The sequence below is a fragment of the Pedobacter nototheniae genome (assembly GCF_004335085.1).
Classification (GTDB): domain Bacteria; phylum Bacteroidota; class Bacteroidia; order Sphingobacteriales; family Sphingobacteriaceae; genus Pedobacter; species Pedobacter nototheniae.
Genome location: NZ_RQRS01000001.1, coordinates 1 through 115,343, shown reverse-complemented (window position 1 = coordinate 115,343; position 115,343 = coordinate 1). Strand labels below are relative to the sequence as shown.

Sequence of the window (115,343 nt, the reverse complement as noted above, 5' to 3'; positions counted from 1 at the left end):
CGAAGGTAAAGAGCTCCTGATGAATATTGTTAAGGTTCGGGGTGAGTTTCAACAGTTGGAAATCGCTTTTACTACCATGCTGAAAAGCAAGGATGAAGCCGATAAGTTGATGGCCCAGGTTGTGAAGCTTGCAGCCACTACACCTTTCGGCCTTCAGGAAGTTGCCAATGGAGCGAAACAACTTTTAGCATATGGTACGGCTGCCAAGGACATCACTCCTACAATTTCAATGCTAGGAAATATCGCCAGTGGAGTAAGCGCCCCATTAAATGATATTGTTTACCTCTATGGTACTTTGCAAACGCAAGGTCGTGCATATTCTAAAGATATTCAACAGTTCACCGGCCGAGGTATTCCGATTATTAAAGAATTGGCCGCACAGTTTAAAGTTGCTGAAAGTGAAGTGATGGGCCTTGTTGAAGCTGGTAAAGTTGGATTCCCAGAAGTACAAAAAGCTTTCCAAAACATGACTTCAGCGTCAGGCATGTTCTATAACTTGATGCAAGAGCAATCTAAATCTCTGACTGGCCAGTTATCAAATCTGGAAGACAGTTTTGACAGCATGCTGAATGCGATCGGAAAAAGCAATGAAGGAATATTAAACTCAGGAATCGCAGGATTAAACTTGCTAGTTGAAAATTACGAAAATGTTATTACAATCATTGGAGTATTGGTTACCGCATATGGAGCATACCGAGCAGCATTAGTTCTTGAAGCCGCATTAATTCAATTAGTGACTGCTAGAACAGCTGGGCTAACAACCCAAACACTGTTATTAATGGGAGCAGAAAACTTATTAGCAACTGCTACCTCAATACTAAATGCAGTTATTAGAAATTCGCCAATTATTGCATATACAGCAGTTATCACAGCTCTCACGGTTGCGATCTATGCGCTTTCTCAAACAACTAGCGCTGCTGCTGTTTCACAACAAGCATTAGCAGATTTGTCTGCATCTTACCAAGGAAAGTTAGCGGAAGAAAAACTGCAATTAGAAGAGTTGGTCAAGGTTGCTAAAAGCCGCACTTCAACAGACGAGGAAAGGGTTGCTGCAATCAAGAAACTGAACGAATTAAACCCTGAATTTCTAAAGGGCTTAAACTCTCAAAATATATTCACTAAAGCTGGCACGACTGCAATCAAGGAATACCTAAAATGGCTTGAAATTAAACTTCAAGGTGAGGCAGCATATGCTGTAAAGGCAGAAGCAGTAAAAAGAATTGCTGAAAGGAATGCAAAAGCTTCTGCAGATCCTACCGATAAAGGACTGAACTTTACTACACGGCTCGGCTATTCACTTAAAAACTTCTTTAAAGGAAGAGCAATGCTTTCTGCTCAAGATGAGGCTAGCGATATTGTTAGACAACTTAACCAACAGGATCAGAAAATTATTGATTCGGTTAATAAGCAATATTCAGAACAATTGAAAAAACGAGTGGTTGGAAATATTACTCCTGAGACTTCAAAACCTAACAAAGCAAAGAACAAGGCATATTATGATGCAATAGTTAAAGAAAATACGGAAGCTCTGCAAGCTTTAGATGAAGGGGCAAAAGATTTCGAATCCAAAGCTGCACCTCTAAGAAAAAAAATCGACGAGGCACAGAAGAAACTACGCCTTTTTGAGGTTCATGACAAATCCGCTGACAAAGCGAATGACGAACTTAAAAAATGGGGCGAGAAAAAGCTAGACATTTTAAATAAAATTCATGAACAAGAAGCCAATATATATGCAAAAGGCAAAGTTCAAAGTGAAAAAGAGATTGAAGACGCACATAATAAATATGAAATACTGCGCAAGGAATTACTTGAATACAATAAAAAAGCTCCAAAAAGTCAGAAATTGACAGCTGGATCATTTACGCGTATAGATAACTTAGAGAAATCGGAGACTGGTGACATTAAGTATAGAAGTGAAACAGAAGTTTATAAATCCAATTTAGATAAACAAAAAGAACTATATCTTCAATTTGAAGAGTATAAAAAGAAAGTTGGTCTTGAAAACGCAAAAGAAAGGTATAAGGGCGAAATAAATACAAGTCAAACCTATTTACAAAAACTGGAAACAGACTTAGCCATAACATTAGCTCAAGCGTATTCGGCTGGTTTTACTGGGCCTATCCAGGAAAGGTTAACCGCTACTTCAAAACTTGTCACAGAAGAGAAAAAAAGGCAAACAGAAGAAACTAAAAATCAGTATGCTGAAGCTTATAACGCAACACTATCATACGAGCAAAAAGTTGAAGCAATCAAAAAGCAGTTTGCCGACCAAGCAAAGATCTTAGGGCCTCAAATAACAGATTCAAAAAAAGCAGAATTATTAAGGCAACGTGACAATGCAATTAATGCTGCGACCGATGAAGCTTATCAAAAAACAGAGATATATAGAAAACTTAATCAAGAAATAACCTTTCTAACCCGCCAACAGGCGAAAAACGAAATTACTAGTCTTAATGATATTCTTAAGAACAGTAATAACCTACCAACTGAATATATTAAATCTTTAAAGGAAAAATTGAAAGAAGCAGAATCTGTGCTTGATAAAGGTACCGACGCTGGTTACTACGATAGACTTAAGGAAAGGATAACATATTTAAATAAAGCTTTAAAAGAGGAAACGTTAGTTGCTGACCAAGCAGAGAGATATAGGCTTGAGTTAAAGCAGATCAACCTTGAATTATCCACCCAAAACAAACTAATCAAAGGTGCTCAGAAAGCCTCATCTGATATGGCGCAACTTTCAAGTGCATTTAGTCAAATGTCATCTTCCCTTGAAGGAACCAATGATCAGTTAGCTTACTCTTTGGGAACGCTTAGCCAAATAATGCAAGTTGGTAGCGATGCTGCCGGAGCATTTGCATCGTTTGCAAGTGGAGACATTATTGGTGGAATTACAAAAACCATAGGTGCTGTAGCTGGACTATTCTCAATTGGAAAGAAAGTAAAAGAAATGAATGCTAAAGCGAGAGCGGAAGTTCAGAAGTTTTACGATGATGCCCTGAATGGAGAAATAGAATACCAATCACTCTTACGTGAGCGAGAAAGAAATACTGCATCTGCCCAGGCTAAACGACTTTCAGGATTACAACAAGAATATGAGTTATTAAAAAAGCAATCCGAAGAAGTAGACAAACAATTCAAGCAAGTTCTTGGCCAGTTACAAGCCATGAATGAGGGAGAAATAACGGGTTCAGAATACAAACATGGAACATGGGTTAGAAAGGCAAAAACTACTTATTCTTATGCAAGCCTTGCAGGTAAGGACTATGACCAACTTGAGCAACTATACACTCAAAACAGATTAACTGATGGTGCAAAAGCATTATTTGAGCAATTAAGAAAATTAAAGAATGAAGGTGCTGACGTTACTGCAACTCTTGCTGCCATAGCTGAACAGACAAGAGAGATCTTCACTGGAACCACGGCGGATTCATTGACAGATTCACTTTTAGAAATGTTTCGATCAGGAAAAACCGGAGCACAGGAGTTGGCGGACTTCTTTAAGCAGACAATGGATGAGGCTGCATTAAGCATATTTAAAAATAAAATCTTAGCTGCTGCAATGGACCAATTTTATGATGAGTTCGCCAAAGATGCACAGAGTGATGAGAAACTGACGGACACTGAAATTGCCGATCTCCAAAAACTTTTCACCTCATTAACTGAGGAAGCAAGGATAAAATTCGAAGAGTTTAAAAAAATTACCGGGCAAGATCTTGGCGGTCAAAATTCCTCAAACAACACGGTATCGGGAATACAGGGAATGAGTCAGCAGACAGCTGAATTGATAGCTGGTCAGTTTGGAGGGCTTCGAATTGCTCAACTTGAATCAAATACATATTTGAAGGCCATAGGAGCATCGAATACGCAATTGATGAATATGGCCTCCGATCGCTTGGCAGTATTGAACAAGATCGAAGCAAATACATTTAGAACAGCTACTAACACAGATCGGCTTGCCAATATTGAAAACTCTTTAGTAAGCATGGATAAGAAAATGGGAAATAACGCTAACGCAGAAAGAGCTGCAGGAGGTATATAATGGCAGCGAACAATCTATATAAATTAAATGGCCTCGATGTTTACACAACCTATGGATTTGCAGTTTCTTCTGGAAGAGATGGATTTGTTAAAAGGCGGAAAGCTAAACCACGATTTAAGAACAGTTGGCCTGAGCTTAATGGTGATGAATATGATCTAACTGAACCAATCCGGTTTGAGGATAGAACATTCAATTTAAAGGGTTACATCATGGCAAGCTCACTGAACGAATTCAAAGCAAAAGAACAGGCTTTGTTTGATGCATTAAATGTTCCTGGTGTCGTTCCATTAACAAACGTGAAACTCAACATTACAGTAAATGTAATCTATCAGGACATGGCCAGTGCTGAAATTTTAACCAAGATCCCTAATGGTAATGGGAAAATGGGGATAGCTATTGAATTAGTATTACAGGAGGTTCAACAATCATGATGTATAATATAATGAGAACCAACGGCAATGTGTCGTGGTTAGTTAAAGCTGTTCATCCAACAGGTAAAGAAACTGTCAAAGCAATGGGAGAACGAGTTGTAGATATGCAATTCAGTTTACCTGTTTATGTTGACTTTATGCTCAATGACTTTATTGTCCTTGATAATGAAACTTACAAAATAAACCTTACTCCTACCGTTGAAAAGAAAGCAAAACGGTTATATGATTATACTATTCAATTTGAGCATGAGTTCTATGATCTGGCTAAAATCCAGATCCAAGGTTTAAATCCACAAAATGGTTATTTAGAACCAAGTTTTAGCGTGACGGGAAATGCATTAACTATCATTACTTTAATCGTTGAAAATATTAACCGGGCTTATCCTGGTTGGACAGTCGGTGTAATTGATGAAACAGAATATAAGAATTTCACCTTTTCTGCTCAGAATTGCCTTCAAGCCTTAAACCAGCTTGCAAGTGATTATAAAACTGAATTTTGGATCGAAAATAAAACCATCCACCTACAGAAACGAGAACAATCAAGCGGCTTAACCTTTGCTTATGGACAAGGAAAAGGTTTATATAACATTCTTCGCCAAAATAAGACGAGCACCAATATTATCACCCGTTTATATGTTCGGGGAAGTAGCGAAAATCTGCCAATCGGCTATAGGGATTATGCAGGAAACTTATTGCTGCCTGGTGGCCTAACTTATATTCAAGATGACTCTAAAGTAGATTTGTATGGATTAATTGAGGGTACACAGAACTTTGAGATTAAACCGGAAAGAGAAGGCACAATTACCTCTGTTGTAAGCGGTGATGGTAACTGGAAGTATTTTACGGATACTTCGATGGATTTCAATCTTAATGATTATAAACTCTCTGACCCTGTAAAGATAACTTTCAATACCGGGCAATTAGCAGGCTATACTTTTACTTTATCAAGCTACAACAATAGCACAAAAACATTCACCATTAACAAAAATGATGAAGAAAAGAGTATTGAGGTTCCTTCAAATCTTTTACGCCCTGCAGTTGGAGATAAATATGTTATTCTAAATATCCAAATGCCACCCTTATATGTAACTGATGGCGAAAATCGATTATTAAATGCCGGGCAAACTTATTATGATCAAAATAGTGATCCAAAATTTCTATTGGCTTACTCAGCGAAATGTGACCGTCTTTTTATCAAACAAAACCAGATCGAGGTACAGTTAGGAAATACGGCAATCATTAACGATCCTGATATGGGGTTAAATACTGAAGTCAGAATAGCAAGTTATACCCGTGATCTTCAGGACAGAAATTTATATGATGAAGTTGAATGGGCGGATACTATTGGGCCAAATGAAATTGTCAGACAATATGCCCAGCAACAACGAACCTTAAAGCTTATTGAAAGCAGTGGTTTGTTAAGTTCTGATCAGTTACGCAAAAATATATTTCTGAACCGTTTAAGTGAGTTAAATGGCTATTTAATGCTTGCTGGCAACAAGGTTAAAGCAGGCGTTGCAGATTTCGCAACTGATGCCGCCCGTGCTGCGCTTGCTGATTACGCCACCGATTCGGACAAATGGGATGGGAAACAGTTTGCAGATTATTTAGATCAGCCAGTTAGAAAAACTGATGCCGTTAAGTTTGCATCTGTTGAAGCTGACACGCTTAATAGTAAGGTTTATGTTAGTGGTTTTACGGGCGTTGGTTACAAAATCAACCCTGATGGTTCAGCGGAATTTGACAGCATAACCATTAGAAAAGATTTAAATGTAAATGTTTTAAATATCCGTGAGATCACTGGAACGGGTGGAAGTTTGGCTATCACCAATGTTGCTAAAATTAAAGAAGTTAACGATGGTGGCAGTTTTTGGTCGTGCATTATCAATACAGATGATGGCAGTATAGCGGTGCCTTTTAAAGCCAATGATATAATAAGGTGTCAGGTATGGGATGGTAAAAAACTCAAATACTATTCTGCCCGTGTACGTGGGGTAAGTGCTTCAATATTTGATTTAGAAAAATCTTCATTTGTTGGGTCCGGCATCCCACAACCCGGTGATACTGTTTTTCAATTTGGTAACGTAACTGATGCCAGCCGCCAGGGTTTAATTTACCTGACTAACAGCGATAGCGGTGCGCCTTATCTCGATGTGTTAGACGGTATTAATTCTGCTGACTTGACAGGTAAAACGAAAGTTAGGTTAGGAAAGCTTAATGGAATTAATGATCCTGATTTTGGAGCATTGCAGGGTTACGGCCTCTATGGAGAAAACGTTTACTTAAAGAATGGAAAGTTTAAGGGTGAAGTGACTATAACCGGAGGCAATGCTGCTACCCAGGCATATGCCAATACTGTTGCCAACAATGCTTTAGATGTTGTTATTAGTAATGGTAAGGTTAGAACTCCATTATTGGATAGTGATGACATTAGGGCGATAACAGCTAAAATTGATTATTTAAATGGTCTTGAATTTAATTTTACGCAGGGAACGATTGACCGTTTAAAAGCCAGGGTAATTAATGCTGCTCAAATCATTTCAGATGGTGGTGGTGCTACTTTAAGCTATGTAAATAATCAAATTACCACTGCAACCACGCAGGCTTCAGCAGATGCTACGGTCAAAGCAAGTGCTGCCCAGGTTGCAGCTATTCAGGTTGCCGCTAATGATGCAAGCGCCAAAGTTTCAGCTATTCAGCTTGGCGGCAGAAACTTATTACCTGATAGCAGTTTTGAAAACGGTGTATTACTACCCGTTAACCTTTCAGGTTTGGAAGCCAGTATTTTGAGTGATGGTGTTTTAGATGGTGGTTTAACACACCCATATTTGGGAACAAAATCCCTTTATTTGGCAGGTAACAATGTTACAAGTGCTGGCGATATTTATGTTTACTTAAATAAAGCTGTAAAATTTATACCGGGCGAAACCTATACAATTAGCTTTTATTACGTGGGTGCAGGTTCAATTACCGGGTGTTCAACTTACATCAATTTTAATGCAACGGGGCATAAAAGTGTTGGGTTTACTTTATTTGGTGATAAGGTTTGGCGTAGGCTTACATATAGTTTTGTTTGCGACCCAGCAGATACAAGTGGCGAAATAAGATTTGGTTTTCACGCAACGGGGTTTGGCTGGATGGCCTTTGATGCTATTAAGGTTGAAAAAGGAAACAAAGTATCAGATTGGACACCAGCCCCCGAAGATGGCGATTTTGTTGCAAGTCAAAAAGCCGATGCCGCACAATTGGCGGCAACCAATGCGGCTTACGCACAAGCTGCCTACGAACGTGAGATTGCCAAAGCTTATGCTGATGGAAAAGTAACAGCTGAAGAACAGTCAAGAATTGCCCAGGCTCAAGCCAATTTGCAGACTGCCAAAGATGATGCCCAACAAAAGGTAACAGCCGCATTGGGGGCTGCAAATGGTTATACAGATACTAAAAACCAGCAAACGCTTGCAGCTGCTCAAAGCTATGCAGATGCTTCAGCGCAGAGTAAAGCGAATGTTGCGCAAGCAAATGCAATTAGCCAGGCTTCAACTGATGCCCAGGCTAAGGCTAATGCGGCACAGGCTGCCGCCGCTGCCTTATCGCAACAATTGGTTGACGGGCTTAAATTTGGTGGTCGCAATTATTTAAGCGGTACTTCTACTGGAATTAGTTTAAATGGTTATACTGGGAAAGGCAAAAGCTTATCTATTCCTCTTGTAAATGGCGAACTATATACTTTATCATGGAGGATTAAAAACATTTCAAATTCTCCAAATGTGCTTGCCTACACCTCTATAGGAATAGGTGGAGACACAAGGCAAAACTTGATGTGGATTAATAACAGTAAGCCAAGTGACAGTTTTACATTTATTGCAAATTCAAATGGTTCGCAAGCGACAGTTATTACATTTTGGAATGAAGTATATGGATACCCAAATAATCCGAGCATAGATATCTATGATGTTAAATTAGAAAAAGGCAACAAAGCTACCGATTGGACACCAGCCCCCGAAGATGTGCAAGCAGCTATTGATAACGCAAAGGCTTTGGCAGATCAGGCAAATGCAAGCTATACAACCTTAACCGCCAACTTAAAATCATTGGCTTATGCCGATGTTGTGGAAGCTGCAAAATTAGGTACAACAGTTATTGAAGGTGGTAAAATTAAAGCGAACCTGCTTGATGTGGATTACATTAAGGTCAATGTAATTAACGCCGACTACATTAAATCATTAAACATTGTAGCTACAAATATAGAAGCTACCACGGGTACCATAGGCGGCTGGTCTTTAGCTTCAGACAGAATTTTTTCAGGTTCTGAGTCTTCTAATTACATCGCTTTAAAGTCCGGAAGTTCACCTGAATTATATATGAAAAATAGTTCGCAAGCAGCGGGTGAGTATAGTAGCATCAATACCAAAGGTTTATTTATTTTAAGTACAGGAAATGCTTTGCCAACTCCTTATGGAAGCTTTAATGCCGTGGGCGCCTTTAAATTAAAGCCTACTGGTGGAAGTTCAAATAGTGTTGCATTGTATGTTTCTGCCTTAACTGGTCAGAACCTGGCTTTTTATTGTGATGGTGATTTCTTTTTTAGCGGGGTTGGAACATTTAAAGACGTAGCAATATTTGATAATAGATTAGTTGTAAACACAGGAAATGTTACCGTTTCCAACATACCAAATGCTTTTGATTTGGGTGGTACTTCAGCCCCTCTTAAGATTATTACCTCAGGTGGAAACCGGGGAAGATTGTGTGTATAAAATAAATTATGATGAAAGCAACATTCAAAGATAGATTAATAATACAGGGTACATTAATGCCTTTAATGCCCACTAAAGGCAGCTACATCGAAATGATACAGATGGATGATTTAAGACAACAAACAGTAATTACCCAAAAAGAAGTTATTGAATATAATTTTCGTGACGGTGATCAACCAGGACAAATTATGTTTGATGTAAAACCAGGAGGTGACATTGAATTAAATCTAACGCCTTTGCAAATAGATTTTCTTCAACTCGCTGCAATGGCTTTAGATGAAATTAAAATGGTCGATTTTGATAATTTACCTACCTGCAAGAAAATAATGGAATTAACAGATAAATAAATATAAAATGAGAAAGAACACTAAAACAGTTACCAAACATTACGATAATGATGTGGTAAACGGATGGAATTTAAATTATGAGTACGAAAGTGAAAATGACGCTTTGCCTTTAGAAATTAAGGTTAATGGAACAAAGGGAACAGCAAACCTTTCCGTTTCAAAACATGGAACTATACTTTCGGTAACGTTTAACGGTGCTGAAATGGATAACCAGGTAATGGTCTCAATTAATACGGAAATAGCGGCTATCCTAGCTGACTTTACTCCAGCTGCTTAAAACAAAAAGCCCCGTTAAATAAATGTTTAACGGGGCTTAAATGTTATTTAATGCTTGTTTAATACATGCGTGAAAAGTAAATTATCCTTTCATTTTCCTTCAAGGTTAAAGATGCTGGTTGAATACTAACCACTTTGTAAACCGTTTTAAGGTCGTTTAGCTTCCATGTTAATTGATCACCTTCTAATTTAAAACTATCAATATCCCCCTTACCATTTACATCTTTTATAGTAAACTGTGTCGTTTGATCAATCGATACCCATGTTCCAATTAAAGATGGTTTATCCGTTTTTTTACAGGAGATAAAAACCGTAAGGCACAAAAATATTAATGAAATCTTTCTCATTGTTAGCTATTTATTAACTACTAACGCTAAAATTATGTATTTGAAAATAATTCCTATTTGCATTTGATAACGTCATTAGCAAAACATATCTTTTGGTTATGTTTTTGCCTAACTTTGACTTATGGGAAAGTTATTTACAGGTATTGATGCTTGGTTAAACACTGAGCCAAATCTTCCGAAAGAATTACAGGAAGCGATCAGGCATAATGGTTTGATGGAAATCAAGGGTAAAGAAAACAACGTGGATATCATGAGCTGGGCAAAACAACTTGGCGTATCTGGCTGGTACCCAAATGATGAGGTGCCTTGGTGTGGCCTAGCAAAAGGTATTTGTGCGTTCAGAACTGGTTGGTTGAAATTGCCCGCCCCAAATTTACTTTCGGCTTTGTGGTGGAGGACTTGGGGTAAAAAAGTTGAAATAAAGGATGCATGCGTTGGAGACACTGCCATTAAAGAAAGAAATGGAGGCGGACATGTCACCTATATTGTTGGAGAAAATTCAACCCATTTTCGCTGTTATGGAGGAAATCAATCAAATAGTTGGTGCTGTACATGGATTTCTAAATCTGAAATTACAGATGTAAGACGTGCACCTTTCACCGTCCAACCATTAGGAGTTAAAAAACACTATTATAAAAATTTAGATGGTACGCCAGCTAAAACGTCAGAAGCTTAAACAATGATTAATAAGAATGGCAACTACAACTCAAAAAACACTTACGTGGCTATTTGCCGCAGTTTCAAGCCTAGCATCATATATCGCCATTCAAAGCAGAGCAAGTTTAACCGAAAGCAGGGAACTAAGAGATCAGGATAAATCCTATTATCAAAAACAGATTGAGGTTAGAGATCTGATAATAATTAAAGAAAGACGTGAAAAGGACAGTTTACAGGGAGTTATTGTAAGCAGATCTGATAATTCATATCAGGAACTCAAGAGCTTGTTTAAGATAGATTCTACCAAGAAGAGTACAATTATCATTAAATCCATAAAGAAATGAAAAAGGTATTTATTGTTTTAGCAATCATCGTGCTCATTGCGCCAAGCAATGGATGCCGGATACTAAAGCACAAAACGAAAGAAAGCAAACTTGAAACTACTTCATTCAAAAATGACATCAAAGTCAGCTCATTAAAGGTTGATAGTTCTTCAGTCTTGAATTCATTCAAATATGATAGATCAAATGCTTTCAGTACTGAAGAAATTAACATAAAGCAGCACGCTCTTTCTTCAATTCCTTTGGAATTGACTGCAAAGTTTAGATTGGATGAAAATAGCTCGAAGGGTGATACCGCTTTTAAGCTTGTTGATATCTCAAATAAGCAAGTTAGTATCACTGTTTTTAAAAATGACAAAACTGGTGAGGCAACTATTAGAGTGAGCGGAACAAAAGGATCTTCAGATATGCCATTTACAGAAATGCAGATCAAGCGAACCAATAGTAATCAGCTTGAAAAGGTTGATACCACAAAACATAAAGTAAATCTCAAGAATGAGATCAAGGATAGCGTTGAAGCATCATTGAAGGAAGTTAAAATACAGGAAAGCAAGTTTGAGAAATTTAAGGAAACTCGTCCAGACTTTTTTATATGGATAGGAATTGGGGCGGTAATTGGTTTTTTCCTTTGGTTAGGATTTAGAAAATAGGATGTTTGTTTGTTTTATTGTTGGACCGGTTATCGAAAGATAATCGGTTTTTTATTGTTAAAATTTCCTATTTTTGGCCTGTTGTTGTGATATTTGGTTTTGCTGACCAAAGTTAATCACAATTAAGCCCGACTTGCTGGTCGGGCTTTACTTTTCATTTATAAAATCTAAAACCTTTCTGTTTGCCTCGTCAATTATGGACCAGTCTGTTTCGATATAGACATCTGTTATTGTTCCTATAGCATCCACATGGTTGAGTGCCTTACCAATAATATCTTTATCGATATTGCATTTATTCCTTGCAATCGTAGCCCAGGTATGTCTTAGAAAAACTGAAGTAACTTCTTTATCGATCTCAGCTCTCTTTGCGACTTGTTTCAAACCATCGTTAACACCTTTGTTGAAATTCCGCTCATCAGAATATCTTAAATGAAATGAAAAAACCCTTCTATTATCTTCATCTCTATATTTATTGAGGATAGCTTCTGCTTCTGGTTCAACCTTTATCGAAATATAGGCATCATCTGCCCTCTCCCCTCTAGTTTTTCTTCTGTTATAGGATAATCTACCATTCTCATACTTATCGATGTGAAATAGGTCTGTTGTATTCATACCGATTAGATAAAAACATAATAGACCAACATCCTTTCCTAATTCCAGCAAACTACCTTTTTTCTCGGATGAAGTATCAACATCGATTATGGCATTTATCTCTTCTTTTGTGAGATTACGCTTTTTTGTTTTAGGAGCATTGCCTATTTTATATTTTCTGAAAGGGTAATGTTTAATCAAAATTTCACCAGTATCTTCATCATTGAAGTTCTTTATTGCTTCATTAAAGATGGTACGTAATTCCTTCATGTAATGGAAGACGCCTGAATCAGTTGCGGCCGCTCTGGTGATTTCTCTTAATATGCCATGTTGGTTTTTCCGAATCATTTTCCTCTCCGTTTTAAGAAATGCCTCCCAACCTAACAAAAACTTGTAATTAATCTCGGCAATATCAACATCGCTCCTTTTGAAATAATCTTCAATGGAATTAATGATGGCATTATAAGTCATCGCCTTTGAATCCCTACCCTCTTTTTTAATCTTATCAATGTATTCCCGGGCAAATTTGATAAAGTTGACCTTTTGTCCATCCACCTCTTGCTTAGACTCGAATTTTTTCTCAAGAAATACTTTTAGCTCATCGGCAGTCATGGAAAATGCTGACATACCAAGTTTAGAGACTTCGTCCCTATAATTTTTTAGAGTTTCATTTAATAAATCAATGATGTAGTCATCCTTGATTTCAAATTTTCTATTCAACTGTGCCTTAACCAAAAAAATTGGTGAGTCGATATACCGCACCAATCTTTTGTGGGTTAGCCTGATCTTAACGTTCCAGGTGTTATCCTTTTTTTTATGATGTTCTAATACGATTGCTTTGAAGGTGGGCATTTTGAAAAACTTTTGTAAAACATTTGTGTTGAAATATACAAAAATGCTTGTAGAATTGAAATAAAAAAGGCCGATCTAAATGAATAAATCGGCCTTTAAGGGTGGAGAATATCGGATTCGAACCGATCACCTCTTCACTGCCAGCGAAGCGCTCTAGCCAAATGAGCTAATCCCCCTTGTGGTTGGCAAAAATAGCAATTAGTTTGTTGTTTGCAAATTAAAGTGAAACTTGTTTTTTTACTCTTTAACCTTCAAAGTAGACATTAGCATCAGGCTGCCTACAAACAGTGCAGACTCAAATGGATAAGCTATAAAAAGGTACAAAATAAAAGTTGCAACCGTTATTAGCAGTAGAAAAAGCGATGCTTTACATAGAGATTCCATGGAAAACATTGCAATAAAACCAAGAATATAAATAGGAATGATAAATACTGCTATAAGCATGTACCTAAATTAAGGCCTATTTATTAACAGAATATTAGCCCGGTATTAATTGCTTTATGCTTTCATTTAGTAACTGCTGATAACAATCTACAAACTGACTTACATGAATCCCATCCATTAGGGCATGATTTACGTGAATAGAAACTGTCATTATTTTTTTATCTCCCTCATTTCTAACCTTTCCAAATGAAATTTTAGGGCAACTATCTGGAATGGAAAACTTTCGGGCGTGAGACATTGACTTAAAATCTAACCATGGCAAAGCCGAATAATGGATTACATTTTGTCCGGATGAACCCAAAACTAATCCTGTACTATTTTCTACTTTTTTAATTTCAGCTAATGCGCCGATTTTAAATTCAGAAAAATCAGAGTGAAAATCAATATAACTGAAGCCAAAAGTTCCATTGGGCCTGCTAATAGTTGCCGAGGCGTGTATTGCATCATAACTCCAAACTTCGTTATCTATAATTCTATATCTAAAGGGCTCTATTTTATTAGCGGCTTCTAAAGATTTATACAAGTAAAGTAAGAAAAATGAAACACCCAGTTTTTTAGCTTCATGGTACGTAAAAGTACAATCTATATCTACTGTAATCCCAAAGAAAGGTTCTTCGAAAGTGTTAAAAAAATTAAAGTGATCTTTTCTAATCCAGGTTTCTATATCTATTTTATTTCTCATACAATTAATTTTGGTAAAACATCTGCCAAGCTATCCATCTGGTAAAAATTATCATGCTCAATCGAGTGATCGATATGCTCGTGTACCCATGTAGTGTGGTATGGAATATGTGCGGCATGACCACCAATAGCCAAAACAGGTAAAACATCAGATTTTAAGGAGTTTCCGAGCATTAAAAACTCTTCTGGAGGGCAATCCAAGTGTTTAAGTAATTTTAGATAGTCTTTCTCTTGTTTGTCGCTCATTATTTCTATGTGGTGGAAATAGTGATCCAAACCCGATTTTTTAAGCTTTCTTTCCTGATCTAGTAAATCTCCTTTTGTGGCTACCACTAATTTATATCGACCAAATAACGCTTTTAAAACATCTTCTACCCCATCCAGCAATTCTACAGGTTTGTTTAGCATCTCTTGCCCCAACTCTATCGCCTTGCTAATAATTAATGGGTTTACCGTTCCTTCTGTTATCCTTAAAACAGTTTCAATCATGCTCAACATAAAACCTTTAATCCCGTAACCGTATAATGGCAAATTGGCAATCTCAGTCTTATATAATTCTGCTGTTACCGTATGATGAGGCAAATAATCTTCCAAAAGACCAGCAAATTTCGCTTCGGTTTCACGAAAATAAGGTTCGTTTACCCAAAGTGTATCGTCTGCATCAAAAGCAATTACGGTAATCTTGTTTTTCATAGGTATTTATTTCTTAATGAGTATTCATATTATGATGATCTCATGCTTATGTTTACTTTTACTGCGACAAAAGTAAATCAATTAAAATCCGTGATAAAGGACAATTGTCCTGTACCGAAATATGTTACGCACCAACCTTACTTTCTTATCGTTTATTGAACGTTTTTATACCGAAACGGATCAGAAAAAAAATATCAGACTTAAATCTTTTACCAAAGGAACTAGGTTTATTGAGCAGGGCGATACCATTAAAAATATTTATATTGTTAAGGATGGGATAACAAAATGTTTTATTTCTGAAGAGAATGGTAAAGATTTTATTATCGAATTTTTGGGCAAGGGCGAAGTTGTTGGAGAGTTGGAAGCCCTAAAGAAAATAAATTGCCTTTGCAATGTAGAAGCCATTAGTGATGTTACCGTTTATGCCATTCCGGATTACTTTTTCCTTAAGCTGGTTAAAGAAAATACAGAGTTTAATAACATTTTGCTTCAAGAGTTATCTACCAGAATTATACAAACCAGCACACGGGCTTCGTTTCAGCAATTATATACTTTGGAATATGGATTAGATAAATTGCTAAAATTGCAAACAGACGAACATATTACCATTTCTAAAGAGGATATGGCAGCATATCTTGGTATATCCACCAGAAGTTTTAACAGGCTTTTAAAACAATTGAAGCAAAAAACTACTTAAAGTAAAACAACTTTCAGACGGCATAATTGTTATACTTAAAAAGTAAAATGGCCGAGATTTTAATTATTAATGGAAGTGCCCGATTAAATGGCGATACGCAAAGGTTTGTAAGTAGATTGATGGAAGGTATCGAACATGCTCAAATTAACCTTATTGAACATTACTTTCTTCCCTATAATTACGATAATCAATATCCTACGGAAGATTGTTTTGACACTTTTGCCAAAGAAATTTTATACCACAAACACATTGTATTTGCCACGCCCGTTTACTGGTATGCCATGAGTGGAAGGATGAAAACTTTTTTCGATAGATTAACAGATTGGGTTACGTTAAACAAAGAAGTTGGTAGAAACTTAAAGGGTAAAACAGTACAAGTAATTGCAGTGGGCACTGATGGGACACTGCCTGATGGCTTTACCACTCCATTTTATATGACGACAAACTATATGGAAATGGTTTTTATGGGACATGTTTATTTTAATTCAGAAATCTCTATTCCTGAAGAAGAATTTGCGGATATCAGGAAATCTTTTTTTAGTTTTATAAAAGAATAGAGCATCTAATTCTTTCGTTAATTTTCTTATAATTTAATGGTTTAAACAAATGAATGTAGCAGAGGTATTTAAAAATAATGAAAAGTGGATCGCAGAAAAGCTAGCTATAGATCCTGATTATTTTAATAATTTGGCAAAGGGCCAAAGTCCTGAGTTTTTATATATTGGCTGCTCTGATAGCCGGGTTACGGCAGAAGATTTAATGGGCATACAACCCGGGCAAGCTTTTGTACATCGTAATATTGCCAATTTAGTTAACAATGTTGATTTAAGCGTAATGACGGTATTAAATTATGCCGTGCGCCATTTAAAGGTAAACCATATTGTGGTTTGCGGGCATTACAACTGCGGTGGGGTTAAAGCAGCTATGCAACCTGCGGATATGGGCATTTTAAACCCATGGTTAAGAAATATTCGTGACGTATATCGCCTGCATAAGGATGAATTAAATGCGATTGAAAACGAAGATTTGCGTTATAATAGATTAGTTGAACTGAATGTGCAGGAGCAATGTGTAAACTTGCTAAAAACTGCAGCAGTACAGGAAGCAGTTATAAAGCGTGGATTAACCGTGCATGGGTGGGTTTTCGACATCCATACTGGCAGATTAATTGACCTGAAGATTGATTTTGAAAGGATTTTAAAAGATATTACAGAGATTTATAAGCTTTACTAAAGTTTATAACCAGTAGTTTTCAGTTTGTATAATAAACTGAAAAATACTGGTTACTTACTAAATATTATCTGCCCATCCAGCCGCCATCAACTGTTAAAATGGTACCGTGTACATAATCTCCTGCTTTTGATGCCAGGAAAACTGTTGGGCCTTTAAAATCTTCGGGTGTTCCCCATCTCGCTGCAGGAATGCGAGATAAAATAGAAGCACTTCTATCTTCATCCTCACGCAGGGCTGAAGTATTATCAGTAGCGATATAACCTGGGGCAATTGCATTTACGTTTACCCCTTTTGATGCCCATTCGTTGGCAAATGCTTTGGTTAAAGAAGCTATAGCACCTTTACTCGCTGCATATCCTGGAACGGTAATTCCGCCTTGAAAAGATAGTAATGACGCTGTAAAAATCACTTTTCCACTACCACGGGCAACCATTTCCTTACCAATTTCTCTTGTTAAAATAAATGGTGCAGTTTGGTTTACAGCAATTACTTCATCCCAATATTCATCAGGGTGCTCAGCAATGGGTTTACGTAAAATCGTACCTGCGTTATTTACTAAAATATCAATTACGGGATGATCTGTTTTTACTTGATTAATAAAATCGTTTATGGCATCGCGTTTACTAAAATCACATTTATAGGCATAAAATTTTCTACCTAACGCGATTACTTCTTTTTCAATTGCGCTACCTTCTAATTCAAGGCTTGCAGAAACACCAATTACATCAGCACCTGCTTCGGCTAAAGCAATGGCCATAGCCATGCCAATACCACGCTTGCAACCTGTTACAAGGGCAATTTTACCCTTTAATTCAAATATATTTAATGACATTTTTGTTGGGTTAAATTAGGTTACTTTAATTCGGTAATTTTGCAATGATCCATATCGCCGTAATCTAAATTTTCTCCAGCCATACCCCAAATAAAAGTGTAATTGCTAGTTCCAGCTCCTGAATGAATAGACCAGTTTGGAGAAATTACAGCTTCATCGTTCTGCATCCAAATATGACGGGTTTCTTGCGGTTGCCCCATAAAATGACAAACACTTTGTCCTTCAGGCACTTCGAAATAGAAATAAGCCTCCATTCTTCTATCGTGCGTATGGGCAGGCATTGTATTCCAAACGCTGCCAGATTTTAGCTCAGTCATACCCATTTGCAATTGGCAAGTTGGCAGTACACTGTTTACTAAAAGTTTGTTAATTATTCTATGATTTGCTGTTTCTGGCGATCCTAATTCTACAATTTCAGCCTCGGCTTTACTTACCTTTTTTGTTGGATAAGTATGATGTGCTGGTGCAGAGTTTAAATATAATTTTGCGGGCTGGCTTTGATCTGCTGATTCAAAAGAAACCTCTTTAGTTCCTTTTCCAATATACAGGGCTTCTTTATATTCCAATTCGAAACGTTCGCCATCAGCTGTTACAATTGCTTTTCCTCCAACGTTAATCATTCCTAACTCACGACGTTCTAAAAAGAAGTTTGCCTTTAAATCATCGGGGTTTGGAAGATCTATTTTTTGACCTACTGGCATTGCTCCACCAACAATATACCGATCAAAATGTGATAAAGTTAAATTTACCTGATTGGCTTCAAATACATTGTCGATTAAAAAATTATCCCGCAAAGCGGCGGTATCCATTTGTTTAACTTCTTTAGGACTTTGAGCGTAACGGCTTTCGAATTTATTCATTGATTAAAATTTGAGATGTGACTAAGATCGTGGTTAGGTAAACGATCTTAGTCACAAATATATTTATACAATCTTATAATTAGAACTAAGAAACTATTTAAATTTCACTAAATATTTTACTCTGTCACCCTGAGTTTAGTTCAGGGTCTTTTAAGATAGATTCTGAAACAAGTTCAGAAGGACGATCATTTTTTTATACAATCTTATAATTAGAACTAAGAAACTATTTAAATTTCACTAAATATTTTACTCCGTCACCCTGAATTTAGTTCAGGGTCTTTTAAGATAGATTCTGAAACAAGTTCAGAAGGACGATCATTTTTTTAGACAATCTTATAATCAGAACTAAGAAACTATTTAAATTTCACTAAATATTTTACTCCGTTACCCTTAATTTAGTTCAGGGTCTTTTAAGATAGATTCTGAAACAAGTTCAGAATGACGATTATTTTTTTTAGACTATCTTATAATCAGAACTAATACTCAACTTTATAATCTTTTTTTACTGGTTCACCAGTCCAGGCTTTAAGGCTTGTCCACGGTGCCGCAGCATCTGTCCAAAATTTATTATCGGCTGGAAGCCCTAGTGTAAGAAAACCTAAGGTAGCCATATACAAACTTCCTGTTGAGGTATATTGATCGGCAATCATTGGTTGATGACCATTAAAACCGAGTACAAGCCAGCCTTTATCATCAAAATTCTGATTACCATCATACATATTGTGCATCACTTTTGTTAAACCTGCCCTAACTTGTGCTGGCAAAACATAATCTGGCAGTTTTTCCATTAATGCCGTTTGGGCTAAAGCCTGAAAAGCGGCAGTTCTATAAGTTATTGATCTACCATAGGCAGGATAAGTGCCCTCCGGAGAGATTAAGCGCTCTAAATATTCAGAGTAGCGTACCATTCGTTTTAAAGCTAAATCATAATCGGCTTGTGGGGCTTTCTTTTTATCGACCAAAACTTTCAGCAAATCAACTAACATTGGGTGGATTACGTAAGAATTGTAATAATCCATACTAAACAAAGCACCATCACTATACCAGCTATCGCCAACGTACCATTCTTTCATTTTATTAATTGAAAACTGAACACGGGCAGGATCGTATTGTTCGCCAATGCTTAGTAAAAAACCTTCTGTTAAGCCAGAGAATAATAACCAGTTGTTGTATGCGCCTGTGCGGGTACGTAAAGCTTTAAATTCTTCAATAAAGCGTTTTTTAGTAGTTTCGTCTAACGGTTCCCAAAGTGCTTTTGGGGCACGTAAAAATGCATGTGCCACATAAGCGGCATCAACAATTGGTTGTTGCTCGGTTCTGTAATTCATATAATCGGGATTGGATGGATCAACCGAGTTTGCCAATCCTTTTAACAATTCTGTACGCAACTGTTTACGCATTTTCCCTTCTTCTGTATTGTCATCAGGTAACGCAAGCCATGGTGCAACACCAGCAATAGTGCGTCCTAAAGCTTCTAGATAAGTTACCTTTTCGAGATTCAAATAATATTGCGGCCCTATTTCTTTTGGCATATTTTGCTTAAGTGTTCCATTAGCCAAATTATGGATAACAGGATAGGAAATTCGGTACAAAGTTTTGGCCCAAAAAGAACGATCTTGCTGTCCGGTTGCAGCTTTTTTAGTTTGGGCGTTGGTTTGTAATATTGCGAAGCACAGTATTAAAACTGATAAGATTTTATAGATTACTTTCATGTTGCAGCTATTAAGGCGAGGTTTAAATTACAAATACCATTTTTTATATCGAGCCAATGCTTCCAGATAATAATAATCAGCATAAATTAAAGGCACATCAATTTCACTATTTAAAGGCAATGCACCTGTGCTGTGCATTAATAAAAAACCACCGTTTTCGCCCAATTTGGCTCTGTATGCATCACTAGATAATGAATAAATCATTGTTTCAGCGGCTGATTTAAATTCGGCTTTTTCATCTGCACTACTATATTGACCCAATTCTAGCAAAGCTGATGCAATTAATGCTCCTGCGGATGCATCACGTTTGGCGTAAGGAATACCTTGGGCGTCGAAATCCCAAAAGGGAATTTTATCTTCTGGTAAGTTTGGATGGTTTAAAATGAAATGTGCAATACCTTTTGCCTGTTTTAAATAAGCTTCATCTTTTGTAAAGCGATACATCATGGTAAAACCGTATAATGCCCAACCTTGTCCACGGGCCCATGCAGAGCAATCTGCAGCACCTTGCCAAGTGGCTTTTCTTTTTACACTTCCTGTTGTTAAATCATAATCAATAACATGAAAGGAGCTAAAATCAGGGCGGAAATGATTTTTTAAGGTAGTATTAGAGTGCGCTATAGCGATTTCTTTATATTTAGAATCTCCTCCGTTATCACTTACCCAGTTCATCATTTCCAAATTCATCATATTATCAATAATTACAGGACAATCCCAATATTTACTTTTATTCCACGATTGAATAGATTTAATTGATGGGCGATATCTGGTTGCTAAAGATTCTGCCGAACGCTGTATAACAGCTTTATATTCAGGCTTTCCTGTTAAGCGATAAGCGTTACCAAAGCTGCAGTACATCATAAAACCTAAATCATGGTTGCCTGTATACGTTTGATTTGGCTCAATTACTTTCAGTGCTTTTTCTGCTTCACTTTTAATTGCTTTATCTTGTGTTTGCTCATAAATGTACCACAAACTGCCAGAATAAAAACCACTGCACCACCATTTAATATCATAATTTATGGGCTTACCTTTTTCAAAACTTTGAGGTGTTTTCCCTTCCGGAATATTTTTGCTCAATACTTTATATTGGTCTGAGGCAAACTTAAATTCTTCACTAATTAGCTGGGCCATTTTTTTGTGAGGTGCAGCTTTTTGTGCAAATGATGTGATACTGCTTAATGCAATGAGTACGGCAATTAAATTTACTTTTTTCATGTATGTGTATTCGTGTTTTTTAAGGCGTTGACTGTTTATAAATTCCAAACTCAGCCAATGTTGGGTTTAGCCGTGATGACTGAATGTTAAACCTTATTTTATTTGTTGTAATTTGTTTAAAACTGATTAATCGTTTATAGCCTACTGTGGTTCCAACAGCAAAAGTTTTCCAAATTTCCCCGTCCAAATATTCGGCAGAAAATTTTTCAATTCTTTGGCCTACAGCTATATTTTCCTGTAAAGTTATAATATCGAAGGTTTGAGTTTTGGTTAATTCGAATTGGATTACTGCTGTGGTATCTTTTCCGGTAGTAGTTGCAAATGTTTCCATTTTACCATCAAAAAGGTTATTTGCGCCTTTAACATTAGATGATGTTATTTTAGCATTTTTTGCCAGGTTATTACCGAAAGTTTTTTTCATAAGCTCGGCAAACCCTAACAGATTTTTCACATCAGCATCTGCAATTAAGCCATTGGTATTGGGCGGAATATTTAGCAATAAAACACCGTTTCTCCCCACCGAAGTAAAATAAATATCCATCAGTTGCTTTGGCGTTTTAACTTTACCATCTTCTGCACTGTGATAAAACCAACCCGGTCTTATACTTACATCCGTTTCGGCAGGGTACCAAACTAAACCCGCTGCATTTGCTAATTGGGGTCTGCTACCCCTATCCTGATCTTTATAGCTTCCTAAAACACCAGGAATAACGTTTACATCCTTTTGGGAGGTAGAGGCAATTTTTTCCTGACTTAATTCGCCAACTGGCAAAACACTCCATTCGGTTTCTCTACCAACACCTGTTTCAGTGCCCACCCAACGCACATCTGGTCCTTGTACAGCAATTACCGCTTGTGGCTGTAGCTTACGGATTAAACTGTACCAGCGATCGAAGTCATAAACTTGTTTTTTACCATTTGGCCCCTCGCCATTAGCGCCATCAAACCAAACTTCATCTACTTTTCCGTATTCACTAAGCAATTCTGTTAACTGATTTACGAAATAGTCATTATAAGCTTCAGTTCCGTAAGATGCGTTGTTTCTATCCCAAGGAGAAAGGTATACTCCAAAGCCAATATTATATTTTCGACAAGCCGCGGCAACTTCTTTTACAATATCGCCCTTACCATTTTTGTAGGGCGTATTTTTAATGCTGTGTTCTGTATATTTTGATGGCCATAAGCAAAAACCATCATGGTGTTTGGCTGTAATAATTACCTGTTTAAAGCCGGCATTTTTAACTGTTTTGATCCATTGATCGGCATTAAGTTGCTCAGGATTAAATTTTGAAATATCTTCTGTTCCATCACCCCATTCTTTATTGGTAAATGTGTTAATGCCAAAATGGAAAAATGCGGTAAGTTCCAGTTGCTGCCAGCGCAGTTGCCTTGCTGATGGCGTTATATTGGCTGCTTTATTAATTACATCTTGGGGTTTATCTGTTGCATTTATTTTTACAAAACTTTTTTGCTGCGCATTTATCTGTGTCGAGGCTAAAATCAGGATACTCGCTATTAAACTCTTTTTCATTTGGTTAGCTTTTTAAATTCAAAGGCAAAATAGTTTAAACTGTGTTTATTAAGTTCAGGTTTTTCGGCAATCCAATTAGCTATATCAGTATAAAAAAAATGAGTATTAGGTATCATGTATTTTTTTTGGCTGTAAATTTTCTAGTTTTAGTTCTCCTGAATCTGGATTTTGTAAGTACCTATAGTATTTTTGTTTTTTGAGATTAAACGGATTCTATATAGTTTTTCGCCCCAAATTTTAATAATTCTGGCATCGTCCATTGGCTTTTCATCAATGTTTACTTCAAAATTAGAAGCATCAAAACTGATAGATATTCCTGCTTCTTTAAGTATTAACTTGCCCTTTGATAGTTCAGCTTTATAAGGTGTAAGAAAATTTAATTCAGTTGGCGCTTTATAGGCATTAAGGGTAAAATCATCAACTAAATTAATTTCATTTTTAGCTCTGTTTAATACGATACTTCTATTCCATTTTTTAACTTCGGCTGCCGCAGGATAAGCCTTGGCAATATCCATTGAAACAGAAGCCATAGAATTTGAATTGCTGTATTTAAAATCACTTGCGGCAAACGCTTTCCCATCTTGTTGGTTTACACCATTTATTGTAGGGCAATTATGCCATTGCGATTGTACATTCCATAATTCGTAGCGTTTGCTACTAAAGGTTTTTGCAGTGTAAGTGCCTACTCCTGCATCAATTAAAGCGGGTTTACCACTTGCATAAACTATAAAATTACCAATATCATTATGGTTATGGCTTTCGGCATTGTTGCCACCTTTTGCGGCAAAAAACAATCCTTTGGTATCTCCAGCTTTTAATCTTGCATTAAACACTTGCAAATCTGGCAGTACAGAATATTGCGGATAAGGTGCATTTGAAGGCAAACTTTTTAGATCATTATAAATATCAGCACTCGCCAAAAAATCGCTTACATCATCTGTTGGAATTTGGTTTTTACGTTCCTTAAATAAAAAGGAAGCATAATCTTTTAGGGTTTTATCCTTAAACATTAAACCGTATTCATAAACACTTTCAGGGTTTTGAGTGTAAATGGCGTTTGCATCGGCAAAGTTTACGTTATAGTTTCCTGCAATTTGCATTTTATAGGTGTAGGCACCAATGCGATGCAAAAGTTCTTTATCACTCCAGTCTAGTTTACCGCCTGATGATTGATTTAAAATGAGCATTAATCTAATTAATCTGCCCCCGGCCATGTCCCAGTAAGAAGGACCTTCATCACAACCGCCATCTTCAGGATATTGATTGATGAAATTATCGGTACTTCTTAGCAGTTTAGACGTTAAACTATCTAATTTACTGCCAGGTTTAAGCACTAATAAAGCCGCTTGCAAACTATTAGCATTTACATAAGTGTTCCAGTTATTAACCGAATTACCTTTAAAACCCATCCACCAGAAATAATCATACTTTAAATACGGATCGAATATGCGGCGGTTTAATTCATACAAAATACGACTGTTTACAACTTTAGAATAAGTTGCAAATTTTGGAGCAAGTACGCTATAAATACTGGCAACCGTTAGGGCAGTTCGGGAAGCATTTAAATCAATATACGGGTTTTCAATATTGGCTAAATCAGCGCCTTCCTTTTGTACAACAATATGCGCAGGTGCCACCCAGGTACTTTCTTCGAGCACCAGCCACAAACCATTTACAATTTGTGGAATGTATTTTCCTTTATTATCAACCAGTTCACCAATAACCAATTGCGAAAGCATTTTTCTGCGTTCGCCTTGCAAATTTTCATAATTTACCCTTGTACCTGTTAATTTATAATCTAAATATAAAGATGCGGGCAACGATGGCCACTTGTAATTATTGGCATTTTCTGCATTGCGAATGAGTTTTTGTTTTAAACTATCTGGCAAAGTGGCAATGGCTTTTATGCTTTCTGCTTGTTGCTGTTCTTGCCAGCTTGTAAGCGCAGGCAGCGCATTTCCTTTCGGGTATGCCTGTTGATGAGCATTAAATAGCCAGTTTCTTTTTACAGTAGTTTGAGCCTTAGTAATTATAGAAAAGGCCAGCAACAGGCAATACAGGGGAATAATTTTATTTTTAAGCATAATTTTGGTTAAAAAGATTTTCTTAATAAATCTTTAAATTTAATAAAAGGTAGCCACCAATGGTGGCTTACCTTTACCAACTAAACTAAATTTTAATTTACCCAGCCTGGTGTTTGCACCAAGTTTGGATTTCTTTCTATTTCTACCGCTGGTACTGGCCAGTTGTATAAATAATCGCCTTTAAATGAATAAGCGTACACCACTTTACCCCAAATTTGTTTTACCCCGTTACCAGCATAAAAAACTTTGTCTTTCCAGCTTTTCCATCTCATTTCGTCGAAGAAGTTGATGCCTTCATTTGGAAATTCCACTCTTCTTTCATTACGGATGCGTTCTCTTAAATCTACCTGACCAGATACAAATGTTGGCAATGAACTATTTGCATCTTGCAATAATGCTGCACCAGCTCTTGCTCTAACTTCGTTAACCTTTGCCATTGCATCAGATGTTAACCCTTGTTCGTTTAAAGCTTCTGCCCACATTAGTAACACATCTGCATATCTAATTAATACAAAATCGGTTGGGCCGTAATCTCTGGCAGGGGTTTCTGTTGTACCTTCATAAACATATTTACGGTATAAATAATAAAATAAGCTTTGCGTATCGGTACGTAAATCGCCGTTTGTTGCTGCTTCAGAACGGTATGGCCATCTTGAAGTTACTATTGCATTGGCACCGTTAAATACACCAACATAAGTAGAATAAGGTGTAATTACATTTGCAGCTAAACGCGGATCGCGATTAGCATAAGCTTGTGCAATTCGAGCTTCGTTTCCTGTTGGCAAATACAGGCTCATTTTTGCACCTCTAGTGGTTGCCGCTGTAATTTCTGCTGCTGTTAGGTTATTTCTTAAAAAGTAAACCTCTCGCTCTGCTACAGAAAGTGCCGAATATCCTGGTAAAACGGCATCCCAGTTAAATTTAGATCCATCAGCATTTTCATAAAGATCAACCAGGTTTGGCGATACGTGATAAGTGTTCCAGCAAGAGCCAAATGAAGAGCGTGTACCACAATAAAACTGTGTTGTTGAGCCAAATCCGGTAACGCCAATATTTTGAATAGAGAAAATCATTTCATTAGATTGCTCATTAGCAGTTTTAAAAAGTGCGCTGTAATTTGCAAATAGGCCGTAACCAGCATCTTTAACTTTTTGAAAATCGGCAGCGGCTAAATCCCATTTCTGCGTATACATATAAGCTTTACCGCGTAATGCATAAGCAGCACCTTTAGTTGCGTGACCATAATTTCCGTTTCCACTGGTGTAGCGATCAGGAAGATTTGGCTCGGCAATAGCAGCGGTTAGATCACTGATAACCTGGCTCCAAACTTCAGCTTCGCTTGAACGACCTTTTGTAGCTTGATCTGCAGTAAAAGGTTCCAAATAAATTGGTACACCTTTATACAACTGGTTCAATCGTAAATAGAAATAAGCTCTTAAAAATTTAGCCTCAGCAATGTATCTGGCTTTTTTCTCTGGTACCGAAGGTGATTTTGCAGGAATATTTTTCAATGCATCATTTGCACGTTGAATCCCTTCGTAAAGGTTTTGCCAATGCGAACTGAAGTAGGAATTACTAGTGGTTATTGTTCCGGCAAGTAAGGATTCTGCACCCGAAGTTTGCCCTGTAAAACCTAAACAATCCATTTGATAAAGTTCTAAACCAGAAGCCCCTCCTGTAGCCATACCATATCTTAGGGTAGCATAAACCCCGGTCATCCCCTGATCGGTTAAATTATCACTGGTCCACATCGTTTCAGATGCAATTTGCGATGGCGGTGTAGTATTTAATAAATCTTTTTTACAACCTGTAAGTACAGCAATTGTGAATATTATAATTAAAGTCTTTTTCATCTTAAATCTCTTAAAAAGTAACATTTAAACCTAAAGAATACTGGCGCATAGTTGGATAAGATACACCTGATCCAATTTCTGGATCTAAGCCTGGATAGTTTGTAATGGTGAACAAGTTTTCTCCTGATAGAAAAATTCTTGCTCTACTCATCGCTGCCTTTTTAGAAATTTTTTCTGGCAGCGTATAACCAATCTGTAGGTTTTTTAACTTTAAATAAGAAGCGTTATACAAATAGAAATCACTGGCTACACCAGCATTCTGTCCATCTGTTGTATTTTTTAATCTTGGGTATTTAGCCGTAATATTATTAGCCGGATCGTTTGGATTTGCATCATTGTAGTAATAATGATCGTTGGCAATTAAGGTACTTACCGCATTACCCAAGGATACAATTGAATTGTTGTAGCCTGTTGAATTCCAGTAATACCACATGCCTGCACTACCAGACCATAACATGGAAATATCGATGTTTTTGTAAGATAAATTCATGCTGAAACCGTAATTAAACCTCGGTGTGGAAGATTTATTTACAAACTGCGCATCACCATCATTACCATAAAGTCCATCGCCATTGTTATCTGCATAAATTAAATCACCATAATAAATTTTGGTTTTACCTACACCACCAGATGGTTGAAAAGTATAGCCGGCAGCAATCATAGCATTTAACCACGCCATATCATCCGGAGTACGAATCATACCATCTTTCGGCCCACCATTAATGTTTACTTTACCATCGGTAAAATAATTTCCATCGCCTTTGTAAACCTTTTGAAGGTAATACTCATTAATTTCGTGTCCCTCTAAAACGCGGTTTGTGCCACCACTTGAAACACTACCTAAATTAGATTTGTAAACCCTGTTGCCTAATGCATCAGTTGTATAACCGGCCTGGTAAGTACCTTTATATTTAGTTACGCGGTTAAAATTATAAGCAAAATTACCTGAAACGCCATATTTAAAATCTCCAAGTTTACCATTATAGCCTACAGTAACTTCTAAACCTTTGTTTGATACTTCTGCAATATTTTGGGTTGCTGCTATAGCCGTTCCTGTAGTTAGTGGAATGGTTGGAGTAAATAAAATTCCGCTGGTATATTTTCTGTATAAATCAATTTCGAAATTCATTTTGCCATGAAACAAATTACCATCTAAACCAATATTACTGGTTGTTGTGGTTTCCCAAACTAAAAATGGATTAGCAAACTTATTTGATACTAAACCATTGGATTGAATACCATTATAAGAATAGTTAGTTGATGCATAAAGTGCCTGATAATCATAGTTACCTAAAGATGGGTCAGGATTCATTACATTATTACCTGTTTTACCCCATGATGCACGAAGCTTTAGGTTGCCGATATAATCATTTAATCCACTCATAAAAGATTCTTGAGAGATACGCCATCCTGCAGAGAATGCAGGGAAAAAGCCCCAACGACGGCTTTCAGCAAATTTTGAAGATCCATCGTATCTAAATACACCTTCTAAAAGGTATTTACTTTTATAAGCATAATTTAAACGTCCGAAAACAGATCGCATTGCATAATCATACTCCCCACCTGATGCCGATGTTACAGCGGTTGCTGAATTAAGAGTTGTTATGGTTTCATCAATTAAACCTTTTTTAGTTGCTCCAAAATTGTAATAGTTGTAATAATATTGATTGTAACCCGCCAATGCGCTAATTTCATGGTCTTTAGCTATCGTTGTATTGTATTTTAAAATATTATCAATGGTCATACCATAGTTTTTGTTAAAACCATAGCTTGTACTTAGCTGATCAGGAGTGGTTTTAGCAGTTTTTAAAGTATTGGTGGCAAAGTTCCAGCGCTCATTGGTAATGCTATGTGTATTAAACTCTTCCTGGCGGGTTTGATAGTTAAATCTGGTTTCAAAATTTAAGCCTTTTAAAATATCAAATCTTGCAAAAACGGTTGTATTAATTCGTGTTTCCCTATCATCACCACCTGTGCTGTATAAATAAGAAGATATGTTATTTGCGGTCGATGATTCTTCTGCCGCAGCTGGAAAACCATATTTACCATCCCAAACTGGATATACACCTGGCGTAGTTTGACGTAAAAAATTAAAAGCATTATCGGTATTTGCTAAACCAACTGTTTGCAATGAAGCAAAAGTTTGTGTTCCTACCGTTAAAAATTTAGCCACTTTAGATTCAAGGTTAATACGCAAACTGTATTTATCAGAACCTGTATTAGCCATAGTACCCGGATTGTTTAAATACATAGCTGATAACAAATACTTTGTATTTTCTGAACCTCCGTTTAAAGAGATATTATGTTGCTGTACTACATTGTTTTCAAAAATTACATCACCCCAATTGGTATTAGGATAAGCAATATAATTTGGTACACCTTGTGGTGTAAGTCCATCAGGATTAGCGTTTGCCGCCGCCCATTGTGCAATGGTAGCATCTGTATAGATAGGATTTTGCCCTAAATTGCGGTAACCCTCATTAACCAAATTCATGTGTGTAATATAATCTGAAACAAAAGTTGGCAAATTTGCTGGTCGTGCAATTGATGCCAAACCACTATAAGTTATTGCTACCTTTCCTGAATTTCCTTTTTTAGTGGTAATTAATATTACACCATTTGCCGCTAAGGAACCATAAATAGAACCAGCAGCAGCATCTTTTAATACAGATACACTTTCTACATCATTTGGATTTACGGCATCCATTGATCCAATAATCCCATCAACAACTACCAGCGCATTGTTACTATTTAATGTTCCTGTACCTCTAATCCTTATTGTGGCCCCATCAGAACCAGGCTTGCCTGAAGTTTGACGAACAAATACACCAGAGCTTAAACCGCTTAAAGAAGATGATAAATTGGTTACAGGTCTATTTTCAATTGCTTTTGCATCAATTGTAGATACAGACCCGATAACATTAACCTTTTTTTGTACACCATAACCAACTACAACAACATCGTTTAAGCTGTTATTTTGCTCTTGCAAAACAATGTTTAATGTTGTGGAGTTACCAGCAGCTATTTCTTTAATATCGTAACCGATGTAGCTAAATACTAATCTATTTTGGGCGGATGGTACAGCAATAGTGTATTTACCATCGCCCCCGGTTACCACTGCTGTAGAAGTGCCTTTAACAGTAACACTTACACCTGGTAGTGGCCCGCCTGATGCATCTTTTACGGTACCTGAAATTTTAATAGATTGACCAAAGGCAGTAATTGCCATAAGGTTAATGAACATAAATAGGGCAAATAGTTTAAGCAGACTGCTGCCACAAATGCGCCAATTATGTTTTAATTGGAAATCATTGTAAAGTTTATCCATCTTGTTTGGTTTTATATTGTTTTATTAAATTGGTTAGTAAGGAAAAACATTATAAAAGTGTTTAAGCTAAAAATTGACTTAAACTGGAGTTAGTGATTCTTTAAGCTTCTCATCAAGCATTTTTTAGAATATTAACTATTCCAAATTTGTTGGTTTATTTTAAGGCAGAGGGGGTAAAATCCATAACAAATAGGGGTAAAATCTTATCTTTTACTCTTCATTAATACTTAAAGGGCTATATTTCGATCGAAATAAATTATCGCACATTTTTTATAAAACAATTTCTTTGCTTGATATTAGCGAAGCTCTTTCTAACCGAAATTGAAACTTTATCGTATTTTTATTGCCCTAAACATTAATCATCCCATGCAATGTTTTAACACGAAACACCTATTTACAATTTTACTGTTGTTTCATTCTTTTGCTATTTTTGCACAAAACAATAGTGCCTTTAAACACTTAAATGTTGAGCATGGGCTTTCGCAGAGTTCTGTACTTTCTATTACTCAAGATGCGAGAGGTTTTTTGTGGTTCGGTACACGTTTCGGCTTAAATAAGTACGATTCCAGAAGTTTCAAAATTTATAAACATGATGATAATGATCCTTCAAGCTTAATTAATTCTGAATCTTTATCTTCTATTCTGTCTGCTAAGGATGGCTCCTTATGGATTGGTTCTCCGTGGGGAATAAATAAGTACAATGAGGAACAGGATAATTTCGACCACATTATTCGTGATAAAAAAAAGCCTCAAAGCTTATCGAGCTCAAAAATAAACTGCCTTTTTGAAGATCGTGAAAATAGAATCTGGATTGGTACCGGTAATGGTCTAAATCTATTAATTAATAAGGCTAAGTATCATTTTCAGCATTTTTTAACTTCAGAAAAATCTAACAATGAAGTTTTTGCCATTGCTCAAGATCATGATGGCAATATTTGGATTGGAACGGGTATGGGCTTGGTGAAAATCAAAATAAAAAACGGCAAAACGAGCTATCAATATTTTAAAACATTTAGCGATCAAATTAACCTGGTAAACGATAACCATGTAACCAGTATTGTTGAGGATAAGGAAAATAACCTTTGGATAGGCACTAAACAAACTGGCTTAAATAAGTTGGATTTGCAAACCGGAGTTTTTACTACGTTTAAATATTCAAGTTTAAATGTGAACGGAATAAGCAGTAACAACATCAGAAAAATACTTTTGGATGAAGAAGGGAAACTCTGGATTGGTACTTTACATGGGATTAGCATTTATAACCCGCAAACAAAAACTTTCAGTATTTTACAAAACGAACCCGATAATAAGGGCAGCCTAAGTCAGAATTCTGTTTATGATATTTTTCAGGATAGACAGGGCATTATTTGGGTTGGCACCTATTATGGCGGTATTAATATGATTTACCCAAATTATACACCGTTTAAAATATATAAAAGTGCTAAAAATGGCCTTAGCAGTAATGTTATAAGTTCCATTACTGAAGATACAAACCATAACCTATGGATTGGAACTGAAGGTGAGGGTTTGAATTATTTTGACCGTAACAAAAACACATATACCCACTATAAATATAATCCTAACAACCCTAAAAGCTTAAGTTCTAACCTTGTTAAATCAGTTTTTAAAGATAAAAAGAATAGAATTTGGGTAGGCACACACCTGGGCGGACTTAACCTGTATGTTCCGGAAAGCAATAACTTTATTCGGTTTACAAACAAACCAAATGATGCCTTTAGTATTAGCTCTGACGCAGAAATATCGAGTATTTTTGAAGATAGTTATGATCGTTTTTGGATTGGGACAAGCAATGGTTTAAATTTATTTGATACCAAAACAGGCAAATTTTTCAGAAAAAAAATTAATGGGTTATCTGATGCCGTCTTTTATATTTTTGAAGATTCAAGGCGAAGGCTTTTCGTTGCTACCAATTCAGGTTTATACATTTTGCAAGGAAACTCTGCCCATTTTAGCTCGCTACCCTATAGCAATATTAGCTGTATTACTGAAGATAAGCAAGGGTTTATTTGGCTCGGCACACTACGCAGTGGGATTTATAAATTAGATGCCAAAAATCGTAAAGTTGGAGTAATTACAGAAAAAGATGGTTTACCAAGCAATAATATTGTAGGAATACTGGAAGATGACGCCCACAATTTTTGGATTAGCACGGATAATGGGCTATGCAAATACAATCCGGCATTAAAATCTTTTAAAACCTTTAATATTAAGGATGGCTTACCAGGAAATGAGTTTAATTACAAATCGATATTAAAAGATAGTAATGGAGAATTCTTTTTTGGTGGTTTAAGTGGTTTTGTGAGCTTTTTCCCTAAGGAGATAAAAGAAAATAAAGTTGCCAGAAGTGCAATATTCACAGAGCTTAAATTGTTTAATAAACCTGTAAAACTAAATGCAGAAGATGGTTTGTTAAAAACCAATATTAGTAACCTGAATAACATAACTTTCAAATCTGATCAAAATGTATTTTCGGTTGATTTTACGGTTCTAAATTTTATTAAATCCGACAAAAACACTTATGCCTATAAATTAATTGGCTTTGAAAAAAATTGGAATTACGTAAATACACCAACAGCCAGTTATACCAATTTATCGCCTGGCGATTACAAATTATTAGTTAAAGGAAGCAATAACGATGGTTTTTGGGCTGAAAAGCCAACAGAAATCAGTATAAAGATTCTCCCTCCATTTTATAAAACTTGGTGGGCCTATTTAATTTATTTTGGTATTGTTGCAGGCATTCTAATTTTAGGTGTACGCTATTTATTGATTCGGGCGGTACTAAAAAAGGAAAAAGAAATTAACGAGCATAAACTAGAATTTTTCACTAATATTTCTCACGAAATTAGAACGCCATTAACTTTAATTGTTGGGCCACTAGATAACATTATTGAGCAGAACCAGTATAATCCGCAGCTAGCTAAACAATTACAGCCAATTAAAAACAATGCTGATAGATTAATGAATCTTGTTACTGAATTATTGGATTTTAGAAAGGCCGAAAGCGGAAAAATGACTTTACAGGTAAGTCCAGGTAATTTAGTTAAGTTTTGTAAGGAGATTTTTCTCGCTTTCCAAAATATGGCTCTCAGCAATAATATTAGCTATACTTTTGAAACTGAAAGTGAGGAGATAAAAATTTATTTCGACAAAATTCAACTGGAAAAAGTATTTTTCAATATCCTTTCAAATGCTTTTAAATTTACGCTAAAGGGTGGCAAAATCAGCCTCAAAATCAGTTTGGATAAAAACGATGTAAACATTCAAATTTGTGATAATGGAAAAGGAATTCCGCTAGAAAATCAGGCTAATTTATTTAATAATTTCTATCAAGCTAATCCTAATGAAAACATTGGAACAGGCTTAGGCTTATCTTTTTCTAAAAGCATTACAGAACTTCATAAAGGCAATATTTCCTTTGAAAGTAAGCCACAACAAAATAATGAGCCAGGTTTTACTTGCTTCACCATTTGTTTAAAAACTGGTAAAGATCATTTTAAATCTTCAGATTTTATGGAAGATTACCTTTATTATGATGATGCTGCAAACTATAAGGTAAAAACTCCTGAAATTGAAAGCACCACTCATTTACCCGAAGAACCCTCTATTAAAACAGTTGAAAAGAAGAATTACAGCATTTTATTAGTTGAAGACAATGCGGAGGTTAGAAATTTTATTAAAAACTCCCTAAACGATAGTTATACCGTTTATGAAAGTGAAGATGGCTTAAAAGGTTGGGAAAATGCTACAGAAAACATCCCCGATTTGATTATCAGTGATGTAATGATGCCAAATATGGATGGCCTTGAACTGTGCAGAAGATTAAAAACAGATGAAAGAACGAGCCACATTCCTGTTATATTATTAACGGCAAGATCGGCTTATGTGCATCAAATTAATGGCTTTGAAAACGGTGCAGATGCTTACATTATGAAACCTTTTAATTTAAGGATTTTAGAGCTTAACATTACTAACCTTTTAAGCGCCAGAGAAACCATAAAGAAGAAATTTGCACATGTGGTTAAGCTAGAGCCTAAAAACCTGATTATTAATACTACTGAAGAGAATTTTTTAAATAAAATTATTTCAATTATAGAAGATCGCATCACCGATCCTGATTTTGATGTGCCTACCTTAGCTACAGAAATTGGTATGAGCCAACCCGTTTTATACAAAAAAATCAGGGCACTTACTGATTTTTCAGTAAATGATTTTATAAAATCCATTCGCTTAAAAAAGGCTGCTCAATTGCTTAAACTTAATCAAGGCAACATTTCTGAAATTGCATACAGCGTTGGCTTTAATGATCGAAAATATTTTAGTTTAGAATTTAAAAAGTATTTTGGCAAAACGCCAAGTGAATTTGCGCAGGAGGAAAATAGATGAAAATGTACCAACAAGCTTTAAGTCTAAATGAGAAACGCAGAGGTTTCCACTTAATTACCAAAGAAGTAGAAAATGTTTTACCGCAAATTTCTGACCTAAAAATCGGTATCTGCCAAGTTTTTATTCAGCATACTTCAGCCTCGCTTACCATTAATGAAAATGCTGACCCAACCGTAAGGATCGATTTTGAAATGTTTTTTAATAAGGCTGTTCCAGAAAACGATCCTGATTATGAACATGATTATGAAGGATCTGACGATATGCCGGCACATTTAAAAGCGGCGTTGCTGGGCAATTCTGTTACCATTCCAATAAGAAACGGTAAACTTGCTTTAGGCATATGGCAGGGCATTTACCTCTGCGAACACAGAAATTATGGTGGATCGAGAAATTTAATAATTACCGCTTGGGGAGAATAATTTATTTCTCAATGCCTGGGTGATTATCCTGAATAGAATTATTGCCAGTTTCAACTTCAACTTCTTTTGTGGTAACGGCGTAATGAGCCGGGTGGATTTCTGAACCATAAGCTACAGCATAGGCTTTGGTAAACTCTGCTCCAAAGTAAAGAATTATTGAAGAGTAATACGTCCAAAGTAAAACGATAACCAACGATCCGGCTGCACCGTAAGTGCTACCCACATTACTTTTGCCAATATAAAGGGAAATACCAAACTTACCAATCATAAATAAAACTGCGGTAACTACAGCACCTGCAAAAACATCTTTCCACTTGATAATGGCATCAGGAAGTACCTTAAAAATAACACCAAAAATTAAAGAAACAACAGCAAGCGTAACCACTTGGTTTAACACATAAAAAAGTACAACAGAAACATCTTCATAGCGGGCTTGTAAGTTTTTGCTAAAAGCATCTAAAACTGCAGTAACTGCTAATGAGACCAGTAATAAAAAGCCCAGACTGATAATTACTGAAAAAGATAAAAATCGGTTTTGGAGCATTTTCAACCAACCACGTTTAGGCTTTGGTTTCAAACCCCAAATGGTATTAATAGAATCCTGAATATCGCCAAATATAGTGGTTGCTCCTACCAGCAAGGTAACCAACCCAATGATAAAGGCAATATTTCCTTTACCACTTAAAGAAGCTTTTCTAATGATTTGTTGTAATTGTAAGGCCGTATCTTTCCCTAAAAATCCATCAAGCTGACCGTAAATTTGTCCTTCTGCAGCCTCCTGACCTAGAAAAATGGCACAAAGAGAAATTATTACAACTAATAAAGGTGCCATTGAAAAAACTGTATAATAGGCAAGTGAGCCACTAAGCTTTGTTACTTTATGATCGCTAAAACCTGTAAAAGCAGCTTTTAAAATACCCCAAATTCCTTTTAATGTTATTTTTTCTTTTGCCATATACTTTTTAACCTGCAAAACAGATTATTTGTTTGCTATAATTTATTCAATTCGCAAATGAGTATGTGCTTTGGCCTTTTATATTAAAATTAACTCGCAAAGTTATCAGCACAAAAAAAGCCGTTAAACAATGTTCAACGGCTTCTATTAAAAGGTTATATAAATATTATTTTGTTTTAATCCAAGCGGCAATATCATTAATTAAGGTTTCAGATACACTAACAGGAACTTGATATTGAGCCGTGGAACCTTTTTCAGTCTGCGGACTCAATAAATGATTAAGCTCAGGATAGAATTTAAGTTTTGCATTTTTCTTTTTTCCAAGCGCATCATTCCATAAATTATAATCTGTTTGCCCCACTTGAAAATCGTTTCCACCCTGAACAATAAATATTCTTGTTTTAGAAAGTTTTTTTGCAGAACCAACCTGATCGTAAATATTTAAATCAGACCAATATGCTGCAGGCAAACCTAAAATAAGAGAATCGGGCTTGATAGCGCCAAGCTGCGTAATTCTAGTTTTTCCGATTTGAACAATAGCATCGGCTAAACTTTTTCTGTTCGCTTCAGTTGTATCTTTAGAAAGTTCGAACATATATTTATTCTGATCCAGAACAACATCAGTCATTTTACGTGCAGGTGCGGCGGCTAAAATAATTCCAGCTAAATCTGGCGAAGTAGTTGCAATTCTTGGTGCTAACATACCGCCTAAACTGAGCCCAAATAGGTAGATATTTTTTTGATCGGCTCCAGCAACCGTTTTTGCCATTGCAATTGCTGCAGCAGCATCATCTAAAACCTCTTCTTTTACGGTAAAAACCTTTGCAAAATCATTTGGGTAAACCAAAGTTCGCTTTACATATCTAACAGATGCGATGCCTTTAGCTGCAAGTCCGGCAGCCATATCTTTAAAAGGTTTATTTGGACCTACAGTTGCATCCATATCGCCAGGGCCCGAGCCATGAACGAAAACAACTACAGGGAAATTTTTAACATTTTTAGGGGTTGTAATTATTGCCGCAAGCTGATGACCGGGCGTGCTTAAGTAAACCGATTTCTCTGCATAAAGATTGGTATCAGCGTAAGCTGGTTTTAAATAAGCATTTGCATTTTGAGGCGGGGCTAAAAATAAGCCCACAATTTTTTCAGCTTTATTAAAGCCCAGGATAAAGTTTTGGTTTCCATTTTCAAATTTACCTTCAACGGTTACAGCAAAAAATTCGCCTTGTACTTTACTTTGAATCGCATCAAAAGTATCAGCCTTACCTAATTTCGCATTTAAATCCGTCCAAAGTTTTTGCAAAACCTCTTGGGTAATTTTGGTTTTTATACTCTCATCAAAGTAATTATGTGCTTCAGGAAACTTGCCTTCCTGCATCAAGGCAAAAAAATTATTGGCACTGTTAAACAGGTTTATAACATTTTGCGAAAAGGCCGATGTTGTAAATAAAAATAAGGCCACTAAGAATAAAATACTTTTTTTCATGTATTCAGAATGTATTGTTTGGTTAAGTACAATATATCAAAGTTAATAATATTTGATTCTGAATCAGATTAAAATAAACTAATCTTTTAGTTTTTGTTTCTTAAACCACTAACAAATCTAAACCACAGGCCTACCCACTACCTTAAATAAAAAATTGCAAGCCGACAATTTGTTTCTTTTGGTGACAAAAGAAGAGAAGCACCGGAGCCAGCGGATAAAAGAATTGTCTTGCCAGACGGGCTTCGTACCTTTTTCTTAACAAAAAGGTACCCAAAAGTCAAGGCTTGCATCTTTTCTTGAATAGCAACATTACAATTCTTTAAGCAGTAATATGAGGCTTAGCCTACTTCACAATCCCTACGCCCGCTGCATATTCCTTTGGTTATTCGTAAACAAAATTAAGTATAAGAATTATAATGAGCTATCCTGCGAAATGCTGCTATGCCTGGGCGTAATCGGAAAGGATAGTAATTTTATTAAAGTTTGTTTAGCGATGGCCCAGGCGTACTTGTTCTCTCAAAATATTAATGTTTTTGAAAAAAAATATACCACCATACAATAATTTTAAAATTGAGCGTTTATATTACCGAGAGCGTTAATTTAGATGACGGGGATGCTGCTTCGGCGACGTCCCCGTTTCTTTTTACAGATTTTCTGAAACCGTTTATTCTTTTTACATTATAATTCACAAAAAAAGGGACAATTTAAAAGTTGTCCCTTTTCGGTTATATGATAGAGTTGAGGATTTTAGCTTTTAATTTCGGTCGTACCTTGATTTGTATTTTTGAAATAATCTTCAAAGTTTTTATTCCTTTTAGGTTTTAAAATCACGTATAATCCTAATCCAATTAAAATAATTGCAGTTGTAATTTTAGATAAGGCGAAATCAAAAATCGTGATGTCGTTTAAGGTAAAAACGGCTCCAATAATGGTTAATGCAAGCCAGCTACTGCCTTGATAATTTTTACGATAACCCATCCACAATCCAATACCTAACAAAATTGTATGCCAGCTAAATATCCAGTGTGGAATATCTAAGCCGATGTTTCTAAGTAAAAATACGGCTCCAATAACTAAGATTATAACACCTGAACCCAATTGTTTATCTGCGAAGTTTTTTTTGATTGAAGTTTCCATGACTTTGTTTTTTTATTCAAATGTATAGCGCAGATGAACACCAGTCTATGGGTTTTCTTTAAACGAACATAAATTATCGGTAAATAGAATTAAAATAGCGGTTAAAATATTTCGTTTTTTTTAAAATGGGGAGAAATATCGGTGAAATGTCCGTTTTTGCAAAGCAAGTAATTGTTTAATTTTTATCAAAGCTGATAATCTCTGTACCCTTTGCCATAATTACTTTTGAGGTTAGCCCGATAAATAAACCATGTGCAAGCAAACCCGTAATTTGATTTAAATCTGTTGCTAGTTTTTCAGGCGTATCAATTAATCCAAAATCTACATCGATGATATAATTGTTATTATCAGTTATAAAAGTTTTACCGTCTTTTTGTCTTAAAATACCTTTTCCTCCCAATTTTATTAACTGATTGAAAACATATTGAAATGCCAACGGAAAAACTTCAACAGGAACCGTAAAAGCGCCTAATTTTTCAACTAGCTTGGAAGTATCTGTGATGATAATTGAGTTTTTACTCAGCGAAGCGATAATTTTCTCTCTGAATAAAGCTCCTCCTCCTCCTTTGATCAAATTAAGCGAATTAGTAAACTCATCTGCACCATCAATGCTAATGTCGATAGAAGATAAAGTTCCTAGTTCGAGGATTTCTATGTCTAAAGATTTAGCAAGTTCTTCTGATCTAATGGAGCTTGAGGCGGCAGTAATTTTTAAGCCTTCAGCCACCCTTTTTCCTAGCTCTTTAATGGCAAAAGTTGTTGTAGTGCCTGTACCCAGGCCAACCACATCGCCATCTTTAACATAGTTTACGGCTTCTTTTGCTGCCAGTAATTTTTCTGCATCCTGCTGATTTTGATCTATAACTCCCATAAAGTAAAAATAGGAAAAGAATTTTCCATGTAACCTAATTGAAAAATAATTAAAAAAATTTTAACCCTTGTACAATAATTCCTAATTATGGCGTTTATGTATATGAGAGCGTTAATTTAGATGATGGGGATTCTGCAATAGTGGAATCCCCATTTCTTTTTAGTCAAAAATTTAGTCACAAAAAAAGTCCCGATTTTCATCAGGACTTTTCGCTTTTATAATCTTTATTATTTCTCTGTTGATAAAGAATAAGGGAAATCTGCAGGATTAGAACCTCTTTGTTTATTTGGTGTTGCTGTCATATTAAAATTCAATACCGCTCCTTTTTGTAAACCGCTGTGGCTAATCCAGTTTTTAGAATACGGCTTGCCATCCATTTGTAATGATTGAACATAGCGATTGGCATTGCTATTTGCAGGTGCATTAATGACTACAGTTTTACCACTTTCTAAAATAAGGGTTACCTTTTTAAACAATGGCGCTCCTAAAACATATTGATCTACTGCTGGCGTAACCGGATAAAAGCCCATTGCAGAAAACACATACCAGGCAGAAGTTTGTCCGTTATCTTCATCACCGCAATAGCCATCAGGTGTAGCCTTATACATTCTATCCATTGTTTCTCTAACCCAATATTGCGTTTTATAAGGCGCACCACCATAATTGTATAAATAAATCATGTGTTGTATTGGTTGGTTTCCATGTGCATACTGCCCCATATTGGCGATTTGCATTTCACGGATTTCGTGGATTACGCCACCGTAAGCACTTTCATCAAAAATTGGAGGTAAAGAGAAAACAGAATCTAGTTTGGTTACAAATTTATTGTGCCCGCCCATTAACTTTGCCAAGCCATCAACATCCTGAAAAACCGACCAGGTGTAATGCCAGCTATTACCTTCTGTAAATGCACCACCCCACTTAAACGGACTGAAAGGACTTTGGAAAGTACCATCTTGATTTTTTCCTCTCATTAATCCTGATGATGGATCGAAAAGGTTTTTGTAGTTCATGGCTCTTTTCTTGTAGATATCAATTTCTGAAGCTGGCTTACCTAAAGCTCTACCGAGTTGATAAATTGTGAAATCATCATAAGAATATTCTAAAGTTTTAGCGGCATTTTCGTTTTTCTTTACATCAAAAGGTACATAACCCAATTCGTTGTAATATTTAACACCATCACGGCCAACAGCTTCCATTGGTCCTTCATTATTTGCACCATGTTTTAAAGCTTCCCACAGGGTTTGAATATCGTATCCACGTAGGCCTTTAATGTAAGCATCAGAAACTACAGAGGCTGAGTTATTACCCACCATAATGTTGGCATAACCTGGGCTACTCCATTCTGGCAACCATCCACCCTCTTTGTAATCGTTAATTAAACCCTGCTGCATTTCTTTATTAATAGAAGGATAAACTAAGTTTAAAAAAGGATAAAGTGCTCTAAAAGTATCCCAGAAACCTGTACCGGCAAACATATAACCAGGTTTAATTTCGCCTGTGTATGGACTCCAGTGTACAATTTCATTTTTAGCATTCAATTCATAAAGTTTATTTGGGAAGAATAGAGTACGGTACAAGCACGAATAAAAAGTACGCATCTGATCAATTGTTCCACCTTCAACAGAAATGCGGCTTAATGCTTTGTTCCACGTTGCTTTGGCTTTAGCTTTTGTTGCATCGAAGCCATCACCTGCTAATTCTCTTTTTAAGTTTAATTCTGCTTGTTCAAAACTGATAAATGATGATGCAACTTTAGCAGAAACTTTTTCACCTTTAACGGTTTTAAAGCCAATAACGGCTCCGCTATGATCGCTTTCTAGTTCTAAATCGTTATTATTTAATTTTTTACCGCTCCAGGTTTTAGCCAGGGTAAAATCTTTATCAAAGTAAATTACAAAGTAGTTTTTAAAGTTTTTAGGTAGCGGGTCACTGGCATATTTTGTGGTATAACCTATAATTTTACGCTCTTTAGGGAAAATTTTAATGTATGAACCTTTGTTCTGAGCATCAACAACTACAAAAGAACTATCCGTTTTAGGAAAAGTAAATCTAAATTGTGCGGCTCTTTCTGTTGGTGTAATTTCTGTTGTTACATCAGCATCGGCCAGGTAAACGCTATAATAATAAGGTTTAGAAGTTTCTGCCTTATGGCTAAACCAACTTGCACGTTCATCATCTGTAAACTTAAGTTTTCCTGTTCCTGGCATAATGGCAAAAGCGCCGTAATCATTCATCCATGGTGATGGCTGATGTGTTTGCTTAAATCCACGGATTTTATCAGCGTCGTAAGTATAAGCCCACCCATCGCCCATTTTACCGGTTTGGGGTGTCCACATATTCATTCCCCAAGGCAAACCAATTGCGGGGTAAGTATTTCCATTTGAAAGATAGGGTTTGGATTGCGAGCCCATTAAAGGGTTAATCCATTCAACAGGATCGGTAATTTTGCCAACGTTTTGCGCAAAGCTGGTTGAGGCTGCAAAACTAAGTAAGGCGATAAACAATTTTTTCATTTTATTTTCGGTTTTATTTGTTGTTGCGCTATTTGCGCCTCGGCTATAAGGTAGGGTTTTTAATATAATCTGCCCAAAGTGTATCTAAATCTTTACCAGTCAATTTGGTCCATATTTCTGCTGTATAGGTATGATCTCTTAAGGATTCATCAACCGCTTTTATGGTTCTTGGCTTTACATTTTTCTCTATCCAGGCAAAAAATCTTGCCGTAATGCGGTAGCTATTTTTGTAGGTATGTTCAGGTTTCAAATCAGGCAAGGTCCATTTTGCACCTGCGTTATCTACTCCAAATTTATAGCGAGCATAATCTGCAATTCCTTCTGTTAACCAACCCGGGCCAACGCTATTGCCATAATTTTGCACAATATGCATTACCTCATGTGTTACCACATCAATATCTTCAGGGTGTTTAATCATCCACATAGAGCTGTAGGTAACTTTCCCATCACTTGTGGCAGCAACGCCTTTGTAAGCTGTATCTACAAAAAAAGTAACGGTTTTAAGCGTTTTAGGATTGTACTCTTTTGCTAATTTTGGATATACCGTAAAAAAAGTTTCAATTAATCTTTTCTTTAACTGAGGGTTAAGGGCATCAAAATTACTTTCAAAAGTTAAGGTATAGCCGTTCTTTTTAATCGTTTCCTGCGCATTTAATTTAGCAAATGGAATAATTAACAGGGCTAAAATGTTTAATAAAAATACTTTTTTCATTTAATTAATTTTAGGATGATATTAATATTAAGCGTTGCTTTTTAGTAAACTTAAATTGCCACAACTGGCGGCACCAATTAGGGCTGCATTTTCTTTTAGTTCGGAAATTTTAATCGCTGTATTTATTTGGTTTCCTTTTAAAGTAGCAATCAACTCTGGAGAAAACTCATTGAAAGCCTGCGTAATATTTCCTCCAAAAATGACAACCTCAATTTTATATTTCTGAATTATTGGAATTAAAAACTTAGCCAAGTTATTACCAAATTCCATAAAAATACGCGTTGCGGTATGATCTGTAGCGATAAGGCCAACCAATTCTTTTACGCCAGAAATGGTTTTATTAGTAAGCTGATTGTAGCGTTTAACAAACCATCCTGTTGATAAATAATCTTCGGCAATGCCATTTAAAAATTCCGAATTCCATAACGCGGCATCGGTTGCTTTATAATCGAGGCAAAACGCTGAACCCAATCCTGTTCCTAAAGTTAAGCCCATTACACTAGCGTTTCCTTTGGCTGCTCCTGCAAAAACTTCGCCCTGCAAAAAGCCTGCTGCATCATTTATAAAATGGATATTATCTGAAGGAATATTTAAACGGCTCGCTAATTCTTCCTTAACGTTTACGCCGTAAAGTGCCCTAAATTTATCCTGATCTTTAATTAATGAAATCCCCTTTTCGTAATTAAAAGGACCTGGCATTGCTATTCCAACTGTTTTCTCAGCGGTTTCGTATCCATTAAAGGAGTCCTCAATTACCTTGCACCATCCTACTAAAATACTTTCTGCGGTTCCATTTGAATCGATAAATTCTCTTTTTATTGAACCTTCAACCAAATTTTTACCATCTATATCTACAATTCCTGTTGTTATATGAGAACCGCCTATATCTACACCTAATGCTACAGGCTTTAATTTCATTGTTATACTATCTTCTTTCATTAAAAAAACAAACGCTGCTAACTTTAGCAATTAATATTCTTAGTTTTTACTTGTTTGGCTTTAAAACATCATTTTTTATTCAACAAATCCCGTTTTACAGGTCGCTGTTATACAATTGGTTATGTTTTTGCCTTAAAGTGGTAAAACGATTTATGAAATTATAAAAACTTTTGGATATTTAACCACCCCATGGCGATTATGTTCTCCTGTACATTTTTTTGCATAGCTTATGCTCATTACTTACTTAGCGAAAACGGTTTATCACTTTCTTGCAAACCTCTATTTAATGCCGGTTTATTGTCCATTTCAAGTTTTAATACCCCACCTTTTAAAATATCCTGATGGGTTAAAAAGTTTCGTGTGTAAATATTTCCGTTTAATGCTGCCGATTTAATATATACGTTTGAAGCGCTGTTTCCAGCGGCATCAATAATAAACTGTTTGCCGTTTTCGAGGTTAATAGTCGTTTTTTTAAACATCGGACTGCCAATAACGTATTCGGCTGTACCTGGTGTTACACTATAAAAACCCAGGGCACTTAGTACATACCATGATGATGTTTGCCCTTGATCTTCATCGCCAGGGTAACCATTTTCTGTAGCATCGTATAATTTACTCATTACCTCACGGGCGTGAAATTGTGCTTTCCAAGGCTGATTGGCATAATTGTATAAATAAACCATGTGCTGTATTGGTTGGTTTCCGTGTGCATATTGCCCCATATTTGCCATAACCATTTCGGTCATTTCATGGATCATGCCTCCATAACTACCAACATTTACCTTGTTTGGTTCACTAAAAACAGAATCTAATTTAGCCGTGAAGTGCTCATTACCACCCATTAAATTTATTAGGCCTTTAGTATCTTGAAAAACCGACCATTGCCAATGCCAAGCATTTCCTTCAGTAAATGCGCCACCCCACTCAATTGGATCAAAATTTGGAGTCCACTGCCCGTTTATATTTCTACCTCTCATAAACCTAGTAGCAGGATCATAAACATTTTTGTAATTATACATCTGGCGTTCAAAAATATCCATATAATACTTATTATCAGTCATTTTTGCCAGTTCATAAGCGCAGTAATCATCGTAAGCATACTCTAAAGTTTTAGCAGTAGCCTCTCTATATTTCGGGTATGGAACATAGCCTAATTGATAATATTCTTTCCAACCATCTCTGCCATTTGCTGGGCCCCAGGGGCCTTTGTTTGTAGCCTCGTGCAGGTAGGCTTCTAAAGCTTGCTTAGGATCAAATGTTCTGATTCCTTTAGCCCAGGCATCAGCTAGTAAAGAAATAGCATGGTTGCCAATCATACTTCCGGCTTCACTCGGAAAAGACCATGAAGGTAGCCATCCACATTGCTCGTAAGCGTTTAGCATGGCTTTTACATATCGACCGTGCATTTCGGTTTGCACCAGCGTATTAAGCGGAAATTGTGCTCTAAAAGTATCCCAAAAACCTGTATCGGTAAACATATAACCCTCGTGCACTTTACCATCGTAAGGACTAAAGTAATAAGGTTTGCCAGCGGCATTTAATTCGTAAAACTTCCTGGAGAATAAACTAGCTCTAAAAAAGCAAGAGTAAAAAGTTTCTGTATCGGCCTGCGAGCCACCTTCTACCAAAATTTTACCTAAAGATTTATTCCAAACAGCAGCTCCATTTGCTTTAGTTTGCTCCAAAGTTTTATCTTTTCCTAATTCAGTTTTTAAGTTTAATTCGGCTTGTTCCAAACTGATGTAGGATGAGGCGGTTTTAACTTGAACTTTTGCTCCAGCTTTAAACTCAACATAAGCGCCTTTGCCTAAACCATCAGCAATGGTAGAATCTGGATGAACCGTATTTTTTCTATTTTCCCAAGTACCGAAAGCTTTAATTGGCTGGTCGAACTGAACAACAAAATAGCTCTTCCACCCTTCTTTAAAACCTTCTCCATTATTTACATACCCTGTTATTCTGTTCTGTTTTGCATCAATTTTAACTCCGCTTAAATGGGTATAACCATCTAAAATCAGAAAGCTCTTTTTGCCCTTAGGATAAGAAAAACGCAAATGTGCACCCCGTTCCGAAGGAGAAATTTCCGTTGTAATTTCGTTATCAAATTTTACTTTATAATAATTGGGTTTAGCAATTTCATTGGCATGGCTAAATTTAGCTTCGCGTTTATTTTCATCTACTATAAGTTCATCAACCAATGGCATAAAAGAAAATACGGCGTAATCTCTAGTCCATGAGCTGCATTGATGTGCCTGTTGAAAGCCTCTGATTTTATCTTTAAAATATTGATATTTCCAACCATCGCCATTTCTGCCTGTTTGTGGAGACCATGTATGCATACCAAAAGGAAGCGCCGTTGTTGGGTAAGTGTTTCCTCTTGTTAATTCGTGTTTGGAATTGGTACCCTGTAAAGTATTTACATAATTTACCAAATCTTTCTGCTGCGCCAATAACCCTTTGGCAGCTATGCAGAATAAAACTGTTGTAACTAATTTAAATTTCATTTGTGTGTGTTTATTTTACAGATTGATGTTAACCTCTACACCTTCGCTGTAATTTTCAAAGCCTAGTAATAAGGTTTTAGATTTTTCATCCCAAACATTTTGAGTGAGTATTAATTCTTTACCTCCGGTTTTTGCAGTAATTTTCGATGGTTTAGCTGTTAATAAAATCCGCATCATGTTATTGGTTCTTGCAGGACTTTTTGCTATAAACGAATATTGTTTTTTAGTAATTATTTCATCAGTTACTCGTGATGCCGCAGCCAATATTTGTGGTTTATTTTTATTTACGGCACGATTAATATCATAAAGGTATGCCTGCGTGCCTGGCTGAATAACTTTTTGATTAAGTATAGGTAATGTAGGGTCGAACAAATCTATAAACTGCCCATTTAAGGTAAGCGGTTCTTCGCTTAATTCATTTAAAACCGCAGCAATGGTAAATGGTCCACGCTCTAATACAAAATTATTTTTGGTGATTAGTTCTTTTGAATTTTTCTCATAAGCTTTTTTAACCGTGGCTAAAAACTCTACATCACCATTGGCTTGCATCACCAGTTCTTTAGGATCTTTTCTAACTAAAAATACTTTCCCTTTTCCAACCTGATAATCTGTAACTCCATCGGCTACATTAATACCCAATTGCTTAAATAAATGTTCTGATGGTGCTTTGTAAGTATTTCCATTGGTGTTCCACCATTCTTTTACGTTTTGAAACGGATCATTATCTCTTCCATAATATAAAAGTGTTCCTCCATTTTTAACCCACTTAGCCAGTTCGTTGTGGTAATCGGCAGATAGCGGTTTCATATTTGCATAGCTCATAATCAACACATCAATATCTTTCAATGTATTTTTATTCGCCAGGTTTTCAATATGAACCGTTTCTACAGGAATCCCTCTTTTTAGTAAGGGAATAGCCATTCCATAAAAATTAGAAAGCTGGGGATCATCGTAACCGGCATGGGTTGGAAAACGCTGAAACATCATGGAGTTTGATAGTAAAACGCCAATACCATGACTACCATTTAGCTTATTTTTAGATAATGGCATTTGATTTAGCGAATTAACCATTACCTGCATTTGGGTTGCATAAGCAGGCGAAATGGGTTGCTTTTCTGCTACACCCTCTACCTTAAACTTGCCTTTATAAATGCGATTAGGCCAAGGCATTACTTCATAATTATCAACCATTGGATACAATAGCTGTGCGGTAAAAGTAGCCTGATAATTTACTTTATAATCATCCCAGGATCTCGTCCTATCTTCTATCGGATCGGTTAGAAAAAAAATCTTTCTTCCGGTTGGAGCAGTCATGGAAACCATTGAACCGTACTCTAAAAAGGCATTTTCAAATACCCTTTCTTTCTCTTTACCGTTAAAGTAAATAGGTTCTCTTGATGTGCCCGTCCACACTTGTGCAATGTAGCCATCCATTCCCTCTAAATTGGCTAAGCTGGCCTCAGGACTTACAATTTGCCATGAAGAATAGTTAATTAATGAATGTGTTGGCACATAACATTTAACCCTTTTTCCTTTGCTTTCGCTATAAGATTTAACATAACTAAAAACCTCTTTTAAGGCTTTAAAATAGAGTTGATATTTTAATTTAGACGATAGATAAGTGGCTTCAGGCGATTCGTGCTGCGCCATCCATGGGAAACCATAATAGGCCTGCCATTCTTTTTTAAAGGCATCGCCGTAACCTGCTCTAGCCCAAAATTCAGGCTCTTCTAAATAAATTGCGGTAACGCCTGCATCAATAGCCCTTTTAACATGGGTTTTCATGTAAGCTAAATAATTTTCGGAAGGTACAATGTATGGTACATTTTCGCCATGCCAAATGGTTTCACCATTGCGCATTACTTGTCCTTCATCAAGGTGCTTTTTACCATCCCACTGACCTAAGAAATAATCTTTATACTGCCCCCAGGCAATTCCGGTCATAAATTGTACTTCATAGCCTTTATCACGATAGCTTTTTACACGTTCTTCAAACTTTCCGCCATCATCATTTATACCGTAAACCATGGCAATATCTGCACGAATGTCGTAATCAGGACTCCACGGTGCGGAAGCTTGAAAAGATGTTTTTTCCTTTGATTTAAATTGTGCGAATAAATCGCTTTGCTGGAAAAGAAAGAGAGTGGCTAATGTTGCGTAAACTTTTAAATTTTTCATTTAAATAATTTTTAAATAAACCTTGTACAAGCAAACCAACCGAGTTGTACAAGGTTTATGTAAGCGATTTAAGAACTATTGAGCAGGTGCAAATAACTGCATAAAGGCAACTGCGCTGCTCGATTCATAAGATTGAACTGTACCAACAGGGCAGGCAATTTTATAGTTTCTATGCATAATTCCTCGGGTTTGATCGCGATTATTCCATGCGGTATTTGCATTAAAAATTGCCCATTTACCAAAATCTCCATCTGGATTTACCTTTACCAATTCGGCTAAATATTGCGCAAAAATTGCTTTTAAAACACCCTGCTCGTTCCAATCCCCTTCTGCTGGTAAAATGCCATTGGCATCACTCATGCTTACTTTTGTATAATTTGCTGCAAGTTTCGCATCGTCTAAATAGCTTTGGTTGTTGGTATTTTTATACAATAATACTGCTGCACCAATGCAGGTACCTTGATTGTAGGTATAATCTTCAAAACCAGGATTATCATTACCAACTTTATGATCTGCAACTCTACCTTTTGTAATATCGAACAGGTTATCTTTAGACCATGCGTAAATGCTTTTTGCTTTAGTTAAATAAGCTTCATCTTTAGTGATATTGTAAAGGCGCATAGCAGCAATAACCGTTGGATAATTTATACATGCATTTTTGCCACTGTGTTTAAAATCCCAAAACATACCACCTTTTGCAGGATCGTAAGATCCATCCCAAACACGGGTAAAGCCTGTTTTTGCTTTATCTAAATAGGTTTGGTTGCCAGTAATTTGGTAGGCACGTGTTAAAGCCATTACCCACCACATCATATCATCGTAAATAAACCAGGTTATGGTATTATCCCAGTTGTAATTATCGTAGCGTTTGGCGCCACCATCATAAATATCGGTAATAAGCTTATAGTAAGATTGGTCTTTAGTACGCTCGTAAGCATCCATTACAATATCCCAGTAGATGGCTTGCGTCCAAATGGCGGCAATATCTTTTTTCTCCGTTGTACTGTAATATAGTTTTTCGGTTGGGTTGTAATAAATGGTATTGAAAGCGTTAAAAGCCGTTGTAGCATCAGTTGCAGAGAAAGTTTTATTATCTACAGGTTTGGGTGGAACAGGAGTTGGCGTATCGTCAGTTTTTTTACTACACGACAATATCGAGATGGTTAATATCAATAGAAGAAATTTGCCTGCAATTGATTTATGACCTGTTAATCTTATATTTTCCATAAACTAGTTTTTTTATGGGTGAAGAAAAATCAAGGTTGTACCTGTGACTATGCGACAACAGGCACAACCTGAAATAATTATTTTTCTGAACTATTGGCGTTTACCAACCCGGGTTTTGAACCATTAAATCATCAGAGTTTACATCTTTTGATGGAATTGGGAATAAATAATGTCTTTTAGTAAATACCCTAGTTTCGAAAGGTACAACGGTAAAGAAATCAGGAAGATTTTTCGAAATACTTAAACCCAAAATTGGTCCGTTATCGGTAGTTTCTGCAATTTTCCATCTTCTGGTGTCAAAATATCTAACGTTTTCGAAAGCCAGCTCTACTCTTCTTTCTTTTCTGATGGCTTCACGCATTAAATCCTGACTAGCTGGAGCAGCAATTTGACCAGTACCTGAGCCATAAGTTGGAATACCAGCTCTTTCTCTAATCTGATTTAAATAGTTTAGAATATCTGGATCTCCAGGTGTTGATTCATTTAAAGCTTCAACATAATCCAAAAACAAATTACCAACTCTGTACAAAATACAAGGACGGTTGTTTTCTCTCCAGTTGCCTAAACCCATCGCTTTGCGCACAATATAACCTGTAGCAGAATAATCATTACCACCTGTGGCTTTACCTGAGTTACCGTTATTATTCATCTCTGTGATGATGTTACCGTAAGTTGTATTTAACCAAACGCTGTTGTGGTAAGTGATGTTAACATAAAACCTTGGCTCACGGTTAACCCATTGATTGTAAGTATCAGTAGCAATTGGGCTTCCTGGCGCTTTGTAATTGGTGGTTCCGCTTGTTATATAACCAGAACCAGGATCATTAATACTTTTTCCATTGGCCATAAAAAATGCATCAACCTGATTTTGTGTTGCCGCTAAGCCACCAGAACCTCTAACTTCGGAGTTTTTACCATTGTGATATGGCGTTAACTCATATTGCCTTCCTTCGATTGAAGCTTCAATTCTCGACATGATAATTTCGTTATTGAAACGATCTATAAACACATCTCTGCAGGATAGGTATGGACTGAAATTACCCGAAGCATCATTTTTTCTGAATAAACTGTAAGTACCAGGAACAAATTGAGTAATATATGCTTTGTAAGCGTCAGATGCTCTTTTCCATTTACTGGCGTCGTAAGTTTGACTAATTAATTGTTTGCCATCCTTATTTTTAAGGGTAGCCATATCTGTATTACCATTATAAAGTGGGCTAGCAGCTAACAAATAAGCCTGCAGGCGATAACTTAATGCCATACCCTTAGTAATACGGCCATAGTTATTATCATTAATAGGGTTTACAGGCAGGTTATCTGCTGCGGTCTGCAATTCTGAAGCGATATAATTTATACATTCATCAAAGCTGCTGCGTGGTAAACGAATACTTTCTGAAGGGGCATCTGGCGCAATTACTTCTTCTCCTAAAAGAACCACTGGCCCGTAAGTGCGTACTAAATAAAAATAATACATTGCCCTTAAAGCCCTTGCCTCATTTTTATATTGGGTAATTAACTGAGGTGTAATATCTTGAGTTACCTTATCAATATTTGCGATAAAGAAACTTGCAGAGCGAATACCTTTATAATAATTATTCCAGTAATCGTTTACGAAACCTGTATTGGCATCCCAGCTACCAATATTTACATTATTGGCTTGATTAAAGCCCCAAACAAATTCTGCTTCATCAGCGGCACCGGTCCAAATACCTGCATTTCTACCAGTATTAGGGTTTCTTTGTCCAAATTCATCCGGAATCCAAGAGTATATGTTGTTTAAAAACTTTTCTGCCGTTGCTCTATTGGTAAATGTTTCTTCAAGTGTTAACCTATCATTAGGTACTTGATCAAGGAAACCTTTTTTACATGAAGTAGCGAGCGTTAAGCAGGCTACAAATGTGATCAATATATATTTTTTCATGTTTTCTAATTATTAAAATTTAACATTAAGCCCTAGAGATAATGTAGCTGTAAGCGGATATTTAGCTCCGTTTGCTCTACCGTTAACGTTGGTATTTAACTCAGGATCCCACAGTTTCCATTTACTAAATGTTAAAAGATTAGAGCCAATTAAATAAATTGCTGCATTTTTAATGTGGATTTTTTGGGTAAATGCCGTTGGTAAGTTATAGCTAAGCTGTGCGCTTTTTAACCTTAAGAAACTTACATCCTTTACCCACCATGAGCTTTCTAAAGTGTTGTTTGTGTTATCGGCTTCGCCATAGGCTAAACGAGGATAAAAAGCATCTTGTCTTGGGTTTGCAGGTGTCCAACGGTCATTTGCAACGCTATAGGCATTGCTTAAACCACCACCACCATTAAATGGAAATATACCCGAGCCACCCAACATAATATCAGCATTGGCTACACCTTGAAATAAAGTGCTTATTGCAAAACCTTTGTATGATGCTGTAAAACCGAAACCATATACTGTGTTAGGAATATCACCTCTACCGATTTTAGTTTTATCGTAATCGTTGATTAAACCATCTCCATTTAAATCTTTGTATTTAATATCACCTGGTTTAATGCTTCCTTTTGAACCTGGAGTAGGACTTGCATTAATTTCTTCCTGAGAATCAAATAATTTTTCGGCTACATAACCGTAACGAGCAAGTACATTATCCCCTAAATGGCTCATCCAAGGGTAAGGCTGCGCCGGACGATCATCATTAACCAGTTTATCTTTATTGTAAGTGTAGGTACCTCTTAAACCAATATCAACCTGGCCTACTTTAAAGTTATATTCTAAAGTAGCGTCGATACCACGGTTATCAACCACACCTAAGTTTCCATAAGGCTGGTTGGTTAAACCTACGTAGCCTGGCAACGATTGACGTTGTAAAAATATACCAGTACGTTTTTCTTTAAATAAATCTACAATAAGGTATAGGTTATCGTTAAGGGTTCTAATTTCCATACCCAAATCTTGTTTGCGAGATTCTGCCCATCTAATATCTACACCATAATCCATTACGGTAATACCGCCAGAATTATTAAAGTTTTTACCCAATTGGTAGCCTTGTACTTTATCAGGATCGTTTGGATTATCAGATACTAAGGTTAAATAAGCAAAGCGTCGTCCGTTAATTTTACCAATACCCGTAACCCCATCAGAGTATCTAAACTTTAAGAATGAAATGGTATTTTTAATCGGTTCCCAGAATTTCTCGTTAGATGGAATCCATCCAATACCGAAGGCTGGAAATGAACCATATCTGTTGGATGGTGCAAATAGTTCTGATCCATTGTATCCAAAATTAACCTCCGCAAAATAACGGTCATCGTAAGAATAAGTTCCACGGGCAGCTAAACCAACCTGGCGCTCAGGAATTGATGAGGTAAAGTTACCGGCAAATGGATCGTTATAATCTTGAGTGTAACCCAAAATTAAACCACCAACACGGTGCTTACCAAAAGCCCTATCGTAATTTGCAGCTGCTTCTGTGTAAAATTTACGATTTCCTGCTCTCGTTGGTTCAAAACTTAAATAGTTACCACCACTGGTAAACGTTTGAACCAGATTTAAAGAACCGTCGGGTTTGTACGGAGAATTAGTTCCCGTTACATTAGAAATAAAATAGGTACTCTCTCTCTTTGATCTTTTAATAAAATTTTCGTTGTACGCATCAAATGCAACCATTGCTGTAGCCGTTAAACCTGGCGTAACCATTTTTAAATCTTGTGTTAATCTTAAATTGGTATACAATTGATTTTTAAACTCGGTGCGATAACCTCTTCTGGTTAAATCTGCATAAGGGTTGCGGAAACCACCATTTGATGCACGACCAGGAATAAAACCTCCTGGATATAATTTTGGATATTCTACTGAAGAAACATCTAAAGCAGAACGAAAAATATCTTCTGTTTTTTCACCAGGATAGTTTCCGGTAGATGCATATCCCTGAATTCCTAAATCTAACTTAGTTGTTCCGGTTAGTTTTAAGTTTAAATTACTGGTAAAATTGTATCTGTTATAATTTAAAGCCGTATTGTATTGAGTTAAATCATCAGTTTTCAAAAAGCCAGTTTCATTATAATAAGCTAATGAAACATAATATTGAGCATTTTCTACACCACCGCTTGCATTTAAATTTGCTCTTCTGTTGCGACTATATTTTTTAAATAACTCATCCATCCAATTTACATTTGGATAAAGCAATGGATCTGCACCTGAAGCCGTTTTATCAATATAATCTTGTGCATATTTAGCACTTTGTCCTCTTCCAGTTAATGCTTCATTTGCCAAATTCATATAATCGACACCATCAAGCATTTCGGGTTTTTTAGTAAAGGTGCTTACGCCTTCGTTGTAATCAAAAAAGATATTAGGCTTACCAACTTTACCTGTTTTAGTTTTTACAATAACAACGCCGTTTGCACCTCTAACACCATAAACGGCTGTACCAGATGCATCTTTTAGCACCGTGAAAGATTCAATATCTTCTGGATCAATGTTATCAATAGAACGTTCTACCCCATCTACTAAAACTAATGGCGAGCTGGTATTGCCACCAAAAGTTGCTATTCCTCTAATCCAGATATCTGCTGCACTTCTACCTGGCTCTCCACTTCTTTGTACACCAACAACACCGGCAATTCTGCCCGCTAAAGATTGCGTTATACTGGCAACAGGTTGTTTTAGCTCTTTTGCACTAACCGTAGATTGAGCGCCAATTAATGAAACTTTACGTTGCGTACCAAAGCCTACTACAGCAACTTCTTCTAGCGCATTACTACTTGGCAATAGTTGAACTGAGATGTTTTTTTGATTACCTACCGTAATTTCTTTTGCTTCATAACCTACGTATGAAATAATAAGAACGGAAGATTCTGAAGGAACAGAAATACTGAAACTACCATTAATATCTGTTGCTGCAACCGTTAAGGTGCCCTTCACTTTAATACTTGCCCCCGGGATTGGTGCGCCCGTTTCATCTTTAATAATACCCCTTACCACAATAGCTGAGGCATTTCTTTTCAGTTCTTTTTTTGAAATTGGCGAATTGCGATCTACACTTTTCACATCCGCTGATGCGTTAAATGTTAATCCAAAAGCCAGAGATAAGGTGCCAATTTTTATTGCACCCGATCTCGTCATAAGCCTAAGCTTAATGAGTCTGGTAAATTTTTTGTTCATAATGGAATGGTTTGTACTTGGTTATTTATTTTTTTGGAATGCTATTTAATGCCCCATTTATTAGCCAGTAGCTTTATAAAATAGCCACCAACAACACTTCTTGCCTGGAAACCAGTCATTTTTCCAGTAGTTGTTTCGTACCAATCGCTCATAGGAACTTTGGTTTCTGTGTGGCTTACATATTTATAAACAGGACTAACAAGTTTTTGAAAATCGGCCTGGTTATCCGCCAAAGTTGCGGTCCAGATAATCCAATCAGATTTTGTATAGGTTTTGCGGCTATCCAATGGCAATCCGAATTCATTTTGTTTTGTTAAGTAGTAGTTGATTTCTTTTTTATAAACTTCTGCCGGGAACAGGTTAAGCTTTAAAAGTTTATCCCAAACGAGATTATATTTCTGGCTCCAGGTATTTTTATCATTAAAAGTTAAAGCGTAATGGTCGCCTCCATCTGCAATTTGTTGCCAGTTTTTAGCCATTTCCAAGGCTGCAGTTCTATATTTTGTTGCTACATCTGCTTTGTTAAGCTGCTGTGCCATTTGAGCATATGCGCCCAAAGCAACAATGGCTTTTACGGATAAATTGGCGTTGCGTGCAAGGTGACCAGCAAAATCATCGGTACATAATTGGTTTGCGGGGTCAAATCCTTCTTTTAATAAATAATTTGCCCACGTAGAAATTGTTTGCCAGTGTTTTTCTGCATAATTGGCATTTCCATCAGCCTTGCTAATCGCTCCTGCCAAAATAATCATGTTTCCAGCTTCTTCAACAGGCATATCTTCGCCATAAATTTGACCATTTGCCACCGGATATGTGCCAATATCATGCGCAGGATAAGGTTTATTCCATTTGCCGCTTTCCGCGTAATAGAAAATACCATTCAACATTCCCTTTAACAATTCAGGATTGTACAATAAATATTCTGGTGCCGATGGATAGGTTACATCAACGGTATTGATAAAACCACCACTAAAATTCTCCTTAGAAAGGAAAAGGATTTCACCATTTGGTGCATATAAAATTTTGTGGGCAGCGATACTTTGTCTGTACGCCATTTTACATAAATCTGCATATTCTTTACCGCCAACTTTTGTAGCATCAGCAACCAATTGTTTATTAAACTGATTACATTTTGTTTTTATTGATACATAGTCGTTGCTTGCACTAACCAACAAATTTTCAAATTGAACGCCCGATTTTTTCCAGATTGGCAATAACGCTTTTTCGAAATATTCTACAGATTTCAAGTCATCGTACCCCATCATCACATATTTTTCTACGGGGGTTGCTGTTACGGTACCAAAAGGAATTACGCTGCTTAAATCCAACTGTGTTGAATTTAAAACATGTGTTTGCTGCGGATATTTTGCACCCACAAAGTTTTGCAAATTTTCTTCTTGCTTACCAATATATTGTTGCGCTTTAAATTTTGCAGGCACAGCAACATACATATAGCCCCAATCTATTCGGGTATCATCGCCTTTCTTTTGCAATATTGGCTGCTCTATTGTACCAGCTTTTAATATTGATAAATTATTTTTTGAAGTTTTCCACGCTGAAACTGGTTGGTTGCTTGTGTTTACAGCAATATTAGTTGATGCACTGAAATAAACTGAAACTTGATGCGACTTTGCATCATTGGATTTTGCTATGTAACTAATGTAACTAATTGGCCTTGCCGTTAAATTTATATCATTAAGAAGCAGCGGCGAAGTGAAAGTAACATCTAAATTAACCTTACCGCAGCTAAAAGTATATTTGGTTGTTGTAGCCTCAAAAGATACGTTGGTTTGTTTTGCAGTTAAAATTTTTGATCCCTGCGGAACTTCCTCAACAATGCCAGCATCAAGGTGCCTGCCGCCTGCTGTATTTTTACAATGAATGGCTAGCGTATTTTCTCCATCCGTTAAAATGCCATCCTCAATAGGAATGTAAATATACTCATGTACCCATCCTTCTTTCTGATAAATCGTTTTAGTATTTAAATACACAATAACATTATCATCGTGGCTAAGCTTTAAATATTTTTTAGCTTTTGATGGTTTTGCAATTGAAAATTTTCTACGGTAGTAAATATTATCTGTATCCCATTTGGTTTTTGCTGTTTTATCATCACCAAAAGGGGCTTCAGATTTTTTCCAGTTGCTATCGTTATAATTTGGTGTATTCCAATTTGCGCCAGGCTCATCAAATGTATAACTTACAGTGTAGGCTGTTTCATCCGCTGCCGGAAGAATAGTTTTATAATCCTTGGTTTCTTCGCCTAAAAAACGATAAAACTGATTGTCAACTTTAATAACACCTAACAAAGATTGTTTCTTCCCTGTCCAATGTTTAGTAACAGATTGGTTTAAACCATCCCCAAAAGACCAGATGCTAAAATAGGTATCGTGGGTAATTAACGGGTAAGCTGGTGCCTTATCTTGTGCCTTAGAATAAATTGAAATAAAAAGGCACAGCCCTAGCAAGTAGAGATTTCTCATAATTAGTTATTCGGTTAGTTTAATGATAAATCGTTTTAGTAAATCCTCTAAAATTAAACCCTCTCATAAAAAAGAAGGTTATTTAATTATTTAAGAAAATTTTTATCAACTATATGCTGTTTTTTATACAGCTAAGCCTAAATAAAGTAAAACGTTTTACTAAATCAATTTTAGATAAAAAATTACATGATTGAAATAAAAAAAAGTAACATATCGGTTACAATATAATTTTATCAAAACAACCCATATTTTAAATCATAAAGCAGAAAGAGGCCGCATCATAAACTTTAACTTGCCGTGCTGAACTTGCTAAGATTTACTTTTATTTTAAAGCAATTCGAAAAGCTCAATATGGAAGATTAAAAATAGTTTATGGTACGACCTCAATCTTTAATATTACTCAGGCTTTAATTATAACCTGGGTTTTGTGTTAATTTTGGGTTGTTCTTAATTTCAGATGTTGGAATTGGAAATAAAAGGTTTTTTGTTTGCAAAGATTGATTTACACTTTTATTAACATGGCCAACAAAATTATCAAAGCTATTGGTGCTTTCATTGTAAACTTTGCGCAAACGAAGCATATCAAACCAGGTTAATCCCTCGTAGCATAGCTCATGCCAGCGTTCTCTCCAAACAGCTTCCTCAAACTGTGTTTGTCCAAGGCCAGATAAATTTCCTAACAAAGCCCGTCTTCTTACAGCATTTACGGCAGCATATGCAGCGAGGTTAGGCGCTCCATCAGCTCGGTTTTGCGCTTCTGCATAAATTAACAAAACATCTGCATATCTAATTTGCGGAATATTTAAATCACTTCTACTTGTTCCCTGTACGCCTAATGTACCATTGGCAACAAGATCAAAATGTTTAAAAATATACGGTTTACCACGATTTACCAAAGGCATTTTATATCCATCTGTATAATAATCGGTAAAGAAATATCCGTCTCTATTTTTTGCCCTTAAATCTCCTGCTTCGTATGATGCATAAAAATCTGCTGTTGGTATGGAAGTTCCAATTCCATCTATTTTAGAAACTAATGGCTGGTGTAATGGTAAGTAAGAAGATTGAAGTGGATTACCTACTCCAGCGGCATCATTATATTGAATTCCGAAAATATGCTCTACTTTATTATCATTTTTAGCATCGTGTATTTCTGCATAGGTAGAGAATAAATTAAGTGACGTTGGGTTGCCGGTGGAATAATCTATCACTTCTTTGGCTTTATCAGCCGATAAGCGATAATATGCGGCACCTTTATTTAACGGCTGACCTGCCATTGTTAAATAAACCTTTGCTAATTGCGATTTAATTGCGGCGGTAGAAACCCTCCCACTTGCATCCATAAATGGTAAGCCTGCTGTTTCTGCAAACACCAAATCATCTACAATTTGTTTGTAAACCTGCTCTTGTGGAGTTCTTGATGGATAAAAATCAGGATCGTTAGGACTAGTTACTGGTTTTACAATTAAAGGTACATCGCCCCATAAACGCACCAAATAAAAATAAGCCCATGCCCTTAAAAAAGAAGCTTCGCCTAAAATTCTTTTCTTTTGCACACCATCCATAGGCGTAATTGCTGGTACTTTATCAAGCAATAAATTTGCCTGTGCAATTACTTTATAAAAGCCGTTCCAGTTTTGATTAATATGCAGGTTTGTGCCATCGTAAATTAACGAATAAAGGTTGTTTAAATCAGAGTTTTGAGCAGTTTCTGTAGATTGTATTCCCGTTGGTGCATCAAGCATTTGCCAATTGTTGGAGAAAATACCAGCACCGTTTCCAATAAACCTAATTTCAGAATATATTGCCGCAATGCCAGCTTCTGCATGCTCAGGCAAGGTATAAAAACTGCCCGGAGAAAGGTTTGTAGGATCCTTTTCTTCTAAAAACTTTTTACATCCCGAATTTCCAATTATTGCTCCGCCCAGAAGCAAAAAGGCAGCAATGTTTTTTATATTGATTTTCATTGTTATTCTTTCTTTAATATTGTTTATAGCCCAATGTTTAAGCCCACCATAAATGTGGTTGGTTTTGGATAATCAAAAAATGTTTGTCCTTGTGCAAAAGCATTTCCATAAGTTGTTACCTCAGGATCATTCCCTGTATACTTTGTTGCAATGAAGAAATTTTGAACAGAAGTATAAACACGTAATTTGCTCAAACGCAACTTTTCTACAAGTGCCCTGTTAAATGTGTAGCCCAGCAAAAGGTTTTTTCCACGGATAAATGAACCATCCTCCAGCCAGTGCGTATCTACATTGGTAACGTAGCCCGCAGATTGATCTCTGATTGCTGCAATTGGTGTATTCTGATTTTGCGGTGTCCACGCATTTAATACGCTTGCAAAGCTATTGGCCTGCACTTGTCTATCTTCCCCTGAGTGATGCGTCATATTCAAAACATCATTGCCATATGAATATTGAAGCTCAACGATTAAATCAAAGTTTTTATAGCGGAAAGAGTTAGAAAAAGACCCCCAGCCTTTTGGCATTCCATTTCCAATAATCTGACGATCAGCATCTGTAATGGCATGATCTCCGTTTACATCCAGGTATTTAATATCACCAGGAAGCAAGGTTTTGCCACCACGATAACTTACATATTTAGCGGCTTCGGCTCTTTCGGCCTCGCTCCATGTACCTAAACGAACCAATCCCCAGAAAGAACCCACCGGTTCACCTACTCTAATAATACCGGTTTGATTGGTGAAATTTGGATTACCAACACCAAAAATATCATCAGGAGTAGCTAATGAAAGTACCTTATTTCTGTTTAGTGAGATGTTAAAACTCGTTTTCCAGGTAAAATCTTTTGTCTCAATGTTTATAGTATTAATGCCAAGGTCTAAACCTTTATTTTGCATCGATCCAATATTTTTACGGATTACCGCATAACCTGTTGTTCTTGGTACAGGCGCATCCAACAACATATCGGTTGTTTTTCTGTAGTAAAGATCTGCTTCCAGGTTAATTCTATTATTAAATAAACCCAATTCAACACCAGCATCGTACTGCGCTGTTTTTTCCCAAACTAAATCGGGATTTGCCAATCTTCCAATTCCAATTCCAGTTACCTTGCTATCATTTATAATGGCAAAGTTATTGGCAAGTGTTGATAACGACTGATAAGCAGGAAGCTCAGAATTACCACTTAAACCATAACTGGTGCGCAGTTTCAAATTAGAAATGGTCGTATTTCCTTTAAGAAAATCTTCATCTGATGCTTTCCATGCCAATGCCGCAGATGGGAAAAACGCAAATTTATGGTTCTCTCCAAATTTAGAAGATCCATCTACCCTACCTGTAAAAGTAACCAGATATTTATCTTTGTAGGCATAGTTTATCCGCCCAAAATAAGAGTTAAAAGCTGATTTATTTCTGCTAGAACCTACGGTAATCGATTTACTACCTGAGCCCATATTATTGTTTCCGAAGAAATCAGTCACAAAATTTTCTGCGTGTCCAGTGTTGCTAAAAAAGTTTGTCGCTTGCCATGATATACCCAATAAAGCGTTTATGGCATGTACTTCTGAGAAACGTTTGTTATAAGTTAAATAATTCTCTAACGACCAAAATGTTTCTCTATCATTAGTTACATTGGCTGTACCATTTTGACCATCAGAAATACCGTAAAGTTGCTTTGCATTGTATTCATTAATGTTTCTGCTAACAATGTTAGCCCCCAATTGTGTACGAAATTCTAAATCTTTACTAAAAGTTATATTTGAATAAATACTTCCTAAAGAGGTTTGTGTAACCATTCCATATTTTTGATCTGTTAATATATGAACGGGATTGGAACCACCTTCTGCCCATGGAATTAATTTATTATCACCCCAGGTTCCATCAGCCAATTTTATAGGAAGAAATGGAAAAGCCTCTGTAATCATACGCACCGAGTTTAAGCCACCCGTTCCTTGATCTACAATATTTTCTACTTGATTGTTGTAACTTAAATTACCACCTACTTTTAACCATGGCTTAATTTTACTATCAAAGTTAAAGCGACCAGAATAGCGTTTTAAAAACGAATTAAGTAAAAGCCCTTGATCATCGCGATAGCCAGCAAAAACTCCGTAAGTACTATTTTCATTTCCACCAGTAAAACCTAACTGATGATTTTGCGACAGTTTATTCTGAGTTGATTCTTTTAACCAATCGGTATTGTACAAAGGGTTACCATTACTATCAAAAAACTGTGGTAAGGCAATTCTTGCAGCTTTTGGTACTGGCGTTGATGCATAGTTTCCGGCCGCCCAACCCACAGGATCATAAACCTTTATATTATCGTAAGCCAAATCCTGAACTTTTACATATTCATAGGCATCCAGCATTTTAACATGGTGTGCAGATAGTGTGTTGATACCAAAATCAGCATCGTAAGTAATTCTTTGTGTATTAGCCGTACCTTTTTTAGTGGTGATTAAAATAACTCCATTTGCGCCTCTTGCCCCATAAATTGCGGTAGATGAAGCATCTTTCAATACCTCAACAGAAGCAATATCGCTTGGGTTAATATAATCGATTGCATTACTGTTTTGAGTTTGAGAACCAACTGGCAGTGCAACCCCATCTACCACATAAAGCGGGTTATTACTGGTGTTGATAGAGCTAAAACCTCTAATTTTAATACTGGTTTGTCCGCCTGGCCTACCAGAGTTTGTGTTTACCTGAACTCCAGAAATTCTTCCGGCCAAAGCTTGGTTTAAAGATGCTGCTGGTCTTTCTTGCAATTCGCTTGCTTTTACTACACCAACAGAGCCTGTAAGATCTGTTTTTTTAACGGTTCCGTATCCAATAACAACAACCTCATCTAGCTTACTAGCTTCAGAAGGTGCAATTTTAACGCTAAGGCTGTTTTGTGCACCAACGGTTACGCTTTTTGTTTCATAACCGATGTAAGTAAATTGAAGAACATCACCTGGATTAGCTTCTATGCTAAACTTACCAGAATCATCCGTAACGGTAGATTTACCTGTAGCTTGGTTTTTAATTCCAACACCGGGCATCGGAAGATCCTTTTCGTCCATTACTGTTCCAGTAATTACCTTTCGAGACTGGATTAGCGTTAGTGGTTCATACTTTTTCAAAATTCTTTTGGAAGAATTCCCATCATAATTCATTGAAAAAGCAGGACTATTGAGCAAAAAAAGCACAGAGAGTCCTGAAATCTTGAGTAGATTGATTTTCATTTAGTTTTAGTTAATGGTTAATTAAAATTTAGTTTTCTTTACTGGTTAAAACGTTTTACTAATTATTTGTAAAATTTGCGAATACAAGTTTTTTTGTCGCTAATCAGAATTAAATGTTTAAAAGGAGATAACTGAATGTAATTTGGAACTACATTTTATCATGTAGATTTTCCATGTAACTAAATAAATTATGCATACAGAAATTGCATAATACGGAAGTATTAGTCCTGAGCTCATAAATACATTTGGTTTAGTTTGATAAAACGATTTATCAATTCAATAATAACTATTTTCCAATCATTATCAATCGAATACAAAGCAACATATATGTTACATACTACTGCATCGAAACAAAATACTTGTAATTAAGTAGTTTTAAGCAGACGTAAAACAATTTTTAAAAAAGGAATATTGATTTATGAAACATAAAAAAGGAGATACTTCATTAGGTATCTCCTTCTGTAAAATACGATAAAAATGTATTGTATTAGGCTTTAATCCTACAAAATGACAATAATTAATTCCTTGAAATTAATTTGGCAGGAATAATAACTTGCTGATTGGCCAGTTTTGTTTTTGAAGAAAGTTGATTTAAAATTAATTTTATTACTGCTTCGGCAATTTCTTCAAGCGGTTGTTGCACTGCAGAAATTAATGGTGTATGCAATTCAAACGCTTCATGGTCATCATATGCAATTACTGATAAATCTTTCCCTACTGTTTTCTTAATCTGTTTAAGCGCTTTTAAACCGCTTATTGCTAAGTAGTTAGTAGCAAACAAAACTGCATCAATATCATTATTTTTAAAAAGATCTTTTATTTTATTTATGGTTTCTTCTTCTGCCTGACCAAAGGGTACTTTTAAAACCAATTTTTCATTATATGGAATTTTATAATCGGTTAATGCTTGTTTATAACCATCAAAACGCTCCATAATTTGCTGTACGCCAACATCTGTAGTAACCAGTGCAATATTTTTTTTACCTGTTTTGGCGAAACTCTCTATTGATTGATATGTGGCTGTAAAATGGTTTGCGCCCACATAATTGGTATCAATATCTGGCAAATTCCTATCAAATAATATTACGGGCTTATTATCATTTAAAAGCAGCTTTATATCTTCTTCAATGCCCACAACCGGAGAAATGATATAAGCATCAACTTTCCTCGATTTAAACATATTAATAAGCTCCTTAGCTTTTTCTACATTATTTTCGGTACTTGAATAGATAATTTTATAACCTTTTTTATAAGCTTTATCTTCAATTAAACGGGCTATCTTAGAGAAAAATGAATTGGAAATATCCTCTACAATCAATCCAATAATATTAGAATTGCCTGTTCTTAAGCTTCGGGCTATTTGGTTGGGTTTGTAACCACTTTCATTAATAATTTTTTCAACTTTCTTAATTACCGCCTCGCTGATTGATTTTTCTTTAGCTTTTCCATTAATAATAAAGGAAACCGTAGTAATGGATACGTTTGCTTTTAAAGCTATATCTTTTATAGAGAGGCTTTTCATTATGAATAATTATTTTGAAGGTCAGTTTTACGAATATATATTATAGAATTCGATTTTGGCTAATATAGTAGATAATCAGCTATTTTTTAGAAAATCTAGTCCCATTAAAACCCTATTTAACAAATTTTAAGCATTTTTAGAACGTATTAAGTGATATAAATGAAAAAGACCGCATCATAATATTAATTTGCTCTAAACTTTTTTAGTTTAATTTTTGACAAATTAATTTTCGATACGGTCTTAACTAAAACTAATAACCAGGATTTTGGGTAAGTTTAGTATTTAAATCTCGTTGCTGCTGAGGGATTGGATATAACGTTTTGGTTGCAGCAGATGGTGTATGATCCCACCATTTTGCCGTATTAAATTTGCCAAAACGAATTAAGTCATTCCTTCTAAAACCTTCAAATATAAATTCCCTTCCTCTTTCTTCCAGCAATTCATTTAAATTTAAAGTTGCGGTGGTATAGGCTTTTGAGGGCCAAATTGCGGCGGTGTAGGCTCTGGATTTGCAAGCATTAATTAAATCAACAGCTTCTATGGTAGCAACGCCACCATTTTTACGCATTAAAGCTTCGGCTTTGGCAAAATAGATCCACGTTAGGCGATAAACATTCCAATCAGTATTATTATAGTTTGGATCAGGCTCTACTTTTACACCATTAACGATTCCGGGTAATGAGTTTCCTAGCTTATACTTATTAAAGCGGATGCCGCTATTTTCTTCCCCTTCGCTCATATTAGATAATGTAGAATTTTTTATATTCCTTTGGATATTATCAACAAATTCTAATGGTTTACCGGCATATTCTACCGTACCTTTTACTGGTGTAACGCCATCAGAAAAAGAAAGTTGAGGACCAGCTAAAAGCCAATTCGTTTTACGTAGATCATCTGTTTCGTAATTTACGTATACGCCAGGAACTAAAACTACCCCATCATTTCCGTTTCTGCCACCGCCGTAAATTTCCTTTTGAGAAAAATGATAAAATTCACCTGTCCATGATGGTTCAAATTTTGCTCTGGTAAAATCATAAGCAATAGAGAAAATTACTTCTTTGGATAAGTCGTTGGTATTTTTAAACTGATCGCTAATGTTTGGATCTAATTGCATATTTCCATTTTGACCGCCTGCCTGACCATTAATCAATTGATCTGCCGCAGCAATACAGTCATCCCAGCGTGGCGTTCCAGTCCATACTTCAGCATTTAAATACAATTCTACCAGCATAGCGTATGCACTAGCCTGGCTCATACGCCCTAATTGTGCTCTTGATAATTTTGGAACATTAGCCAAATTATCTTTAATCTCCTTTTCTACGAAAGCAAATACATCTTTTCTGGAGGATGTATTTGGCAAAACAGGGTTGGATGGATCAACAATTGATGTTGAAATTGGGATATTACCAAATAAATCCATCAGTTTTAAATAATGAAAAGCTCTTAATAATTTCAATTCGGATAGGTAAGCGTTTTTTTCTGCCTGAGTAATTCCCATTTTAGAAATATCTCTAGATTCTATATTAAAAATTGGATCGTTACAATAACCAACGCCACCATACATTAAAGACCATGCATTATTAATTCCAGCTTCATCAACTGTCCAGGAGTGATAATGTAACCTTTTCCACTTACCCCCATCTTCTCCGTGGGGGCCTTTGGTTGGCCAAGCCAGTTGATCTGCAGAAAGCTCTGCCAGGCGCCACCACCCATCTTGCCCCGAAGGTGTAACCCAAGCGTTTGCATGGGTGTAAGGCCTTAAAACTGCAGATAAAACTTCATTTTTATTGTTGTAAAACTGATCTGCCGGAATGCTATCGTAAGCCTTTTCATCTAAATTAGTACAGGCGCTTCCTAAGCCAGTAAATAAAATCAGTGCGGTATATATTATTGATTTGTTTTTCATTGTTGTATAAATTAAAAGCCTATGTTAACGCCAAAAAGAAATGATCTTGTGCTAGGATAAGCACCACGACTATCGATACCTGGGCCCAAGCCAGTATCTTGAACAAAATCAGGATCGTTACCAGAGTAACCAGTAATTGTGGCTAAGTTTTGCCCTGTTGCATATACCCTGAAATTACGAATGAGTTTGCTTTTTAACTTAAAATTATAACCTACCGTTACCTCATCAATTTTAACATTTGTACCATTTTCCAAATAATAATCAGAGTACATGTAGGTATCTTTAATGGCGCTATATTTTGTAAATGCTTCGCTTAAGTAGTTTGAACCATTAATAAATGGATTCCCATAAGAAAGTGCAGTTGTATTTAAAATATCGTAATCAAATTTACCTCTCAAGAAAATGCGAAGATCAAATTGCTTATAAGTGAAATTAGCTGTGTAAGAGGCATAATATTTAGGAATTGCATTGCCAATTGGTGCTAAATCCGACAGATTTTTATCTTTTGAATAATTAATCTGATCGTTTCTTACCGCTACGCCGTTTCTATTGTAGAATAACCATTTTCCATCTGCATCAAAACCGGCGAATCGTTTACCATAAAAAACGCCCAAATCTTCACCTTCATAAGTAATAATGGCATCACCTAAATCTCCTGCTCCACCAATTGGACCAAAGGTTTTATATTTCACTTTGTAAACATCGTTTGAATAAGAGTTTAATTTATTTTTAATGGTACTACCTGTAAAATCCATGCTAAATGTAAAATCTGTAGTTTTAATAGCTTGATAACTTAAGGCAAGTTCAATCCCTTTAGATGAAATTGTGCCTACATTGGCATAAATTCTTGTTTGTACAAAAGGTGGTTGTGGTGTAATATATTCATCTAAAAGATCTTTTGTTGTTCTGTTAAACAAATCCAATGATCCGGTTAACTTGCTATTAAACAAGGTAAAATCTGCGCCAATATTGGTTTCACGCTTAGTTTCCCACTTTAAAAACGGATTTGGGTTTCTGGATGGGCCGTAAGTTTCACGGTAAGTTCCGTCAGGATAAATGTATTTTCCGCCGCCGCTTAATGTTACTCTTGAGGCATTGTTGCTAAAACCCGAATTACCTGTTACGCCATAACCGGCTCTTAATTTTAAATAGTTTACCCATTTAACATTTTTCATAAAGCCTTCTTCCGTAACATTCCAACCTAATGAAACCGCAGGGAAATTTCCCCATTTATTATTTGCACCAAAACGTGAGGAGCCTTCTCTTCTTAAAATAAACTGAGCTAAATATTTGCCATCGAAAGTATAGTTTACCCTTCCAAAGAATGCAATTAAGGTATTATCATTTTTAAAACTTCCCATAGCTGCTTTTCCATCTGCTAAAGCCTGACCAGCACCCAAATTATCTTCATGAAACTGATCATTTAAAAACCCCCGATTACTGGCTTTTTGTCCTTCTTCCATGTTATAACGATAGCTATAACCAGCCAAAGCGGTAATAGAATGTTTGGTTGCTAAAGTTGTACTGTACTGCAAAGTTGGCTCAAAGGCGTAGCTTTGCGAGAGGAAATTGTTTTTAAAGCCATAACCGCCATTGGGATAATCGCTATTCTCAACAGAATTTTCACTTGCGATAAGGGCGTAACCTCCATCAATATAAAAATCACGCTGTAATGACCCAAAAACTGATCCTTTTAAACCTTTAACAATATCAATATCGGCTTTAATATCTGCTGAGCTGGTTTGTTGTTTACGATAATTGGTTTGCTGAAATAACTTTGCGTATTGGTTGGTACTCTGATTATCAAAATAAAAAGAGCCGTCTTGATTATAAATTTGTTTAGTTGGGTTTTTAGCTAATTCCTCTTCCCAACCGCTTCCATTCAGTTCATTATCGTAAAAAGGAATAGTTCCTCCGTTAGAGAGTAAATTGGCTCTATTAAAATTAGTGGCTAAGTTTAACTGCAAATTCAATTTATCGTTAAAAGCTTTTTGGTTTACATTTATTCTAGCGGTATACTCTTTCCTACCATTTTCTAAAGCAATTCCTTGTAAATCACGATAGTTTAAACTTGCTCTGTAACTGGTTTTATCTGTACCGCCAGAAAGCGAAACGTTGTGGTTTTGAGACAAATTTCCATGATTAACCAGCTTATCGTATAAATCGTAATTCCCACCGTAATCCACAGCATTTATTTGTCCGGAAGCAATTTTGGATCTGAATTCATCTGCTGTTAAAAAATCCAGTCGATTCTGGATAAATTCTTTTCTAATGTAACCCGAATAATTAATTGTAGGCAAGCCTGGTTTACCTTTTTTTGTGGTAATTAAAATTACACCCGCATTTGCACTGGTTCCATAAATTGCCGCTCCCGAACCATCTTTTAGTACATCAATAGATAAAACATCATCTTGTTGGAGTAAATCGGGATTGCCTCCAGGAATACCATCAATAACATAAAGTGGAGAGGCACTTCCGGTTACTGATACTACGCCACGCAATTGTACACTTGGGCTAGAGTTTGGATTTGAACCTGTTCGGGTAATGTTTAAACCGGCTACTTTGCCCTGCACCAAATCCAATGCGCTCCTTGCCCCACCTTGCCTAAACTGGGCAGTATCAACGTGGGCAACTGCCGAAGTAACTTCTTTTGATTTTAAAGTGCCGTAACCTACTACCACTACATCATCAAGCTTTTGAGATTCGGATGGAACCATATTTACCACTAATGGTGTGTTTCCTGATCCTGCTGGAATAGATTTTGGCTGATAACCAATGTAGCTAAATTGTAAAACATCACTAGCAGAACTTACCTTGATTGTAAACTTGCCGTTTTCTTGCGTTACAGCTCCACCCGTTTTACCCTGAATTTTAATTCCAACGCCAGGTAAACCAATCTTTTTTTCATCTAAAACTACTCCGGTAATGGTTTTTTGACTAGTTGAATCTGCAGGCTTCTCGGTTGTTGATGCTGCCACCGAACCTGGGTTTGAGGTGCCCAAAGGATTTACCGGTTTTTTGATCGTGTCAACGGTATTTACAACGGGTGTTTTCTTAGTTGTATCTTGCCGTTTAGTGGTGTCTTGTTGAAAATATAAAAAGTTTGTTTTGTAGTTTTCGCCCATAGAACTGGCGAATAATTTCATGGATGAAATCAGGAAAAAGCATAGCAATCCCAATCTCATTGGTAAATAGTTTTTCATTGGCACTCATTAGGTTTAGAAATAATTAGTTCGCAATGCGGCCAAAAAATTATACTTAATTAATGAGGCGTTTTAAAAATTAATTAGGATGATAAGTTTTCCGCAAAACGATTTAGTAACGCTTTAAATGCGGTTTTGTTTTAAACAAAATGAAAAAACTTTGAAATGTTGACTTATAAAAACTGTTATTTTTGGCGTAGATAACTGATTATCAGTTTCGCTGTTTTTGCTGATGCACCTGGTTTTCCCATTAAATTTAATAGCTCATCATAGTCATTCAACATCGTTTCTCTCCCTGCTCCATCCACTATATAACGAAGCTCTTCATCTACCTTTTTAGTGTTACAATCTTCCTGAATAAGTTCGGTTACAACCTTCTTATTTACAATAAGATTAACGAGAGAAATGAACTTAATTTTCACTAGCATCCGGGCAATTGCAATGGAAATTTTTCCGCCTTTATATACCACAACTTGTGGCACTTTAAATAAAGCTGTTTCTAAAGTTGCGGTACCTGATGCCACAATTGCGGCATGGGCAATTTGCAAAAGATCATAAGTGGCATTAAACAATAAAGTAACCTTTTTAGTACCTGTAAACTGCTTATAATATGCCTCATTAAAAGTGGGCGCTGCAGCTACGGCAAAAACATAATCTGGGTATTGATCGGTAATGCTCAGCATAACGGGCAACAACCTTTCTATTTCTTGTTTACGGCTTCCGGGTAAAAGCGCAATTACCTTTTTATCAGTTAAATTATTTTGCGCTCTAAAACTTTCATTAGCCGTAAAGTGATCCACTGCATCAAGTAAAGGATTGCCTACGTAATCAACCTTCATTCCCCATTCTTTGTAAAAATTTACTTCGAAAGGTAAAATGCAAAACATATGGTCTACAACACGTTTTATTTTTAAAACCCGTTTTTGGTTCCATGCCCAAACCTTTGGTGAAATATAATAGCAAACCTTAATATTATTGGCTTTTGCAAATTCTGCGATTTTTAAATTAAAGCCTGGAAAATCAATTAGAATCAAAACATCAGGTTGCCATTCTAAAATATCTGCTTTACACGATTTCATGTTTTTAAAAATCGTTCTTAAATTCAATACCACCTCTGTAAAGCCCATAAAAGCCATATCAGCATAGTGTTTTACCAGCTCCCCACCTTCTGCCTGCATTTTATCGCCACCAAAATACCTGAAATCTGCATCTGCATCTTCTGTTTTTAAGGCTTTAATTAAATTTGCTCCGTGTAAATCGCCTGATGCTTCTCCGGCTACGAGGTAATATTTCATATTTTAGATATTATAACAATATCGTCATTGCAGTGACGCAGGCTTTTTAAAAAACTTTGTAAAAGAAAAATGCAAAGGCACATAGAAAAGTTGCAGCCAAAATTCCTCTCCCAATGTTTTCTTTATTGTACTTAAAAAAATATTGCATGGTGTAGGCGTTTATAGCAATGCCGCCAATGTAAAGTAAATCTGCTTTGGCAAGGTAAATCACATGGTGAATTAAATACCACGCTATTGAACAAAAAATAGCTGGGCTTAATAAACCAATACCTACACCTACCCAAACATTGTTATTCAGCTTTTTTAAACGATCATTCATTGGTTGGGTTCTAGCCTAAATTTAATCCATCAGGTGCTGAAACTGTATTTTTCGCATCACCTGTTTTTGATTTTTTATCATCAATAAAAGACCAGCTATTTAACATTTGAATAGCATGATGTGCTGTTAAATCAAACTGTACAGGAACAATAGATGCGTAATTATTTTCTAAAGCCCAAACATCGGTATCTTCTCCTTTATCAAAGTTTTGGAAAACCCCAGTTAACCAATAATAGGGTCTTTTGTAAGGATCTACTCTTTCTTCAAATTCCTCGGCCCACTTTGCATTTGCTTGTCTACAGATTTTAACGCCTTTAATTTCTGCTCCATTCGGGAAATTTACATTTAGCAGCGTACCTTCTGGCAAACCGTGCTCCAAAACTTGTTCACAAATATTTTTTATATACTTTTTGCAATGACTAAAATCTGCATCTGCACCAAAATCATCTAAAGAAAAACCAATGGACGGAATTTTTTCAATAGCACCTTCTACCGCAGCAGACATGGTGCCTGAATAAATTACGTTAATAGAATTGTTTAAACCGTGGTTTATTCCAGATACACATAAATCGGGTTTTTTACCTTTAAAAATTTTATTAACAGCAATTTTAACACAATCTACAGGTGTACCGCTACATTTATACATTTCAACACCTGGGTAAAGGTCAACCTTATCAAAACGGATAGGCTTGCCAATGGTTATTGCATGCCCCATTCCGCTCTGCGGGCTATCAGGTGCAACTACAACAACATTCCCTAATTGTTGCATAACTTCCATCAGGTTTTTTATACCTGTTGCGGTTATTCCATCATCATTTACAACTAAAATATTGGGTTTTGTGCTCTGCTTTGTCATATCGGTAAAAATACGGAATATAAGCTTGCTAATGTAAAAATGACTTGAGATTTTCTATTTAAAATTAATTATGTCTTTAGAGATATCAACTATAAAAAATATTTATATTTGAGTACTAACTTCAAATAAAAACTATGGAAACGAAACAAAAAGCAACTCTTACAAGAGAAGAAATGAAAAACGTTCAGGGTGGCGGAACGCGTTACTATTGCCTGTGCAATAACGGAACCACAATTAATGGCGCAGTTTCTGAAACTATGATTGACGACGTGGACAGAATTTGTGGCGACGCTGGTGGTGAGTGCTTCACACGTTAGTAAAACTAATCCTGCCACCTATTATGGGAAGGCAGGATTGCAATAGCTTTTTTTATAATACCAGAAAACCACTTTTATTACTTCATAAATTATATGTTTAAATTAACAACACTGGCAGGCTTAATTTGCTTTACCTGCTTTTTATCGCATGCTCAAACCTCCTATCAATGGAAAACGGGTACATCAGGCGGTTACACCTATAAATATGTAACAAACGACCCTACAAAATCGCGTTTCTATACGTTGAAAAATGGATTAACGGTTATCTTATCTCAAAATAACAAAGAGCCAAAAATTGTGTATAAAATGGCTGTTCGTGCAGGTAGTAATACAGATCCAAGAACCAACACTGGATTAGCTCATTACCTTGAACATCTCTTATTTAAAGGTACCGATAAGTTTGGTGCTTTAAACTATGCTAAAGAGAAACCTTTATTGGATAAAATAGAGGCGCTTTACGAAGTTTACAACAAAACAACGGATCCGGCAAAACGTAAGGAAATTTATAAGGAAATTGATAAAACTTCTGGCGAGGCATCAAATTATTCTATCGCTAATGAGTACGATAAATTGATGAAAGCAATTGGAAGTGAGCAAAGTAATGCCCATACTTCTGTTGAGGAAACTGTGTATGAAGAGGACCTTCCATCAAATGCTATTGATAAATTTTTAGCCGTTCAGGCTGAGCGTTTCCGTGCTCCGGTTTTCCGTATTTTCCATACTGAATTAGAAGCAGTTTATGAAGAAAAAAATAGAGGCTTGGATGACGATAACCGTAAAATTTACGAAGCAAGATTAAGAGCCTTATTTCCTACCCATAACTATGGTCAACAAAGTACTATTGGTACTATAGAACATTTAAAAAATCCTTCTTTAGTTGAAATCAGAAAGTATTACAACAAATATTATGTACCCAATAATATGGCGGTTATCATGTCTGGTGATATTAACTATGATAATTTAATTAAGAAAATAGATAAGGATTTTGCTTACCTGGCTCCAAAACCACTTGCATTGTACAACCCGGCACCAGAAAAACCATTAACTCAAATTCAAAAACTTGATGTTTATGGACCAAGTGCAGAAAGTGTAGGTATTGCATATCGTGGATATGCTCAAAACAGCCACCAAAGTTTATTACTTGATTTAATTAGCAGTATTTTATCTAATGGAAAAGCTGGTTTATTAGATATTAACCTAAATAAACAACAAAAAGTATTAAGATCTAGCGCTGGTTACGGACAGTTTAAGGATTATGGTTATTTTATCACTTCGGCATCACCAAAAACCGGACAGAGTTTAGAAGAGGCTCAGAAATTATTACTAGATCAAATTGATTTAATTAAAAAAGGTGATTTTGATGAAAATTTGATTAAAGCTACTGTTGCAAACACAAAATTAAGTGAGCTGGAAGCTTACGACAACAACGACGTTAGAGCTGAGGCAACCATGACTGCCTTTATTCAAAACCGAGGTACCGAATGGGATAAATCTTTATCTGCAACGGATGCAATGGCAAAAATAACTAAAAAGGAAATTGTTGATTTCGCTAATAAATTCTTTATAGATAATTATGTAGTCGTTCTTAAACATAAAGGGGAAGATAAAAGCATTATTAAAGTAGAAAAACCAACTATTACTGCAGTTAAAACGAATGTAAATGAGGTTTCTCCTTTCACAAAATCTATTATAGATGCTAAGGTGACGCCTATTGCGCCTAAATTTTTAGATTATACTAAAGATTTAAGCTTTGGTAAAGCCGGCATTGCTGAAGTAATTGCTGTTAAAAACACCGAAAACAGTATTTTCCGTTTAAGCTATCGCTTTGAAAAAGGTTCTTACAATTATAGATTATTGCCTTATGCATCTCAATACTTAACCTTTTTAAGTACTGATAAGTATTCTGCAGAAGAAATTAGTAAAGAATTTTATAACATCGCCTGCTCTTACAGCATTAATGTAGGCACTGATGCTACTACAATTTCTGTAAGTGGTTTACAAGAAAATTTTGATAAGGCTGTTGCTTTAGTTGAGCATGTTTTAGCCAATTGTAAGCCTAATGAAAAAGCACTTGAAGATTTAAAAGGCCGCCTATTAAAAGCTAGAGATAACAATAAATTAAATAAGGCCGCTATTATGAACGGTTTAATGAGTTATGCTCAATATGGTGCTGATAATCCAACAAATTATGGTTTAACAAACGATGAGATTAAAAACATGAAATCAGCTGATTTAATTTATCTTTTGCACAACTTAACCAATTATAAACACATCATTACTTATTACGGTCCTAAAGATTTGGAAGCTTTCTCTTCTGATATCGCTAAAGTACACCCTTTACCAAAGGAGTTTACACCAGAGGCGCCAATGAAAAAATTTACTTACACCACTACTGATGCAAACAAAGTTTACTTTGCTGATTACGATATGGTACAGGCCGAAATTCGTTGGTTGCGTAATGCTGGTTTATATGATGCCGCAAATGCTGCAAAAATTGATCTATTTAATAACTATTTCGGTGGTGGTATGGGTTCTATCGTTTTCCAAACCATTCGCGAATCAAAAGCTTTAGCTTACTCAACATTCGCCTTTTATTCTGCTCCAAACAGTAAAGAAAAAGAAAACACTGTGGTGGCTTACGTAGGTACGCAAGCAGATAAAATGAATGATGCTGTTGTAGGCATGAATGAGTTATTAACCACTTTACCAGAGTCTGATAAATCATTTAGCTTATCAAAAGGAAATAGTTTAAATGGCCTTGAAACCTCTCGTATTACGAAAGATGGCATTATTTATTCTTATTTAGCAGATAAAAAATTAGGCTTTGATCACGATTCAAGGATCGATCTTTATACTAATTTAAAACCATTAACATTTGCTGATATTAAAACTTTTCACCAAACTAATTTATCAGGCAAGCCTTATAACTACTGTATCGTAGCATCAGAGAAGAAGGTAAGCACCGCTGATTTAGAAAAATATGGTGCAGTAACAAAGTTAACCCTAGAACAAATTTTTGGATACTAAGTAAGCATTCTTACTCATTTAAAAACAGCGTTTCGATGTAAATCGAGACGCTGTTTTGCTTTAAGCAAAGTCCATTACTTTAATTAAGTCGCAAACAGTAAGTTTATCCTCTATTTGGCACTTTGTGGCTGGTCCATTCTCCAAAATGTGCCTTACGACAGTTAACCCACTCACCATTTAGAATTGTCATATTAAACTCACTTATATATTTTTTTTTCGTTACATTGTATTAATCATTTACGAACAAATTAATCATTAACTAAAACTTAAATTTGATGAAAAAACTACTCTTATGGTTTTTGCTGTATTGCTTTGCAATGGCACAAGCTTCCTCGCAAGAAAGGGTTATTACCGGGAAGGTTACCTCCGGCGATACCTTACCCCTCCCCGGTGTTAGCATTTATGTAAAGGGCTCTTCAGGTAATGGCACACAGACTGATGCTTCGGGTACATTTAAACTCAGTGTTCCTACTAGCGCCAAAGTACTTGTTTTTAGTTTTATCGGGTATAAAAGCAAAGAAATTGCTATTACAGGCAATAACTCATACAATGTTGTTTTAGAAGATAATGCTGCTACTTTAAATGATATTGTGGTTGTAGGTTATGGTACGCAAAATAAAAGAGATGTAACTGGATCAATCGCTAGAGTTTCTGCCGCTGATTTAAAAGATAGGCCTATCCCTACTGTCGAAAGTGCATTGCAAGGTAAGGCACCTGGAGTCTTTATAAACTCAGGAAGTGGCAAGCTTGGCCAGGCATTACAAATAAGGGTTAGAGGTATTTCTTCAATATCAGCAAGTAACCAACCACTATTTGTTATTGATGGCGTACCTATTGTAACTGAAGCTTTAGGTACCTATACAGAGGCTGATAATCCGTTGGCTGCAATTAGTCCGGATGATATAGAATCCATGGAGGTTTTAAAAGATGCTGCATCAGCTGCAATTTATGGTGCAAGAGGATCTAACGGCGTTGTAATTATCACCACAAAAAAAGGTAAACAAGGTAGAACTAATATAGACTTTGGATATTATGCTGGCTTTAGTGATCCTACAAAGAAAGGTAAATTTTTAAACGCCGATCAATACCGTCAGCTACTTGATGCTTCATTTAAATATAATAATTATGATGATGGAGATTATGCAAACGCAGCTGAAATGTGGGCAGATTATACTGGTACAGATGACTGGAACTCAAACAATAATACCAATTGGGTAAATGAATCATTAAAAAGAGGCCATACACAACAGTATAGCTTAAATATTAATGGTGGCGATGCAAAAACTCGTTTCATGATTTCTGGTAACTATAATAATAATAATGGCATAATTTTTTCCAATAGATATGTACGTACAGGTGGCAGGCTTAGCCTAGATCATACCGTTTCTAAACTTTTAGAAGTTGGTGGTTCTGTTAATATTTCAAAGGTTGACAATTATCGGATTCCTACTGACAACGCCTTCTCTAATCCATTGCAATTAAACGCATTACCTCCAATACAACCAGTTTATGTAAATGGAGAGCTTAATAACAATACCGTTTATTACAACAGTTTAATTGATATTGCTAATGGTAAAAATCTATCTACAACTTACCGCACTTTTGCAAATGCCTATGCAAGTTTAAAGTTTACACCAGATTTGGTTTTCAGGAGTGAATACGGTTTTGACTTTAATAATTTGGAAGAAGAACAATATTTGGGATCGAAAACTCAAGATGGTGGTGGCACAAGGGGTTATGGAAGTGATTATATGGCAAAATCCATCAACTTTAACACTAACAACACGTTAACATATTCAAAAACCTTTAACGAAAAACACAACATAAATGCATTAGCTGGTTTTGCCTTTCAAGATACCAAATTCAGATACTCTAATGTAGAAGGTACAGGTTTCCCATCAGATAGTTTTACAAAAATTGCTAGTGCTGCCATAATTTCTTTAGGTAGTTCATCTGAAACAGAACACTCTTTTGTTTCTTATTTAGCAAGGGTTAACTATAAATATGATGATAAATATTTACTTAGCGCATCAGTTAGAACAGATGGATCCTCAAGATTTGGCGTTAATAACCGCTATGGAACATTCCCTGCATTTTCTGCAGGCTGGCTTATCAATCAGGAAGATTTCCTGAAATCAAGCACAGCAATTAGCTTACTAAAACTTAGAGCAAGTTATGGTTTAACGGGTAATGCCGAAATTGGTGATTTTCCATCCAGAAATTTATACAGCGGCGTTAATTATGCAGGTATTGGAGGCACTTCTCCTAGCCAGTTAGGTGATCCTAATTTGAGTTGGGAAACGACATCAAATTACAATATCGGTTTAGATTTTGGCTTTTTATCTGATAGAATCTCCGGAACGGTAGAATATTATAAAAAGAAAACCAAAGATTTATTGCTAAACGCTCCAATTCCAGCAACAAATGGTTTTACATCAATTGTACAAAATATTGGAGATATGCAAAATAAAGGTCTTGAGATATCTTTAAATACTAAAAACTTTGTTGGAGAGTTTAAGTGGTCCACCTCTTTCAATATTTCTTTTAATAGAAATAAAGTTTTGCGTTTAGTTAATGATCAACCAATTTATCCAGGCGGCAGGTTTTTAGGAAGAGTTGCCGTTGGCGAGCCTTTAGGTTATTTTTACGGTAAAGCTTATGCAGGCGTAGACCCAGCAAACGGTGATGCTTTATACTTTGTTGATGCAACCAGAACAACTACAACAAACAGCTATGCTGCAGCTCAAAATCAAAAACTTGGCGATCCAAATCCTAAATATTATGGTGGTTTTGGAAATCATTTTTCTTATAAAAATTTTGATTTAGATATACAAGCTCAATTCGTATCGGGCAATGATATTTACAATATGGCGGGGGCTTTCCAATCTGCAAACGGTGATTATTTTGATAATCAAACCATTGACCAGCTAAATTATTGGACACCAACTAACACCATTACAAATATTCCTCAACCACGTTTTGATGAAGGTAATGGCACAAGCCCATCATCAAGATGGATTCAAAAAGGTTCTTACTTAAGGATTAAAACAGTTGTTTTAGCGTACAATTTACCTAAGGCATTTGTAAATAAATATAAAATGCAAAATGTTAGGTTATATGCATCAGCACTTAATTTATTTACCATAACAGGCTACAAAGGTTACGATCCAGAAGTTAATACGCCAGGTGGGTCAAGTATACAATCTGCAAATATTCAATTAGGTCACGATTTTTATACCCCACCACAAGCAAGAACAATAACTTTCGGAGTAAACATTGGTTTATAAAAATAAAATAGAATTATGAAAAATTATAAAAATATATGGATCGCTCTTTTATTCGTCATAAGCTTTTCAGCTTGTAAAAAGCAATTAGAAATAGATCCCAAACAATCTATAGATGCTAAAGATGCATTAAAAACCACCGCTGATGTACAAAATGCATTAATTGGTGCTTACACAACATTAGCTACTGGTGATTTGTATGGAACAAATTTGGTGTTTGTTCCCGATTTATATGCCAGCGATAACTATTTAAATTGGGTTGGTTCCTTCAGCACCTATAGGAATATATCTGGCAAGGCCATTTTATCGTCAAATGCCGATGCTACAAGAACGTGGGTATCTGCCTATAAAGCCATTAATACCGCAAACATTGTATTATCAGCATTAGGTGTTGTTAGTAATAATGACACAAGAACAGTTATAGAAGGTAAAGCGTTATTTATAAGAGGAATTATGCATTTCGAACTTGTAAGATTATATGCGCAACCTTACAACGCAACTGGTGCAAATAGCGGCTTAGGCGTACCAATTATTTCTAAAGCAGTTAGTACAATTGATAATGTTGTGCAAAGTGTACCCCGAAATACTATTGCAGAGGTTTATATTGCAGTTGAAAACGATTTAAAAACGGCGATTACAAAATTAGCATCAGTAAACGATCAATATGCCGCTAAAGCATTTTTAGCAAGAGTTTATTTGCAAGAAGAAAAATATGCACTAGCCAGAGATTTGGCAAACGATATCATATCTAATAGCCCTTATCATTTAATTACCAATTCGTTGGAAGCGCCCTTCAGAACCAAAAATTCTAATGAAGGTATTTTCGAAATTCAACAAAACGAACAAAGTAATGCCGGCACAGCAAATGATGGTTTAGCTACTTTTTATTCTAGCTACAAAAACTCTACTGGTGGCAATGTTGGCCGTGGCGACGTTAGAATAAATACTGTATTTTATAATTCGTTTGAGGCTGGAGATAAGAGACAAACTGAAATGATTTATGATGGTACTGGCGCTAGAACTGGTTTGTTTACAAAAAAATGGTATGGTTATTTTGATAATATTCCTGTTTGTCGCATTACTGAGCAATATTTAATTCGTGCAGAATGCAATTTTAGGCTGGGAACGAGCGTAGGCGCCACCCCTGCAGATGATATTAATATTCTTAGAACTAGAGCAGGCCTGGGTACCATTGCTTTAACACTTGATGTTATTTTAAACGAACGCGAAAAAGAATTAGATTTTGAAGGGTTTAAATTACATGATTATAAACGCACAAAAAGATCAATAGGTGTTTATCCATATGATGATCCCAAATTGGTATTCCCTATTCCAGATCGTGAAATGACCGCTAACAAAGCGTTAGAACAAAACCCTGGATATTAATAATTTTAATCCATAAACAAAAAATGCCTCCGAAATTTCGGAGGCATTTTTTGTTTAAATTCAGCACGAAGTTTTAAAGTTTCTTCGAGGCTTCTATAATTTCTTCAACAACCGCTGGATCCAGCAAAGTTGATGTATCACCCAAATTGGAAGTATCACCTTCGGCTATTTTGCGTAAAATACGACGCATAATTTTACCAGAACGTGTTTTAGGTAAACCTGAAACAAATAGTATTTTATCAGGCTTTGCAATTGCTCCAATTACGCGAGTAACGGTTTGTAAAATATCCTTTTTAGATAATTCAGCTTCGCCATGCATTTCTGGATAAATTACAAAAGCGTAAATACCTTGTCCTTTTACATCATGAGGATAACCAACTACAGCACTTTCTACTACTCCAGCATGCATATTTATCGCATTTTCTACTTCTGCAGTTCCTATTCTATGGCCTGATACATTTAAAACATCATCAACACGACCGGTAATTCTATAATAACCGTCTTCATCCCGTAAGCAGCCGTCACCAGTAAAATATAAATTAGGATAAGCAGAAAAATATGTTTGCTTGCAACGCTCATGATCGCCATAAGTAGTACGCAGCATACCTGGCCATGGAAACTTTAAACATAAATTTCCACTTACACCATTACCCTCTACTTCGTTTCCGTTTTCATCAACTAAAATTGGCTGAATACCTGGCAAAGGTAAGGTAGCGTAGCCCGGTTTTGTTGGTGTTACCGTAGCAATAGGTGAAATCATAATTCCGCCTGTTTCGGTTTGCCACCAAGTATCTACAATTGGCGCTTCACTATGCCCAATTTTTTCATCAAACCAATGCCAAGCTTCCTCATTAATTGGCTCCCCTACTGAACCCAAAACACGGATAGAACTTAAATCTTTTCCGTTTAATGGCTCTTCTCCAAAACTCATTAAAGATCGGATTGCTGTTGGCGCTGTATATAAAGTATTTACCTTATGTTTTTCTACAATATCCCAGAAACGCGAAGGAGTTGGATAAGTTGGAATTCCTTCAAACAATACAGAAGTTGCACCCTGAGATAATGGACCATAAACAATGTAAGAATGACCGGTAATCCACCCAATATCTGCTGTACAAAAATATACTTCACCAGGTTGATAATTAAATACATTAGAAAAAGTATAGCCTGCGTAAACCATGTAACCACCGCAAGTATGCACCACGCCTTTTGGTTTTCCGGTTGATCCAGATGTATACAAAATAAATAGCAAATCTTCGGCATCCATTTCCTCTGCTTCGCAAATATCATTTACGTGTTTTACCTCATCTTCCCACCAAACATCACGTCCTTTAAGCATAGAAACAGGCGTGCGTACATGTGTTAAAACAATACACTTAGATACTGTCGGACAACCAATTAAGGCATCATCAATTACCTCTTTTAAAGGAATTTGTTTATTTCCACGGTAAGCACCATCAGCAGTAATAACCAATTTACATTGAGCATCATTAATTCTATCAGCAATAGATTTAGCTGAAAAGCCACCAAACACTACAGAGTGTACAGCACCAATACGAGCACAAGCTAGTACAGCAATAGCCAATTCTGGTACCATAGGCATATAAATGCAAATTCGATCACCCTTTTTAGCACCGTTTCTTTTTAAAACATTAGCAAAACGGCAAACCCGTTCGTGAAGCATTTTATAAGTGAGTGTAACACTTTCCTCTTCGGGGTTATTAGGCTCCCAAATAATGGCTGGTTTATCTCCATCTTTGGCTAAGTGCCTATCTAAACAATTTTCGGTAATATTTAGCTTTGCGCCTTCAAACCATTTAATATTCGGTTCTTCAAAATTCCATGAAAGTACTTTGTACCAAGGTTTACGCCATTGAAAGTTTTGTGCTACTTCTCCCCAAAATTGCTCGGGGTTATCTACGCTTTTTCTATAATCTTCTTCGTATTGCTTAAAAGATGTAATTTGCATTGCTCGTTTATATGTTTTGGATTAGTAGCCGCTAATTTAAATAATTATTGAGGGAATAAAACTTTCAAATGGTATCAAAATGGATAAAGAGGAATATTTAAAAAATATATTAAAATTTTTCCGCCTATGCTTGTCTTTTACAATTATTATTCAGATATTTGCACACTCTTAAAAAAATTAAGTAGCGATATTAACAACTATATATACAAGTCATGTCAAGAGTTTGTGATTTAACAGGAAAAATGGCGATGAAAGGTAATAATGTTTCTCACTCGAACGTTAAAACCAAGCGCAAATTTTATCCTAACTTAAAACTTCAGAAATTTTATATCCCTGAAGAGGACCGTTGGATTACGTTGAAAGTTTCAACTTCAGCGATAAAAACCATTAACAAAGTGGGTATTAGCGAAGCGATTAGTCGTTTCGTAAAAAAAGGATTTTTGTAAAAAACATTAACTGTTGAGATTAACAGTTTAAATTTATATTAAAATGGCAAAAAAAGGTAACAGAGTTCAGGTTATTTTAGAATGTACTGAGCATAAAGAAAGTGGCATGCCAGGTATGTCTAGATATATTTCGACTAAAAACCGTAAAAACACTACCGAAAGATTAGAGTTGAAAAAATTCAATCCGGTATTGAGAAAAGTAACTGTACATAAAGAAATAAAATAATTGAATGAAAGATTGAATGCTCGAGCTTTAAAACTCTTTCATTCTATAATTCTCTAATTTGATCATTTAAAATTAAAATATCATGGCAAAGAAAGTAGTTGCAACCCTTAAAACCGGAACTGGTAAAGAATATTCGAAAGTAATTACAATGGTTAAATCACCAAAAACTGGTGCTTATTCATTCAAAGAACTTATCGTTCATAACGACCACGTTAAAGATGCTATCGCATCTAAATAAGGTTAATATTTTTTAATATTGAAAATATTAAAGGCCGTTCCGCATTAACCGGAAGGGCTTTTTTTGTTATATAAAATTTAGATATGGGCTTATTCGATTTTTTCAAAAAGAAAGAGGCTGCACCTGAAGCTCAGGAAGCACTGGATAAAGGTTTAGAAAAAACCAAAGATGGTTTCTTTAATAAAATAACTAAAGCTGTCGCCGGAAAATCTTCTGTAGATGATGAAGTACTTGATAACCTGGAAGAAGTTTTAGTAACTTCTGACGTTGGCGTAAGTACTACTTTAAAAATTATTAAAAGAATTGAAGACCGTGTAGCCCGCGATAAATATCTTTCTACTACTGAGTTGAATTTTATATTGCGTGATGAAATTCAGCTACTACTTTCTGAAAATAACAGCAACGATTTTCGCCAGTTTGAATATGGAGATCATAAGCCATATGTAATTATGGTGGTTGGTGTAAATGGAGTTGGCAAAACTACTACTATTGGAAAGTTAGCTCACAAGCTAAAAGAAGCAAACTTAAAAGTAGTTTTAGGTGCCGCTGATACTTTTAGAGCTGCTGCAGTAGATCAGATTAAACTTTGGGGTGAACGTGTTGGTGTTAGAGTTGTTGCACAAGCAATGGGTTCCGATCCGGCATCTGTAGCTTTTGATACTCTACAATCAGCAGTTGCTAACGGAGAAGATGTAGTTATTATTGATACCGCTGGTCGTTTGCACAACAAAATTGGCTTGATGAACGAGCTTGGTAAAATTAAACAAGTAATGCAAAAGGTTGTACCGAATGCTCCACATGAAATTTTACTCGTGCTAGATGCCTCAACTGGTCAAAATGCTTTTGAACAATGTAAACAGTTTACCGAAGCAACTGATGTAAATGCTTTAGCCATTACTAAATTAGATGGTACCGCTAAAGGTGGTGTTGTAATCGGAATTTCAGATCAGTTTAAAATTCCAGTAAAATATATTGGTGTAGGTGAAAAAATTAACGACTTACAACTTTTTGATAAAAAGGAATTTGTAAACAGCCTTTTTAAATAATAGATAGATTAAGTGTAAAAGATGAATACTAAAATAGTAAAAAACAAAGCTGCAGTTAAACAACCTAAAATCAATGTAATTACATTAGGTTGCTCAAAAAATATTTACGATTCGGAAGTACTAATGGGTCAGTTGCGTGGAAACAGCTTAAATGTTGTACACGAAGCTGATAAAGTTGGTAAAGATGATATCGTTGTAATTAATACCTGTGGCTTTATTGACAATGCTAAACAAGAATCTATCGATACTATTTTACAGTATAGCGAACTTAAAGAAGCCGGAAAGGTAGGCAAAGTAATCGTTACAGGATGCTTATCTGAACGTTATAAACCAGAGTTGCAATCTGAAATTACAAACGTTGATGCCTTTTTTGGCACTAATGATTTACAAAATATATTGCATGAGTTAGGGGCAAACTATAAACATGAATTAATTGGCGAGCGCCTTTTAACTACCCCTTCGCACTTTGCTTATTTTAAAATTGCTGAAGGCTGTAATCGCCCATGCTCTTTTTGCGCCATCCCATTAATGCGTGGTAAACACTTGAGCAAGCCAATGGAAGAATTGGTAAATGAAGCTAAGATTTTAGCTAAAAACGGCACAAAGGAGTTAATTTTAATTGCCCAGGATCTTACCTATTATGGCCTTGATCTTTATGGCGTACGTAAGCTAGATGAGTTAATGCGTCGCTTATCTGATGTACCAGGCATTGAATGGATTCGTTTGCAGTACGCGTACCCTTCTGGTTTCCCAATGGAAATTTTAGATGCAATGAACGAACGTGATAATATTTGCAAGTATCTGGATATGCCTTTACAGCACATTACTGATAATATGCTTAAATCAATGCGTCGTGGTACAACCAAACAAAAAACCATAGATTTAGTTAACCAAATTAGAGATAAGGTTCCAAATATAGCCATGCGTACTACATTAATTTGTGGTTATCCTGGTGAAACTCAACATGATTTTGAAGAAATGAAACAATGGGTTGAAGATACTAAATTCGATCGTTTAGGCTGTTTTACCTATTCTCATGAGGAAAAAACACATGCGCATACTTTAATTGATGATGTGCCTGATGAAGTAAAACAACAACGTGTTGATGATATTATGGAAATACAACAAGGCATTTCTTTCGATATTAATCAAGAAAAAGTTGGCAAAATATTTAAAGTTTTAGTTGATAAAAAAGAAGGTGATTTCTTTGTAGGTCGTACAGAATTTGATTCTCCTGAAGTAGACAATGAAGTTTTAATCGATGCGGCAACTGGCTATGCTGCTAATGGTAGCTTTGTTAATGTTAAAATAGATAGAGCCGAAGATTTCGATTTATACGGAAAGATTGTTTAAATTATTTTATTTAATAGATAGAGCCTAAAAATCTGTCTATTAAATATTTGCTTTATTACCTGTAGCGATTCCCTCCATCCTTTCGTTTAGTATAATAAAACTAAACATGAAAAAAATCTTAATTGCACTCGCAGCACTATTTATTATCAATTTAGGTTGTAAAAAAATTACTGAAGGTGGCCAGCCCTGTGCCTGTTCACCTATTCAGGGACCTACTCTAAGCCTAACAATTAAAAGCAGTACTGATGTAGATTTGCTCAACTCTACTACAACAGGCTATTTTAATAAGGATCAGATTAAACTATATTCGAAAGATGCCAACAATGTAATTAAACAGATTAGCTTCTCCATTGGCCAACCATTTACTTACACAAGCGATTTAAAAATTACTTACTATCAACTCCGTTCAGATGAAATAGCCATACTCGCTAAAAGTATAGACAATAACTTTTATTTGAAACTCGGAGAAGATAAAATATATGAGCTTAACCTTAAAGTAAATGGTAATTTAGTAGAGAAACTACTTATTAATAAAGCTGAGGCACCTAAAGAAATTCCAAACCGTAACGATTCATTTCTATCGAGTATGTACACTTTAAAGTTTAATTAAAGCTATATAAACAAAAATCCCGCTAGTAAAACTATCGGGATTTTTTATTTATTTCTTATCAGCTGGTCTGTTTCTAATTTGGCTTGCTTTTAACCAAATTTTCGCACCTTTTTTATTAACATAGTACTTTTCATTTTTACCGTTAATATAAACATCAGATCCATCTGGTGCCATTTTACCTTTATACACTTTATCTGTTACTTTTGAGGCTCCTTTTACAGCAACTTCAGCAGTTTTTTTACCAACTTTGTCGGCAGTTTTACCAATTGCCTGACCAGCTTTTTCTACACCGCTTTTTTTCTCTTGTGCGTTAACACTAAGGGTTAAACCACCAAACAATGCTAATGTTAGTAACCCGAATACAAATTTCTTTTTCATAATAGTTATTATATAATTTCTATAACAACGATTGAAAATTGTTTTTGTTTTTGAGGGGAGATAAGTTTTCAACAAAAATGATACAAAGCTATTCTTAAGTTCAAATTTGAAGCTTAAAAAATTACTATTGCCTGTTTTACAATTAAATATGCGGCTAGTACAAAAAGAAAAATAGCGATAGATTTATTGATTAATAAACTACTTAATGCAAACTTTTCCTGTATATACTTAGCAAAATGCCCATACAAATATAATGCTGCAGCTGACCCTACTCCTGATCCTAATGCAAAAATAATTAGTGATAAATAATCAGTTTCTATCCATTGATGAAGAATCACGTAATTACCAAAAAACAACCAGAAAGGAATTTGAACAGGGTTTAGAACGCCTAAGATTAATCCATAAAGTACGCTTCCACTACGTTTATCTTCTTTATCGTTTGTTTTTGGTGTTTTTTTACGGTTTTTCCAGGTTATAGTTCCCATTACTAGAAACATAATGATCATAAATCCATCCACCAAAGTACTTAGCCTTACATCGCTTACTGCTTCGTTAGGATTGATATCACTCATCGCCCACCGGGCAAAGCGCATCATTCCAAATGTAAAAAACACTTCTACAATAGAAAATGATAATATAAAGTACCATACCTGGCGCATACCTCGGTTAATGGCAAGTTTGGCTACTGTTAAGTTAATGTTCCCTGGTGGAATATAACCCATTGCGTTGAGAACGATGCCAATGAAAAACGTTAGAAAAAGCATTGCCGAAATTATGGATTTATATTCAAATGAGTAGCTAAATATTTTCCGGTATAAGATTTTTTCTCTTTTACCAGATCTTCGGGCACGCCTTCAAACACAAGCTGTCCTCCTCCATCTCCACCTTCAGGGCCAATATCAATTACCCAATCTGCACATTTAATTATATCCATATTATGCTCAATTACCAAAATTGTATTTCCCTGTTCAATTAAGGTATTTAACGCTTTTAATAATTTTTTAATATCATGGAAATGCAAGCCTGTTGTTGGCTCATCAAAAATAAACATGGTTTTATTGGCATTATTGCCCTTAATTAAGAATGAAGCTAGTTTAATACGTTGAGCCTCTCCTCCTGATAAGGTATTTGATGATTGGCCTAAATGCACATAACCCAAACCAACATCAACCAGTGGATTTAATTTATTAAGGATTTTCTGTTCATCTTTAAAGAAATCAACCGCTTCATCAATGGTCATATCTAAAATTTCAGAAACATTTTTTTCTTTATAAGTTACATCTAAAACCTGTTGTTTAAATCGCTTACCACCACAAGCTTCGCAAGGCAAATAAATATCTGCCATAAACTGCATCTCAATTTTAACCTCACCCTCACCTTGGCAAACATCGCAACGACCACCTTCTACGTTAAAAGAAAATGCTGCTGGCTTTAATCCTGCTGCCTTAGCTGCTGGAAAAGCCGAGAATAAAGCTCTGATGTCATCCCATGCTTTTACATAGGTTACGGGGTTAGAACGGCTTGAACGACCAATGGGATTCTGATCAACCATTTCTACGGCACTAACTAAATCGTAATTACCGAAAATGCCATCGTAAGCTCCAGTTTGTTCTCCTGCATAGTTTCCTATCGCCTTTTGTAGTGCCGGATATAAAATCTTTTTAACCAAACTGGTTTTTCCAGATCCAGAAACACCGCTTACCGCTGTAAAAACACCTAAAGGAAATTTAATATCTATATTTTGAAGATTATTTTCTCTCGCTCCTTTAATTAAAACATGATCGTTCCATTTACGGCGTTTCTCCGGAATAGCAATTTTTTCTAAACCGGCTAAATAACGACCAGTTAAACTATTTTTATCCTTTAAAATTTCCTCATAGTTTCCGCTAAAAACAAGATTGCCGCCATGAGTACCTGCTTCTGGTCCAATATCAATAATGTAATCGGCAGCCCTCATCATCTCTTCTTCGTGCTCAACAACTAAAACCGTATTACCAACATTTCGTAGTGAAAGTAAAACCTCAATCAGCTTGTTGGTATCTCTTGGGTGCAAACCAATGCTTGGCTCATCTAATACATAAATAGAACCAACCAAACTACTTCCTAATGATGTAGCCAGATTTATCCTTTGAGATTCTCCTCCGGATAAAGTATTAGATAGCCTGTTTAAAGTCAAATAGCCTAACCCAACATTATTTAAATAAAGAAATCTGTTATCAATTTCTGCAAGTAAACGTTTGGCAATTTTTGCATCATTGGCATTAAGCTTTAATTCATTGAAGAAATTTAACGCCGTTGATAAAGGCATTAAAACAACATCTATAATTGATTTTTCAGCAATTTTAACATAGGATGCATCTTTGCGTAAACGCGATCCTTTACAATCCGGGCAAACAGTTTTTCCGCGATAACGGGATAACATTACACGATATTGAATTTTATAGGTTTGCTCCTCTAATTCCTTAAAAAAGGCATCTAAACCAGCAAAGTATTTATTTCCTGTCCATAGTAACTTTTGTTCCTTTTCGGTTAACTGGCTATAAGCACGATGAATTGGAAAATCGAACTTTGAGGATACTTTTATAAAGTTTTGCAACCATACACCCATCTTTTCACCTCTCCAAGGCGCAATAGCGTTATCATATACACTTTTACTTTTATCAGGTATCACTAAATCTTCATCAATGCCAATTACATTACCGTAACCTTCACATCGTTTACAAGCACCATACGGGTTGTTAAAAGAAAAGAAATTAGGAGTTGGCTCTTCAAAACGGATTCCATCCAACTCAAAACGATCGCTAAAGTGCTTGGTTTTACCTTGCGCTTCTACATAACAATCGCCTTTACCCTCAAAAAAGGCAGTTTGAACAGAATCTGCTAATCGGCTTAAAGTTTCTTCCTCTTCATTAACTACAATCCTATCAATAAGAATCTGAACCGTTTCACTATTTGTCAATTCAGCATCCTTAAAGTCAGCATCGTCCAAAACAGTTTCTATTTTCTCAATTTTATTATTAATCAGAACCCTTAGAAAACCCTTTTGTAGTAAAATGGCAAGCTCTTCTTTTATTGTTCGGTTGTTGTGTGGAAATAAAGGGCAGAAAATTGTTGTCGTTGTATCTTCGGGCAATGCACTTACATAATCAACAACGGTTGTAACCGAATCCTTTTTAACCTCTTTACCCGAAATCGGAGAGATTGTTTTACCAATACGAGAAAACAACAGCTTTAAATAGTCATAAATCTCTGTTGAAGTACCTACTGTAGAACGTGGGTTGGAAGTAATTACCTTTTGTTCTATTGCAATTGCGGGCGCTATACCTTTTATATAATCAACATCGGGCTTGTTCATTCTACCCATAAACTGGCGGGCATAAGCAGATAAACTCTCTACATAACGACGTTGCCCTTCGGCGTAAAGTGTATCAAATGCCAGTGAAGATTTTCCTGACCCTGACATACCGGTTACCACAACTAATTTATTTTTCGGAATAGCAACATCTATATTTTTAAGGTTGTGCACACGGGCACCTTTTATAATAATATTTTTATGCGGATCTTTTTCGGCTTCTTTTTTGCTCATGTATTTATTAATATATGAAATATAACCCGGGAAGTATATTTTGGGTTTTTAAAACATACAAAAATAAGGTACTGAGATGGTTTATTTATTTTTTAACATTTTATTTTTTGTTTTTTGATAAAAAAAACACTTTCTTTGAATATCAACCCTCTCAAAACCAAACTAACAATAGTCAAAAACCATAGGAGATCAGCTATAGAAATTAAACTTCTACAAATTAATTTTTAGCAAATAGTACGGGATTTAGTGTAGGTAAACCTATGAATTTACAATCATATAATGATCAGGACCTGGTAAAGGTATATATTGCCGGGAACGAACTTGGATTGCAGGAGCTTTTAAGAAGGCATAAAAGCAAAATTTATACCTCTATCTACTTATTGGTTAAAGACCAATATTTGGCAGAAGATATTTTTCAAGATGCTTTTATTAAAGTAATTAACACGCTGCGATCAGGAAGATACAATGAAGAGGGTAAGTTTTTACCCTGGGTAATGCGTATTGCCCATAATTTAGTAATTGATTATTTCAGAAAGGAAAAACGCACACCAATCATTACCAGTTCTGATGGCATGGATGTGTTTAATATGCTACAATTTTACGATGAAAGCGCAGAAGACAAAATGCTCCGCGATCAAACGCATAAAGACTTAAAAGAAATGATCCATTTATTGCCTGACGAGCAAAAAGAAGTACTTTTAATGCGCCATTATGCAGATTTAAGCTTTAAAGAAATTGCAGATTTAACTGAAGTAAGCATAAATACAGCTCTTGGGCGTATGCGTTATGCCTTAAGTAACCTGCGTAAAATGTTAAAAACAAAAGAGATGACATACAAGGGGTAGCATAAATATTACAAAAAAAGTTTACTGATGTAAAATAAAGCTAAACAACTATCGTTAAGTTTATAAAACTTATCACATTTAGTTGCTTATGACAAAAACCTCTACATCAAAACAAAATGTAAATTTGCCCCAAAACATGTTTCAGCTTACTACTGATAATGACTCCGACGCAGAAATCGACTTATTTTATGATCAAATAAAAGGTAAGTTAGATAGGCTGATTAAAAATCCTCAGGATGAAACCATCGACAGGATTTTGGCCTATAGCAGAAAGAAATAAAATTTACACGAGCGAAAAAAGTTGTCCTAAAATTGGTTCAACTTTTTTTGTCTTTTAGTACTAACCTTTCCAATACGTTTAAATTGTTAAAATTTAACGAACGTATATTGTATTTCTTTTTCTTTCCCTTTGAGATGCACGTACTTCGTCCAAAATGTCGTTAGTATTACAATTCCATTTTAATAAAACCCTTACCTTTGCTTAGTGTAATTAAAACACTAAGGCATGAACAAAAACTTACTTCCATTAACACTTGGTGGTTTAGGCATTGGCATTACAGAATTTGTGATGATGGGCTTACTTCCTGATATAGCAAAAGATTTAAACGTTACAATTCCACAAGCCGGGCATTTAATTTCAGCTTATGCTTTAGGTGTAGTAATTGGAGCGCCACTTTTAATTATGATTGCTGGCAAATATCCACCAAAAAAAATCTTGATGGCTTTAATGGTTATGTTTACCGTTTTCAACGCTTTCTCAGCCTTTGCTCCTACATTTGATACCTTATTTATTGCCCGATTATTATCTGGATTACCTCACGGAGCATTCTTTGGTGTAGGCTCGGTAGTCGCTAGTCGCATTGCTCAAAAAGGTAAATCAGCACAAGCTGTTTCCTTAATGTTTGCTGGTTTAACAATAGCAAATGTTTTAGGTGTACCCCTTGGAACTTACATAGGGCACAACTTTTCGTGGCGAATTTCATTTGCAGTAGTGGTATTTGTAGGGTTAGTTACTTTGCTGAGTCTTAAATTATGGTTACCAGCTTTAGAAGCCACAAAAAACAGAGATTTAAAATCGGAACTCAGTTTCTTCAAAAAACGCGAAGCCTGGATAATTATTTTTATGATTTCCATTGGTACAGGTGGGTTATTTACCTGGTATAGTTATATCGCCCCGTTAATGACCGAGATTGCACATTTTTCTGCAGAAAATGTAACCTATATATTAATGTTGGCAGGCTTTGGCATGATGGCAGGAAACTTTGTAGGTGGAATTTTAGCCGATCGTTTCTCACCAGCAAAAGCTTCAGCCTTTTTGTTGATAGCAATGGTGGCTACCCTAGTTATTGTACATTTTGTTTCTTCTAACCAAATACTCGCTTTAGTTATGACGTTTATTACCGGTGCAATCGCGTTTTCATTGGCAGCTCCAATACAAATGTTGATGATTCAATCGGCTAAAGGTTCTGAAATGCTAGCAGCATCTGCCAGTCAGGCAAGTTTTAATATTGGTAATGCTTTAGGTGCATTTTTTGGTGGATTACCGCTAGTATATGGCTTCGATTACACCTCGCCCGCTTATGTGGGTGCAGCAATGGCTTTAATTGGTGCTTTTTTTGCTTTTTGGTTAATCAAAAAAAATCAAGGCATCAAACAAGAGATTAAAATTGCAGCCACTTCTTTTCACTAAGTATATATTATTTGGAGGCGTGCAACTGTAATTTGGCTTCAATGGAATAAAATGATTAGGAAAATAAACCATCGTTAATTTAAATTTCCTGAACAATCTATTAATATATTTGCACATGCTTAAAAAAGAACGCTACAAACTTTTTGTAGAACATTTTTCGGCCAAGCAACCTGATGCAGAAACCGAGTTACATTACAACAATCCTTACCAACTTTTAGTTGCCGTAATTCTTTCTGCACAATGTACCGATAAAAGGGTAAATATGGTTACACCTGCCCTATTTCAACGTTTTCCAAATGCAAAAGCATTGGCTGAAGTAACACCAGATATTGTATTTGATTATATTAGAAGCATTAGCTATCCAAATAATAAGGCCAAACACTTGGTTGGCATGGCTAATATTCTGTTAAATGAATTTAATGATGTTGTGCCTTCTGACATTGATGATTTACAAAAAATGCCAGGCGTTGGTCGCAAAACTGCTAATGTAATTGCTTCGGTTATTTACAATGCACCAGCTATGGCAGTAGATACGCATGTTTTTAGAGTTGCAAACCGTTTAGGCTTAACAAATGGTAAAACTCCATTGGCTGTAGAAAAAGATTTAGTAAAGCATTTACCAGAGCAGGATATTCACATTGCTCACCATTGGTTGATTTTACATGGGCGATATGTTTGCCTGGCCAGAAAACCGAAGTGTGAAGTATGTGAAATCACTTATATGTGCCGATATTTTGAACGATTAAATGCACAGAACGAAAGAGATAAACTAAAAAGTTAAAACTATTTTCAATTTACTATTGACATTAGCTAAAAAACATTTAACTTAGCTAAATATTTTAGTATTTAAATTAAAGACATAAGGCTTAATAGCCACATAAATAACATATATTTACGTAATCAGATAGATGAAACAAACCATGAGCAGCGCAAATCCAGATAAATTAAAAGCATTACAACTAACCTTAGATAAATTAGAAAAATCATACGGTAAAGGTACCATCATGAAATTGGGTGATACTGCAATTGAGCCAATCGATTTTATTTCAACAGGTTCAATCAGTTTAGATATTGCTTTAGGCATTGGCGGTATTCCAAAAGGACGTGTGATTGAAATTTACGGTCCTGAATCTTCTGGTAAAACCACTTTGGCTACCCACATTATTGCTGAGGCACAGAAAAAAGGTGGCATTGCTGCTTTTATTGATGCAGAACATGCTTTTGATCAATTTTACGCAAAGAAATTAGGTGTTGATACAGATAATTTATTAATCTCTCAACCAGATAATGGTGAACAAGCTTTAGAAATTGCCGATAACTTAATCCGTTCAGGCGCTATTGATGTAATTGTTATCGATTCCGTTGCTGCTTTAGTTCCTAAAAGTGAAATTGAAGGCGAAATGGGTGATAGTAAAATGGGTTTACACGCCCGTTTAATGAGTCAGGCATTACGTAAATTAACAGGAACAATTTCTAAAACTGGATGTTGCTGCATTTTCATTAACCAATTACGTGATAAAATTGGAGTAATGTTTGGTAACCCTGAAACTACAACAGGCGGTAACGCTTTAAAATTTTATGCTTCAGTACGTTTAGATATCAGACGTGTTTCTCAAATTAAGGATTCTGACGAGGTTTCTGGTAATCGTGTTAAAGTTAAAATTGTTAAAAATAAAGTTGCCCCACCTTTCCGTATTGCCGAATTTGACGTAATGTTTGGAGAAGGTATTTCTAAAAACGGTGAGATTGTGGATTTAGGTGTTGATTTCGGCATCATTAAAAAAGCAGGTTCATGGTATTCTTATGGAGATACTAAATTAGGACAAGGTAGAGATGCGGTTAAACAATTATTATCTGATAACCCTGAACTAGCGGAAGAATTAGAAATTAAGATTAAAGCGGAAGTAACTGGCGATAAATTAGCAGAGAAATAAGCTTTACAAATACAAAACAAATTAAAAATGCCCAGCTCAAAATTTAAGCTGGGCATTTTTTTTAAGAGATAAAAGAACTCTTATTTCGATCCATCCTGACTGAAGATGGCATTAAAATCCTTTGTGACATAAACAATCACTAAAATTGCTGCAACGAGTAACGCACCTAAAATGATTACTCCCCAACTTCCACTTAATTTATTCTTATCTTTTCTAATCATCCAATACAATGCACCCATTAAAGGAATTGCACAAACGATCCAAAATATTAGTGATGCACCTGTCATATTATTTATATCAATATCTTATTTATTATTATCTATTAAAATTCCATTCTGGCCAAAGGCGATACCTCTTGCCCAACAAAATCATTGTTCAAAAACTTTTGATATCCAGCTATTGCGATCATCCCAGCATTATCGGTACAATACTGGAAAGCCGGAATGTAAACGTTCCAACCTAATTTTGTAGCCAAACCTTGCAAAGTATTACGCAAACCTGAATTAGCAGAAACACCACCTGCAATGGCTATTTCCTTAATGTTATACTGAACAGCAGCCTTTTTTAATTTCTTCATCAAAATTTCAATAATACTATACTGAACAGAAGCACAAATATCATCTAAATTTTCAGCAATAAAGTTTGGATTATCTTTTTCTTGCTTCCTAATAAAATATAAAATAGAAGTTTTAAAACCACTAAAACTAAAATTTAAGTCAGCAATTTGTGGCTCCGCAAATTTAAAAGCTAAAGGATTTCCTTTTTGGGCATGCTTATCAATAAGTGGCCCACCGGGATATGGGAGTTGCAAAATTTTAGCCGTTTTATCAAAAGCTTCTCCCGCTGCATCATCCAAAGTTTCCCCAACAATTTCCATATCGAAATAATCCTTAACCAAAACAATTTGCGTATGACCACCTGAAACGGTTAGGCATAAAAATGGAAAATTGGGTTTAGGATCATCAATAAAGTGCGCCAATATGTGCGCATGCATATGGTTTACCGAAATTAAAGGTATATTTAAAGCTAATGCGAAAGATTTAGCAAAAGAAACGCCGACTAAAAGTGATCCTAATAAACCAGGGCCACGTGTAAAAGCAACAGCATTTATGTCCTGTTTTGTAACTTTAGCATCAATTAATGCTTGTTGTACGGCAGGCACAATATTTTGTTGATGTACCCTTGAAGCTAATTCTGGGATTACACCACCATAATTTTGATGAATTGTTTGGTTTGCAATAACATTGGCAGTAATTTTGCCGTTGTTACATATAGCAACTGAAGTATCATCGCAAGAGGACTCGATAGCAAGTATGACAGACAAATTATTTATATTTAAGCTGCAAAATTATTAAAAAACTATTTAAAATACTCCTTTGGGTAATCGCATCAATAATTTTGCTGCTGGCGCTTGTTATTTTTTCTCTACAGTTTAAGCCTGTTCAAACTTATATTGCCCAAAAAGCAGCCGCATATTTATCAAAAGAACTTAATACAACCATCTCGATCAAGAGTGTATACATTAAGCCGTTCAAATCTGTTGTACTTGAAGATTTACTTGTTCTCGATCAACAAAAGGATACTTTATTAAGCACCCCAGCATTTTTAGTCGATATCAATCAGCTTTCTATCAAGAAAAGAATAATTGATGTTAGTACAGTTCAAATCAACAATGGTAGCTTTTTCCTAAAGGATTATAAAGATAAGACATCTAACCTTGATTTCATTATTAACTACTTCGATTCTGGTAAACCTACTGTAAAGAAAAAGAAATCCGAGCCTTATAAAATTGATTTCAGAAGAATCATCTTAAATAAAATCAGTTTTAAATATAAAAATTATGCAGTTAAGGATACTGTCCTTAAACAAAGCGTAAATTTTGATGACGTTAGTTTAAATAGCTTAAGCGGTATTTTTGAAGGTTTAGACACTAAAAACCACCTATTTAAAACCAATATTAAGGGTTTAACATTTAGAGAGAAAAGTGGCTTTTATTTAAAGAATCTTACTGCTGAAACAACAGTTGACAGTAATGCAATTGAATTGAAGAATTTGTTGTTAGAAACTAACCAAAGTCGTTTAACAAATTACTATCAAATGCGCTTTAAAAGTTTCAGAGACTTTAACCATTACGTGGATAATGTAAGAATGAAGGCAATTTTTAAGGATAGTCATATCACTTCTAAAGATGTTTCATTTTTTGCACCAGAACTGAGCACCATGAAACTGGATATTGATGTTGATGGTCAGATTACGGGCTTAGTGAATAATTTACGTGCTAAAAAACTATCTATAAAATCGGGAAAGGCTACATATATTAAAGGTGATTTTATTATCAAAGGGCTTCCTAAGTGGGAAGAAACCTTTATGGATCTTAAAATTGAATTAGCGGGCACTAATAAAGCAGATCTTGAAGAGGTAATTGGTGGAATTACTGGAAAAAAATCTAAAATTATTCCCTCTATTGTTAACAAGTTTGGTAATATCAATTTCAACGGGAGTTTTACTGGTTTTCAAAATGATTTTATTGCATACGGTGAGTTTAAAACCAAGCTGGGCAAAATTGTTTCTGATGTGAACATGAAAATTGACAAAAATGATGTTCCTTCCTATACCGGAAACGTTAAAACATTTGATTTTAATATCGGAAATCTACTTGATGAAAAGAGTTTGGGTAGAATAACTTCTTCATTATATGTAAAAGGCCGAGGAACTGAGCTTAAAAACCTCTCTGAAAACATTAATGGTGATGTAGATTATATAGATTTCAACAATTACCGATACCACAATGTTAAGGTTGATGGCACTTTTGATAAAAAATATTTTGATGGTAAACTGAGTATAAACGATAAAAATGTAAAGCTCGTTTTTGATGGCGGTGTAAACTTAAATCCTAAATTACCAGTATTTAATTTCAATGCAACCATTACAAAGGCAAAGCTTAAGGCGCTTAAGTTATTAAGTGATTCTTTAATGGTTGATGCTAAATTTACCACCAATTTCTCGGGAACTAACCTTAATAATATTGAGGGGCGTTTATTAATTCAAGAAATTAGGCTGCAAAATCCTAAGGGCATCTACCACGTAGATTCTGTACAGTTGTTGGCAAATGGAGCAGGTGTAAATCGTAACTTAACGATTAAATCGGATATTTTGGATGCTAGTATTACTGGAGAATATGATTTAAATTCAATAGGTTCTTATTATAAAGCTATTGCGAAAACCTATATTCCTTCGTTAAAAGCAGACATTATTAAGTATAAAGACCAAATTTTTAAATTTAATTTACAGATTAAAAAGTTTGAACCTTTGGCGCAAATTATATCGCCAGGATTAAAGCTTGAGGAAGGTGGTGTTTTTATAGGAAACTTTGATTCTAAGCAGAACACAGCTACTCTAAATGGTTTTATTAAGAAACTTGATTATCAGGGAGTGGTGGTAAACAATATCATTCTTGATGAAAATACTACAAAGCAACAATTACAATTAAACATCACATCTGATCGGGTTCAGTTAAATGACAGTTTATACATTAAAGATTTTAACATTTCCAATATTCTTCGAAACGATAGTCTTGCATTTAACGTAAAAATGTCTAACGCGGATGAAGATAATCAGCTCGATTTAAACGGCTTGGTCGAATTTACGAAGAACCAGGATACTACAGCGAGACTAAGTATTTTGCCTTCCATTTTAAAAATCAATAATGAAGAATGGCGAATACAGGAAAAAGTTCGTATTGTTTTAAACAACGGCAAAACCGAAATAAGCAATTTTGATTTAACCAATAATCACCAGCAAATTACCATTGATGGATTAATATCAGAAGATCCAAAGGATTTATTAAAAGTTGGTTTTAAAGATTTTAGTCTTAAAACACTTAATCCTTTTACAAAAAGTTTAGGCATTAAACTAGGTGGAAATGTGAATGGTAAAACCGAACTCTATGGCATATTGAAAGGCTTAAGGGCTAGTGATGATGTAAAAATTGATTCACTAAACTTTAATGGAATTGACATTGGAACATTAACGGATACCTCTTCTTTCAATACAAAATCCAACAAGGTAAATGTGTTTACCAAAATCATGTATGATGGATCAGAAACTTTTAAGGTAACTGGTGGAGTAGATTTAAAGGACAAGCAAATTGACTTGGCTATTAAAATGAACGAAAGTAAATTAACCATCCTAGAGCCATTTGTTAAAGAATTAGTTTCTAATCTTAAAGGAAATATCTCTTCAGATTTAACAATTAAAGGACCGTTAGATAAGCCTCAAATTAATGGAACCGTTGCACTTGATAAGGGGCAATTGATGGTTAATTATTTAAAAACCACATATGTTATTACTGATAAGGTTGAAGTTAAAAACAGTGTAATTAACCTCGATTACTTTAAGTTGAGCGATATTGAAGGCAATGAGGCAACGGCAAATGGAAGTGTAGATTTAAATAATTTAGACAACCCAACTTTGAAAGTAGTGGTAGATGCAGAAAACTTTATGGCTTTAAATACCACCGCAAAGGATAATTCTATATACTATGGAAAGGCTTACGGAACTGGAGTATTTAAATTTACTGGTCCTACTAATAAGATGAAGATTGATATTAAAGCCAAAACCGAAAAAGGTACCGTCTTTAATTTGCCACTAAATAGTTCTGAAACAGTATCTGATAATGACTTTATCAATTTTATCAGTCGCGATTCTACAAAGGTTGTTAAGAAAGCAACAAGTTTTGATGGTTTAACTTTAACATTTAAATTAACCATTGACCCTAATACTACAGCCAATATTTTTACAACTTTAGGTAATTTAAGTGGGAAAGGGAATGCGGAACTTAATTTGAATATCAATAGTTTTGGCGATTTTGAAATGTCTGGCGATTATATTATTGAAACGGGAAGTTTCGATTTTACGGCGCAAGAAGTGATTAATAAAAAATTCGAAATTAGACAGGGCGGAACGATAAGGTGGACTGGAAATCCGACCGCAGCACAAATTAACTTAAAAGCGGTATATGCGCTGAGAGCAAACTTAAACGAATTATTTAAAGCGGCTAATCGTGATGCTAGTAGTAATGCAAACCAAAGGGTAAATACTGAGGTAGAAATGGGATTGACAGGCTTGTTATTAAAACCTGATATTAAACTGGACATTAACTTCCCATCTCAGCCTGCTATAAAAGAAGAATTACAAACTTACCTTAGCGATCAAAATAACTTAAACTTACAGGCTTTTAGTTTAATTATTAGAAGGAGTTTTGCCCCCGGAAATGGTGGCGAATCTATTGGCAACCAGTTAGGATCTACGGTTCAAAGTACCGCTACAGAATTGGTGTTTAACCAATTTAACAATGTGCTCTCATCTTTAAATTTAAACTTTGTGGATTTAAATGTTAAATCACTGAGTGAGGCAAATGCATCGTTTAAATTCTTTAATGATAGGCTAATTGTAAATGCAGGTATTGTTGATCGAAATAGTTTAAATGATTTTACAGTGATCGATTTTTCTAAAAACAATGTAGGTAGTGAGGTTGAGGCTTTATTCCTGATTAAGAAAGATGGCAGTTTAACTGGCAAATTGGCCAACAAACCGCCAACGCAGCAAAGTATCTTCTTAAATAGTGGTATAAGTCCAACGGCAAATGTAACTTCATTAGGTTTACTTTATACGCAACAGTTTGATACCTTTAAAGAGTTTCTTCAGAAGCTATCCGGTGCTTACCGTCGCAACTTAAAAAGAAAGCAAAGCCAACAGCCTAAAGCGAACAAATCAATTAGTAAGGAAGTGATTATTAACCAAAGCAAAAATACCCCTAGAAGATAATTAGTTTATAGGGTTGATATAAATCAAAAAAGGTTGACCGTTTTATACGATCAACCTTTTTTGATAAGTGAATAGTGGAAATTATCCCTTCATAATGGAATGCCCCATTTTATCACGTTTTGTTTTCAAATAACGTTCGTTATGTACATTACTTTCAATTTCTATAGGAATATTTTCTACCACTTCTAAACCATAACCAATAAGACCAGCTCTTTTAGTTGGGTTGTTGCTCATTAAGCGCATTTTAGAAACACCTTCTGATCTTAATATCTGTGCGCCAACTCCGTAATCACGCTCATCACCTTTAAAACCTAATTTAATATTAGCTTCAACAGTATCAAAGCCGGCATCCTGCAAATTATAAGAACGTAACTTGTTAATTAATCCAATACCTCTACCCTCTTGGTTCATGTAAACTACAATTCCTTTCCCTGCTTTTTCAATCATTTCAAGCGATTTATGAAGCTGAGGACCGCAATCGCAACGGCAAGAACCAAAAATATCACCCGTTACGCAAGAACTGTGTACACGTACCAAAATAGGTTCATCAGCAGCCCACTCTCCTTTTGAAATTGCCAGATGGTTTGCATTATTATTCAACTGCGTATAAGCTGTCATTTTAAAATCGCCCCATTGCGTAGGTAAATCAACAGTTACTTCTTGTTTTATCAAGCTATCAATTCCTAAGCGATAAGCGATTAAATCTTCAATAGAAATAATTTTCAACTGGTGTTGCTCGGCAATTTTTAATAACTCCGGAAGTCTGGCCATTTCACCATCCTCCTTTAATATTTCTACTAAAACACCTGCGGGTTGAAATCCTGCTAATCGGGCTAAATCTACGGCAGCTTCTGTATGGCCTGCTCTACGAATTACACCACCATCTTTAGCTCTTAATGGAAAAATATGTCCTGGTCTTCCTAATTCTTCAGGATCTGTGTTTGGATTAGCCAAAGCTAACATTGTTTTTGAACGATCGCTGGCAGAAATCCCGGTTGTACAACCATGACCAACAAGATCAACAGAAACCGTAAAATTGGTTTCGTGTACAGCTGTATTTTTAGTAACCATTAAGTTAAGGTTTAACTCATCACAACGCTCTTCAGTAAGTGGTGCACAAATTAAACCACGCCCATAAGTTGCCATAAAATTAATAATTTCAGGAGTTGCATTTTCTGCAGCGGTTACAAAGTCTCCCTCGTTTTCCCTTCCTTCATCATCAACAACTATAATAACTTTACCGGCTTTAATATCTTCTATAGCCTCTTGTATGGTGTTTAATTTTGTTTGCATTTTTATAAAGCAATAAGATTTGATTATTATCTGCTAAAAGAAATACTTGTAATATAATTAAGCTATATTTTTTAGCTATACAAATGTACAACCTTATTAGACAATAAATTTAATATTATATCATTTTGAAGTAAAGGAACAGAACCTGACGTATTACTGTTTTTGTTTTATCCTGAAAAGCTTAACAAAGAATTGCTTGTAATAATTGATATCAAACAGAGCAGAATCTACAGTTGCTTTATAGGTTAAAAACGCAGCCAAGGGCGATAGTACAATTACGGCAATCCACATGGCAAAAATTGGATTTAATGAGCCTTCTCTTGCTGATTTTTCTGCAACGGTTGTTAAAATATGATAAACCAGGAAGAATGAAATTGCCATAACTACGGGTAAACCCATACCACCTTTTCTGATGATGGCGCCTAATGGTGCTCCAATAAAAAACAATAAAATACACGATGCAGCCAATGTAAACTTACGCTGATATTCTATTCTGGTGAAAATAATCTCTCCAGTTAAATCCTGATTACGGGGTGTATCATTATTTAAAGTTTGATTAATTGATGCTACCGCACCAGCAGCATTTTCGATACTTTGCTTTCTCGAACCATTTGGAATGGTTTTAAGAATAATATCATCAATTTTTTTTGGTGCTACCTTTAATTTTGAATACCCCTTAGCAATATTATTTTGCTTAAAATTATTTGCAAGGTTAATTGCAGTATTTCTTTTAAAAGTATCCAATACTTTTGTTAACGAATCATGTTTTCTGGTAATTCCCCTTAAATTAAGCATTGGCGTGCTGTTGCCAAATGCATTAGGGTCGGTACGGTTCATCTCAAAAGAAGAAAGGTCAAATTTAGGCTCGGTTTCCTTAAATCTATTTCTATAGAAAATTTGTCGTGGGTTATAAATCCCGCTATTATTAGCCTGTTCTTCGTATTGTACGCCATCTTTTAATTTAAGTACCAGAAATTTACCATCACTGGTTTTTTCCATTACGCCTTGTTTGGCCATTATAATTTTAGGAATGCCTCCATTTCCTTTATGATCGTAAATCATTATGTTATGGAGGGTACCATCTTCATCCTTTTTATCTACACGGATAGAATAATTTGGGATACTATTATTAAAAACGCCTGGTTTAATTAAAAAGGAAAGTTTTTTATTTCTTACATCGTAAAGGAGCGAGCCAAATTTTAAGTTGGCTTTGGGTAACATGTAATTAGAAAAAAGAAAGGAGCCTATTGTAAGCATAATAATTACAACAAACAGCGGTTGCATTGCTTTTTGAAGGGAAATACCTGCAGATTTAATGGCAACTAACTCATAGTTTTCTCCTAAAGAGCCAAACGTCATTATGGAAGAAAGTAGAATAGATAATGGCAGGGCCATGGATACGTTGGCGGCAGATGCATAGTACATCAACTCTAAAATGGTGTACCACTCAAAGCCCTTACCTATTAAATCATCCACCCATTTAAATAGAAAAAACATTAAAAGGATAAACATTACCACAAAAAAGGTGGTAATGAATGGCCAAATAAATGCTTTAACTAAAAGAAGATGTATTTTTTTCACCCTACAAAGGTAAACAAAGCATATAAAATATTATGCACCTAAAACACTAATCAGGTAATCTATTTGATTATCCCAGATTAATTTTTTCTCTGAAAGTGTTTCTTCCGTAGAGAAATCTGTTATAGAAAGGGCAACATCATTGGTTAACTCATCTTGCACAATTTCCATCTCAAAATAGCACTGTGGTTCGTCATCTATCCACTTAAACTTAACTAATTTGTTCTCTTTTATAGAAATTAACTTTGCTTTTAACTGTTCATCATCCCATGTAAAAGTATAAAGTTGATCGCGAAAAACAACATCATCTGCAAACCATTGTGATAAGCCATTTGGCTCACTTATAAAACTATACAGTATTCTTGGTGACGATTTAACCTCGTACTCTAGCGTAAATTTTTTCTTTTCTGCCATGTTAATTCATTACCAGAATAATCTTCCGGACGATTTTTTTTTATTTATTTTTCTAAAGAAAAGGAATTTATTCTATATTTGCAACTCCAAAAAATAACCACACAAATATTTGATAATATAAGCAAATATTTTTACCCGGCGGGGTAGCTCAGATGGTTAGAGCGCAGGATTCATAACCCTGAGGTCGGCAGTTCGATCCTGCTCCCCGCTACCGAATCGGCAAAAGAGGCATAATCCAGAGATAATTCTGGTATGCCTCTTTTCTTTTTACTGATAAGTTGCTGAAAATAAGCTATATACAAAAACACTAAATTTATTTCAGTGGTTCGAACTTTATCATTTTTCTTATCATAACTCATACCACTAGGGAACAGTAATGTTTGGAGTTGTTGCTTAGTATGGTAATCACCAGAAAGCCAGTTTAAAGGTAGCTGAGTAGCATATTCTATAGCCAACCTAACACATTTTAAAAGGTTCGAACTTTTATTAGACAGGATGAGCAAATTCTGCTCAATTTCTCTTTTTTCGTCCGAATATTTCTCATGGTACTTTGTGTAAAGTTCCTGACTTATATCTTCTTCAATATATCTTTCCTCTAATCGCTCCACCTTCTTCTTAACTTCTCTGTGGCTGTTCTCCAACTCTAAAAGATCCGCTTGCTTATTTTGAGTCAACTGGTTAAATGTTGCAGCAACCTGCTCAACCAATAGTTCTATATATTCCTTGGCAATGTCAATTTTAAAGAAATCAAGTATATCTGCAAATCTGGAATTAAGAGAATCAGCATTTTTGTTATTACAGCAAGCTTTGGTTTTGCATTTATAATAATGTATATTCTTTTTGCGTGCGAGGTAGCCACTCAACGGCTTCCCGCATTCGGCACATACCATAAAGCGCTTCAAAGAAATGTGCACATTTTCTTCATTTAGTGAAAAACCATGGGGAATCTTATCTAGCATACCGTTAACCTTTAAGAAAAGTTCCCTGCTAATTAATTTCTCGTGATTGCCCACAACCACTTGTCCCTCCAACATATTGTGCACCATCAAGCCACAATAGAATGGATTTCTAAAGATTTCTGAGATACGCTGATGAATCAATTTTAGTCCTTTAGCCGCCAACCTATCGCGAATTACCTCATTTGACACATTTTCATAAGCTTTCCATTCAAAGGCCTGACGAATGAGCCTTCCCTTCCCATTTATGACAATCTGCCTTTTGTTCTTCGATCTGTCAATCTCAAATCCTAAAGGGGGATTAGTCGGCCAATCACCACGCAGTAACATCTCTTTTATACCAGCACTACATTTTTGCTTTCTCAATTGATTGTCAAACTCGCCAAACAGGAACAACAACTTTTGTTGCATCTGACCCGAAGCACTCGAGGTATCAATAGGTTGCGTTACGGAAATTATTTCTATACCTAAGCGCCTCAATTCTCCGCTAAGCCAGATTGAGTTGTCATTTCTTGAAAACCTCTCCAGACTATACACTAAGATAGAAGATATTTTTCCTTTGAATTTTTTCACGAAAGAAAGCATGGCGGTAAATTGCTTTCTCTCATCGTTCTCAGCGCTTTCGTAGGTTCCCCCAAACTGAGCGGCAATATTAAACCCAAATTTCTCTGCGTATAGCATACATGCCTTCAATTGGGTTCCCAGGCTTAAATTATCAGCCTGCTCTTTACTACTAACCCTTGTATAGATAACGCATTCCAAGCTTTTGGAAACTTTTTTATTTTGTTTCCCTTTTGCAAATGAGTCGAAAAAAAAGATGTCTGACATAAATAATACTTCTTTGATTACACTATAAGATACTAATAATCAATTATTTTATCAAGTTTTTTACTCCTTTTTTTCACTTGCATTAAAAATGATTATAGACATTTTTTTGATAGTAAGGATCACATCATTAGCCTGCTCCTCGGTAAAATGTGAAAACATTTGCTTTGAAAGCACCTCTTCTATGGTTAGATCATGCTGGCGCACAATAGTTTCTATATTTAAATCAAACTCCATATCCATGACGTTTATTTTGAGTAACAAATATTTTTAGAAAGGTATTCTGAAGAATAACAGGATTGGATAATCACAATTAATTACGCTCCTGTTAGAAATAGATGCAAATAGGTATAAACTGGGGTACATCTATCATTAATGTACTCACATTTTGAGATGAGCACATGAGTCTCCTGTTAATAATTTATCTTTGCAAATCTGAATGATCTATCGCCAAAGAATCAATTACGCCATCGCGGATCACCTCAAATCCCGCTACACGATCTGTATTGTATATCGCGACTGTTTTTGGTGGCCAAAGTTTCGGGTCGTTTATTTTATCCCAGTCAATCCCAATGCCTGACGGATAATAATCCCAGTTTTCCCAGGCTCTCTCTTTAATTAAAAGTCCGTCGTAACCCAGTACCCTTGTAAGATATTCATTACGGTTACCTTCCCAGTTCATCCCGTAGCAGAGCAGATCAGCAACCTTGTAAAAATCAGAGAGCTGGTCATCGTGCCGGTGATTTAGGTATCGCTCGGAAACTCCTGCGCACAGCAAAATACTCCGGACGCGAGATGCGTCCAGAGCTTTGTCAGCATCCAAAATGCTGGCATCCTTACTGAGTGTTATCTTATAGATTTTGGCATATCCAAGATTATCAAACCCTGCTTCACCGTTCAGTCTTGACTTCTGGAGTACGAGATGGCTAAAAAGGCAGGCGGCGTCCTCACTTATTGAAGTATAAAATGCATTTCCCAAAGTGAGAGCATTCCAGCCAACTCCTTTACCGGACTGGATGTTTATTTTCATACCGTCCAGTCCAAGCGAACCATGATAAAGTGCCAGCAATTCTGGGTTTATTTCCTTTACTTTCAAACTCCAAATTCCGTCTTTAGGTCTATCGGGTAGTTAGCTGTTAGCACCTCCGTCTTGCTTTTCTGCTTTCCTCCTTTTGCATTAACGGAAACCTGTTGCTTTACCGACCATTGATGCCAGCCATGTTCTTTGGCATATTTTTCCAATATTGGAGAGGGGTAGGAAGAGAGCAAAAACTTGCCTTTTATTCCGGCCAGTAAAAAAAGAAGGGCTTCAAAATCCCCTTCAGAATAACCGTCATAGTGACCACAGTCAGAGTTGTAGTAGGGCGGATCACAGTAAAAGAAACTATCTGCGGTATCGCGGCTTGCGATGATGTAAAGGGCATCTGCGCATTCTATCTGGCAGTTCTGGAGCCTGATAGCCATTTCTTCAACAAATCCTTCTTTCTTGGAATTTATTTTTTTTGTGGTGGTATTACCTGATTTATCATATCCCCAACTGCTGTCAAGCTGCGAAGAAAAGCTCTGTGATGAAGTCAACCAGACTGCCCATGCCCTTTTTATCTCCGAAAACATATCCGGATTGTTATAGATCACCGAAGCCTTTCTGTGCAGATCCCTGGAATGAAGAGAGATCCTGATCTCCTTTTCTAGTGAAGTAAAATCCTCCTTCGCTACCCTATAAAAATTCATCAGTTCTTTATTGGTATCATTAATTACCTCAACCTTTGATTGTTCTTTAGCAAAGAATACCGCCGCGCCACCAATAAAAGGCTCACAATAAAGCACATGTGGCGGAATTACCGAAACAATGCGTTTGGCTAATTTTTGTTTACCCCCATAATAGCTTATGGGGGTTCTTAATTTTAGTTTAGTCATAAATTCTAATACAAGTCGTCAATGCTTAAATCAACTTTTTTCCCCTCAACCATTACCGACACCCTGCACTTGATATCGGGCGTGGCCATACTTTCCACATGATAGCGCTTGCCGTTTAAGTTATGTAGCGGGTGATCTTCCTTGAGATCAAGGGTAACCCATCCGCTTGCGCGGATGCGGTCTATCTTAGCTAAAAGCTTTCTCATTTTTTCTTTGCTGTTACAAAGGATTATCTTCCTATTTCCTCGCTTTGGGAGGTATCACCATCCCGCTGGTTTTCCCAGGGAAACCGCTCTTCTGTATTGCTGGCATCGATTTCGCTTTTTTGGGAAGTTCTTTGCTCAGCCGAGGCCGTGCTTTCTTTTTGCTCTTCTTTTTTAGGAAAGATTTCATCCTGGCGGATAATGGCCATGTTCTTATCATAAACATCAAGTCCCTTAAACTGGGGATTCGCGGTTACCATTACAGCAACGGCTTTCTTACCCACCATCATCTCGGCCGGTGCCAGATGGCCACTTCTCAGCATTTTCATCATACCATCCTTTCCAAGTTCAGTAAGACCCTTGAACGGATATTTGTCTATGGCATCAGATAGCTCAAACTTGAATTCGGGGTAGAATTTTTTCAGGGGATGATTCCCGTAGGCATCCTGAATATCAAGGTTGAGCTTAAACCAAACCTTTTTCTTTTCCGAACCCTCACTGTTTTCCAATTTGGTGTAAACATCCCGTTCAAGTGAGTTCCCAGAGAGTAGTTTATAGGCCTGTAGCGCCGTAATCCGATTGTCCCTTTCCAGATCAAAGACTTGTCTGATAGGCAAGGCACTTCCGGCCTTATTCAGAGTTACCTCATAATCGTTCAGAAAATACATATCGCTCTGCTTGGAGCGGTTGAAGTTCAGCATGAACCTGACCTGATCGGAACCAATTGCAGGATTCTTTTTGGCGTTGGCAGATGTGTAGCTTTGCGTAACTCCGAGGGTGAAAGCAGGGAGTTCCCTGGAAATTGCTGATTCAAGAACATCGTTGAGTTTTGTTCCAAAGCCCAGATAATCCAGGCTCTTTTTTAGATAATCTAAATTTTGTTCATTCATAAGAATATGTTATTAATTAATCAAAATAGGCTAAGCTGTTGCTCAGGCTGGGGAGGGCTATAGCCATTTTCCCGGGCGAGGTGTTCGCCAAGGGAGACTGCCAGTTCCTCGATGGACGCATATCCGCAATCCTTTAAAAAAGCAGAAAAGAGAAAATGTGACCGGTAGCCGGTGCTGGATATAATATTGGAATCTGAGCGAAACTCCAGGTGTACAACGGTTGGCTCTTTTTCATCATTTCTTTTGCTGGGCCAGTTGTACACATAATTGACATTGACATCGAATCCGAATACGCGGATATCGAGACCTATATCCTGTTTGAAAATTTCTGGAATCATGGGAATGGATTTTACCGGATTTGCAAAGGCCTTAGATTAGTCCTAAATCCGGTGATCTTACAAAACCTATTAAGTGAAAAGAGTGATTCCGCACATGAAAATTCGCATGACTTAAAAGTGAAAATCACATGATGGGATAAAACCAGAAAAGTTGCGTCAAATCCTTTCAGCCATAGCGAAATCTTACAGGTTAATACGATTGCAGGCAGATCATCTCCGAATACAGTCACGAATTTCGCATTGGGAAATACCAAGCTGATGCGTATTATACCTTCCGGAAGAGCAAGAAAACCAAACGTTGCCAGCGCGGCATCCCGAAATTTGACTGAGGTAGCATCTGATAGAACTTTTAGACAATCCCTTTTTTCATAAAAAAGATAAACGGTACGGATACATATCTCTGGCAGCCCGTAAGGAATCAGGTATGCGAAACCATCGCACATAACCCATTCTCTGTCCATATTTATCTGGATATGCTATGACTATAGCCGCGGCTATACTCGTTTTTGAACTCATCGAGTTCTCTCTGCTGCAACATCTCGTCTGAAATTGCGCCATCGTTTTTTTTCATTTCCAGGAATGCTGATTCAAAGCCTGGTGAAAAGGGAGTCTGATGAATACTTGAATCCATTATGGGAGCGAGATCTTTTAATAAAAAACCCGCGGCTTTACCGTCTTTCAAAAAAGTTAAGATAAGTGCTGTACGGCTGGCTACGATCCCCTTGGGCTCACTGGCCCTATGCTGAATCATCGTCCCATCGATTAGCTGCACAATGCGTCCTAGGGCAAAATCCTTACTTTTCTTTACATCTAGTTTCTCTCCGTTGATCTGAAATGGAACCTCTACCCCTTTTGGATCATAGGAAATGAACTCCCTGGTTTCACTATCATATTCAAATACGAGAGTCCTACTTGTGCCATCAGGAAAATTAATGGGTTTTGCAATATTCTTAACCTCTCCTGCGACCAGCGCATCAGCTTCAACATCCAATAAATCCGGAGACAGTTTCGGCTCCTTGTAAATAGGATGCAATTTTATCTCGTGGAGACTATCTTCATTTAGGTTTAAGGATAGCTTAGCATCCAGGCTATCAATAACAAAAGCCTCGCTGACCAGATTCTGTAGGTTCACTAAAGAAGTTCTCCTGCCCGAAAGAAGTGCAGCAATGTCTGTGTCGTCCAATAAGTACCTGGTCCCGTCGTATAGCCCTAGCCTGGATAGCTCTGCAACGGGCAGGGCCTCCTCGATAATTATATTTTTCATAAATTTCTTTTATCTGTTTAAATCAAGATGTGATTGGTTCACAGCTTCGCCAATTTGGTTAGCGTGCTTCTCATTTTGAAACTCAGCACCCATTTCGCGTTTGAGATATAAAAGCGCTGCGTAGAGTTTATCTTCCCGGCCCAATGTAAATGCATTGCCGTTCAGGCTTTCATGCATCTTCAGCCTTCCCTGTTTTAAATGGCCTAGAACCTCATAGACCGATCCGTTATATGGAATCTTATCTCCCGTGGTGAGATACCCAGAAGCTTTTCCGGGAGCAGGCTGCATCGCATTCAGGGAAACCTTTTCATCGGTAATCTCCTGCTTTCTTTCTATATCCATGATATAGCCAAGAATACGCTCGGCATCCATGGAAGCAGAAAAGATCTCAAAAGGATTGTTCTCCAGAATCGATATCCAGCTTTCCACATAGGCATAATGCTGTCCCGGGTCATGGCCTATACCAAGTTCCTGTCCAATAAGCATCGAAGCGATTTCTGCTCTGAGTTCCTCCCTGGCATAGCTCGCATCCCCAAAGCCTTTACCCATGTCTCGGTTCAACCGGTCTGGATGCCCCGTCCAGTGTCCCAGTTCGTGGAGCAGTGTAGCATAATATTTGTGGCTTTCAGAAAACCAGTCCTTGTAGGGAAGCGTAATAGCATCCCTTTTTGGGTCATAAAAGGCATTTGCGGAATATTGGTGAAAAATTACTGCGCCTGAGGAGGCAATGAGATTCTCTGCTCGCTCAACCGGTGCCCACTTCGTGCCTGGCTTTTCTCTTTCCAGTTTGGGCATGCCCTCGATCTGAGCGGCATTAAACACGTAAGCATTGCGAACAATGGCATGGGGAAGTTCCCTTGTTTCCTTTATGGGCTTTCCGAGCTCATCATGCATAACCTTTCCTGAAGCGTCGCGCCTGGTTCGCTCATCACTTGTTTTAACGAACTGGATGGGCATGGATTTCTCTCCCTTTCTCACCTGCATTCCGCTTTCCTCTGCCTGCCTGTAGGTCATCCATCTTGGATCTTCCCTACCTGCCATCAAAAGTGATAGCGCGTTGATTCCCTTGTATCTATTGCCGCTCTGAAAATTGTAAGGCATTAAAAGAGGAATGCCCGCTGAATCCCATGGAATCTGCCAGGGTGCGGTTCCGGCGCGGAGTGCCTCAATTACTTTCTCGGCAACCTGAACGTGCAGGGGTTTATGAACATCTTTTTTATCCATCTTGCTCTTCCTCCGTATCCGCAAAACCAATTCCGTAAACCCAGGCCTCGTCCTGATTCAGTTCCACTTCCTCTACCATCGCGAGTAGTTCCAGTTTTTGCCTTAGGGTCAAATAGGCTGAATTTTCCATAAAATTTATTTGATTAATTTTGGCTACTTTATAGTAGCGAAGAATAAAGTTTACAGGATCGATGTAGACTCCCCCGATGCGCAAACTAAAGTGCAGGTGTTCGCCAGTCACCCTACCGGTAGATCCCGTAACCGCTATAACTTCCCCAGAACGGACTTCCTCGCCCTTTCGAACCAGAATAATGGAGAGGTGGCCATATATGCTTTCAAGGCCTGAATGATCAATCCTTATAAATTTTCCCAGAATTGGATTAAAGCCTACGCCGGATACCTTTCCGGTAAGAAAAGAAAATACAGGCTCATTTCTTGCGTGAAGATCAATGCCACGATGGAAATCCGCAAAATGGGTAACAGGATGTATCCTTTTACCAAAAGCGCTATTTACCTTTATTGAATTCAAAGGCAAGGAGATTTGGGAGTAGCAGGATAGAGAAGAGCAAACAAAAATGAGAAGTACGCCTGCCAAAAGCCTAACGCTCAAAAGAAACCGCTTCGCTGACATTTATATTGTGATTTCGTGAAATATAGTCCTCCAGGGAAATCATGCTCCTTTTCATCACCTCTTGATTTTCGATAGCAATCTTCATCGCAGCAGAAATGTGACCATAATCTGAATACTCCTGTTTCATATTAATATCGAGCAGGTCTTTAAAAGTACCGGCATCCATATCCTTTACCCCGGTCATAATATCCTGATAAAGCTCCCTTTTATCCTTTAGCACAAGGAGGGCATCTGAGGAATACCTGCCAAGTGGACCACCACCAAAGCCGACGCTAATGTTATCTTTTTGAAGATCCGCTATTGCAATTACACCTATCTGACCCTGTCTGGAAACAGGATCTGTTGTCAGCTGGGGATGTACCACCACAAGCCGGCCGGTTAATTCTTCCATAAAAATTGATTTTAAGATTGAAAAAAAATAGTTTGTTTATCTCTTCATTCCGCCTGCCATGGAGGCTTTGGGACTTTCCCCATTTTTTGGGACGGCAGCCTCGGTTCTGAATTTTTTAACCAATACCTGTATTTCATCATTTATGCGCATGAAGTTTTTACGGAGAATCTCATCCTTTTTTCCTGCGAAATCATAATACAACGGCATATCAGGGTAAGCTTTTTCCTCTGTAGCTAATGCCTCCATATCAAGATTCACCCTGCAGTTGATCGCCGAGGTATCAAATTTTCCGGTATATTCTTCTACCGCATCCGCTGCAAGCATACCAACGAGCTCTCCGGCCTTCAATGATGCGATCTTACCTGCAGGAATCAGCGATTCTAGTTTTTCCGAGAGCGACACCGATGTCTTGGTTCTATCAATGGACAAGCTCTCCGACTGTTGCTTAACTTTCCCAAAAAGCCGCTCCAGCCATTCGAGCGTTTCCTTGTTCCTTACCGAGCCAGAAAGTACATTCCCTACTACCGAGGTAATGGTGGTTGCGGTATCCTTTCCATATTGCTGCTGAAACTGTGGAAGCTCCTGGAGTCCCATGAGAACCGCTACCTTATTTGATCTGGCAGTGGCAATTAGATTTTCAATGCGGTGCACAAATAAGGTTGGCAGCTCATCGATAATCAAGGCCGAGGGCCGGTTTCCTTTAGAGTTGATAAGCCTGGTCAGCCTGTTGAGCACCACAGAATAGCAGGCGGAATTGATATTCTGTGTATTGGGGTCATTGGCAAGGACTAATATAGAGGGCTCCGCCCGGGATGAAATCTTTAAGTTGAAATCATCCGCGGAAAAAACCCAGAACGTCTCTTTAGTAGCTAAGCGGGAGATGAATACCTTTAGCGTTCCTATCTGCCCCTCTAGCTGGTTGAAAGCTTTAGCCTGCCATGCAGTGGCAAATGGAGAAAGTAAGCTCCCAAGCTCAGGATTGGAAAATAGCACCGAAAAAATCTGCTCATAACTGCAGTTCAAAAATGAAAGTACGTGCGGAAAAGTAGAATACTTCCCTCCCTGGTACTGAGAAAAGAAATAAATGCAGGAAGAAAGAAAATTTACCGCACTCTGGGTAAAGAACTGATCGCTACCACCGGATTTATCCCCTTTTTTCAAGGCTTCAACCAGGGCTTCCGCTGTTTCGCCAGCATCGGCGAGCGTTACTATGTAATCTGGTCTTAATACATTTATCCTCCTGCTTCGCTCTACCTGGGTTAAGTTGATGACATGAAAATCAAAGCCTGAGAGCCTGCCCTGCTTTTTACCCAGCAGATAATGGTAATAGGCGATCTGACCCAGGTCGGGAAACTTAAAGTCATAACAGCAGATACAGAATTCCTTAAAGATAAGCTGCCGGATAAAGGGCATAACAATGCCAAAACTCTTGCCCGAGCCCGGGGTCCCGATCAAAAGCGTTCCGCGAAAGATGTTCTCTATGTTAATGAAGCCCGAATGTACTTTCTTGCGGTAATAAAAAAGTGAGGGGATGGTAACTGCAAATGGTCCGTTTACAGGCTTTCTTGCCTGCATAAAGGATTCTTCTTCGGTATTCCACTTATCCTTACCTAAAGAAGAGCTGATAATCTTGGAAACATTATCCATCGCTAGGTGCACCAGGATCGTACCTATCAACAATAAAAAGATATACCCGATATCCTGCCAGCTGGTCAGATAAAAAACCGCAGTCCCCTTTTCACCAAAAAAAAAGATACTGGCCGCCATTAAGACTAATCCCAACACGAGCGGATAAATGATCGCTGTTTTAGCATCAAGATCTTTTTCTTTTTTGCTCAGTGTCCCGATTGAAACCAGCGAGATAAGCAACAACGAGAAAAACCGGCTGTAGAGCGGGTGCTGGTAAATAATAATCCGTGACATGCGCACTAGAAACCTGGCGAGCCCGATTTTCTCTGCACCAGAATCAGTTAACAGCTTAGTTGCATAGACAAACATGAGCACATCTAGCAAAAGGGCTAGATAAATGGCAAACTGAAGGAAGCGGTGCAGGCTCTGTTGTTCCTTGCTTTCTTCCATAATGAAACATTAAAAGGTGTCGGCGTTTAGGATATCGGAGTAAGTTAATGAAGCGCGAAGATTTCTTCCGGAAATCTGCTTTTCCGATAATTCAATACTGAATTCCTTGTCACCGGGAAAGGTGGTTTTTTTAATGAAATAAATATTACGATAGGATTTCGAAAATCTTTCAAAGGGATAAAGCTGAAAAACCGGCTTTAATTCTATGGACTGGACATTGGTAGATTTATTGATCTTTCTGTCCGCTATCTTAAACCTGAGCTCGTCGACATCAAAGGTGAGATTTGTCGAGTTATGGAAGCTCAGGTCAAGAAGGATGCAATCGCCAAGGGTATAAACCCGGTTTACCACCAGTGATATCCCGAAAGCTGATTCTTTTTTAATTCGGGAATCCCCTCTGCGCTTTAGCAGGGAAAGCGCATTGCTCTTCATTTCGTTCTGTGATAATCCTATCCCCGAAATATCAATGGATCTCATATAGGTTGGCAGGATATCGATTTGTGTGGAAACCAGCTCGGGACTAGCAGGCGATAAAAAGGAGAGTCTGTATTGTGCAATAAAGGTTTCTCCGACAATGGTAACCAGGCCAGCATCGCCGCTGGAGAAAAGAGCGGCAACAGAGTCTGGAATCGCCTTGATCCTGAGAATGTTCTTTTCCGGAAGGTCACCAATCAGCGAACTGCTGGATAGGTCTACATAGGAAATTTTCTCTGGCGAGATGAAGTGGATAGAAACTGAACCCGATATTCCGATTACCGGAATATCGGCAACGGTAACTGAGTGTGGCACTTGCGCATAAAGGGCCAGTGAGCTCAGGAAAATTTGAGCTAGGAACAATATTTTTTTCATGAAATTCTAATAAGATTGTTGTTTTCTTTTAAGCTCATTGGGATCAATGAGATAAACCTGGGTATTGTATCTGACCTTGACCTTATTGGACCGGATCAACTTGTTTACCGCTGTTGTTGTAGACTGGAACATCTTGGAAAGCACCCCCATAACGAGTTGATTGTTGTTTTCCGCCATCTGCTGTATGGTAATCCCTTGCGTGCTTGAACTGCTCATGTCCCTGGTAAATTCGCGAAAGGCGGATGATGGAACATAAATACCGGCCATTCCGTCGTTGTCATAAACCTGAAGATTTACCGGCAGAATTTCCCCGCCATGGAATACCGATGAGATCACCAAGGAAACCCTTTGGGCAGAGAAGCCTGAAATAGTTGCATAGAGGTAGGTGCCTTTAGGGATCATAAACTTGCCGGCCATGATATCATCAGTCAGCCTTATACGCAGGCGCGATCCGGAAAAGCCTGTAACATCCTGATCAATGATTGGAGTTGCTACCTTTGAGTAGAGACATTTATCTCGCAGATTTAAAGGAGTAATTTTAAATTTGACTAATATGAAACACAGGGTATTTGATGATGAATTCAAAAAGATGGCTGTAGAGTTGTCTAGG

At 36.3% G+C, this 115,343-nt stretch carries 85 protein-coding genes and 2 tRNA genes (1 of these 87 running past the window's edge); 30 read left to right on the top strand and 57 right to left on the bottom strand.

The features are described 5' to 3' along the window. The 5 genes in view from EHC72_RS00425 to EHC72_RS00405 are tightly spaced (at most 8 nt apart) and all read left to right on the top strand, a layout consistent with a single transcriptional unit that may run on beyond the window. On the top strand, positions 1–4,042 hold the 3' portion of the coding sequence (locus EHC72_RS00425) for a tape measure protein (protein WP_131535455.1). It extends 191 nt beyond the left edge of the window; 4,042 of the gene's 4,233 nt are visible here — the last part of the coding sequence; its start codon lies beyond the left edge, outside the window; it ends in the stop codon at positions 4,040–4,042. Next, positions 4,042–4,473 carry a hypothetical protein gene (locus EHC72_RS00420; RefSeq protein WP_131535454.1) on the top strand — a complete coding sequence of 144 codons (432 nt, stop codon included), beginning with the start codon at positions 4,042–4,044 and terminating at the stop codon, positions 4,471–4,473. Before EHC72_RS00425 ends, EHC72_RS00420 begins: the two co-directional genes overlap by 1 nt. Beyond that, positions 4,470–9,227: a phage tail protein gene (locus EHC72_RS00415; protein WP_131535453.1), complete on the top strand. Its 4,758-nt coding sequence runs from the start codon at positions 4,470–4,472 to the stop codon at positions 9,225–9,227. Before EHC72_RS00420 ends, EHC72_RS00415 begins: the two co-directional genes overlap by 4 nt. Before the next feature lie 8 nt (positions 9,228–9,235). Beyond that, positions 9,236–9,574, top strand: coding sequence for a hypothetical protein (locus EHC72_RS00410; RefSeq protein ID WP_131535452.1), 339 nt, complete (start codon positions 9,236–9,238; stop codon positions 9,572–9,574). Between the two features lie 7 nt (positions 9,575–9,581). Next, positions 9,582–9,851 carry a hypothetical protein gene (locus EHC72_RS00405; RefSeq protein ID WP_131535451.1) on the top strand — a complete coding sequence of 90 codons (270 nt, stop codon included), beginning with the start codon at positions 9,582–9,584 and terminating at the stop codon, positions 9,849–9,851. 58 nt (positions 9,852–9,909) lie between these two features. Here the strand turns inward: EHC72_RS00405 and EHC72_RS00400 are convergent, their stop codons facing one another. Beyond that, positions 9,910–10,197: a hypothetical protein gene (locus EHC72_RS00400; RefSeq protein WP_131535450.1), complete on the bottom strand. Its 288-nt coding sequence runs from the start codon at positions 10,195–10,197 to the stop codon at positions 9,910–9,912. Between the two features lie 121 nt (positions 10,198–10,318). Here EHC72_RS00400 and EHC72_RS00395 point away from each other — a divergent pair, with 121 nt between their 5' ends. The 3 genes from EHC72_RS00395 to EHC72_RS00385 are packed head-to-tail and all read left to right on the top strand — an operon-like array spanning position 10,319 to position 11,845. Beyond that, positions 10,319–10,873: a TIGR02594 family protein gene (locus tag EHC72_RS00395; protein WP_131535449.1), complete on the top strand. Its 555-nt coding sequence runs from the start codon at positions 10,319–10,321 to the stop codon at positions 10,871–10,873. A gap of 16 nt (positions 10,874–10,889) precedes the next feature. Continuing rightward, on the top strand, positions 10,890–11,198 hold the full coding sequence (locus EHC72_RS00390; protein ID WP_131535448.1) for a hypothetical protein: 309 nt from the start codon (positions 10,890–10,892) through the stop codon (positions 11,196–11,198). Beyond that, the gene (locus EHC72_RS00385) at positions 11,195–11,845 is read left to right on the top strand and encodes a hypothetical protein (RefSeq protein WP_131535447.1); all 651 of its coding nucleotides are present in this window, start codon (positions 11,195–11,197) and stop codon (positions 11,843–11,845) included. Before EHC72_RS00390 ends, EHC72_RS00385 begins: the two co-directional genes overlap by 4 nt. 147 nt (positions 11,846–11,992) lie before the next feature. Here the strand turns inward: EHC72_RS00385 and EHC72_RS00380 are convergent, their stop codons facing one another. From EHC72_RS00380 to EHC72_RS00365, 4 genes are all read right to left on the bottom strand, one after another. Then, on the bottom strand, positions 11,993–13,288 hold the full coding sequence (locus EHC72_RS00380; RefSeq protein WP_131535446.1) for a tyrosine-type recombinase/integrase: 1,296 nt from the start codon (positions 13,286–13,288) through the stop codon (positions 11,993–11,995). 102 nt (positions 13,289–13,390) lie between these two features. Beyond that, a tRNA-Ala gene (locus tag EHC72_RS00375) sits at positions 13,391–13,464 on the bottom strand. Positions 13,465–13,766: 302 nt separating this feature from the next. Then, positions 13,767–14,414 (bottom strand): chloramphenicol acetyltransferase, encoded by a 648-nt coding sequence (locus tag EHC72_RS00370; RefSeq protein ID WP_131535445.1) that lies wholly within the window; start codon positions 14,412–14,414, stop codon positions 13,767–13,769. Then, entirely contained in the window at positions 14,411–15,106 is a 696-nt protein-coding gene (locus EHC72_RS00365; protein WP_131535444.1) for an HAD family hydrolase, read from the bottom strand. Before EHC72_RS00365 ends, EHC72_RS00370 begins: the two co-directional genes overlap by 4 nt. A 121-nt stretch (positions 15,107–15,227) precedes the next feature. Here EHC72_RS00365 and EHC72_RS00360 point away from each other — a divergent pair, with 121 nt between their 5' ends. The 3 genes from EHC72_RS00360 to EHC72_RS00350 are packed head-to-tail and all read left to right on the top strand — an operon-like array spanning position 15,228 to position 17,036. Further along, a complete protein-coding gene (locus tag EHC72_RS00360) occupies positions 15,228–15,803 on the top strand; it encodes a Crp/Fnr family transcriptional regulator (protein ID WP_131535443.1) in 576 nt (191 codons plus the stop codon). A gap of 47 nt (positions 15,804–15,850) precedes the next feature. Further along, positions 15,851–16,360, top strand: coding sequence for a flavodoxin family protein (locus tag EHC72_RS00355; protein WP_131535442.1), 510 nt, complete (start codon positions 15,851–15,853; stop codon positions 16,358–16,360). Positions 16,361–16,409: 49 nt separating this feature from the next. After that, positions 16,410–17,036 (top strand): carbonic anhydrase, encoded by a 627-nt coding sequence (locus EHC72_RS00350; RefSeq protein ID WP_131535440.1) that lies wholly within the window; start codon positions 16,410–16,412, stop codon positions 17,034–17,036. 64 nt (positions 17,037–17,100) lie between these two features. Here EHC72_RS00350 and EHC72_RS00345 read toward each other — a convergent pair whose 3' ends face one another. From EHC72_RS00345 to EHC72_RS00310, 8 genes are all read right to left on the bottom strand, one after another. Then, on the bottom strand, positions 17,101–17,868 hold the full coding sequence (locus EHC72_RS00345; protein WP_131535439.1) for an SDR family NAD(P)-dependent oxidoreductase: 768 nt from the start codon (positions 17,866–17,868) through the stop codon (positions 17,101–17,103). Between the two features lie 20 nt (positions 17,869–17,888). Next, positions 17,889–18,728, bottom strand: coding sequence for a 5-dehydro-4-deoxy-D-glucuronate isomerase (kduI, locus tag EHC72_RS00340; protein ID WP_131535438.1), 840 nt, complete (start codon positions 18,726–18,728; stop codon positions 17,889–17,891). 476 nt (positions 18,729–19,204) lie between these two features. After that, positions 19,205–20,440: a DUF2264 domain-containing protein gene (locus EHC72_RS00335; protein WP_131535437.1), complete on the bottom strand. Its 1,236-nt coding sequence runs from the start codon at positions 20,438–20,440 to the stop codon at positions 19,205–19,207. Between the two features lie 27 nt (positions 20,441–20,467). Then, positions 20,468–21,658 carry a glycoside hydrolase family 88 protein gene (locus EHC72_RS00330; RefSeq protein WP_131535436.1) on the bottom strand — a complete coding sequence of 397 codons (1,191 nt, stop codon included), beginning with the start codon at positions 21,656–21,658 and terminating at the stop codon, positions 20,468–20,470. 19 nt (positions 21,659–21,677) lie between these two features. After that, entirely contained in the window at positions 21,678–23,189 is a 1,512-nt protein-coding gene (locus tag EHC72_RS00325; protein ID WP_131535435.1) for an alpha-L-fucosidase, read from the bottom strand. A gap of 146 nt (positions 23,190–23,335) precedes the next feature. Next, entirely contained in the window at positions 23,336–25,273 is a 1,938-nt protein-coding gene (locus EHC72_RS00320) for a heparinase II/III domain-containing protein (protein ID WP_131535434.1), read from the bottom strand. 92 nt (positions 25,274–25,365) lie between these two features. After that, positions 25,366–27,126, bottom strand: a complete 1,761-nt coding sequence (locus EHC72_RS00315) for a RagB/SusD family nutrient uptake outer membrane protein (protein WP_131535433.1) — start codon at positions 27,124–27,126, stop codon at positions 25,366–25,368. A gap of 10 nt (positions 27,127–27,136) precedes the next feature. Continuing rightward, positions 27,137–30,454 carry a SusC/RagA family TonB-linked outer membrane protein gene (locus EHC72_RS00310; RefSeq protein ID WP_246029348.1) on the bottom strand — a complete coding sequence of 1,106 codons (3,318 nt, stop codon included), beginning with the start codon at positions 30,452–30,454 and terminating at the stop codon, positions 27,137–27,139. Positions 30,455–30,862: 408 nt separating this feature from the next. Between EHC72_RS00310 and EHC72_RS00305 the strand changes: the two genes are divergently transcribed. Together EHC72_RS00305 and EHC72_RS00300 are read left to right on the top strand one after the other, a co-directional pair. Next, positions 30,863–34,861: a hybrid sensor histidine kinase/response regulator gene (locus EHC72_RS00305; RefSeq protein WP_165585743.1), complete on the top strand. Its 3,999-nt coding sequence runs from the start codon at positions 30,863–30,865 to the stop codon at positions 34,859–34,861. Next, entirely contained in the window at positions 34,858–35,280 is a 423-nt protein-coding gene (locus EHC72_RS00300) for a secondary thiamine-phosphate synthase enzyme YjbQ (RefSeq protein ID WP_131535431.1), read from the top strand. Before EHC72_RS00305 ends, EHC72_RS00300 begins: the two co-directional genes overlap by 4 nt. A gap of 1 nt (position 35,281) precedes the next feature. Here the strand turns inward: EHC72_RS00300 and EHC72_RS00295 are convergent, their stop codons facing one another. The 21 genes from EHC72_RS00295 to surE all read right to left on the bottom strand — a co-directional run bounded on the left by EHC72_RS00295 (position 35,282) and on the right by surE (position 71,720). After that, positions 35,282–36,235 carry a YihY/virulence factor BrkB family protein gene (locus EHC72_RS00295; protein ID WP_131535430.1) on the bottom strand — a complete coding sequence of 318 codons (954 nt, stop codon included), beginning with the start codon at positions 36,233–36,235 and terminating at the stop codon, positions 35,282–35,284. A 166-nt stretch (positions 36,236–36,401) separates the two neighbouring features. Further along, positions 36,402–37,721 carry a DUF3887 domain-containing protein gene (locus EHC72_RS00290; protein WP_131535429.1) on the bottom strand — a complete coding sequence of 440 codons (1,320 nt, stop codon included), beginning with the start codon at positions 37,719–37,721 and terminating at the stop codon, positions 36,402–36,404. A 747-nt stretch (positions 37,722–38,468) separates the two neighbouring features. Next, positions 38,469–38,858, bottom strand: coding sequence for a LiaF transmembrane domain-containing protein (locus EHC72_RS00285; protein ID WP_131535428.1), 390 nt, complete (start codon positions 38,856–38,858; stop codon positions 38,469–38,471). Between the two features lie 175 nt (positions 38,859–39,033). Then, positions 39,034–39,729: a ribose-5-phosphate isomerase RpiA gene (gene rpiA / locus EHC72_RS00280; protein WP_131535427.1), complete on the bottom strand. Its 696-nt coding sequence runs from the start codon at positions 39,727–39,729 to the stop codon at positions 39,034–39,036. 227 nt (positions 39,730–39,956) lie between these two features. Beyond that, positions 39,957–42,245: a GH92 family glycosyl hydrolase gene (locus EHC72_RS00275; RefSeq protein WP_131535426.1), complete on the bottom strand. Its 2,289-nt coding sequence runs from the start codon at positions 42,243–42,245 to the stop codon at positions 39,957–39,959. A gap of 43 nt (positions 42,246–42,288) precedes the next feature. Continuing rightward, on the bottom strand, positions 42,289–42,957 hold the full coding sequence (locus tag EHC72_RS00270) for a basic secretory protein-like protein (protein WP_131535425.1): 669 nt from the start codon (positions 42,955–42,957) through the stop codon (positions 42,289–42,291). A gap of 27 nt (positions 42,958–42,984) precedes the next feature. Further along, a complete protein-coding gene (locus EHC72_RS00265) occupies positions 42,985–43,875 on the bottom strand; it encodes an ROK family protein (protein ID WP_131535424.1) in 891 nt (296 codons plus the stop codon). Between the two features lie 257 nt (positions 43,876–44,132). Continuing rightward, positions 44,133–46,400, bottom strand: a complete 2,268-nt coding sequence (locus EHC72_RS00260) for a GH92 family glycosyl hydrolase (protein WP_131535423.1) — start codon at positions 46,398–46,400, stop codon at positions 44,133–44,135. A 15-nt stretch (positions 46,401–46,415) separates the two neighbouring features. Next, complete coding sequence (locus tag EHC72_RS00255) at positions 46,416–48,578, bottom strand: hypothetical protein (RefSeq protein WP_131535422.1); 2,163 nt, start codon at positions 48,576–48,578, stop codon at positions 46,416–46,418. Between the two features lie 75 nt (positions 48,579–48,653). Beyond that, positions 48,654–49,805 carry a glycoside hydrolase family 76 protein gene (locus tag EHC72_RS00250; protein ID WP_131535421.1) on the bottom strand — a complete coding sequence of 384 codons (1,152 nt, stop codon included), beginning with the start codon at positions 49,803–49,805 and terminating at the stop codon, positions 48,654–48,656. 100 nt (positions 49,806–49,905) lie between these two features. Next, positions 49,906–51,726 (bottom strand): RagB/SusD family nutrient uptake outer membrane protein, encoded by a 1,821-nt coding sequence (locus EHC72_RS00245; RefSeq protein WP_131535420.1) that lies wholly within the window; start codon positions 51,724–51,726, stop codon positions 49,906–49,908. 12 nt (positions 51,727–51,738) lie between these two features. Further along, positions 51,739–54,945 (bottom strand): SusC/RagA family TonB-linked outer membrane protein, encoded by a 3,207-nt coding sequence (locus tag EHC72_RS00240; protein ID WP_131535419.1) that lies wholly within the window; start codon positions 54,943–54,945, stop codon positions 51,739–51,741. Positions 54,946–54,986: 41 nt separating this feature from the next. Then, positions 54,987–57,428, bottom strand: a complete 2,442-nt coding sequence (locus EHC72_RS00235) for a glutaminase family protein (RefSeq protein ID WP_131535418.1) — start codon at positions 57,426–57,428, stop codon at positions 54,987–54,989. A 407-nt stretch (positions 57,429–57,835) separates the two neighbouring features. After that, positions 57,836–59,395: a RagB/SusD family nutrient uptake outer membrane protein gene (locus EHC72_RS00230; RefSeq protein ID WP_131535417.1), complete on the bottom strand. Its 1,560-nt coding sequence runs from the start codon at positions 59,393–59,395 to the stop codon at positions 57,836–57,838. 23 nt (positions 59,396–59,418) lie between these two features. Further along, positions 59,419–62,619 carry a SusC/RagA family TonB-linked outer membrane protein gene (locus tag EHC72_RS00225; RefSeq protein ID WP_131535416.1) on the bottom strand — a complete coding sequence of 1,067 codons (3,201 nt, stop codon included), beginning with the start codon at positions 62,617–62,619 and terminating at the stop codon, positions 59,419–59,421. Positions 62,620–63,136: 517 nt separating this feature from the next. Continuing rightward, positions 63,137–64,141, bottom strand: a complete 1,005-nt coding sequence (locus EHC72_RS00220; RefSeq protein ID WP_131535415.1) for a LacI family DNA-binding transcriptional regulator — start codon at positions 64,139–64,141, stop codon at positions 63,137–63,139. 250 nt (positions 64,142–64,391) lie between these two features. After that, positions 64,392–66,047 carry a RagB/SusD family nutrient uptake outer membrane protein gene (locus EHC72_RS00215; protein WP_131535414.1) on the bottom strand — a complete coding sequence of 552 codons (1,656 nt, stop codon included), beginning with the start codon at positions 66,045–66,047 and terminating at the stop codon, positions 64,392–64,394. 11 nt (positions 66,048–66,058) lie between these two features. Next, a complete protein-coding gene (locus EHC72_RS00210) occupies positions 66,059–69,250 on the bottom strand; it encodes a SusC/RagA family TonB-linked outer membrane protein (protein WP_246029347.1) in 3,192 nt (1,063 codons plus the stop codon). Between the two features lie 185 nt (positions 69,251–69,435). Then, positions 69,436–70,545 carry a lipid-A-disaccharide synthase gene (gene lpxB, locus EHC72_RS00205; RefSeq protein WP_131535413.1) on the bottom strand — a complete coding sequence of 370 codons (1,110 nt, stop codon included), beginning with the start codon at positions 70,543–70,545 and terminating at the stop codon, positions 69,436–69,438. A 46-nt stretch (positions 70,546–70,591) separates the two neighbouring features. Beyond that, positions 70,592–70,864 (bottom strand): stationary phase survival protein SurE, encoded by a 273-nt coding sequence (locus tag EHC72_RS00200; RefSeq protein WP_131535412.1) that lies wholly within the window; start codon positions 70,862–70,864, stop codon positions 70,592–70,594. A gap of 10 nt (positions 70,865–70,874) precedes the next feature. Beyond that, positions 70,875–71,720: a 5'/3'-nucleotidase SurE gene (surE, locus tag EHC72_RS00195; RefSeq protein WP_131535411.1), complete on the bottom strand. Its 846-nt coding sequence runs from the start codon at positions 71,718–71,720 to the stop codon at positions 70,875–70,877. Between the two features lie 173 nt (positions 71,721–71,893). Between surE and EHC72_RS22575 the strand changes: the two genes are divergently transcribed. The 4 genes from EHC72_RS22575 (at position 71,894) to EHC72_RS00180 (ending at position 79,734) form a co-directional block, all read left to right on the top strand. Next, positions 71,894–72,037: a hypothetical protein gene (locus tag EHC72_RS22575; RefSeq protein WP_165585742.1), complete on the top strand. Its 144-nt coding sequence runs from the start codon at positions 71,894–71,896 to the stop codon at positions 72,035–72,037. Between the two features lie 93 nt (positions 72,038–72,130). Beyond that, positions 72,131–75,064, top strand: a complete 2,934-nt coding sequence (locus EHC72_RS00190) for a M16 family metallopeptidase (RefSeq protein WP_131535410.1) — start codon at positions 72,131–72,133, stop codon at positions 75,062–75,064. A gap of 275 nt (positions 75,065–75,339) precedes the next feature. Continuing rightward, positions 75,340–78,351 carry a SusC/RagA family TonB-linked outer membrane protein gene (locus tag EHC72_RS00185; RefSeq protein WP_131535409.1) on the top strand — a complete coding sequence of 1,004 codons (3,012 nt, stop codon included), beginning with the start codon at positions 75,340–75,342 and terminating at the stop codon, positions 78,349–78,351. Between the two features lie 15 nt (positions 78,352–78,366). Next, positions 78,367–79,734 (top strand): RagB/SusD family nutrient uptake outer membrane protein, encoded by a 1,368-nt coding sequence (locus tag EHC72_RS00180; RefSeq protein ID WP_131535408.1) that lies wholly within the window; start codon positions 78,367–78,369, stop codon positions 79,732–79,734. A 73-nt stretch (positions 79,735–79,807) separates the two neighbouring features. On the opposite strand, the gene acs is transcribed toward EHC72_RS00180, so the two are convergent. Beyond that, complete coding sequence (gene acs, locus EHC72_RS00175) at positions 79,808–81,703, bottom strand: acetate--CoA ligase (RefSeq protein ID WP_131535407.1); 1,896 nt, start codon at positions 81,701–81,703, stop codon at positions 79,808–79,810. A gap of 212 nt (positions 81,704–81,915) precedes the next feature. Between acs and rpmB the strand changes: the two genes are divergently transcribed. The 6 genes from rpmB to EHC72_RS00145 all read left to right on the top strand — a co-directional run bounded on the left by rpmB (position 81,916) and on the right by EHC72_RS00145 (position 85,622). Then, positions 81,916–82,149 (top strand): 50S ribosomal protein L28, encoded by a 234-nt coding sequence (gene rpmB / locus EHC72_RS00170; RefSeq protein WP_131535406.1) that lies wholly within the window; start codon positions 81,916–81,918, stop codon positions 82,147–82,149. A 43-nt stretch (positions 82,150–82,192) separates the two neighbouring features. Further along, entirely contained in the window at positions 82,193–82,375 is a 183-nt protein-coding gene (gene rpmG / locus EHC72_RS00165) for a 50S ribosomal protein L33 (RefSeq protein WP_010599807.1), read from the top strand. Between the two features lie 82 nt (positions 82,376–82,457). After that, positions 82,458–82,613 (top strand): DUF4295 domain-containing protein, encoded by a 156-nt coding sequence (locus EHC72_RS00160; RefSeq protein ID WP_010599808.1) that lies wholly within the window; start codon positions 82,458–82,460, stop codon positions 82,611–82,613. Positions 82,614–82,696: 83 nt separating this feature from the next. Beyond that, positions 82,697–83,659 (top strand): signal recognition particle-docking protein FtsY, encoded by a 963-nt coding sequence (gene ftsY, locus EHC72_RS00155; RefSeq protein ID WP_131535405.1) that lies wholly within the window; start codon positions 82,697–82,699, stop codon positions 83,657–83,659. A 21-nt stretch (positions 83,660–83,680) separates the two neighbouring features. Continuing rightward, entirely contained in the window at positions 83,681–85,012 is a 1,332-nt protein-coding gene (gene rimO / locus EHC72_RS00150; protein ID WP_131535404.1) for a 30S ribosomal protein S12 methylthiotransferase RimO, read from the top strand. A 106-nt stretch (positions 85,013–85,118) separates the two neighbouring features. Next, positions 85,119–85,622, top strand: a complete 504-nt coding sequence (locus EHC72_RS00145; protein WP_131535403.1) for a hypothetical protein — start codon at positions 85,119–85,121, stop codon at positions 85,620–85,622. Between the two features lie 48 nt (positions 85,623–85,670). On the opposite strand, the gene EHC72_RS00140 is transcribed toward EHC72_RS00145, so the two are convergent. The 3 genes from EHC72_RS00140 to uvrA all read right to left on the bottom strand — a co-directional run bounded on the left by EHC72_RS00140 (position 85,671) and on the right by uvrA (position 89,586). Continuing rightward, positions 85,671–86,000: a hypothetical protein gene (locus tag EHC72_RS00140; protein WP_131535402.1), complete on the bottom strand. Its 330-nt coding sequence runs from the start codon at positions 85,998–86,000 to the stop codon at positions 85,671–85,673. Positions 86,001–86,113: 113 nt separating this feature from the next. Continuing rightward, a complete protein-coding gene (locus EHC72_RS00135; RefSeq protein WP_131535401.1) occupies positions 86,114–86,764 on the bottom strand; it encodes a LysE family transporter in 651 nt (216 codons plus the stop codon). An 8-nt stretch (positions 86,765–86,772) separates the two neighbouring features. Further along, a complete protein-coding gene (gene uvrA, locus EHC72_RS00130; RefSeq protein ID WP_131535400.1) occupies positions 86,773–89,586 on the bottom strand; it encodes an excinuclease ABC subunit UvrA in 2,814 nt (937 codons plus the stop codon). A 260-nt stretch (positions 89,587–89,846) separates the two neighbouring features. Here uvrA and EHC72_RS00125 point away from each other — a divergent pair, with 260 nt between their 5' ends. The 5 genes from EHC72_RS00125 to recA all read left to right on the top strand — a co-directional run bounded on the left by EHC72_RS00125 (position 89,847) and on the right by recA (position 94,055). Next, a complete protein-coding gene (locus tag EHC72_RS00125) occupies positions 89,847–90,431 on the top strand; it encodes an RNA polymerase sigma factor (RefSeq protein ID WP_131535398.1) in 585 nt (194 codons plus the stop codon). Between the two features lie 88 nt (positions 90,432–90,519). Next, positions 90,520–90,711, top strand: coding sequence for a hypothetical protein (locus EHC72_RS00120; RefSeq protein WP_131535397.1), 192 nt, complete (start codon positions 90,520–90,522; stop codon positions 90,709–90,711). Between the two features lie 225 nt (positions 90,712–90,936). Next, a complete protein-coding gene (locus tag EHC72_RS00115) occupies positions 90,937–92,121 on the top strand; it encodes an MFS transporter (protein WP_131535395.1) in 1,185 nt (394 codons plus the stop codon). A gap of 115 nt (positions 92,122–92,236) precedes the next feature. After that, entirely contained in the window at positions 92,237–92,902 is a 666-nt protein-coding gene (gene nth / locus EHC72_RS00110; RefSeq protein WP_131535393.1) for an endonuclease III, read from the top strand. Positions 92,903–93,041: 139 nt separating this feature from the next. After that, positions 93,042–94,055 (top strand): recombinase RecA, encoded by a 1,014-nt coding sequence (gene recA, locus EHC72_RS00105; RefSeq protein WP_131535391.1) that lies wholly within the window; start codon positions 93,042–93,044, stop codon positions 94,053–94,055. A gap of 80 nt (positions 94,056–94,135) precedes the next feature. Here the strand turns inward: recA and EHC72_RS00100 are convergent, their stop codons facing one another. Together EHC72_RS00100 and tsaD are read right to left on the bottom strand one after the other, a co-directional pair. After that, positions 94,136–94,342: a hypothetical protein gene (locus tag EHC72_RS00100; RefSeq protein WP_131535389.1), complete on the bottom strand. Its 207-nt coding sequence runs from the start codon at positions 94,340–94,342 to the stop codon at positions 94,136–94,138. 35 nt (positions 94,343–94,377) lie between these two features. Continuing rightward, on the bottom strand, positions 94,378–95,379 hold the full coding sequence (gene tsaD, locus EHC72_RS00095; protein ID WP_131535387.1) for a tRNA (adenosine(37)-N6)-threonylcarbamoyltransferase complex transferase subunit TsaD: 1,002 nt from the start codon (positions 95,377–95,379) through the stop codon (positions 94,378–94,380). 74 nt (positions 95,380–95,453) lie between these two features. Here tsaD and EHC72_RS00090 point away from each other — a divergent pair, with 74 nt between their 5' ends. Further along, entirely contained in the window at positions 95,454–99,881 is a 4,428-nt protein-coding gene (locus EHC72_RS00090) for a translocation/assembly module TamB domain-containing protein (protein ID WP_131535385.1), read from the top strand. 81 nt (positions 99,882–99,962) lie between these two features. Here the strand turns inward: EHC72_RS00090 and EHC72_RS00085 are convergent, their stop codons facing one another. From EHC72_RS00085 to EHC72_RS00075, 3 genes are all read right to left on the bottom strand, one after another. Continuing rightward, entirely contained in the window at positions 99,963–101,174 is a 1,212-nt protein-coding gene (locus EHC72_RS00085; RefSeq protein ID WP_131535383.1) for a bifunctional 3,4-dihydroxy-2-butanone-4-phosphate synthase/GTP cyclohydrolase II, read from the bottom strand. A gap of 153 nt (positions 101,175–101,327) precedes the next feature. Then, entirely contained in the window at positions 101,328–102,755 is a 1,428-nt protein-coding gene (locus tag EHC72_RS00080) for an LptF/LptG family permease (protein WP_131535381.1), read from the bottom strand. A 30-nt stretch (positions 102,756–102,785) separates the two neighbouring features. Further along, entirely contained in the window at positions 102,786–103,166 is a 381-nt protein-coding gene (locus EHC72_RS00075) for an START-like domain-containing protein (protein ID WP_131535379.1), read from the bottom strand. 137 nt (positions 103,167–103,303) lie between these two features. Between EHC72_RS00075 and EHC72_RS00070 the strand changes: the two genes are divergently transcribed. Further along, positions 103,304–103,377: transfer RNA gene (locus EHC72_RS00070), tRNA-Met, on the top strand. Here EHC72_RS00070 and EHC72_RS23260 read toward each other — a convergent pair. From EHC72_RS23260 to traM, 14 genes are all read right to left on the bottom strand, one after another. After that, the gene (locus EHC72_RS23260) at positions 103,337–104,950 is read right to left on the bottom strand and encodes a recombinase family protein (protein WP_394346871.1); all 1,614 of its coding nucleotides are present in this window, start codon (positions 104,948–104,950) and stop codon (positions 103,337–103,339) included. The genes EHC72_RS00070 and EHC72_RS23260 overlap by 41 nt on opposite strands. A 60-nt stretch (positions 104,951–105,010) precedes the next feature. Then, on the bottom strand, positions 105,011–105,184 hold the full coding sequence (locus EHC72_RS22570) for a hypothetical protein (RefSeq protein ID WP_165585741.1): 174 nt from the start codon (positions 105,182–105,184) through the stop codon (positions 105,011–105,013). Positions 105,185–105,368: 184 nt separating this feature from the next. Continuing rightward, complete coding sequence (locus EHC72_RS00060; protein ID WP_131535377.1) at positions 105,369–106,043, bottom strand: hypothetical protein; 675 nt, start codon at positions 106,041–106,043, stop codon at positions 105,369–105,371. After that, positions 106,040–106,864, bottom strand: coding sequence for a DNA adenine methylase (locus tag EHC72_RS00055; RefSeq protein WP_131535375.1), 825 nt, complete (start codon positions 106,862–106,864; stop codon positions 106,040–106,042). Before EHC72_RS00055 ends, EHC72_RS00060 begins: the two co-directional genes overlap by 4 nt. A 5-nt stretch (positions 106,865–106,869) precedes the next feature. Next, the gene (locus EHC72_RS00050; protein WP_131535373.1) at positions 106,870–107,070 is read right to left on the bottom strand and encodes a hypothetical protein; all 201 of its coding nucleotides are present in this window, start codon (positions 107,068–107,070) and stop codon (positions 106,870–106,872) included. A gap of 23 nt (positions 107,071–107,093) precedes the next feature. Continuing rightward, positions 107,094–107,957 carry a hypothetical protein gene (locus tag EHC72_RS00045; protein WP_131535371.1) on the bottom strand — a complete coding sequence of 288 codons (864 nt, stop codon included), beginning with the start codon at positions 107,955–107,957 and terminating at the stop codon, positions 107,094–107,096. Positions 107,958–107,977: 20 nt separating this feature from the next. Then, positions 107,978–108,295 carry a hypothetical protein gene (locus EHC72_RS00040; protein ID WP_131535369.1) on the bottom strand — a complete coding sequence of 106 codons (318 nt, stop codon included), beginning with the start codon at positions 108,293–108,295 and terminating at the stop codon, positions 107,978–107,980. 463 nt (positions 108,296–108,758) lie between these two features. Beyond that, a complete protein-coding gene (locus EHC72_RS00035; RefSeq protein ID WP_131535367.1) occupies positions 108,759–109,559 on the bottom strand; it encodes a DUF4099 domain-containing protein in 801 nt (266 codons plus the stop codon). Between the two features lie 9 nt (positions 109,560–109,568). After that, positions 109,569–110,783: an ArdC family protein gene (locus EHC72_RS00030; RefSeq protein ID WP_131535365.1), complete on the bottom strand. Its 1,215-nt coding sequence runs from the start codon at positions 110,781–110,783 to the stop codon at positions 109,569–109,571. Continuing rightward, positions 110,776–111,312, bottom strand: a complete 537-nt coding sequence (locus EHC72_RS00025; protein ID WP_165585740.1) for a M23 family metallopeptidase — start codon at positions 111,310–111,312, stop codon at positions 110,776–110,778. Before EHC72_RS00025 ends, EHC72_RS00030 begins: the two co-directional genes overlap by 8 nt. Positions 111,313–111,382: 70 nt before the next feature. Then, complete coding sequence (locus EHC72_RS00020) at positions 111,383–111,805, bottom strand: hypothetical protein (RefSeq protein WP_131535361.1); 423 nt, start codon at positions 111,803–111,805, stop codon at positions 111,383–111,385. A 36-nt stretch (positions 111,806–111,841) separates the two neighbouring features. Further along, positions 111,842–113,884 (bottom strand): type IV secretion system DNA-binding domain-containing protein, encoded by a 2,043-nt coding sequence (locus EHC72_RS00015; protein WP_131535359.1) that lies wholly within the window; start codon positions 113,882–113,884, stop codon positions 111,842–111,844. 9 nt (positions 113,885–113,893) lie between these two features. Next, positions 113,894–114,733, bottom strand: coding sequence for a DUF4138 domain-containing protein (locus tag EHC72_RS00010; protein WP_131535357.1), 840 nt, complete (start codon positions 114,731–114,733; stop codon positions 113,894–113,896). Between the two features lie 6 nt (positions 114,734–114,739). Continuing rightward, a partial coding sequence (traM, locus tag EHC72_RS00005) for a conjugative transposon protein TraM (RefSeq protein ID WP_131535355.1) occupies positions 114,740–115,343 on the bottom strand: 604 nt, incomplete at its 5' end.

Excerpts from the sequence above, each read along its gene's own strand:
- EHC72_RS00420 (WP_131535454.1), top strand. The coding sequence starts at position 4,042 with ATGGCAGCGAACAATCTATATAAATTAAATGGCCTCGATGTTTACACA.
- EHC72_RS00415 (WP_131535453.1), top strand. The coding sequence starts at position 4,470 with ATGATGTATAATATAATGAGAACCAACGGCAATGTGTCGTGGTTAGTT.
- EHC72_RS00410 (WP_131535452.1), top strand. The coding sequence starts at position 9,236 with ATGATGAAAGCAACATTCAAAGATAGATTAATAATACAGGGTACATTA.
- EHC72_RS00405 (WP_131535451.1), top strand. The coding sequence starts at position 9,582 with ATGAGAAAGAACACTAAAACAGTTACCAAACATTACGATAATGATGTG.
- EHC72_RS00400 (WP_131535450.1), bottom strand. The coding sequence starts at position 10,197 with ATGAGAAAGATTTCATTAATATTTTTGTGCCTTACGGTTTTTATCTCC.
- EHC72_RS00395 (WP_131535449.1), top strand. The coding sequence starts at position 10,319 with ATGGGAAAGTTATTTACAGGTATTGATGCTTGGTTAAACACTGAGCCA.
- EHC72_RS00390 (WP_131535448.1), top strand. The coding sequence starts at position 10,890 with ATGGCAACTACAACTCAAAAAACACTTACGTGGCTATTTGCCGCAGTT.
- EHC72_RS00385 (WP_131535447.1), top strand. The coding sequence starts at position 11,195 with ATGAAAAAGGTATTTATTGTTTTAGCAATCATCGTGCTCATTGCGCCA.
- EHC72_RS00380 (WP_131535446.1), bottom strand. The coding sequence starts at position 13,288 with ATGCCCACCTTCAAAGCAATCGTATTAGAACATCATAAAAAAAAGGAT.
- EHC72_RS00370 (WP_131535445.1), bottom strand. The coding sequence starts at position 14,414 with ATGAGAAATAAAATAGATATAGAAACCTGGATTAGAAAAGATCACTTT.
- EHC72_RS00365 (WP_131535444.1), bottom strand. The coding sequence starts at position 15,106 with ATGAAAAACAAGATTACCGTAATTGCTTTTGATGCAGACGATACACTT.
- EHC72_RS00360 (WP_131535443.1), top strand. The coding sequence starts at position 15,228 with ATGTTACGCACCAACCTTACTTTCTTATCGTTTATTGAACGTTTTTAT.
- EHC72_RS00355 (WP_131535442.1), top strand. The coding sequence starts at position 15,851 with ATGGCCGAGATTTTAATTATTAATGGAAGTGCCCGATTAAATGGCGAT.
- EHC72_RS00350 (WP_131535440.1), top strand. The coding sequence starts at position 16,410 with ATGAATGTAGCAGAGGTATTTAAAAATAATGAAAAGTGGATCGCAGAA.
- EHC72_RS00345 (WP_131535439.1), bottom strand. The coding sequence starts at position 17,868 with ATGTCATTAAATATATTTGAATTAAAGGGTAAAATTGCCCTTGTAACA.
- kduI (WP_131535438.1), bottom strand. The coding sequence starts at position 18,728 with ATGAATAAATTCGAAAGCCGTTACGCTCAAAGTCCTAAAGAAGTTAAA.
- EHC72_RS00335 (WP_131535437.1), bottom strand. The coding sequence starts at position 20,440 with ATGAAAGTAATCTATAAAATCTTATCAGTTTTAATACTGTGCTTCGCA.
- EHC72_RS00330 (WP_131535436.1), bottom strand. The coding sequence starts at position 21,658 with ATGAAAAAAGTAAATTTAATTGCCGTACTCATTGCATTAAGCAGTATC.
- EHC72_RS00325 (WP_131535435.1), bottom strand. The coding sequence starts at position 23,189 with ATGAAAAAGAGTTTAATAGCGAGTATCCTGATTTTAGCCTCGACACAG.
- EHC72_RS00320 (WP_131535434.1), bottom strand. The coding sequence starts at position 25,273 with ATGCTTAAAAATAAAATTATTCCCCTGTATTGCCTGTTGCTGGCCTTT.
- EHC72_RS00315 (WP_131535433.1), bottom strand. The coding sequence starts at position 27,126 with ATGAAAAAGACTTTAATTATAATATTCACAATTGCTGTACTTACAGGT.
- EHC72_RS00310 (WP_246029348.1), bottom strand. The coding sequence starts at position 30,454 with ATGGATAAACTTTACAATGATTTCCAATTAAAACATAATTGGCGCATT.
- EHC72_RS00300 (WP_131535431.1), top strand. The coding sequence starts at position 34,858 with ATGAAAATGTACCAACAAGCTTTAAGTCTAAATGAGAAACGCAGAGGT.
- EHC72_RS00295 (WP_131535430.1), bottom strand. The coding sequence starts at position 36,235 with ATGGCAAAAGAAAAAATAACATTAAAAGGAATTTGGGGTATTTTAAAA.
- EHC72_RS00290 (WP_131535429.1), bottom strand. The coding sequence starts at position 37,721 with ATGAAAAAAAGTATTTTATTCTTAGTGGCCTTATTTTTATTTACAACA.
- EHC72_RS00285 (WP_131535428.1), bottom strand. The coding sequence starts at position 38,858 with ATGGAAACTTCAATCAAAAAAAACTTCGCAGATAAACAATTGGGTTCA.
- rpiA (WP_131535427.1), bottom strand. The coding sequence starts at position 39,729 with ATGGGAGTTATAGATCAAAATCAGCAGGATGCAGAAAAATTACTGGCA.
- EHC72_RS00275 (WP_131535426.1), bottom strand. The coding sequence starts at position 42,245 with ATGAAAAAATTGTTTATCGCCTTACTTAGTTTTGCAGCCTCAACCAGC.
- EHC72_RS00270 (WP_131535425.1), bottom strand. The coding sequence starts at position 42,957 with ATGAAAAAAGTATTTTTATTAAACATTTTAGCCCTGTTAATTATTCCA.
- EHC72_RS00265 (WP_131535424.1), bottom strand. The coding sequence starts at position 43,875 with ATGAAATTAAAGCCTGTAGCATTAGGTGTAGATATAGGCGGTTCTCAT.
- EHC72_RS00260 (WP_131535423.1), bottom strand. The coding sequence starts at position 46,400 with ATGAAATTTAAATTAGTTACAACAGTTTTATTCTGCATAGCTGCCAAA.
- EHC72_RS00255 (WP_131535422.1), bottom strand. The coding sequence starts at position 48,578 with ATGAAAAATTTAAAAGTTTACGCAACATTAGCCACTCTCTTTCTTTTC.
- EHC72_RS00250 (WP_131535421.1), bottom strand. The coding sequence starts at position 49,805 with ATGGAAAATATAAGATTAACAGGTCATAAATCAATTGCAGGCAAATTT.
- EHC72_RS00245 (WP_131535420.1), bottom strand. The coding sequence starts at position 51,726 with ATGAAAAAATATATATTGATCACATTTGTAGCCTGCTTAACGCTCGCT.
- EHC72_RS00240 (WP_131535419.1), bottom strand. The coding sequence starts at position 54,945 with ATGAACAAAAAATTTACCAGACTCATTAAGCTTAGGCTTATGACGAGA.
- EHC72_RS00235 (WP_131535418.1), bottom strand. The coding sequence starts at position 57,428 with ATGAGAAATCTCTACTTGCTAGGGCTGTGCCTTTTTATTTCAATTTAT.
- EHC72_RS00230 (WP_131535417.1), bottom strand. The coding sequence starts at position 59,395 with ATGAAAATCAATATAAAAAACATTGCTGCCTTTTTGCTTCTGGGCGGA.
- EHC72_RS00225 (WP_131535416.1), bottom strand. The coding sequence starts at position 62,619 with ATGAAAATCAATCTACTCAAGATTTCAGGACTCTCTGTGCTTTTTTTG.
- EHC72_RS00220 (WP_131535415.1), bottom strand. The coding sequence starts at position 64,141 with ATGAAAAGCCTCTCTATAAAAGATATAGCTTTAAAAGCAAACGTATCC.
- EHC72_RS00215 (WP_131535414.1), bottom strand. The coding sequence starts at position 66,047 with ATGAAAAACAAATCAATAATATATACCGCACTGATTTTATTTACTGGC.
- EHC72_RS00210 (WP_246029347.1), bottom strand. The coding sequence starts at position 69,250 with ATGAAAAACTATTTACCAATGAGATTGGGATTGCTATGCTTTTTCCTG.
- lpxB (WP_131535413.1), bottom strand. The coding sequence starts at position 70,545 with ATGAAATATTACCTCGTAGCCGGAGAAGCATCAGGCGATTTACACGGA.
- EHC72_RS00200 (WP_131535412.1), bottom strand. The coding sequence starts at position 70,864 with ATGAATGATCGTTTAAAAAAGCTGAATAACAATGTTTGGGTAGGTGTA.
- surE (WP_131535411.1), bottom strand. The coding sequence starts at position 71,720 with ATGACAAAGCAGAGCACAAAACCCAATATTTTAGTTGTAAATGATGAT.
- EHC72_RS22575 (WP_165585742.1), top strand. The coding sequence starts at position 71,894 with ATGAAAAACGTTCAGGGTGGCGGAACGCGTTACTATTGCCTGTGCAAT.
- EHC72_RS00190 (WP_131535410.1), top strand. The coding sequence starts at position 72,131 with ATGTTTAAATTAACAACACTGGCAGGCTTAATTTGCTTTACCTGCTTT.
- EHC72_RS00185 (WP_131535409.1), top strand. The coding sequence starts at position 75,340 with ATGAAAAAACTACTCTTATGGTTTTTGCTGTATTGCTTTGCAATGGCA.
- EHC72_RS00180 (WP_131535408.1), top strand. The coding sequence starts at position 78,367 with ATGAAAAATTATAAAAATATATGGATCGCTCTTTTATTCGTCATAAGC.
- acs (WP_131535407.1), bottom strand. The coding sequence starts at position 81,703 with ATGCAAATTACATCTTTTAAGCAATACGAAGAAGATTATAGAAAAAGC.
- rpmB (WP_131535406.1), top strand. The coding sequence starts at position 81,916 with ATGTCAAGAGTTTGTGATTTAACAGGAAAAATGGCGATGAAAGGTAAT.
- rpmG (WP_010599807.1), top strand. The coding sequence starts at position 82,193 with ATGGCAAAAAAAGGTAACAGAGTTCAGGTTATTTTAGAATGTACTGAG.
- EHC72_RS00160 (WP_010599808.1), top strand. The coding sequence starts at position 82,458 with ATGGCAAAGAAAGTAGTTGCAACCCTTAAAACCGGAACTGGTAAAGAA.
- ftsY (WP_131535405.1), top strand. The coding sequence starts at position 82,697 with ATGGGCTTATTCGATTTTTTCAAAAAGAAAGAGGCTGCACCTGAAGCT.
- rimO (WP_131535404.1), top strand. The coding sequence starts at position 83,681 with ATGAATACTAAAATAGTAAAAAACAAAGCTGCAGTTAAACAACCTAAA.
- EHC72_RS00145 (WP_131535403.1), top strand. The coding sequence starts at position 85,119 with ATGAAAAAAATCTTAATTGCACTCGCAGCACTATTTATTATCAATTTA.
- EHC72_RS00140 (WP_131535402.1), bottom strand. The coding sequence starts at position 86,000 with ATGAAAAAGAAATTTGTATTCGGGTTACTAACATTAGCATTGTTTGGT.
- EHC72_RS00135 (WP_131535401.1), bottom strand. The coding sequence starts at position 86,764 with ATGCTTTTTCTAACGTTTTTCATTGGCATCGTTCTCAACGCAATGGGT.
- uvrA (WP_131535400.1), bottom strand. The coding sequence starts at position 89,586 with ATGAGCAAAAAAGAAGCCGAAAAAGATCCGCATAAAAATATTATTATA.
- EHC72_RS00125 (WP_131535398.1), top strand. The coding sequence starts at position 89,847 with ATGAATTTACAATCATATAATGATCAGGACCTGGTAAAGGTATATATT.
- EHC72_RS00120 (WP_131535397.1), top strand. The coding sequence starts at position 90,520 with ATGACAAAAACCTCTACATCAAAACAAAATGTAAATTTGCCCCAAAAC.
- EHC72_RS00115 (WP_131535395.1), top strand. The coding sequence starts at position 90,937 with ATGAACAAAAACTTACTTCCATTAACACTTGGTGGTTTAGGCATTGGC.
- nth (WP_131535393.1), top strand. The coding sequence starts at position 92,237 with ATGCTTAAAAAAGAACGCTACAAACTTTTTGTAGAACATTTTTCGGCC.
- recA (WP_131535391.1), top strand. The coding sequence starts at position 93,042 with ATGAGCAGCGCAAATCCAGATAAATTAAAAGCATTACAACTAACCTTA.
- EHC72_RS00100 (WP_131535389.1), bottom strand. The coding sequence starts at position 94,342 with ATGACAGGTGCATCACTAATATTTTGGATCGTTTGTGCAATTCCTTTA.
- EHC72_RS00085 (WP_131535383.1), bottom strand. The coding sequence starts at position 101,174 with ATGCAAACAAAATTAAACACCATACAAGAGGCTATAGAAGATATTAAA.
- EHC72_RS00075 (WP_131535379.1), bottom strand. The coding sequence starts at position 103,166 with ATGGCAGAAAAGAAAAAATTTACGCTAGAGTACGAGGTTAAATCGTCA.
- EHC72_RS23260 (WP_394346871.1), bottom strand. The coding sequence starts at position 104,950 with ATGTCAGACATCTTTTTTTTCGACTCATTTGCAAAAGGGAAACAAAAT.
- EHC72_RS22570 (WP_165585741.1), bottom strand. The coding sequence starts at position 105,184 with ATGGAGTTTGATTTAAATATAGAAACTATTGTGCGCCAGCATGATCTA.
- EHC72_RS00055 (WP_131535375.1), bottom strand. The coding sequence starts at position 106,864 with ATGACTAAACTAAAATTAAGAACCCCCATAAGCTATTATGGGGGTAAA.
- EHC72_RS00050 (WP_131535373.1), bottom strand. The coding sequence starts at position 107,070 with ATGAGAAAGCTTTTAGCTAAGATAGACCGCATCCGCGCAAGCGGATGG.
- EHC72_RS00045 (WP_131535371.1), bottom strand. The coding sequence starts at position 107,957 with ATGAATGAACAAAATTTAGATTATCTAAAAAAGAGCCTGGATTATCTG.
- EHC72_RS00040 (WP_131535369.1), bottom strand. The coding sequence starts at position 108,295 with ATGATTCCAGAAATTTTCAAACAGGATATAGGTCTCGATATCCGCGTA.
- EHC72_RS00035 (WP_131535367.1), bottom strand. The coding sequence starts at position 109,559 with ATGAAAAATATAATTATCGAGGAGGCCCTGCCCGTTGCAGAGCTATCC.
- EHC72_RS00030 (WP_131535365.1), bottom strand. The coding sequence starts at position 110,783 with ATGGATAAAAAAGATGTTCATAAACCCCTGCACGTTCAGGTTGCCGAG.
- EHC72_RS00020 (WP_131535361.1), bottom strand. The coding sequence starts at position 111,805 with ATGGAAGAATTAACCGGCCGGCTTGTGGTGGTACATCCCCAGCTGACA.
- EHC72_RS00015 (WP_131535359.1), bottom strand. The coding sequence starts at position 113,884 with ATGGAAGAAAGCAAGGAACAACAGAGCCTGCACCGCTTCCTTCAGTTT.
- EHC72_RS00010 (WP_131535357.1), bottom strand. The coding sequence starts at position 114,733 with ATGAAAAAAATATTGTTCCTAGCTCAAATTTTCCTGAGCTCACTGGCC.